The 97097-nt window shown below is 51.8% G+C and carries 81 protein-coding genes, 4 tRNA genes and 2 pseudogenes (1 of these 87 only partly in view); 51 read left to right on the top strand and 36 right to left on the bottom strand.

Features of this window, described 5'->3' with window-relative positions; genetic code table 11:
• The 3 genes and pseudogenes from NXT00_RS07760 to NXT00_RS09470 all read left to right on the top strand — a co-directional run.
• The coding region (locus tag NXT00_RS07760) for a hypothetical protein (protein WP_259158626.1) at positions 1-346 on the top strand (346 nt) is incomplete at its 5' end.
• Between the two features lie 141 nt (positions 347-487).
• Positions 488-1052 (top strand): annotated as a pseudogene (locus NXT00_RS09475) (NYN domain-containing protein); the annotation flags it as partial.
• A gap of 362 nt (positions 1053-1414) precedes the next feature.
• Positions 1415-1774: pseudogene (locus tag NXT00_RS09470) on the top strand (NYN domain-containing protein); the annotation flags it as partial.
• Between the two features lie 26 nt (positions 1775-1800).
• On the opposite strand, the gene NXT00_RS07750 reads toward NXT00_RS09470, so the two are convergent.
• Both NXT00_RS07750 and trxA (NXT00_RS07745) read right to left on the bottom strand, forming a co-directional pair.
• Positions 1801-2490, bottom strand: coding sequence for a hypothetical protein (locus tag NXT00_RS07750; RefSeq protein ID WP_259079623.1), 690 nt, complete (start codon positions 2488-2490; stop codon positions 1801-1803).
• Positions 2491-2614: 124 nt separating this feature from the next.
• Positions 2615-2983: a thioredoxin gene (trxA, locus tag NXT00_RS07745; protein ID WP_259079622.1), complete on the bottom strand. Its 369-nt coding sequence runs from the start codon at positions 2981-2983 to the stop codon at positions 2615-2617.
• Positions 2984-3140: 157 nt separating this feature from the next.
• On the opposite strand from trxA (NXT00_RS07745), the gene NXT00_RS07740 reads away from it, so the two are divergent.
• Both NXT00_RS07740 and NXT00_RS07735 read left to right on the top strand, forming a co-directional pair.
• On the top strand, positions 3141-3344 hold the full coding sequence (locus tag NXT00_RS07740) for a heavy-metal-associated domain-containing protein (RefSeq protein WP_259079616.1): 204 nt from the start codon (positions 3141-3143) through the stop codon (positions 3342-3344).
• A gap of 157 nt (positions 3345-3501) precedes the next feature.
• Complete coding sequence (locus tag NXT00_RS07735) at positions 3502-5715, top strand: cation-translocating P-type ATPase (RefSeq protein ID WP_259158641.1); 2214 nt, start codon at positions 3502-3504, stop codon at positions 5713-5715.
• Here the strand turns inward: NXT00_RS07735 and dnaB are convergent, their stop codons facing one another.
• The 8 genes from dnaB to NXT00_RS07695 form a co-directional block, all read right to left on the bottom strand.
• A complete protein-coding gene (dnaB, locus tag NXT00_RS07730; protein ID WP_259079614.1) occupies positions 5716-7179 on the bottom strand; it encodes a replicative DNA helicase in 1464 nt (487 codons plus the stop codon).
• Between the two features lie 70 nt (positions 7180-7249).
• Positions 7250-8998, bottom strand: a complete 1749-nt coding sequence (locus NXT00_RS07725; protein ID WP_259158625.1) for a glycoside hydrolase family 15 protein — start codon at positions 8996-8998, stop codon at positions 7250-7252.
• 525 nt (positions 8999-9523) lie between these two features.
• Positions 9524-9976: a 50S ribosomal protein L9 gene (rplI, locus tag NXT00_RS07720; protein ID WP_259079606.1), complete on the bottom strand. Its 453-nt coding sequence runs from the start codon at positions 9974-9976 to the stop codon at positions 9524-9526.
• Between the two features lie 107 nt (positions 9977-10083).
• The gene (locus NXT00_RS07715; protein WP_259079601.1) at positions 10084-10653 is read right to left on the bottom strand and encodes a single-stranded DNA-binding protein; all 570 of its coding nucleotides are present in this window, start codon (positions 10651-10653) and stop codon (positions 10084-10086) included.
• Positions 10654-10820: 167 nt separating this feature from the next.
• Positions 10821-11108, bottom strand: coding sequence for a 30S ribosomal protein S6 (rpsF, locus tag NXT00_RS07710; protein ID WP_259079599.1), 288 nt, complete (start codon positions 11106-11108; stop codon positions 10821-10823).
• A gap of 150 nt (positions 11109-11258) precedes the next feature.
• Entirely contained in the window at positions 11259-11438 is a 180-nt protein-coding gene (locus NXT00_RS07705) for a hypothetical protein (protein ID WP_259079668.1), read from the bottom strand.
• Between the two features lie 84 nt (positions 11439-11522).
• Entirely contained in the window at positions 11523-13670 is a 2148-nt protein-coding gene (locus tag NXT00_RS07700; RefSeq protein ID WP_396124765.1) for a transglycosylase domain-containing protein, read from the bottom strand.
• A gap of 99 nt (positions 13671-13769) precedes the next feature.
• Positions 13770-14129 (bottom strand): DUF5318 domain-containing protein, encoded by a 360-nt coding sequence (locus tag NXT00_RS07695; RefSeq protein WP_259079592.1) that lies wholly within the window; start codon positions 14127-14129, stop codon positions 13770-13772.
• A gap of 218 nt (positions 14130-14347) precedes the next feature.
• Between NXT00_RS07695 and NXT00_RS07690 the strand changes: the two genes are divergently transcribed.
• The 3 genes from NXT00_RS07690 (at position 14348) to NXT00_RS07680 (ending at position 16032) form a co-directional block, all read left to right on the top strand.
• Positions 14348-14812, top strand: coding sequence for a MarR family winged helix-turn-helix transcriptional regulator (locus NXT00_RS07690; protein WP_259158624.1), 465 nt, complete (start codon positions 14348-14350; stop codon positions 14810-14812).
• An 86-nt stretch (positions 14813-14898) separates the two neighbouring features.
• Positions 14899-15567: an SDR family oxidoreductase gene (locus tag NXT00_RS07685; protein WP_259158623.1), complete on the top strand. Its 669-nt coding sequence runs from the start codon at positions 14899-14901 to the stop codon at positions 15565-15567.
• A gap of 3 nt (positions 15568-15570) precedes the next feature.
• Positions 15571-16032: a hypothetical protein gene (locus tag NXT00_RS07680; protein ID WP_259079581.1), complete on the top strand. Its 462-nt coding sequence runs from the start codon at positions 15571-15573 to the stop codon at positions 16030-16032.
• Between the two features lie 71 nt (positions 16033-16103).
• Here NXT00_RS07680 and NXT00_RS07675 read toward each other — a convergent pair whose 3' ends face one another.
• Positions 16104-17036, bottom strand: coding sequence for a rhodanese-related sulfurtransferase (locus tag NXT00_RS07675; RefSeq protein ID WP_259158622.1), 933 nt, complete (start codon positions 17034-17036; stop codon positions 16104-16106).
• 77 nt (positions 17037-17113) lie between these two features.
• Between NXT00_RS07675 and NXT00_RS07670 the strand changes: the two genes are divergently transcribed.
• Together NXT00_RS07670 and NXT00_RS07665 are read left to right on the top strand one after the other, a co-directional pair.
• Positions 17114-18571: a bifunctional ADP-dependent NAD(P)H-hydrate dehydratase/NAD(P)H-hydrate epimerase gene (locus tag NXT00_RS07670; RefSeq protein WP_259158620.1), complete on the top strand. Its 1458-nt coding sequence runs from the start codon at positions 17114-17116 to the stop codon at positions 18569-18571.
• Positions 18568-18768, top strand: a complete 201-nt coding sequence (locus NXT00_RS07665) for a hypothetical protein (protein WP_259079576.1) — start codon at positions 18568-18570, stop codon at positions 18766-18768. Before NXT00_RS07670 ends, NXT00_RS07665 begins: the two co-directional genes overlap by 4 nt.
• Position 18769: 1 nt before the next feature.
• On the opposite strand, the gene NXT00_RS07660 is transcribed toward NXT00_RS07665, so the two are convergent.
• From NXT00_RS07660 to NXT00_RS07650, 3 genes are all read right to left on the bottom strand, one after another.
• Complete coding sequence (locus NXT00_RS07660) at positions 18770-19165, bottom strand: DUF2752 domain-containing protein (RefSeq protein WP_259158618.1); 396 nt, start codon at positions 19163-19165, stop codon at positions 18770-18772.
• A 3-nt stretch (positions 19166-19168) separates the two neighbouring features.
• Positions 19169-22021: a leucine--tRNA ligase gene (leuS, locus tag NXT00_RS07655; RefSeq protein WP_259158616.1), complete on the bottom strand. Its 2853-nt coding sequence runs from the start codon at positions 22019-22021 to the stop codon at positions 19169-19171.
• Positions 22022-22627: 606 nt separating this feature from the next.
• Complete coding sequence (locus NXT00_RS07650; RefSeq protein ID WP_259079561.1) at positions 22628-23647, bottom strand: HtaA protein; 1020 nt, start codon at positions 23645-23647, stop codon at positions 22628-22630.
• Between the two features lie 447 nt (positions 23648-24094).
• On the opposite strand from NXT00_RS07650, the gene NXT00_RS07645 reads away from it, so the two are divergent.
• From NXT00_RS07645 to trpA, 6 genes are read left to right on the top strand one after another with little or no spacing between them, the layout of a single operon-like run.
• Positions 24095-25660, top strand: a complete 1566-nt coding sequence (locus NXT00_RS07645; protein WP_259158614.1) for an anthranilate synthase component 1 — start codon at positions 24095-24097, stop codon at positions 25658-25660.
• A complete protein-coding gene (locus NXT00_RS07640; RefSeq protein WP_259158612.1) occupies positions 25657-26283 on the top strand; it encodes a glutamine amidotransferase-related protein in 627 nt (208 codons plus the stop codon). Before NXT00_RS07645 ends, NXT00_RS07640 begins: the two co-directional genes overlap by 4 nt.
• A 16-nt stretch (positions 26284-26299) precedes the next feature.
• Positions 26300-27322, top strand: a complete 1023-nt coding sequence (gene trpD, locus NXT00_RS07635) for an anthranilate phosphoribosyltransferase (protein ID WP_259158611.1) — start codon at positions 26300-26302, stop codon at positions 27320-27322.
• Positions 27312-28739 (top strand): bifunctional indole-3-glycerol-phosphate synthase TrpC/phosphoribosylanthranilate isomerase TrpF, encoded by a 1428-nt coding sequence (trpCF, locus tag NXT00_RS07630; protein WP_259158610.1) that lies wholly within the window; start codon positions 27312-27314, stop codon positions 28737-28739. The genes trpD and trpCF overlap by 11 nt, the downstream gene beginning before the upstream one ends.
• Positions 28740-28768: 29 nt before the next feature.
• The gene (gene trpB, locus NXT00_RS07625; RefSeq protein WP_259158609.1) at positions 28769-30007 is read left to right on the top strand and encodes a tryptophan synthase subunit beta; all 1239 of its coding nucleotides are present in this window, start codon (positions 28769-28771) and stop codon (positions 30005-30007) included.
• The gene (gene trpA, locus NXT00_RS07620) at positions 30004-30810 is read left to right on the top strand and encodes a tryptophan synthase subunit alpha (RefSeq protein WP_259158608.1); all 807 of its coding nucleotides are present in this window, start codon (positions 30004-30006) and stop codon (positions 30808-30810) included. Before trpB ends, trpA begins: the two co-directional genes overlap by 4 nt.
• 65 nt (positions 30811-30875) lie before the next feature.
• On the opposite strand, the gene NXT00_RS07615 is transcribed toward trpA, so the two are convergent.
• Both NXT00_RS07615 and NXT00_RS07610 read right to left on the bottom strand, forming a co-directional pair.
• A complete protein-coding gene (locus NXT00_RS07615) occupies positions 30876-32369 on the bottom strand; it encodes a DUF1846 domain-containing protein (protein WP_259079518.1) in 1494 nt (497 codons plus the stop codon).
• Positions 32370-32512: 143 nt separating this feature from the next.
• The gene (locus tag NXT00_RS07610; protein WP_259158607.1) at positions 32513-33760 is read right to left on the bottom strand and encodes a dicarboxylate/amino acid:cation symporter; all 1248 of its coding nucleotides are present in this window, start codon (positions 33758-33760) and stop codon (positions 32513-32515) included.
• Positions 33761-34044: 284 nt separating this feature from the next.
• Between NXT00_RS07610 and NXT00_RS07605 the strand changes: the two genes are divergently transcribed.
• The 4 genes from NXT00_RS07605 (at position 34045) to NXT00_RS07590 (ending at position 36467) form a co-directional block, all read left to right on the top strand.
• Positions 34045-34482: an SdpI family protein gene (locus NXT00_RS07605; protein WP_259079508.1), complete on the top strand. Its 438-nt coding sequence runs from the start codon at positions 34045-34047 to the stop codon at positions 34480-34482.
• Positions 34483-34785: 303 nt separating this feature from the next.
• Positions 34786-35130 carry a Rieske (2Fe-2S) protein gene (locus NXT00_RS07600; RefSeq protein ID WP_396124771.1) on the top strand — a complete coding sequence of 115 codons (345 nt, stop codon included), beginning with the start codon at positions 34786-34788 and terminating at the stop codon, positions 35128-35130.
• 5 nt (positions 35131-35135) lie between these two features.
• The gene (locus NXT00_RS07595) at positions 35136-36098 is read left to right on the top strand and encodes a bile acid:sodium symporter family protein (protein ID WP_259158605.1); all 963 of its coding nucleotides are present in this window, start codon (positions 35136-35138) and stop codon (positions 36096-36098) included.
• A 48-nt stretch (positions 36099-36146) separates the two neighbouring features.
• Positions 36147-36467 (top strand): hypothetical protein, encoded by a 321-nt coding sequence (locus tag NXT00_RS07590; RefSeq protein WP_259158603.1) that lies wholly within the window; start codon positions 36147-36149, stop codon positions 36465-36467.
• A 52-nt stretch (positions 36468-36519) separates the two neighbouring features.
• Here NXT00_RS07590 and NXT00_RS07585 read toward each other — a convergent pair whose 3' ends face one another.
• Positions 36520-37116, bottom strand: coding sequence for a YqgE/AlgH family protein (locus tag NXT00_RS07585; protein ID WP_259158640.1), 597 nt, complete (start codon positions 37114-37116; stop codon positions 36520-36522).
• 79 nt (positions 37117-37195) lie between these two features.
• Complete coding sequence (locus NXT00_RS07580; RefSeq protein ID WP_259079660.1) at positions 37196-38608, bottom strand: CCA tRNA nucleotidyltransferase; 1413 nt, start codon at positions 38606-38608, stop codon at positions 37196-37198.
• A 234-nt stretch (positions 38609-38842) separates the two neighbouring features.
• Between NXT00_RS07580 and NXT00_RS07575 the strand changes: the two genes are divergently transcribed.
• The 7 genes from NXT00_RS07575 to NXT00_RS07545 all read left to right on the top strand — a co-directional run bounded on the left by NXT00_RS07575 (position 38843) and on the right by NXT00_RS07545 (position 49258).
• On the top strand, positions 38843-39634 hold the full coding sequence (locus NXT00_RS07575; RefSeq protein ID WP_259079502.1) for an NUDIX hydrolase: 792 nt from the start codon (positions 38843-38845) through the stop codon (positions 39632-39634).
• Positions 39631-42117 (top strand): DUF6049 family protein, encoded by a 2487-nt coding sequence (locus NXT00_RS07570; RefSeq protein WP_259158602.1) that lies wholly within the window; start codon positions 39631-39633, stop codon positions 42115-42117. Before NXT00_RS07575 ends, NXT00_RS07570 begins: the two co-directional genes overlap by 4 nt.
• 259 nt (positions 42118-42376) lie before the next feature.
• Entirely contained in the window at positions 42377-45547 is a 3171-nt protein-coding gene (locus NXT00_RS07565; RefSeq protein ID WP_396124960.1) for a murein biosynthesis integral membrane protein MurJ, read from the top strand.
• Between the two features lie 414 nt (positions 45548-45961).
• Positions 45962-46588, top strand: a complete 627-nt coding sequence (locus tag NXT00_RS07560) for a sigma-70 family RNA polymerase sigma factor (protein WP_259158601.1) — start codon at positions 45962-45964, stop codon at positions 46586-46588.
• Between the two features lie 118 nt (positions 46589-46706).
• The gene (gene trxB, locus NXT00_RS07555) at positions 46707-47636 is read left to right on the top strand and encodes a thioredoxin-disulfide reductase (protein WP_259158600.1); all 930 of its coding nucleotides are present in this window, start codon (positions 46707-46709) and stop codon (positions 47634-47636) included.
• 36 nt (positions 47637-47672) lie between these two features.
• Entirely contained in the window at positions 47673-47996 is a 324-nt protein-coding gene (gene trxA, locus NXT00_RS07550) for a thioredoxin (RefSeq protein ID WP_259079491.1), read from the top strand.
• 80 nt (positions 47997-48076) lie between these two features.
• Positions 48077-49258: an N-acetylmuramoyl-L-alanine amidase gene (locus NXT00_RS07545; RefSeq protein ID WP_259158599.1), complete on the top strand. Its 1182-nt coding sequence runs from the start codon at positions 48077-48079 to the stop codon at positions 49256-49258.
• Here the strand turns inward: NXT00_RS07545 and NXT00_RS07540 are convergent.
• The 8 genes from NXT00_RS07540 to rpmH all read right to left on the bottom strand — a co-directional run bounded on the left by NXT00_RS07540 (position 49255) and on the right by rpmH (position 54918).
• Positions 49255-49899, bottom strand: a complete 645-nt coding sequence (locus NXT00_RS07540) for a hypothetical protein (protein WP_259079484.1) — start codon at positions 49897-49899, stop codon at positions 49255-49257. The two genes, NXT00_RS07545 and NXT00_RS07540, sit on opposite strands and share 4 nt — an antisense overlap.
• 3 nt (positions 49900-49902) lie before the next feature.
• Positions 49903-50931: a ParB/RepB/Spo0J family partition protein gene (locus tag NXT00_RS07535; RefSeq protein WP_259158598.1), complete on the bottom strand. Its 1029-nt coding sequence runs from the start codon at positions 50929-50931 to the stop codon at positions 49903-49905.
• 61 nt (positions 50932-50992) lie between these two features.
• A complete protein-coding gene (locus NXT00_RS07530; protein WP_259079475.1) occupies positions 50993-51916 on the bottom strand; it encodes a ParA family protein in 924 nt (307 codons plus the stop codon).
• Positions 51917-52037: 121 nt separating this feature from the next.
• Positions 52038-52628: a 16S rRNA (guanine(527)-N(7))-methyltransferase RsmG gene (rsmG, locus tag NXT00_RS07525; RefSeq protein ID WP_259079651.1), complete on the bottom strand. Its 591-nt coding sequence runs from the start codon at positions 52626-52628 to the stop codon at positions 52038-52040.
• A 202-nt stretch (positions 52629-52830) separates the two neighbouring features.
• The gene (gene yidC, locus NXT00_RS07520; RefSeq protein ID WP_259079473.1) at positions 52831-53790 is read right to left on the bottom strand and encodes a membrane protein insertase YidC; all 960 of its coding nucleotides are present in this window, start codon (positions 53788-53790) and stop codon (positions 52831-52833) included.
• A gap of 309 nt (positions 53791-54099) precedes the next feature.
• Positions 54100-54324 carry a membrane protein insertion efficiency factor YidD gene (gene yidD, locus NXT00_RS07515; RefSeq protein ID WP_259079462.1) on the bottom strand — a complete coding sequence of 75 codons (225 nt, stop codon included), beginning with the start codon at positions 54322-54324 and terminating at the stop codon, positions 54100-54102.
• A 5-nt stretch (positions 54325-54329) separates the two neighbouring features.
• Positions 54330-54740: a ribonuclease P protein component gene (gene rnpA / locus NXT00_RS07510; RefSeq protein WP_259158597.1), complete on the bottom strand. Its 411-nt coding sequence runs from the start codon at positions 54738-54740 to the stop codon at positions 54330-54332.
• A gap of 34 nt (positions 54741-54774) precedes the next feature.
• Positions 54775-54918 carry a 50S ribosomal protein L34 gene (gene rpmH, locus NXT00_RS07505; RefSeq protein ID WP_083987655.1) on the bottom strand — a complete coding sequence of 48 codons (144 nt, stop codon included), beginning with the start codon at positions 54916-54918 and terminating at the stop codon, positions 54775-54777.
• 1096 nt (positions 54919-56014) lie between these two features.
• On the opposite strand from rpmH, the gene dnaA reads away from it, so the two are divergent.
• The 5 genes from dnaA to gyrB all read left to right on the top strand — a co-directional run bounded on the left by dnaA (position 56015) and on the right by gyrB (position 63512).
• A complete protein-coding gene (gene dnaA / locus NXT00_RS07500; RefSeq protein ID WP_259158595.1) occupies positions 56015-57652 on the top strand; it encodes a chromosomal replication initiator protein DnaA in 1638 nt (545 codons plus the stop codon).
• Between the two features lie 688 nt (positions 57653-58340).
• A complete protein-coding gene (dnaN, locus tag NXT00_RS07495) occupies positions 58341-59528 on the top strand; it encodes a DNA polymerase III subunit beta (protein WP_259158594.1) in 1188 nt (395 codons plus the stop codon).
• A 35-nt stretch (positions 59529-59563) separates the two neighbouring features.
• Complete coding sequence (gene recF / locus NXT00_RS07490) at positions 59564-60778, top strand: DNA replication/repair protein RecF (RefSeq protein ID WP_259158593.1); 1215 nt, start codon at positions 59564-59566, stop codon at positions 60776-60778.
• On the top strand, positions 60778-61347 hold the full coding sequence (locus tag NXT00_RS07485) for a DciA family protein (RefSeq protein ID WP_259079422.1): 570 nt from the start codon (positions 60778-60780) through the stop codon (positions 61345-61347). Before recF ends, NXT00_RS07485 begins: the two co-directional genes overlap by 1 nt.
• Before the next feature lie 128 nt (positions 61348-61475).
• Positions 61476-63512, top strand: coding sequence for a DNA topoisomerase (ATP-hydrolyzing) subunit B (gyrB, locus tag NXT00_RS07480; RefSeq protein ID WP_259158592.1), 2037 nt, complete (start codon positions 61476-61478; stop codon positions 63510-63512).
• A 462-nt stretch (positions 63513-63974) separates the two neighbouring features.
• Here gyrB and NXT00_RS07475 read toward each other — a convergent pair whose 3' ends face one another.
• The 6 genes from NXT00_RS07475 to NXT00_RS07450 all read right to left on the bottom strand — a co-directional run bounded on the left by NXT00_RS07475 (position 63975) and on the right by NXT00_RS07450 (position 69701).
• Positions 63975-64991: a hypothetical protein gene (locus tag NXT00_RS07475; protein WP_259158591.1), complete on the bottom strand. Its 1017-nt coding sequence runs from the start codon at positions 64989-64991 to the stop codon at positions 63975-63977.
• A 154-nt stretch (positions 64992-65145) separates the two neighbouring features.
• Complete coding sequence (locus tag NXT00_RS07470; protein WP_259158590.1) at positions 65146-65586, bottom strand: DUF6918 family protein; 441 nt, start codon at positions 65584-65586, stop codon at positions 65146-65148.
• A 901-nt stretch (positions 65587-66487) separates the two neighbouring features.
• Positions 66488-68059, bottom strand: a complete 1572-nt coding sequence (locus tag NXT00_RS07465) for a hypothetical protein (RefSeq protein WP_259158588.1) — start codon at positions 68057-68059, stop codon at positions 66488-66490.
• 2 nt (positions 68060-68061) lie between these two features.
• Positions 68062-68916: an ABC transporter ATP-binding protein gene (locus NXT00_RS07460; RefSeq protein WP_259158586.1), complete on the bottom strand. Its 855-nt coding sequence runs from the start codon at positions 68914-68916 to the stop codon at positions 68062-68064.
• A gap of 253 nt (positions 68917-69169) precedes the next feature.
• The gene (locus NXT00_RS07455) at positions 69170-69496 is read right to left on the bottom strand and encodes a TetR family transcriptional regulator (protein WP_259158585.1); all 327 of its coding nucleotides are present in this window, start codon (positions 69494-69496) and stop codon (positions 69170-69172) included.
• Positions 69483-69701, bottom strand: coding sequence for a CopG family transcriptional regulator (locus NXT00_RS07450; protein ID WP_259079399.1), 219 nt, complete (start codon positions 69699-69701; stop codon positions 69483-69485). The genes NXT00_RS07455 and NXT00_RS07450 overlap by 14 nt, the downstream gene beginning before the upstream one ends.
• 132 nt (positions 69702-69833) lie before the next feature.
• Between NXT00_RS07450 and gyrA the strand changes: the two genes are divergently transcribed.
• The 13 genes from gyrA to NXT00_RS07385 all read left to right on the top strand — a co-directional run bounded on the left by gyrA (position 69834) and on the right by NXT00_RS07385 (position 86311).
• Positions 69834-72401: a DNA gyrase subunit A gene (gyrA, locus tag NXT00_RS07445; RefSeq protein ID WP_259079397.1), complete on the top strand. Its 2568-nt coding sequence runs from the start codon at positions 69834-69836 to the stop codon at positions 72399-72401.
• The gene (locus tag NXT00_RS07440) at positions 72401-72742 is read left to right on the top strand and encodes a DUF3566 domain-containing protein (RefSeq protein ID WP_259079390.1); all 342 of its coding nucleotides are present in this window, start codon (positions 72401-72403) and stop codon (positions 72740-72742) included. Before gyrA ends, NXT00_RS07440 begins: the two co-directional genes overlap by 1 nt.
• 217 nt (positions 72743-72959) lie before the next feature.
• Positions 72960-73036 (top strand) — tRNA-Ile (locus NXT00_RS07435).
• Between the two features lie 8 nt (positions 73037-73044).
• Positions 73045-73117 (top strand) — tRNA-Ala (locus NXT00_RS07430).
• Positions 73118-73506: 389 nt separating this feature from the next.
• A complete protein-coding gene (locus tag NXT00_RS07425) occupies positions 73507-73950 on the top strand; it encodes a hypothetical protein (RefSeq protein ID WP_259158584.1) in 444 nt (147 codons plus the stop codon).
• A 415-nt stretch (positions 73951-74365) separates the two neighbouring features.
• A complete protein-coding gene (locus NXT00_RS07420) occupies positions 74366-75910 on the top strand; it encodes a type I restriction-modification system subunit M (RefSeq protein ID WP_259158583.1) in 1545 nt (514 codons plus the stop codon).
• Complete coding sequence (locus tag NXT00_RS07415; RefSeq protein ID WP_259079379.1) at positions 75910-77070, top strand: restriction endonuclease subunit S; 1161 nt, start codon at positions 75910-75912, stop codon at positions 77068-77070. The genes NXT00_RS07420 and NXT00_RS07415 overlap by 1 nt, the downstream gene beginning before the upstream one ends.
• The gene (locus tag NXT00_RS07410) at positions 77070-80246 is read left to right on the top strand and encodes a type I restriction endonuclease subunit R (RefSeq protein WP_259158636.1); all 3177 of its coding nucleotides are present in this window, start codon (positions 77070-77072) and stop codon (positions 80244-80246) included. The genes NXT00_RS07415 and NXT00_RS07410 overlap by 1 nt, the downstream gene beginning before the upstream one ends.
• An 865-nt stretch (positions 80247-81111) precedes the next feature.
• Positions 81112-82326 carry a dicarboxylate/amino acid:cation symporter gene (locus NXT00_RS07405; RefSeq protein ID WP_259079371.1) on the top strand — a complete coding sequence of 405 codons (1215 nt, stop codon included), beginning with the start codon at positions 81112-81114 and terminating at the stop codon, positions 82324-82326.
• 383 nt (positions 82327-82709) lie between these two features.
• Positions 82710-84383 carry an ABC transporter ATP-binding protein/permease gene (locus tag NXT00_RS07400; protein WP_259158582.1) on the top strand — a complete coding sequence of 558 codons (1674 nt, stop codon included), beginning with the start codon at positions 82710-82712 and terminating at the stop codon, positions 84381-84383.
• Positions 84380-86071 carry an amino acid ABC transporter ATP-binding/permease protein gene (locus tag NXT00_RS07395; RefSeq protein WP_259158581.1) on the top strand — a complete coding sequence of 564 codons (1692 nt, stop codon included), beginning with the start codon at positions 84380-84382 and terminating at the stop codon, positions 86069-86071. Before NXT00_RS07400 ends, NXT00_RS07395 begins: the two co-directional genes overlap by 4 nt.
• Before the next feature lie 82 nt (positions 86072-86153).
• A tRNA-Ile gene (locus NXT00_RS07390) sits at positions 86154-86230 on the top strand.
• A gap of 8 nt (positions 86231-86238) precedes the next feature.
• Positions 86239-86311, top strand: a tRNA-Ala gene (locus NXT00_RS07385).
• Positions 86312-86656: 345 nt separating this feature from the next.
• Here NXT00_RS07385 and NXT00_RS07380 read toward each other — a convergent pair.
• Positions 86657-86890, bottom strand: a complete 234-nt coding sequence (locus tag NXT00_RS07380; RefSeq protein WP_259158580.1) for a hypothetical protein — start codon at positions 86888-86890, stop codon at positions 86657-86659.
• A 1472-nt stretch (positions 86891-88362) separates the two neighbouring features.
• Between NXT00_RS07380 and NXT00_RS07375 the strand changes: the two genes are divergently transcribed.
• From NXT00_RS07375 to NXT00_RS07365, 3 genes are read left to right on the top strand one after another with little or no spacing between them, the layout of a single operon-like run.
• Positions 88363-89364: a substrate-binding domain-containing protein gene (locus tag NXT00_RS07375; protein WP_259158633.1), complete on the top strand. Its 1002-nt coding sequence runs from the start codon at positions 88363-88365 to the stop codon at positions 89362-89364.
• An 11-nt stretch (positions 89365-89375) separates the two neighbouring features.
• Entirely contained in the window at positions 89376-90377 is a 1002-nt protein-coding gene (locus NXT00_RS07370) for an ABC transporter permease (RefSeq protein WP_259158579.1), read from the top strand.
• Between the two features lie 8 nt (positions 90378-90385).
• Positions 90386-91141, top strand: a complete 756-nt coding sequence (locus NXT00_RS07365) for an ATP-binding cassette domain-containing protein (protein ID WP_259158577.1) — start codon at positions 90386-90388, stop codon at positions 91139-91141.
• Between the two features lie 48 nt (positions 91142-91189).
• Here NXT00_RS07365 and NXT00_RS07360 read toward each other — a convergent pair whose 3' ends face one another.
• Entirely contained in the window at positions 91190-92392 is a 1203-nt protein-coding gene (locus NXT00_RS07360; protein ID WP_259158576.1) for a hypothetical protein, read from the bottom strand.
• Between the two features lie 79 nt (positions 92393-92471).
• On the opposite strand from NXT00_RS07360, the gene NXT00_RS07355 reads away from it, so the two are divergent.
• From NXT00_RS07355 to NXT00_RS07345, 3 genes are all read left to right on the top strand, one after another.
• Entirely contained in the window at positions 92472-92996 is a 525-nt protein-coding gene (locus NXT00_RS07355; protein ID WP_259079344.1) for a peptidylprolyl isomerase, read from the top strand.
• 61 nt (positions 92997-93057) lie between these two features.
• The gene (locus NXT00_RS07350; RefSeq protein ID WP_259158575.1) at positions 93058-93702 is read left to right on the top strand and encodes a rhomboid family intramembrane serine protease; all 645 of its coding nucleotides are present in this window, start codon (positions 93058-93060) and stop codon (positions 93700-93702) included.
• 302 nt (positions 93703-94004) lie between these two features.
• On the top strand, positions 94005-95423 hold the full coding sequence (locus NXT00_RS07345; RefSeq protein ID WP_396124959.1) for an NAD-dependent succinate-semialdehyde dehydrogenase: 1419 nt from the start codon (positions 94005-94007) through the stop codon (positions 95421-95423).
• Between the two features lie 53 nt (positions 95424-95476).
• Here NXT00_RS07345 and crgA read toward each other — a convergent pair whose 3' ends face one another.
• Positions 95477-95746 carry a cell division protein CrgA gene (crgA, locus tag NXT00_RS07340; protein WP_259158573.1) on the bottom strand — a complete coding sequence of 90 codons (270 nt, stop codon included), beginning with the start codon at positions 95744-95746 and terminating at the stop codon, positions 95477-95479.
• A 39-nt stretch (positions 95747-95785) separates the two neighbouring features.
• A protein-coding gene (gene pknB, locus NXT00_RS07335) for a Stk1 family PASTA domain-containing Ser/Thr kinase (RefSeq protein ID WP_259158572.1) crosses the window boundary here: on the bottom strand, positions 95786-97097 show its 3' portion. It continues 623 nt past the right edge of the window; the window shows 1312 of its 1935 coding nt (coding positions 624-1935); its start codon lies off the right edge, out of view — the gene reads right to left on this strand; its stop codon occupies positions 95786-95788.

Here is a 97097-nt window from a genome sequence, read left to right as displayed (position 1 = left end):
GTCAAAAACCAAGCAAGCCACACTCACCGGCCACCAAAAACACCACACCATTCACCAACACAACCCAACTGCAATCAAAAAAAACAAAAAAACAATTGGCACACTATTGAGTTCTCAAACAACACACACCACACACAAACCACATGCGCAGCAACCACAAACCATACAACCTAACACCACACAGCGTCAAATCGCACCAAGCTCATGCACCACCACGACCAACCCTGGCCGCAACGACCCACATAAAACTACACACCCCACACCAAACACACAAATCCCCAGCACACAAGCTATAAATAAGAATTTTGAACTCACTAAACGTGGGTTCAACAGAAAGCAGGGTTGAATAGGCCCGGTCCCACTGGCGTGGAGTAGGGTCGTAAAGGAGCAAATCTACGGCTCAGCTCGATACGCCTTATACTGTGAGATACGGGTCGAGTAAGGGCCTATATAAAAAGTTACTTAGAGAAAGAATATTAGAATTATCATGCTTGAACGCACTCAAATTTATGTAGATACCTCGTATCTACTAGCCAGTTTTTACAATGCTTGGGAAACGGGCGCCCGCTCACAATTAGAGATTGATCTTCCTGAGGTAGTTAGAGTCCTAAGCAGTATGGTCGAGCAAAGTTTAGGTCAACCCGTTCATCGCCAACTGTGGTACGACGGTATTCCCGATACCGGCCCTCACCGTTATCAACGATCGTTGCGGACCTGTGCAGGTGTGCAGCTACGTGCTGGATCGTTGATTGAGTGGGGTGAGCGCCGTACTCAGAAAGCAGTCGACACCCGTCTGGTTGCCGATATGGTGCTCGCCGGAGTACGTCGCGAAGTAACTGATATGGTGCTCGTCTCCGGGGATGCCGATATGATTCCAGGTGTACAGGAAGCTGTGGATAACGGCATCCGTGTACACCTTTATGGTTTCGGCTGGGAGTCGATGTCCTCTGCACTGCGCTTCTCCTGCGATACCACCACAATTTTAGATCCTCGCATGGACTTTGAGGACTGTATGCAATTGCAGGTTCTCGAGGGGCCTCTGCCTCCGCGTATCCAGCAGGAAGAATCAAAAGACAGTGCTGACCATCCTGAGTACAAAGAGAATTTCGATCCTGATGCAGCGGATAATTTCCAACAGCCTTATGAATATCAAAGCGCTGAGAACTCGGAAGAACTCCAAGAAGATCATCAGCCCGAGAAGCAGAACGAGGTTATAGTCGAGAATGAGGCGGAGATCGTCGCGCAAGTCCCCGATACCGAAGTTCCGCCGCCACATCACGTGGCTGTCGAATCGATCAAAGTAGAACGCAACTCCGTCGAGGAGATTAAAGACGGCGTACGATCGGTATCGATAGAAGAAAACGTAGAATACTCAGCTGCGGTCAATACTGGAGACTCCAGTCCTTCTCCCACCGATGCACCGGCGAAACGCCCTGTGCCGAGTCCCTCCATGATGGCTCCACGGCGCAAGCTCCGGTCGCGGTATGTGCCCCTCCCTAATGAGGTGTGGACATCAAGTGGCTCTTGTAGCCCCTTTGATGTGGGTCAACAGTACGCAATTTGGTGGTATGAGAAGGCCGCCAGCCCCGAGCAACTTGATGATGCCCATACCCTAACTGGAGGTGGGCTTCCGCCCGAGATCGATCGGCCGCTTTTGCAATTTGCCTGCGAAACCCTCCATGAGTACACTCTCACCGAGTCTCAGCGGGTCAATCTCCGCGACGGATTTCACTCTGGAATGCGCGGAATACTATTGGGTAATCGCCCCGACTAGGCTAGGCCTTTAAATAGGTCAGGCTTTCAAGGGTTGAACCGCAGCTCTTTCTCAAGCGCCGCAATACGTTGAGCCACTCGACTTTCAGGGTGCGGTTCCTCAATAGTTTTCATCCGTTGGCGCGCGTCATCGTCAAGCAAGGTATGCATAGTAAGCGCTTGATCATGGCGCGCGTGCAATGAAGCTCTGATTTCACTGAACGCGGTATCAATGGGAATAATATCTAAGTCTGAGACGTCTGGACCTGTCGATATGACCCCGTTCCCTGGTTCAGTCAGGTGTGCTAACTGATCTGATAGATCCGCGGCGACCCTTGCCAGCTGCTTAGCTGCTTGTTCTTTCTGTTGTTGCGCTTCGCTGGCGAGGGCGTCCATCTGTTCTATGGCATCGTCGAGGCCGATGAGCTGTTCAGCATAAATATAAACTTCTTGCATGGTCGCATGTGCATTTCTCGGGAGCTCATAGCGGCGGTAATGGTTTGCTAATATCAGCAATTCTCGAATTTTTGCAGCCAGTAATTCACTTCGTTGAGCGGCTCGAGCTCGACGTTCGCTCAGTTGCTTTAGCTGAGCCTCCGCAGCACTTGCTTGAGACCAAATGCGCTGATACTCATCCTCGGTGGCGGAGAATTTCTTCTTAAGGCGCTGCAGCTCTGGGTTAGAGCTCGATAAAGCAGCCCGAAGACGCTTGATACCCCTCGCCATAAAGTGAGCCATATATGCGCGCTGCCTTTCTCAATTTCCTTGTTTCAGACCATTATAAGACCGACGCGCGCCCTCTTCAGCCCAAAAGAAGAAACCCAGTATTCACGCACGCGAATACTGGGATAAATGTAGGCGCCTAAGCGTTATCTTGCTGCTCAGCTACTTGCCGACGTACCTCATCCATATCAAGCGCACGCACCTGGCTAATGAGATCATCCAAAGCTGCCGCTGGCAGGGCTCCTGCTTCACGGTAGACCATGATGCCATCCCGGAAAGCCATCAACGTAGGGATGGACATGATTTGCAAAGCAGCAGCCAATCCCTGATTTTCCTCAGTATTGAGCTTAGCGAAAGTAATATCCTCGTGCTTATCGGCAGCCTTGGTATAAACCGGCAGGAACTGTCGACACGGTCCGCACCACTCGGCCCAGCAGTCAACGAGAACAATACCGTCTGCGGTGACCGTTGATTCAAAAGTGTCTTCAGTTACATTAACGAGTGCCATTGTCTATTTATCTCCTACTATTGAGAATGATTGTTTCTTAATTGAGGGCGGGGTACTCCCACCGCCCCAGTGTATTCATGGTCAAACAATCGTGCACGAAACGCTTTCAGCAGGCGTATTCAAGAGAAGAAAATACCTAGTGAAAGGGATATTTACCGTGGTGAAAAACTACTATGTTTCCGGCATGACGTGTTCGCATTGCGTCGCCTCAGTCACCGAGGAAATCGATGAGATTCCCGGCACCGAGGGTGTCGAGGTAGATCTCGAGACCGGACGCGTCTGCGTTACTGGCCAAGGATTTAGCGACGAGGAAGTCGCCGCTGCTATTACCGAGGCTGGCTACACCCTCAAAGAGTCATAGCAACCCCATCACCTGATGGGGTGAGTTCTCATTAAACTAGGGCTCGTACCAGCATCCTACGACGGTGGTATGAGCCTTTAATATTTTCAACCCAAGGAGAAGTGTGAGTAGCGCCCCCGCTTTATCATCTAGCCATATCGAGCTCGGGATTACCGGCATGACCTGCACATCATGTTCGACTCGGGTGCAACGCAAACTAAATAAGGTCGATGGGGTTCAGGCCGCTGTTAATTACGCCACTGAAACCGCCTCTGTGGACTACGATCCCACGAGTACGAATCCAGAACATTTAGCCGAGGTTATCAGGGCTGCCGGTTACGACTCATTCATTCTCAATGATCCACCAAAGAGCCCGCAGGAACCGGGTTCAGAGGAAGAAACTGAGATCTCACCAATCGATAGAGCCCGCGACATGCATGCTCAGCAACTGCGCAACCGGTTGGCAATTTCAAGTATTTTGGCGCTACCCGTCTTTGTGCTCTCCATGTTTAGCGCCACCCAATTCGATAACTGGCAGTGGCTCTGTTTCGCTCTCACTGGTCCAGTATATTTTTATGGGGGCTGGCCTTTCCATCAGGCTACGGTTCGCAATCTTCGTCACGGTTCCTTCACTATGGACACCTTGATTTCTTTGGGCACCACCGCCGCCTTCGCGTGGAGTATCTATGCGCTCTTCCTCGGAGATGCCGGAGAGAACACAATGCGCATGGCCATGAGCTTCTCATCGCATAGTGACCACAGCGGAGATCATATTTACCTTGAATCCGTCGCGGTAGTGATCGTCTTTATTCTTCTCGGCCGATGGTTCGAAACCCGGGCAAAAGGGAGGAGTTCCCAAGCCCTGCAAGAAATTCTCAACCTCGGGGTAAAAACGGCAACCATTCTAGAAAACGGTTCGGAACATCGCCGCCGCACCGAATTAGTCGATGTGGGCTCGATCCTTGTCGTGCGGCCGGGGGAGAAGATTCCCACCGATGGGATCATCACCGCGGGGCACTCAGGGGTCGATGAATCCATGCTGACTGGCGAATCAGTACCCGTTGACAAAGCCGTGGGCGATAAGGTCTTCGGTGGAACTCTCAACACCTCCGGACGGCTTTTGGTCGAGGCCACCAAGGTAGGTAAAGATACCGCTTTAGCGCAACTTGCGGAATTGATGACCCAAGCCCAAGCAAAAAAAGCACCCGTGCAAAAGCTTGCGGACGCAATTTCCCAGGTATTCGTACCCATTGTGGTCGTCATTGCGGTTCTTACCGTCTTGGTGCACTTCTTCCTTTTGAATGCTAGCTCGTCAGACGCCTTTGCTACCGGAGTCGCCGTCCTTATCATCGCCTGTCCGTGCGCTCTCGGACTCGCTACTCCCACTGCGCTACTCGTGGGCGCGGGTCGTGGTGCACAACTCGGTCTTGTCATTAAAGGCCCAGAGATTTTGGAAAATACTCGTCGGATTACGGCGGTCGTGCTCGATAAGACAGGCACTATCACCAAGGGTGAAATGACAGTGGACACGGTATCATTGCTTCCGGAGAGCGAGCTAAACCGCGACGAAGCCCTCAGATATGCTGCTGCCGTGGAACAGGGCTCAGAGCACCCCCTTGCTCGCGCCTTGCTGCACACACAGGCTCGTCCTCTGCCAGAGATTACGGATTTTTATTCGACCCCAGGCCGCGGAGTCGCAGCAACGGTAGCAGGGAAAAAAGTCGTTGTAGAAAAGCCGCACACGTCTGTTGATGCCAAGGTGGCGTCAGACATTCGGGACCTTGAAGCCAGTGGTGCCACAGTGCTATTACTCGGCATCGATGGTGTTTATCACGCCCTCATTGCGGTGCGCGATCAACTCAAAGACGGGGCTCCTGGGGCAGTTGATGAACTACGTTCTTTAGGGCTTGTACCCTATATGCTCACCGGCGATAATCGAGGCGCTGCCCAGTTCATGGCGCGTCAAGTAGGCATTGATGATAGTCATATCTTTGCCTCCGTCATGCCGGAACAAAAGGTAGAACGCGTGCAGGAATTGCAGCGTCGTGGTGAAACGGTGGCGATGGTCGGCGATGGCATTAATGATGCAGCCGCCCTTGCTCAGGCCGATCTCGGCTTGGCAATGGGCGCGGGCACCGATATTGCAATCGAAGCAAGCGATATCACGATCATGAATAACGATCCACAACATATACCGCTAGCCATTAAGCTGTCGCGGGCAACGCTTAGAACGATCAAATTAAATCTGTTCTGGGCTTTCGCCTATAACGTCATCTTGATCCCGGTAGCAGCCGTCGGCCTGTTAAATCCCATGTTTGCGGGTGCCGCAATGGCCTTAAGTTCAGTATTTGTAGTGGGCAATTCACTGCGCTTGAAGGCTTTCGGACGCTAATTAATGCGGCATATTGGCAAAGCGAGAAAAGTGTAGCTGGTGGGCCACGCGTACCGTGTCAATAGGCCCACCGCGGTGCTTTGCCAAAATAATATCGGCCTCGCCCGCGCGGCTATCTTCTTTGTCCTGTGAATCGGGGCGGTAGAGCAACATCACCATATCGGCGTCCTGCTCCAGAGATCCAGATTCACGCAGATCAGCCAATTGCGGGCGCTTATCCGTGCGCGATTCAGGGCCACGGTTGAGCTGGGAGATGGCCACCACCGGCACTTCCAGCTCCTTTGCCAAAAGCTTTAAGGAACGGGAAAATTCGGAAACTTCCTGCTGGCGTGATTCGGTTTTCTTGCCACTGCTCATGAGCTGTAAATAGTCGACGACGATTAGTTGCAGATCGTGCTTCTGCTTTAATTTACGTGCTTTTGAGCGGATTTCCATCATAGTGAGGTTCGCGGAATCATCGATAAAGATGGGGGCATCCTTAAGCTCGTCGGTGCGGCTGACGATTACCCGCCAGTCCTGGTCCGTCATGGTACCGCTGCGCATATCGGTTAACTTGATTTCTGTTTCCGCCGAGAGCAAGCGCATGACGATCTCGGATTTGCTCATCTCGAGAGAGAAGATTGCGGCTGCTTTATTGTTTTTAATGGCACATGAGCGGACAAAGTCGAGCGCTATCGTTGACTTTCCAACGCCCGGACGCGCCGCCACAATGATCATCTGACCTGCGTGTAAACCATTGGTGAGCCGGTCAAGATCCACAAAACCAGTAGGGACCCCTTGAGCTAGGCCGCCGCCGTCGGAAATGCTATCGAGTTCAGCGAGGGTTTCTTCCAAAATATCGCCTATCACCATATAGTCCTCGGTGGCGTTAGTGCGGGTAATGGAAAAGACTTCCTGTTGAGCTCGGTCAATAACGGCATCAACCTCGGCACCCTCGGTGCCCTCGTAACCTAATTGCACTACCCGAGTTCCAGCCTCGACGAGGCGCCTCAGAAGCGCCTTCTCCGCCACGATTTCAGCGTAATACTTAGCGTTAGCGGAGGTAGGAACCGAAGAGATAAGTTGCACGAGATAGGGGGCGCCGCCGATACGCTCTAAATCATTCGAGCGATCGAGGCGTCCACCCACGATCACCGGATCGATTTCGCGCGACTCAGAGAACAGTTCGATCATCGCGTTAAAAATAAGTTGATGGGCAACGCGATAAAAATCCTCTGCTCTGAGGATATCGATCATATCGATCACGGCGGAGCCGCTCAGCAGCATCGCTCCCAACACGCCTTGCTCGGCCGCTAGGTCAAAGGGAGGTTGCCGGTAATCGTCCACCGATGGGGCGGTCTCGCGTTGCTGATAGGAGCGAAACTGTCGGGGTTCAGCTACTGGGATATCCTCTTTCGGCACTGCCTGCGAGTAAATTGGGGCCTGCGCGTCGTCATCGAAATTGGTATCTGGAAAATTTGTCATATCGAGCGCTTTTCTCCATCTAGTTATATCCAGCGGCTCTCTGCCACCGTGGTCTGTCTACCATTATCGCCTACGCCTGAGCGACGCTAAAAACGGTGCGCTTCTTAGATATCGGATCTAACAGTGCACCGGCTGCACCGATCACTCCCACATGCGAGAATCCCTGCGGGAAATTCCCCCATAGTCTGTGGTTGTGCGCATCGTATTCCTCCGCTAGCAACCCCACATCATTGGCTGCCTGAAGAAGCGATGAGAACAATTTGTGTGCTTGCGACATCTCACCGGTACGCGCATAGTATTCCACCAGCCAAAAATTACAGATGAGAAAGGGAAATTCCCCTCCCTCCACGCCGTCGATCCCGGATTCGGTAGCGTAGCGGTAGATCAAGCCAGAGGGGCTGGCTAGCGTCTCCGTGATGCGCTCAACGGTGCGCGCCAATAACGGATCGGCCCAGGAGATTAATCCCGAGTAGGGGAGTTGCAGAAGGGCTGCGTCAACATGTGGGGAATCATAGGTTTGGCAAAAATATTGACCCTCAGGCTCGATTCCGTTCTGAAAAATCTCTTGTCGAATATCCATCGCGGTGTGGTGCCAGAGTGAGCGCGTCTGGGTATCTACTTTATGGCTGTGTGCTTGGTGGAGCATCGCTCGCAGGCCTCCGTAGATCATGGCCCTCGAATGCGTGAAATGGTGAAGATCTCCGCGCATTTCCCAGATTCCGCGATCCTTGTCCGCTATCCGCTCAATCATGGCATCCGTAATGATCAGCTGTGCCTGCCATGATTCGTAAGTATCGGGGTAGCCTCGATCCCGCAATTCCTGGCAAGCGATAAGCACTTCACCGGCCACGTCGGCCTGGAATTGCTCGCTAGCACCGTTGCCGATGCGCACCGGCAGAGAGGATCGATACCCCGGTAGATGGGGCAATTCCTGTTCCAGCAGATCAGTGCTACCATCAGCGCGGTACATGATTTTATAATCGCGTACAGCTAATGCAACCCATTGTCTCCACCGATCAATATATGAGATCGGATTGGGGCTGACACCCAAACTATATGCTCGCGCTAGAGCTTGGATGCTAAAGGCGCTATCGCGCAACCAAGCATAGCGATAATCCCAGTTTCTGCTCCCGCCTGGCCTCTCAGGTAAAGAGGTTGTGGGTGCAGCAATAATGGCTCCTGATGGATGGCACAATTGTCGTAGTACTTGAGCACTGCGCGAGGCCGCTCGCAGTATTTCATTCGATTCTTCTAGCGAATGCGTTTGTAGGGCATAGGCTGGGTGGGGGAGGACGTAGGGCCACGTCAAACGCACCCGAAAGATATCACCCTGCCTAATAGTTGGTGGAATGTCCGGACTATCGATACTGAGATCAACTCCATGGCACTGGTGAGTACTGATGCTTGGAGAATTATATTCAACCGCTGAGCGTCCATATTCGACTCCGATAATTAGCTCGTGATTGATATCGGCTTGACCGCGTATCCCTCGAATTTCACGATCAAAGATAACAGTTCCGTGTTCAATATTAAGGGTATCTGTGCGGCTAAACTCCGCTACAGCGGTACTGTAGACGCTCGTGAGTTGTCTTCCGTCGTAATGATATTCGCGGTGACAGTGCCAATCCTTGGGATTGTGTGGCCCCAAAAACCACCGACCATGGCGCTCATCGCCAAGTACGGCGGCGAAAATTGATGGAGAATCAACCTGAGGTAAGCATAACCAGTCCACACTGCCATGGCGTGATATGAGAGCGAGTTGACCGTTAGCGCCGAGCAGAGCGTACTCAGAGATGGCGGGCGGGAGGTAATGAGGCATGAGACCCCTTCGGCATTCCGTGATTGTGTGATTCTGTGATTCCGTGAATCCAGGCTCGGAGGTAGTTGGTATATCCCTTAAAACAGTAGCTAAAAGGGGGTGGCAGGGAGATGGATTTAGCCAGCGAATATAGCGGACCTGCATACCGGAGATCAATAGTTATCCACAGGGGGTGTTGATAAGTTGACCGGAGTTGTGGATAGCGCCTCGAAGACGCAGGTGCGAGTGTGGATAAGCGTGTGCGGATGCCCGTTTTGCCTTCTCCATACAAGCAAAAGTCCAGTTCGGAGGCATTTTGTGGGTACCACTAGGCGCCCTACCCCTTTCAAGGGGAAGCATTTGACATCACGAACTTCTTGACAGCACCACAAGGCTTATGGGTTTGAGCTGGACGAAGTTATCCACACCTTGTACACAGGATAAAAATCATTCGAGGCATCCCCCGCTAAAGGGATGCCTCGAATGTGCTGTTGTCATTGGGAGAGCTTTTAAAAATTCAAGCCCACCGTCGCGGTTGCCTATTCTCTAGGCAGCTGCGACCTGAAAGTTCACGGTAGCTACAATCGTGGAGTGTAGCTTCACGTCTACCTGGTACGAACCAGTGGTCTTAACAAGACCTTTTGGCAGTACAATTGCACGCTTGTCCAGGTTAGGTCCGCCGGCTGCCTTCACAGCTGCGGCAATATCTTCAGCGCTAACAGAGCCGAAGATTTTACCCTTCTCAGAAGTGCGCACAGAAACGGTGACGCCTTCAAGCGCCTCCAGCTCTGCCTTCACTTCGCGAGCATGGTCGAAGTCGCGAATCTCGCGAGCTTGTTGGGCACGTTTGATGCCCTCAATCTGCTTCTCTGCGCCGCGGGTGGCAACAATGGCCAGGCCGCGGGGAAGCAGCAAATTACGTCCGTAGCCGTCTTTAACCTCGACGATGTCGCCTGCGACACCGAGGTTCTCGACAGCGGCGGTGAGGATCAGTCTCATGATCCCTGCCTTTCGTGGTTTTCATATCTTCCCAGTTGAAGGGGAAGAAAAGGGTGATATCTGTGATGTGCTTACGGGTTCTGCGTTCTCTGCTGATCCGGCTAGGATCAGAAGGGAGGCTCTTCGTCGCCACCAAATCCGCCAGCTGCGGGGGCCGAACCCCAGGGGTCATTGCTCGGGGCCTCAGAACGGCCGCCGAAACTGCCTGATCCGCTATCGCTATAGCCACCGGATCGTCCTTGCGGAGCCGATCCCGTCTGGGGGCGGGAACCGTAGTTACCGCCGCCACCATAATTGCCGCCACCTTCACGAGGGTTGCGGACAATATCGGCAGTAGCGTAGCGCAAAGATGGGCCTACTTCATCTACTTCGAGCTCCATAACGGTGCGTTTCTCACCCTCGCGGGTTTCGTAGGAACGCTGCCTGAGCCGACCGGTTACGATAACCCGCATACCCTTCTTGAGGGATTCTGCGACGTTTTCAGCGGCTTGGCGCCAGATATTGCAAGACAAAAACAGTGCCTCGCCGTCTACCCACTGGCCCGATTGGGAATCGTACCGGCGCGGGGTGGAGGCAACCCTAAAGGTTGCTACCGCTGCGCCCTGCTGGGTAAAACGGAGTTCGGGGTCGGCGACAATATTGCCGACAATCGTCATAGTGACGTCACCTTGTGCCATGATCGTGCCTCTCTTATCTGCGTAATGTAGATCGAATAGATGCTGCTAGGGATAAATGAGTAGATGGGAGCGAGAAGAATCGCTGTCCTAGTATTCCACCATTGCGGGGCGTTGAGCGCGAGGGCTCGTATAAGGATTGCCCGAATACTGTGGATTTTAGTAGGGACTTATTTATCTCCGCGCAGGACCTTGGTACGCAGAATGCTATCGCTCAGATTCAGCCTACGGTCAAGCTCTTGGACGGTAGCAGATTCGCAGTGAAGATTGACGACGGCATAAATGCCTTCCTCATTCTTCTCAATTGGGTAGGCCAAGCGGCGCTTACCCCAGATGTCAACCTTTTCCACGGTGCCGTTTTCCTTGCGGACAACCTCAAGGAATTTGTCTAGGGACGGGGCAACGGTGCGTTCATCCTGGGATGGTTCCAGAATGATCATAATTTCGTAGTGACGCACGGACCTCATCACCTCCTATGGTCTTAATAGTATTTTGAGTCGGCCGCACCCTGGGTGGGTGTGGCAGGAGGGTCTTGTTGCGTCAGCAACCTTTCTAAAATATCGCATTCCGTGCCGAAAGTCGATTCTTTTCCTAGTTGGGCCTGCCGGTTAGAGCGAGACCGCCACTCCTATGATGACAGGAATTACTGTGATAAATACCAGTGCGATGCTAAAGAGACTCCAGGTGAGCTGAGGTTTTTTGTCATAGTAGTGAGAGAGAAAAGAGCCGGTGAAAAGTGCAAAGCCCACCATCACGCTTATAATCGCCACCAAAGTATGTGCTGCCACCGCGGTCCTTTCTGTTCGTGTCCCTAATGTACCTTGCAACATAAAGAAAATCACCACCGCTCGTATAGGCGGTGGTGATGGTTGCTACTGGCCAAATAATTCGGCCGGGAGGTTGATACCCGGGAAAACCTCAACATACTCAGGTTCCGCTGGAGCAGGAGCGGGAGCAGGAGGGGCTACGGGTGGTGCTTCCTCCACAGCCTCAGGGGTTTGAGCGGCAGGCGCCTGCGGACTCTGATAGTAGAACTGTCCACTACTATTGGTCCCCATATCTCCGACAAAGTCGGTACGTCTTATTTGCCCGAGCGGCTCAGCAGCGGGGAATTCTTCAACGGCGCGCCCGGCTAGTGCACCATCAAGAACTCCCTTCCAGATAGTCGTGGGCAGGTTGGCGCCATAGATGGAGCCGCCTCCGGCATTGAGGATAGCCGAGGAATCATCCGTGCCCACCCATACGGCAGTGGCCAGCTGTGGGGTGGCACCGACCATCCACGCGTCCTTATTGAGCCCGGTATCACCGAGCTGCTGGGTGCCAGTCTTGGCAGCAGACTGGCGGCCATCGTTGAGGACATTGTAGTTCGACCAAGCTGCGATCGGGAGCATAGCATCGATGGTATTGGAGGCTACGTTGCGTGCTACTCGGCGCTCTCCTTCACCTACTTCGTGCTGGTAGAGAACTTCACCGTCGCCCGTCTCCACGCGCTCGACGAAGTACACCTCGTGCCAAATGCCCATATTGGCCAAGGTTGCTACGGCGTGCGCCATATCGAGAGGTCGGGAGCTATATTGTCCCAAAATTACGCCCTCATAGGGCTGTCCACCATTTTCAGTTAGTGTTTCCTCTGTTCCGGTAAACGATCGCGCAACTCCAAGAGCGTGCGCCATATCCGCCACATCTTGGGTGTTATTATCGAGCGATTTTTGCACCCGAAGGAAGGGAGTGTTCAAAGACTGCTTCAACGCCTCTTTCATGGTGCAGGCGCCACCACACCCTCCGCCTTGAACTTGGGCGTTATTGCCCAGGGTGAAGGGGGCGGTGGAGTAGAGGCGGTTCGGGGAGACACCCTGTTGGAGGGCCGCGGCATAGCCGAAGATCTTAAAGGTCGAGCCGGTCTGATAGCCGGCATTGGCATAGTCCCAACCATTGGGATCCTCGCCGCCATAATAGGCTCGCACTGCACCGGTAGCTGGTTCCACCGATACGGCAGCGGTTCTTAAATTCTCTGGCTGGCCCTCCAGGTTAGAGCGCACAGTGTTGACGGTAGCCTGCTGAGCCTGGGTATCAATGGTGGTGATGATGCGCAGACCTCGGGTTTCCACATCCTCCTGGCTGATACCGTGGGCAGCTAATTCTGCCATGGCCTGGTTTTTGATGTGGCCGTTCGTGCCTTCCGCCTCGGTATAGGCCTGATTGAAGGCCGGATCGATGGTCTCTGGATAGACCGCCGCTGCACGCTCATCGGGGTTGAGCCATCCCTCGTCCACCATGCCATCGAGCACATAATTCCAGCGGGTTTCCGCCTCTGCGCGGTTCTTCCATGGGTCTAATTCGGATGGGCGCTGGATAGACGCGGCAAGAACCGCGGCCTGTTCCGCACTCAGATCCCCAGCAGTGGTACCAAAATAGGCATGGGCGGCCGCTTCGATTCCATAGGCATTACGGCCGAAATAAATGGTGTTGAGATACGCTTCGAGCACTTGATTCTTGTCCCACTCATTGGCCATCTTGACCGAGTACACCAATTCCCGCGCTTTGCGCTTATAGGAGTAGTCATTGCCTACCACCATATTTTTTACATATTGCTGGGTAATGGTGGAGCCGCCGCCGGCGGAGCTGTTTCCGGTGAGCTGGCCTATAGCGGCGCGCGCAAAACCAGTAAAGGAAAAACCGTTATTTTCGTAGAAATCACGATCCTCCGCCGCCAGGACGGCATCTCGCACTTGCGGAGGAATACGATCGAGACTTATCTCCTCGCGATTTCCTTCCGCTGGAACAATGCGGGCTAGTTCCGTCTTGCTATCGGCGGCATAAATGCGAGAGACCTGTTTGGTTACTAGTTCCCCAGGTTGCGGTACCTCGATGGAGATATAGGCCACCATAAAGATTAGAAAGGGCACCGCAATAAGCGTGGTGAGCGCAACCGCGAGGCCGGAGAAGATCCACTTCGATTTCTTTCCTGCATTTTTCTTCGGTTTCGCCGCGTCAGCGCGACCTTTTTTCTTATCAACCACGTGAAAAGCTCTCTCTCAAGTTTTTCCGTCCCAGATCTTTTCTTTTATCTTGGTCTATCTTTGTCTATCTATGTCTGGGATGCCCAATCGGATGAGTTCTTAGGGCCCAATATGTGCCGCTGCGAGTAGATGATTCCACTGGCAGTTGGGACATACCTCTACTTTATGAATAGTAAACTCTCGTCCTTGCTGTGTAAATTGCTCAATCTCCGCTAACGATCTGGCACTTCCAGAGGCTCGGCCTAATTGTTCGCCGTAGACCCACAGCACTTCGCGGAGGTCATCCTCCGAACAGATTGGACACGGATAAGGAGCGGGGGTCCCGTGATAGCGGGCAGCTGCCACAAGAAGAAAATCAGCCTCACAGACCATCGCCCGACTTACCTGCCCGGCGCGCCACTTATTGAGGAGGCGGCGACGAGCCAACCGGTGCGTGACTTGTCCTACAAATTCCACCATGCTCCCAGTTTAGCTATTTATGTTCGCTCTTAGGATTTTCTTAAGACAGCGACTTCTAACGATTTACCTGCCCACAGAAAGGCTGGAACTAGACTTATTGAGTAATCCGTCTTCCAGCGCGAAAGGTCTTTTGACAGATATAAATGTGATCAATTAATCAACGTTCATGCAGCTTAAACTCGAACTCAGGATGGGAAAATAGCTACAATTAGAAGATTATGAATGCTAAAACCGCCAGAGAACTAGCAATCCGCGTGCGCCCTGCACTGACGAAACTTTATGTGCTCTATTTCCGTAAGGCGCAGTCCTCCGACCTCACTGGTCCGCAGCTGACTATCTTGGCGCGATTAGCCGAAGAAGGTGCCTGCCGTATTAGCCATATTGCGAAGGCCGAGGGTATTCGGATGCCGACCGCCTCTAATGCCCTGCACCAATTGGAGGACCGGGGAATGGTTGAGCGGCTCCGCGAGGAAGCAGACAGGCGCGGGGTCAGGGTTCAGCTCACCGATTTCGGCCGCCGTGAGCTGACGAGGGTGGGGGAGGAGCGTATCGGTCACCTCACGGATATGTTCACCTCTCTTCCGGAGGAAGATTATGACGACGCCGTGCGCCTCGCCTCTTTAATACAAGACCTCGCTGATTCCTACGGCGATATTGTAGAGAATGCCCGCGAGGTTGAGTGACCCTGTTCTGATACCCCCTATACCATCGACCACGTTGCCGGGTACGCTGGGATCTATATTCTGTCGATCTCAAGGAGCCTTGGTCTATGTCTCAGCAGTCCTTAGCAACCGCGCTTATAACGGGGGCGAGCCGCTCCGTAGGAAAGCGGCTTACTGAGCTATTGCTAGAGTCGGGCTACTATGTCTACGCCCAGCACCATCGCAGTATGATCCCCTTCGAGCATGAAAACCTCGAATGGTTCCAGTTAGATCTAGCCCACGGGGATATGGCAAAACTACCTGTCGTCGATCGACTTGACGCCCTTGTCCACTGCGCCGGCATCGCCACTCTCGGGCCCACAGCCACCCAGCCGCGCAGCGAATGGGAAGCCCATATGGACGTCAATCTTCTAGGCCCCTATGAATTAACTCAGCACTATCTACCGGCACTTGAACGCAGCAGTGGCCAGATGATCTATGTGAATTCTGGTGCGGGACTTAATACTCATGCACACTGGGGCGCTTACTCGGCTAGCAAATTCGCCGCCCGTGCATGGTGTGAGGCACTTAGACAAGAGCATAAGTCGATACGCATCAGTAGTGTTTACCCGGGCCGCATCGCCACCGATATGCAACGAGCTATCCGAGAGCAGGAGGGTGGACCGTATACTGAGAGAGAGTACTTATCGGTGGACACCGTTGCAGACACCCTGCTGAATATCCTCACCCTGCCTGCCGACGCCCACATTCCTGATCTCTCAATCCGTCCGAGGTAGGCCATGGACCATCCCGAAAATGACTTAAGTTCCGATGCCGATTACGCCAACCGCTTTAGACCCGGCGCGCACTCATTCGATGAATTAGCCGATGCCACTGATCCTTTAGCGGAAGCTCTACGTAACCGCACCTCAACCAGGCAGGCGATCTACTTTGCCCTACTCACTCCGCTTCTGACCGCACTCGTGGCTTATATTTTGGCTTGGGTTGCGCGGTGGAGGGGCGGGCCGCTCTGTGATGGCGGCGAGGTTGTATGGATTTGTTCAAGGAACGCGGAGTTATGGTGGCCTGCACTGACGAGTGTCATACCAATAGTGGCGACTTTAGGGTGCGCGGTCATAATGTATCGGAAATATTTAGGGTATACCCGATGGCGCCCCTGGATGGGCACCTTCTGGTTTTTGGTACCGTTCTCAATGATCTGGATGGTCACCGTATTCCAGATGTCCATCGTGGGCCATTAGCTCCTTGACATCCATATACAGAAATCTCAAGCCCCCGCGCAGGTGAATGCTCGGGGGCTGGAGTGGTTTTTTTAGTGGGTACTCAGACTAGCGTGCCGAGCCACTTCAGCGCATTCGGGGCGCCCGCAGTGACGGGTTTCGAGGTTCTCGTAACAGTCTGGGCACATGAGAACGAGATCTCGACAATTGTCTTCGTTGATGCAGTGCTCAAATTTATTCGTGGGTGCACCGCACTTGCAGTGGCCAAGTTGGACAAAGCCGGGGTCTTTTACTCCGGCGCCAAATTCTAGGTGCATGCGCTGGTCAAAGACATAGAGAGAGCCTTCCCACAGTCCAGAGTTGCCGAACTGCTCTCCATAGCGCACGATACCGCCGTCAATTTGATAGACCTCTTTAAATCCTCGGTTCTTCATGAGCGAGGAGAGGATTTCGCAACGGATTCCGCCAGTGCAATACGACACTACAGGTTTATCTTTCATCCAGTCGTATTTGCCAGATTCAAGCTCGCGGATGAAATCATGAGTGGTACGCACATCGGGGACAACGGCGTTTTTAAATTTGCCAATCTCGGCTTCCATGGCATTGCGGCCATCAAAGAAGACGACCTCCTCACCGCGCTCTTCCACCAGCTTATTGACATCCTCGGGTTTCAAGTGAATTCCACCGCCGACGACACCACGCTCATCGACTTTAAGTTCACCCGGTGCACCGAAGGCGACGATCTCATCGCGAACTTTAACGCTTAGCTTAGGGAAGTCATCGGCCCCTCCGTCGGACCATTTAAATTCAGTGCCCTTAAAGCCTGGGTACTCACGGAATTTTCGGACGTACCGTTTGCAAGCGGCCATATCGCCGCCGACAGTACCGTTGATGCCGTGTTCGGAGATGAGAATTCGACCTTTAAGGCCGAGCAATTCACACAGTTCACGCTGCCATAACATAACCGCCTTAGGGTCTTTAATGGGAGTGAACTTGTAGTACAGGAGAATTTTGCCAACGCTCATAATATAGTCAAGCCTAGTCGGCGATCTTGGTTCACACCTAACCCAATGAGGGTGATATATCCCGTACGCTTGAGGGTATGTTCACCGCTTATGTGGCCACAACGATTCGCGAGGCTGAGAAGCCCCTTATTCATCCCGACGATCGGCTTATGCGTACTGCCGCTCACGCTGTGGCCGATCACATTGCTGCATGTGTTCGCGCCGATGCCACTATACTGATCTTGGCTGGCATAGGAGGCAACGGTGGTGATGGTCTCTATGCAGGGGTGGATCTCATTAAGCGTGGCTATGACAGAATTTGTGCATATATGCCAGATGAGGCCTACCTTCCGGCACTCACAGCCTTCACCGAGGCTGGGGGATCTATAATCGGCGATCTTGATAAGATCACTCCTGATCTTATTGTCGATGCCCTCGTGGGCCTCGGCTGCCATAGCGGAATTGATCCAAAGATAGACAATTTTATTGCGAACAATCAAAATGCGGTCATCGTGAGTGTGGATATTCCCAGTGGAATTGATGCCGATACGGGTGTCGCCTTCAGCCCACATATACGCGCAGATTACACGATCAGTTTTGGAGCGGCTCGGGGTGCCCATCTCATCAGTCCTCATTGTGGCACTATTTCCATTGCACCCATTGGAATTGAAGATCATCTCCACACTCCCTTGGGGTACCTGAGCCATAGCATCACCGCTGATGGGAAAATCGGAGTTCGAGGGGCAGACTTCGACGCCCACCGCGTCATCCCTGGACCACTCGATCACAAATACAGTGGGGGAGTAGTGGGGATTATTGCTGGTAGCCCCACCTATCCAGGTGCAGCGGTGCTGGCGACTACCGCCGGTGTGCAAGCCACCAGCTCCATGGTGCGCTATCTCGGACCATGCGCGAACGAAGTCATTGCTCTTAATCCTGAGGTAGTATGCCAAGACGGAGCGGTCGATGCCTGGGTGATCGGTCCAGGCGGAGCAGGAGCGGCCGATATCGAGAATATTCTTGGCTCTCCTTGCCCCGTCATCCTTGACGCTGGAGCATTGACCACGCTAGCGCAATCGGAGCTTTTGCGTAGTCAGCTGATCGCGCGCACAGATCCCACTGTTCTTACGCCACACCACGGAGAATTTGAGACTCTGGCGCGAAATTTCTGCACGGAATCACTAGCCACGGGCGGCTTAGGGGCCATTCAAGAGCTTGCGGATCATATGGGCCATACTCTTGTGGTGAAGGGGAGAAAAACAGTGATATGCACAGGCAGTAGGGACGCAGTGATAGCAATAGATTCGGGTCACTCGTGGCTAGCAACCCCGGGAACCGGTGACCTCTTGGCAGGGATGATGGGAGCGTGGGTAGCCCACCACCAGGCCCGTCAGCTCAATATCAATCTCGCTATACCACTCAGTGTCCATATCTTAAATATCGCAGGGTTCCTAGCGGCACAAACGACCTATGGGGCGGCACCAACGTCAGCGAGTGCGGTAGCACGAAAAATTCCTGAGGCTACAGCCGCGATCCTCTACACTAAAAAACTATGAGATTTGGAATGCGAAAACCCTCCCTCAAGAAATCCATCAAAGCACGCACCACCGGCCGCGCTAAACGCGCTGTCAAGCGCACTCTTATCCCCGGTTATGGCCAACGCGGTATGGGCTTGGTCAAAGACCCCAAAAGGGCTGTGAAAAACGCTATCTATAAGCGCACCACATTCAGCCTCTGGGACCTTTTCCGCTGATTTATACCTGCAACTCAGGCACTACTAGGCGCAGTATAAACCACACCACAAAGCCACCGGCTAAAAGCCACCATACCCAGCGCTGTGAGGTCCATGTCGGTATTCTGAGCGCGAAGGTCTTCGCTAGCCAATAAAGCCAGGCCCACGCCGCGAGAACAAGCACCACAAGGCCATAAGCATTCATTGCTAGGGCCTTGGCGATATCGAGGTGGAGTACATAGTAGAGCATCCGGGTGCTACCGCAGATTGGACAATTAAATCCAAATAACGCCTTCGACGGGCACAGGGGGGCACGCGGTGCGGTGGGATCGATGAGTACGAGCGCGATACATCCCATCACGCCTGCCCCCAGAACGAGGAGCGGACCTAGGGGGCGCTCCTCGAGGGGTAGAGACATGAGTTATTTCACCACAAGATTGACCATGCGACCGGGCACGACGATTTCCTTGATAATGTCCTTTCCAGCTATATGCTGGGCGATCGTCTCGTGGTTACGTGCGGCTGTAATGACAGCGTCCTGATCGGCGTCAGCCGCGACCATGATGCGGGCGCGTACCTTGCCGTTAATTTGCACCGGCAGTTCCACCTCGTCATCGCTGAGCCATTTCTCGTCATAGGATGGGAATGGTTCGAAGGCGATCGTAGAGTCGTGGCCGAGTCGCTGCCACAATTCTTCAGCGATATGCGGGGCTAATGGGGCAATCATAATAATCAAGGGCTCCACGGCCTGGCGGGGCACCGCTCCCTTATAATTCTTGGTGAGGAAGTTGACGTACTCGATCGACTTCGCCACCACCGTATTCAGGTGCAGGGCCTGATAGTCCTCAGTAATACCTGCGATCGTACGATGCAGAGTTTTGGTGGCTTCATCGGAAAGCGCCTCGGCGGTCACCGCGAGCTCGCCGGTATCCTCATGAACAACCAGGCGCCACAGGCGCTGCAAGAACCGCTGCGACCCCACAACATCCTTTGTTGCCCACGGACGGGAGGTATCCAGGGGGCCCATCGCCATCTCATACACACGGAGAGTATCCGCGCCAAAATCATCGCAGATTTCATCAGGAGATACCGCATTCTTCAGCGATTTGCCCATTTTTCCGTATTCCTGATGAACCTTTTCTCCCTGGTAGAAGAATTCACCATCGCGCTCGATGACATCGGCAGCAGGCACGTAGACGCCGCGCGAATCGGTATAAGCAAATGCCTGAATATACCCTTGGTTGAAGAGACGACGATAGGGCTCAAAGGAACTGACATACCCTAAGTCAAAGAGAACTTTGTGCCAAAAGCGAGCATAAAGCAAATGGAGGACCGCGTGCTCCACGCCGCCTACATAAAGGTCAACGCCGCCACAATCGCCCTCCCACTGCGGGCCGGTCCAGTATTTCTCATTCTCAGGATCGCAGAATGCCTGATCATTCTTAGGATCGATATAGCGCAATTGGTACCACGAGGAACCTGCCCATTGCGGCATCACATTGGTATCACGGCGATAAGTTTGAAGGCCATCGCCTAGATCGAGCTCCACATTCACCCAGTCCTCTGCCTTCGCGAGCGGTGGCTGAGGGGCAGAATCGGCATCGCTCGGGTCAAAGGTCGCGGGCTTATAATCCTGAACCTCGGGCAAGACTACCGGTAGCTGGGATTCGTCTAAGCCGTGGGGGATACCGTCAGAGTCATAGACAATGGGAAAAGGCTCGCCCCAGTAGCGCTGCCTGGCAAAGAGCCAATCTCGCAGCTTATACTGCACCTTAACCTCGCCGATGCCCTCAGCCATCAACCAATCAGTGGCTTTTTTAATAGCCGCATCCTTGCCCAGGCCATTGAGATCCAAGCCGCGTTGATTAGCCGAATTGATATGTGGGGCATCGGAGGTAAAAGCCTCGGTGGAAATATCGCCGTCGAGCACAGGCACGATATCAAGACCGAAAGCGCGGGCGAATTCATAATCCCTTATATCGTGCGCAGGAACTGCCATAATCGCACCCGTACCGTAGCCGGTGAGTACATAGTCAGCGATGAAGACGGGGATATCGGCGCCGTTGACCGGGTTAGTGGCATAGACACCGAGGAAAACGCCCGTTTTCTCCTTATTTTCTTGGCGCTCTACATCCGATTTTGCGGCAATATCAGCGCGATACGCAGCGACGGCTGCAGCGGGATCATCAGTTCCATAGGTCCAGCGCTCATCAACGCCTTCATAGCTTGGGTTCCCAGTTGCGAGCAACGTGTCAACGAGCTCGTGCTCGGGAGCAAGAACCATATAGGTAGCACCAAAAAGGGTGTCGGGGCGGGTGGTGAATACGCGAATCTTATGATTATGGCTTGTAAAATCGAGCTCTGCCCCGCGAGAACGTCCGATCCAATTGCGCTGCATGCTCTTGACCTTCTCAGGCCAATCAAGCAGCTCTAAATCATCGATAAGGCGATCAGAATAGGCGGTGATACGCATCATCCACTGCACCAATTTCTTGCGGAAAACTGGGAAGTTACCGCGTTCGGATTTGCCCTCCGCGGTGACTTCCTCATTTGCCAAAACAGTGCCCAGCCCGGGGCACCAGTTGACCATCGAATGTGACTGATAAACGAGGCGGTATTCGTCGATGACGTCGGCCTGTTGGATTCGGTCGAGTGCTGTGTAATCGTGGGTGTGAAATTCCTCAGCCAAATGCGCTGGAATCTCTCGTTGGCCGGATTCTAGTAGGGGGATCAGTTCCGCTATGCGGCGAGCTTTATTTTCGTGGGGATCAAACCACGCATTGTAGATTTGGAGGAAGATCCACTGGGTCCACCGGTAGAAATCTTCATCGGTGGTGGCAATCGAGCGGCGCTTATCGTGACCTAATCCCAATCGATCAAGCTGACGTTGCATATTTGCAATCGACTCTTGGGTTTTTATTGCTGGGTGAGTTCCCGTTTGGATTGCATACTGTTCTGCCGGTAGACCGAAGGCATCATAACCGAGAGTATGGAGAACATTTTTGCCTTGCATCCGGTTAAAGCGGGCATAGACATCTGTTGCGATATATCCGAGAGGGTGGCCTACATGTAGGCCCACACCTGAAGGGAAGGGGAACATATCTTGAACGAAAAGCTTATCGGCTTTAAGTTCGCCCTCACCAGCCAAGGCACCCACGGGGTTCGCTGCGTTGAAGGTTCCATTCTCGCGCCAGTATTCTTGCCACTTCTTTTCAATGAGGCCAGCTAGTGCGGGGGAGTAGCGGTGTGCGGGAATCTCACTCGGATTAGTCATGTGTCATAGTCTAATACGGCAAGAGAATTCGGTGTTAGTACGTGTTAGTACTAATTCTCAGGCTTTTTCACCCGAATGGCAGTGGAGAAAGGCAGCGACTACTTCCCCGCATCGCGGGGATATCAGCAAATTTGGAACCTCACCGAGAGCTCACGCCTGTAGAGAGTGATAACTCCGTTTTACGGCGATCGACGCTGTGCATCTCACTCATCCACTCTGGCGGCTGAGGCCTCGACCACCTCATTTCTCCATCTCATGCCCGAAATCTATGCGCATATCATGATCAATCTGGGGCCTTTAGTTCAAGACCCCAGATTCGACCGGCAGAAGGGTGAGGTAGTCATAATATCTCTGGTACGAGTGCAATAACGCGTCCTTTGTCTACCATAAAGTTGAGATTTGAATTGAGTACAATCTAAATGGAGCTGATGCCTCAAAGCAAACCATGTTCATTTTAGCTAGATTTATCCTCACTGAATGCCACTGATATAACAGATGAGACAGCGCGAGGTCCCATATCCGCGGGCTAATGCTACCTCCTGCACTGACTCTCCACCGCACACGTGAAAAAACCGCTCAGTATCACTGTAGTAGAGCCCAAGCTCGCTAGGAAGCAAAAGTGAGGGTAGCTAAATCAATGATGCCGTGATGCAGTGTTTGCGTTCCGCTAGCTGCGTCGACATGTCCGATAACCGTCCGCTGCATGCTATCAGTGCCCAGATTGAGACCACGCGAAATCTCAGCACTCACGCTATATCCACCCTCGCGACGAGGATGTAGCCACGGATTGGCCACGGCTACTTCTAAAGTTGAGAATTTAGCCTTCAAGAGCACCACGCCCTTATAGCGAATAACCCCATCGGGCTGATCGGCCTCCTTTGTGTAGCTAACCTCATCGTCGGTGCGATCAGCGCCCTCGCGCGTACCGATTCCACCCCGAAGTGCGGAGGTGACTGCTTCCATGCCAGAGGCATCAACGAGCAAATCACGGGTCGGAATAGACGTGCGCGGCCCAGGGCTTGGATCGAATGGGATGGGGATAAAAAGTTCTTCGTCTGGATTTATACTTGCAGCAGCAGCATAGGTATAGACTCCGTACTGATCGCCGGCGGTAGTCGCTGGTGGGTCGACGACAATACGGGCAACAAAGCTGCCGTCATCGTGCATAGGCTGTGCCACTCGAGCAAGTACCCTGCGCATATCTACAGGGAAGTCCGGCACGGCCGCGAGACTAGATTCGGTGAGCATCCACGCCATACGATCATGGGGGTGCTGGCGCGCCGAACTTGGGGCTTTCTCGGACGGTTTCCAGTCGTTGGCCAATCCCGAATAAAGAACATAGACACCGTTAGGAACCCCAGGAGGAATGGGGAAAATAAAACCGCCGCGGTTGGCACCAGGGTCAAACCCGCTCCCATGAACATAAAGGATATCGCCGCGATGTACTGGCTTAGTGATGGGATTACCGTTCTCATCGGTCACTGAGATCGAAGGATGGGCCTGAATATCTGAGTGCGGAAAGACGTTGAGATCATCTGGAACCACAGGAAGAGCTGTGGCCGGTGCAGCTGTGTTGAGTGCTACCGAGAGGACACCCACGAGGGCATAAGTAATTAAACGTCGCATGAGCTCGAGGATAATCTATTGAGCTGTTAAATCCTAGAGATTTCAGTCACCGCGTGAGATGTCACTAGCTGTCACGGATCAGGCTCGTTACGTCAGTGTGACGAAAAAGGTTAAGGGTAAACTATAGGTCGTGGCATTATTCGAGTGGCTTCTCGCCAAACTTTTCAACCAATAAAACCACCCCTATTAAGGAAAAAGAATTGCCAAGAGCCCGGGGAGACATGTAGATTACGTGTTAATGAATACGATGAAGAATTTCTGGTGGCGCCCGTAGTCCGCGGGCTCTTCGTTGATTCTTTATTAAAAATATCGGCCCTCGGAACCAGCCATAGTGTTGTTGGTGGGGGTCTTTTTTGTACTCACTGCTAGCAGCATTACAGCGATTCCTATGAGTTCAAGAAAGTACCCCATGCACACTTATCTCAATCCCAAAAGCAGGTGCTCTGAATGATCAGCACCCACGTAGAGAAAGTCGAATACCGAGACGATGCCGCTGGACTCTTTCAGTTTCTGGGAGCCACCGTACGCGATGATTCCGTCCTCCTTGAAGGCGCAGATATCGCCTCGAAGAAGAAAACGACGTGTCTGGCCATCATCAGAGGAGCTGCTCGCGTCACATGTTCTGGCCCTCGGGTGAGTATCGAGGCGTTATCCGATATAGGGTGCCATATTATTGACGATCTCGCTGTGCAATTATCAGACTATCGCTGTGAGCACTCATCGGATCTGCTAGTAGTAGAATTCCCCCCAAGCAATGAGATTGATGAGCGAGCTCGTCTTCTCGCCATCAATAATACCCACGTACTCAGACTGTTGGCCCTTCACGCCTCCTACTCGGGTCAGATCCTTCCATTTTTGGCTGGGGGATTTGCCTTCGATCTTTTAGAAACTTTTGAAGAGCTGCCACCGGTTGCTATGGGTCATAATAGCTACCCCGATTATCAATTCCTCGTAGCTGAAGAGATATTACGAATTAATCATCGCGAGCGCACCGCTGATATTGAGGTCCTTGGCTTAAGTGCGGAGGCCGCCACACAGCGTGCTTTGCAGCTGAAGGAACAGATTAGCCACGCACCGCAGCATTTTCCCTCGGATGTTCCCCCCGTCGGTGAAGAAGAACCGTTGCAAGCACGAGCTGATCTTAGTGACAGTGTCTTTTGTGCTCATATCGCACGGTTAAAGGAGGCAATTTATTCTGGGGATATTTATCAGGTTGTCCCGGCCCGCACATTTACTCTCGAATGCCCGGATGCTTTTGCAGCCTATAAAGTACTGCGGGAAACGAATCCGTCACCCTATATGTTTTATGTGCGCGGAAAAGAAAGTGCCGCGGGGGAGAGCTTTGAACTCTTTGGAGCGTCACCGGAATCTAATCTCACTTTCGATCACAGGAGCCGAGAGGTTCAGCTTTATCCCATCGCGGGCACGAGACCCCGAGGTCTCAATAGCGATGGCAGCATTAACGAGGAGCTAGATATACGCCAAGAATTAGTCATGCGCACCGACGCAAAAGAAATAGCTGAGCATATAATGCTCGTGGATCTCGCCCGCAATGACCTCGCCCGTGTGTCCATCCCCGCCACCCGCAGGGTAGACGAACTCTTGCACGTCGATCGGTATTCGCGAGTAATGCATTTGGTATCGCGAGTGACTGCAACGCTTCATCCTGAGGTCGATGCTTTAGATGCCTACCGAGCATGTATGAATATGGGAACACTCACAGGAGCGCCGAAACTGCGTGCGGTGTCCCTCTTGCGCGAAGTTGAGCAGCAGCGCCGTGGCTCCTATGGAGGTGCATTAGGGTATGTGCGCGGTGACGGCAGCTTGGATAGTTGTATTATTATTCGATCGGCTTTTGTCAAAGATGGCCAGGCGGCGGTACAGGCGGGTGCTGGGGTGGTTCGAGATTCCTCGCCTCAAGCCGAGGCTGACGAGACGGTGCACAAAGCATATGCGGTGCTGGATGCTATCGCACAAGCCGCAGGACGAAAGCTAGAGGTGGAACGTTCATGACCATCCGGATTGTTCTCATCGATAATCACGATTCTTTTGTCTATAACTTGGTCGACGCTCTCAGTGATTATGAATGCATCGTCTTTCGCAATACGGTGCCGATTGAACAGGTCCTGCAAGCCCAACCCGATCTCATCTGTCTATCTCCAGGGCCTGGTTACCCAGCGCAGGCAGGCAAAATGATGGAGCTCATTGACAACTGTATCGGTCGCATTCCGATTCTTGGTATCTGCTTAGGATTCCAAGCGCTCGTGGAGCACTGTGGTGGCCGAATAGAACCCTGCGGTCCCGTCCATGGCACCACAGATCTGATGGAATTAAGCCCAACAGGTGAAAAGAGCCCCCTCTTTCACGGTCTGGGCCTCGAGAGGATACCGGGAGTTCGCGGCGACAAAGTCACGGTTCCGGTAGCGCGCTATCACTCTCTCGGAGCGGTAACCGTACCCACAGGAATGGTATCTCTTGCTACTGCACCCTCGGATATTGGCCCTGTGGTCATGGCCGCTATCACTGAGGATCAGCGAGCTATCGGGGTGCAATTCCATCCCGAATCTATTCTCACTCCGCAAGGGCCTGAGATCATTGATCGCATGATCTCGCTCTTATGCCGATCATCGTCTTAACGAAGGATCTCAACTCATGACAACTATGCACGAAAGATTTGTCGCTTTTTTAGATAACCCAACCCCCTCTGTCCAGGAAGTGGCCGAGGTATTCGCCCCGTTAACGGTCGGGGAGTACGACGATATCCATATCGCAGCACTTCTTGCTACTATTCGGACGCGGGGTGAAACCTATGCGGATATCGCTGGAGTAGCTCGGGCCTTTTTAAAGGCAGCTCGCCCGATTCCTATTTCTGGCGAGGGTGTGCTGGATACCGCTGGTACTGGAGGCGACGGTCTCCATACCATCAATATCTCAACTGGAGCCTCATTGATCGCCGCCGCGGGTGGTGCGAAAGTGATTAAATGTGGGAATCGCTCCGTCAGCTCACAATCTGGATCGGCGGATGTCCTCGAAGCATTAGGTATCCCCCTCGATCTCGATCCTGAACGGGCCATACGTCAATTCGAATCCTCGGGCTTCACCTTCCTTTTTGCTCCCGCCTATCATCCAGCGGTGGCCCACGTTGTACCTGTACGCACCTCATTAAAAATTCCCACTATTTTCAATACCATTGGTCCGATTCTTTCTCCGGTACAACCCGAGTTCCAGCTCATGGGGATCGCTAATCCGGCTCTAGGGGATATGATCGCCCGAGTATTTCGAGATCTAGGTCGCAAGAGAGCTATGGTTGTCCACGGTGGGGGAATGGACGAAATTGCCCTACACGCGCCGACTACAATATGGGAGTTACTACCCGATGGCACAATCGACCATTATGAACTCTCACCAGAAGACCTGGGATTAACTCGCCGCCCCATTTCTGCGTTACGTGGGGGCGATGCCACTGCGAATGCTGCCTTCCTGCGCCAGGTATTCGCCGGACGCGGTAGCGCAGCACACCGAGATGCCCTGTGTGCATCAGCTGGTGCCATATTCTACCTCCACGGTCAGGCCCAAACTTTTAAGGAAGGCGTTCAGCGGGCTCAGGCGCTTCTCGATGATCAGGTCGTCGATCGCTGGTTGGACCTTCACGAGAGGGCAGATTATGGACGCTAAAATGCCCACTATCCTGGAAAATATTGTGCATTCACGACGCCATCAACTCGCTGATATTGCCTCCCGCATCCCAGGGATAGAAAATTCTTCGCTGCCGCGTTCGCAGCGGAGTCTAGAGCTGAGTCTGAGCCAACCCGGCGCGCAGTTCATACTAGAGTGCAAGTCTTCTTCCCCTTCCTTGGGTCTTATTCGTTCTGAATATCGTCCGGGGGAGATCGCGCGGGTTTACTCCCGGTATGCGGCTGCGATCTCGGTCTTATGCGAGCCGAGCTTCTTTGGCGGAGATTATGATCACCTCGCAACTGTCAGCGCGAGCACCCATCTTCCGGTCCTGTGTAAAGATTTTATTATCGACGAAATCCAGATAACAGCTGCGCGTTATTTCGGTGCGGATGCCGTCCTCTTAATGCTGAGCGTTCTAAGCGATGCCGAGTATCGCTTACTTGCTCGCCGAGCCACTGAGTTAGGAATGGATATTCTCACGGAGGTCGTCAACGCCGATGAGGCTAGGCGAGCCCTTCACCTAGGGGCTCGGATCATAGGGGTGAATCACCGCAACCTCCACGATCTTAGTATCGATCTCACCCGCTCAGCCCGCCTACGTGAAATCATTGGCGATCGCGCGGTGGTGGTTGCTGAGTCCGGAATTCGCGATCATCGAACAGTCCGCTCCCTCGCCGCCCACTCCGACGCTTTTCTCGTGGGCTCTCAGCTGACCTCCCAAGAAGATATTGACCGAGCCTGCCGCTCCTTGATCTACGGCGACCATAAGGTATGCGGTCTGCGTTCACCTCAGGTAGCTGAGGTCGCCCGCGCCGCCGGGGCGAGGTACGGAGGTCTCATTGTTGCCCCCTCGAGTCCACGCAATGTTTCACGTGAAACATCGCAAAAAGTCATAACAAATGAACCTGGCCTTGACTATATCGCGGTCACGACCGATACCGAGAACTGGCCAGCCTTTGATAATGAGGGGTTTTACGCAATCCAACTTCACGCTCCCTATCAGGGTTCGCTGGAAAAAGAGGAGTCACTTGTTCAACGGGCCCGAGATCGCTATGGGGACGGGCTCTTTGTTTGGCGCGCCGTCTCTATGACCTCACCACAGGGACCACAACTAGCTCGCAATTTAGCGCCGCTCGTCGATCTTCTGGTCCTCGATGCGCATCACGGTGGCAGTGGCCTTAGCTTCGACTGGGCGCGAGTCCCCAACGATATAGCGCATCACTGTCTCCTGGCAGGCGGTATCTCTGCTGACCACCTCGATGATGCCCTCGCTGTGGGAACACGAGGTTTAGATTTCAATTCCGGACTCGAATACCCGCGCGGGAGCGCGTACCAGCACCATAAGAACGCTGCACTCATCAAGGATATCTTCACCTCTATCCGCCGCTATGCCAATCCCCTCAACCCTTTTTAAAAACCCAAAACCTACCCGAATGGACAACCATGACTATCCAAGCCTCACAGCTCCCAGCCTATTTCGGCGAATTTGGAGGACAGTTTGTCGCAGAATCCCTCATACCTGCCCTTGATCAGTTGGAGCAGGCTTTTATCCACGCCCAATCGGACCCCGATTTTCTCGCTGAATTTCAGCGCTATCTCAAAGACTATCTCGGTCGCCCCACTCCGTTGAGCGAGTGCTCGAATCTTCCATTGACGGGGAAACAGTATGTCAGGATCTTCCTCAAAAGAGAGGATCTTCTCCATGGGGGAGCTCATAAAACAAATCAGGTAATCGGCCAGGCTCTCCTCGCAAAGCGCATGGGGAAAACGAGGATTATCGCCGAGACGGGTGCTGGCCAACACGGGACCGCAACGGCGCTCGCGTGTTCTCTGCTAGGTCTGGACTGCGTGATCTATATGGGTGCCCATGATATCGCCAGACAACAACCGAATGTTTACCGAATGGAGCTGATGGGGGCTCAAGTTATTCCGGTTCATTCTGGCTCTGGCACCCTCAAGGATGCCGTCAATGAAGCACTGCGAGATTGGACCGCTCATTTTTCTACTTCTCACTATCTTCTCGGTACAGCGGCCGGTCCACATCCGTTCCCAACTATTGTCAAGGAGTTCCACCGAGTGATTTCGCGCGAGGCCAAGGCTCAGATTATCGAGCGCATAGGAACGCTGCCAGATATGGTTGTTGCCTGCGTGGGTGGGGGATCGAATGCCATAGGCATCTTTGCTGATTTTATCGATGAGCCCTCCGTGGCTCTAGTCGGCGCCGAACCAGGGGGTAAAGGAATCGAGTCGGGACTTCATGGAGCCACCATCACCCACGGCTCTGAGGGAATTTTGCATGGAACGCATAGTTATTTGATGCGCGATGCTCATGGGCAGGTTTTAGAATCGTATTCCATCTCCGCTGGGCTTGATTACCCTGGTGTCGGTCCCGAACACGCCCATCTGGCCAAAACGGGGCGGGCCCAGTATATCCCTGTCACCGATGCTGAAGCTTTAGAAGCTTTCCAGTTACTCAGTCGCTATGAGGGGATCCTCCCGGCCTTGGAATCCAGCCATGCCATGGCTTATGCCCTGAAGGCTGCCGTGGAAGCGGAGAAGGAAAGGAAGTCGCTAACGATCGTGGTATGCCTATCTGGTCGCGGCGATAAAGATATTGATCATGTGCGCCGTATCCTCTCCGAGCATCCCGAATTATCGATCACAAAGGAGAAAATCTCATGAATCGCTACGAGGCCCTCTTTGAGCGATTGGGTTCCGAAGGTGCCTTCGTCCCTTTCTTTATGCTAGGCGACCCTGACCTTGAAACCTCACTCGATATTATCCGCACCGCTATTCGCCACGGTGCCGACGCTCTCGAACTCGGGGTACCTTTCTCTGATCCTGTCGCCGATGGTCCTACCATCGCCGCCGCACATCTGAGAGGCCTGAACGCCGGCGGCACCATTGAGGTATGTCTGAGCTTAATTCGCCGTATTCGCGAGGAGTTCCCCGATATCCCTATAGGAATGCTCGTCTATAGCAATGTGGCATTTAGCCGTGGTATTGACGCGTTCTATCAAGAATTTTCAGATGCTGGCGCTGATAGTATCCTTATGCCAGACCTTCCTGTTAGAGAATCTTTGCCCTTTGTGCGCGCAGCCCACGCAGCACATATCGCCCCCATCTTCATTGCTCCCGCTCAGGCCTCAGCGGCAACCCTTGCCGAGGTCGCTCAACTATCTCAAGGCTATATCTATGCCATCTCCCGTGATGGAGTCACGGGTACAGAGCGTACCGCCCAGATGACGGGCCTGAAGGAAGTTGTGGAAAATATCGCCCGTTTCAATGGCCCACCCGTACTCCTAGGATTTGGCATTTCAAAGCCGGAGCATGTGACGAATGCTCTGGCAGCTGGAGCTAGGGGAGTGATAACTGGTTCTGCCTTAAGTTCCATTATTGCTACCTATCAGGGTGATCAATCACGTGAGGATCTCCTGGCACAGTTAGGTAGCTATATCGCGAAGATGAAAGCTGCGACGATCTGACACTAAATGTTTCACGTGAAACATTGAAAACCCCATGGCCCTTCGGTGCGGGCCATGGGGTCTCATTAACGCTTTTGATATAAACTCTTGCGTTGAAATTGCGGATCGGAGGTTACCAAGATCCCTAAATTGCGGAAGATGCTCTCGTCAACGGAACCGAGAATCGTAGTGGTATGGACATCACATCCCTCTAAATGCTTGAGTTGATCGAGAGCGGCTTTCGCTTGCGTATCACTGCCAGCAGAAACAGATAGCGCGATCAGCACCTCATCTGTATGCAATCGAGGGTTGAGCGATCCTAAATGATCCGTTTTAAGAGACTGAATAGGCTCAATGGACTGCGGCGACAAAAGGTGCACCTCATCGTCGATCCCCGCCAAATACTTCAAGGCATTGAGAAGCATGGCAGCAGAGCAGCCCAACAGGGGAGACGTGGCCCCTGTAATAATGGTGCCATCGGCTAATTCGATCGCAGAACCTGGCTGACCGGTTGCGGCTGCTTTATCGCGCGCTGGTTGAACTACACGTCGATCCTCGACGCTGATACCCGCTTTAGCCATCACCACGGCGGCACGATCCGATTGGGTAGAATCCAGACCACCTCGGGCTTCGTCGACAAGCGTTTTGAAATAACGGCGGATAATCTCCTGATGAGAAGCCTCACGACACACCTCGTCGTCGGTAATACACAGACCGGCCATATTCACACCCATATCAGTTGGCGACTGATAAGGTTCGGCTCCTGTGAGACGTTTCAGGAGGGTTTTCAGCAATGGAAAAGCCTCGACATCGCGATTATAGTTCACGGTGTATTCCCCGTGGGCGGAAAGGTGGAAGTGATCGATGACATTCGCGTCATTGAGGTCTACCGTTGCAGCTTCATAGGCAAGGTTGACGGGGTGCTCGAGAGGGAGATTCCAGATAGGGAAGGTTTCAAATTTTGCGTAGCCGGCATTAATACCCAGGCGATGCTCGTGGTAAATCTGGGACAGGCAGGTAGCGAGCTTCCCGGAACCCGGTCCTGGCGCCGTCACAACAACGAGGTTTCTTGTCGTGGCGGCATATTCATTGCGGCCGAGCCCCTTCTCGGAGACGATAAGATCCATATCGGTGGGGTAGCCTGGAATGACACGGTGCTTGGCTACCTTGAGTCCCAAGCGCTCGAGGCGCTCTAAGAAAGAATGTGCAAGACGATTATCGTCTTCGAGTTGAGTCAGCACCACGTGCTCGACGAGGAAACCTCGATCCCGAAAGACATCCACGAGGCGGAGCACGTCGTCTTCATAAGTAATGCCAAGGTCGGCGCGAATCTTATGGCGCTCTAGATCCTTGGCATTGATACAAATAAGTATTTCGACGTCATCGCGAATCTCTTCAAGCATTGCGATCTTGTTATCGGGAGTGAATCCAGGGAGGACGCGTGAGGCGTGCATATCGTCGAAGAGCTTCCCGCCCATTTCGAGATAGAGTTTTCCGCCGATTTCTTCGCGACGAGCCTGAATATGTCGCGACTGCATTTCAATATATGCGCCACGGTCAAAACCAGTGTTTTTTGCCATGGACCTTTATTTAATCAGATTTACCCCATTTCTGTAAAGCAATAGAAAAATTGTTGAGGCCGCCTAACCCCACCTGAGAGTTGATGGCCAACAAAAAACACCCCAAGAGATCAGGGTGATCTCTTGGGGTGGGATGGTATCAGCTAGGACTTTGTATGCTCTTCGCCCGAAATAGCGAGCGCAAGGCCGAGATCGTCGCCCTCATCAAGCTCGCTGCGAACGATGGTGCCCTTGGCAAATTTATCAATCACCATGGCGATGGCACCGTCGCCGGTCACATTGCAGGCCGTACCGAAGGAGTCAATGGCAATATAGGCGGCAATCATTAGCGCCACCTGCTCATCGGTGAAGCCTAAATTGGACGATAGGAGCCCCACTGCCGCCATAATAGCTCCACCAGGAACACCCGGTGCGGCTACCATGGTCACACCCAGCATGAGGATGAAACCGAGGGCGAGCGGCAAAGGCAATGCCATACCATCGAGGAACATGATAGCGAAGGCGAAGAGCGAGATCTTCATCATGGAACCAGAGAGGTGAATGGTGGCGCAGAGCGGAACTACGAAGCCCGCAACAGAGCGGGAAACACCATTTTTCAGGGCTGATTCATAGGTAACCGGGATGGTAGCGGCGGAGGAGGAGGTGCCAAGCGCGGTGAAATAAGCCGGCATCATATTCTTCAGAGCGGTCAAAGGGTTGCGGCCGGTAATCGCACCCGCAAGCAGATACTGGATTGCCAGCAGTACAAAAGAGAAAACGATGGCCAAGAGCAGCACCTTGGTAAACGCCGAGAGAATATCTATTAAGTTGCCATTCATACCGAGGGAGAGGAAGAGGCCGAAAATATAGATAGGCAGTAGCGGGATAATAAAGCTAGCGATAACCTTCATCACAACACGCCGCAGATCAGCGACGGCCCCGTAAAGAGTATCCGACTTTACAGTGGTCATAGACACGCCGAGAACGAAAGCAAGGATGAGAGCAGTCATCACAGGCATAGGGGCGGGCATTTCGATCGAGATATACGCCGTGAGAGCGCCCTCATCGATATCAGAGACGCGAACTTCATCCTGATTGGCGAGCAGCCATGGGTAGATCAGCGTTGCGATACCCCAAGACATCAGACCCGAAATGACAGCCGAACCATAGGCTATACCGGTGGTGATTCCTAACCATTTACCGGCGCCGCGTCCCAGACCTGCGATAGAAGGGGTGATAAGGGCGAAGATAAGCACGGGAACAAAGAATCCGAGGAAACTACCGAAGAGCCCGTTGAAGGTGACGAAGACACGGGCTAGAGTCTCCGGGAAGAAGAGACTACAGATAATGCCCAATATGATGGCGACAATGATCTTGAAGAGCAGCGAGGATGAAATCCTGCGTAAGTCCATTGATATATTCCTATCTTTTATATACAAATGATTGTGGTACTGGAGGAGGATGGTGTTTTTCCATCCCGGAACCTGATCTAACTCAGCTTGGTGCCCGAGCGCACAAGTCCACCCTTAGGTTTTCAATCTAGCGCTCAATAGGTATTTTTCCTAGTCACGCTGGCTGCACACGTCAGCATAGGCTCCTCGCTTGCCCTAACTACCCCCAACGTACCCCCTTAATGCCTAGGTTGTGATCCGCCCCTCGCCGATTCTCCGACAGGTCTGAGTGATATAATTCCTCTATGTTTTTTCTCGGTCTTCTTGCGAGCGCCTGTGCTCTTATCGTGATCATGAGTGGCGTTCTGGCATGGACGAAAAATCTCCCCGGTAACCGATTTATTGGAATCAAGGTGCCAGAGGTACGTGCATCCAAAGACATCTGGGATCACGCTCACTCTCTGGCAGGTCCACTGTGGGTAGCTGCAGGAGTACTTATCGCAATTGGCTCCGCGCCGATCTATGGCGGACTGAGCTGGTTGCTCACCATCACCGCAGTTAGCTTTATTGGTGCTCTATATATGATTGGTTTGGGTAATTCTCTAGCAGCTCGTGCCGCTGGGATCCTCAGAAGCAATAAGGAGTCATCGTCTGGATGTTCGGGTGATTGTTGTGGGGGAGGAGCGAGTACCGCCATCGATCTCGAGGCTGTCCGCCAGGCGGCCAAAAGGTCTGATCAGTAACTGAAAAATATGTGAACCCACCGCGGGGTGGGTCTTTTTTTCTGTTCACAATTCAGCGACCTGGGGGTAGCGCACTGTGGCCTTATTTAGTCACTGTGACTAAATATAAAGGAGTCATAACCGCTGACCTTAGACCATCTTGATAATTGTGCGTCCAGATAACTGTCGCTTGACCATAGACGCGGCAGGGAAGGGAGTGGAGTATCGTGAGGACGCCCAAAAAAGCATATAGGCGAAAAAAGTGAGATACTAGCAGTCATGACTACACCGAAATCTTCACCTGAATCAACCTGTTCGCGGCGCATCTTTCTCCTCGCCACCGCATCGACTTTTTCCGGTTTGGTCTTAACTGCCTGCGCTGGGAAGGCGCAAGAGATGGATATCAGCGACGTCCCTGTCGGCAGTGCGATCATACGAGATGGCATCATCCTCGCCCAACCTGAACCTGGGGTATACAAAGCCTATTCCGCCGACTGCCCACACCAGCACTCTCAGATCACCGAAGTAGACGGCGATCTTGTGCGGTGTCCAACTCACCATTCAGAATTCTCTATCGTCGATGGGGCAGTACTAACAGGGCCTGCTCGCGACCCATTGAAGGATTTCGAGATCAGCACTGTGGGTACCACGGCCACTATTAGCGGTTAAAAGCTATGCCCAAAATTGATCCCCTTATCGTCTTAATTCTCCTAGCGGTGCTCGGCGCAGTGGTTTTCCCCATAAGCGGTACCGCCGCCGAGTACTTTTCCGCGGCCACTGCTCTGGCCATTGCACTTCTTTTCTTCCTCTACGGAGCTAGACTGTCCACTGCTGAAGCCCTCGAGGGGCTCAAGCACTGGAGATTGCATCTGGTTATCGTTGTGTTTACCTTTGTCTTCTTTCCACTGATTGGCTTAGCTCTCAAACCCGTGGAAGCCATTATTGGAAGCCAGTTATATATCGGCCTCCTTTACCTCACGCTCGTTCCCTCCACGGTGCAGTCCTCGGTGGCATTTACCTCCATCGCGAAAGGTAATGTCGCTGGCGCCATCGTCAGCGCCTCTTTGAGCAATCTCTTGGGAGTGGTTCTAACTCCCGTCTTGGTGATGCTCACCATGACAACAACCACTACTCTGCGTATCGACGCCAGCGTTTTCTTCAATATCGCACTACAGCTACTCCTGCCCTTTATCCTAGGCCAGCTATCAAGGCCACTTGTAGCAGAGGTGGCAAAGAATAAGGCCACGAAGGTGGTTGACCGTCTTTCTATCGCGATGGTGGTTTACTCTGCCTTCTCAGCCGGCATGGTAACGGGATTGTGGGCGAGTATTAGTTATCGCGATATCATCCTTCTGATTGTCATCTCCATTGCAATAGTGAGTCTTACGCTTGCTCTCACGTACAAGGTGGGGCAAAGCTTAGGTTTTACCCTGAGTGATACCCGCGCTATCCAATTTTGCGGTTCTAAGAAATCGCTCGCTACCGGCCTACCCATGGCGGCTATCATCTTCGGCGCCGCCAATATCGGAGTGCTCATCACCCCCTTGATGATCTTCCACCAGATTCAGCTCATGATGTGCTCGTGGTTGGCAGCACGATATGGCGCGCAGCTCGAACCCGATCACAACGTAAACTAGGGGTGTAGAATTTTACCGCCATAAAGTCACAGAAGAAAAGGACCGTAGATGGATCAGCACTTGCTTTATATCCGACTGGACCTCACTATTGAGGGAGCTGGATCGGTTAGTCATATCGCCGAGTTAAAACCCTTGGACCCCACACAGTGTGAGCTGCAGCGGATCATCGAACTCGACCCCCAGGGTGTCATCCAGGGCGCTGGTTCTCCCGACTACGCTGCAGGGCTTGCTAGCACACCTAATAAACGTGTGCCTCATCCCGATACGTTTGACACATTTCCTGATATTGAGGCTTTTGACGTAACGGCCGACGAATTCTTAAGGTTATGGGAGGATGCCGTAACCAAATTCCCGGAATTAGCGAACTAACACACGTTTAAAACCGCAATGTTTCACGTGAAACATTGCGGTTTTGTCTATGTTAGTTCTCGTCTACGTCTAAACCTGGGTGCGTTGCAAGAAGGGGGAGTGGCATGGGTTGACGCCGCATAATATCACCCCACAAATCTACTGCACCTGGAGCGATGACATCGCTCGGCAGGCAGGGAGCAACATACCATTCTCCTTCAGCTATCTCAGCTTCGAGTTCACCCGGGGCGAAAAAATACGTACCTACAAAGATGCGCACCGCCTCGATATACTCAGCAATGCTTTCGGGCGCTAGGCCTAGATCCGCCAAGGCTATACGGTTAGTGATGCGCATCAGGCTAGAGATCTGAGAATTATCCACCTCGGGCTTTGTTACCGCCACTGCGATAGCCATCTCGGGATTCGTCGAACCCCCGTGGTACAGCGTCTGAGGCTTCGCTACCCACGGCTGCCAATCAGGACGCACCTCAGCAACGGCCATATCAGTGCGATGGTTCAGCAATACCCCGAGAGTCCCTTCAGTATCATGGCTAATAATTAGGATGACACCTCGATTCGCCTCATCGGAATCGGTATCGGGCGCTGCTACTAATACCTGCCCCGGATAAACCTCATTACGTTCAAGATTTGCAAAAATACGCTCTCGCATTGCTTCCGCCACAATCACACACCCTTAGTTATCAGTTGAGCCCCATATATGAGTCTCTTTTTCTTACCATTCTATGAGACTAGGAGGCAGACTGCCGTTCCTCCCACCACGCAAGCAAATACTTGCTAGCCAACTCTGGCTCCAGAGGGCCCAATTCCAACCGTAATTCCTTCAGATAGGCCCATGCTCGACCAACGTCGGGGCCCGGCTGTAAATCAAGCAAGTCCATAATGGCGTTGCCGTCAAGATCGGGGCGAACTCGTGCAAGATCTTCTTTTTCGGCAATCTCAGCGATACGCTCTTCTAGATGATCATAAATGCGTTGTAAACGCTGCGCCTTTTTCTTATTGCGCGTTGTGCAATCCGCTCGAACCAGTTTGTGCAGCCGGGGCAGGAGATCGCCAGCGTCATTGACATACCGACGCACTGCTGAATCAGTCCACTTACCTTCATTAAAGCCGTGGAAGCGCATATGCAGGAAGACCAATTGGCTGACCTGTTTGATCATCGCCTTCGAGTATTTCAGTGCCCGCATCCGGCGACGCACCAAGCGCGCACCCGCAACCTCATGTTGGTGAAAACTAACTCTCCCATTTTGGTCATAGGCCCTAGTCTCGGGTTTACCGATATCATGAACTAAAGCAGCCCAACGTAATACCAAGTCGGGGACTTCTTCTTGATCAATAGCTTGTCGTAACACCTGAAGCGAGTGCGCATAAACATCTTTATGCTGCTGGTGCTCATCTTGAGTCATGCGTAATTCTAATAACTCGGGATAGCAGTACTGGGCGAGACCAGTATCCACCATGACATCGACGCCTTCCCAAGGTATGCGACCGAGCATTAATTTATCTAGCTCCACCTGGATCCGCTCCGCGGTTATCCGCTCCAATTGGGAGGCCATCTGGGTTAAGGCATGACGCACTCGGGGAGCGAGTTCGAATTCCAACTGCGAGACAAAGCGAGCCGCACGCAACATCCGTAAGGGATCATCATGGAAGCTCTCCTCTGGGCTGGCTGGAGTATCGATCCTCCTTTGACTAAGGTCCTTAAGCCCACCCATGGGGTCATGAAAAATTAGAGAACCTTCCGCAGTAATTTCAACCGCCATCGCATTGCACCGAAAATCGCGGCGGATCAGATCCCCTTCCAGAGTCGATCCGAAGTGCACCACTGGATTTCGCGAGTGCCCATCGTAGAGATCAGCGCGAAAGGTGGTAATTTCAATTTGCTGTCCAGCCTTTTCGGCCGAGACGGTTCCGAAGTCAATACCGGTATCCCAAACCACATCAGCGTAGTCCTGTAAAATCTCAGAAACGATCTCGGGATGGGCATCAGTAGTGAAGTCCAAATCATTGCCCAACCGATTCATGAGCGCATCGCGCACCGATCCGCCCACGAGGTATAAGGTATATCCCCTTTGGTGAAATTTTTCGGCTAAGGGCACTATATCTGCAAAGAGCGGCTGCAGGGCTTTATTAAGTTGGCTAATTGCCGCCTCTGTGGTGAAGGGTAGTTCGAGGGTTTTCTGCTGATTAGGGGGGATAGTCACGCTGGGTAAGTCTACCGTGTTCGTGGTCTATGCTAAAGACAGATAAAATAATGCTCGACATTAAAAATACCAACGATGATATCTACAACCCTTGCACCGAAGGGCTGGAGGATCTGACATAAACCACATTGTCATTAATAGTGACCGCACCGTCAAGGAATGGAGTCTGAAGAGATGTCTTCTCTATCATCACCTCAGGGTTCTCCTTCACAGAGTGGACAATCCCAAATTCATGCGCGCACTGCGGATACTATCCTCCCAAGACTGAGTAGTGAAGAAATACTCACCCCCAACTCTCTAGCACACCGGGCGCGGTTGACTAAGAAGGATAAGCCCAAGGAGAAGCCAAAACCTAAGCGCACCCAAAAAGCGACAATACGGAAGCGAGGGGAGGGGCGCCGCCGCCAGGGTGGGCGCAGTACCAACCGTCGTGGGCCAAAGCGACCACCCGAAGCTCACCGGATGATGAAACGAATGGAGACCTCCGCTGGGGGGCTCGTCATCTCCGGGCTTGCAGAGGCTGTCGATCACCGTGGGCGAGTAGATCTGTCAAAGATCTATGTGGCTCTCATCGGGCGCAAGGATCGGCGCGGGCGCCTTTTATGGTCCATGCCTAAAGGCCATGTGGAAGAGCACGAAGATATCGAAGCAACAGCGGCACGGGAAGTGTGGGAAGAAACCGGCATTCTCGGCGAGGTCTTTGCCACTCTCGGACAAATTAGCTACTGGTTCGTTTCGGATAATACGCGTATTCATAAGACTGTTTACCACTACCTGCTGCGTTATCAAGATGGAGTTCTTAACGACGAAGATCCTGAGGTTACCGAGGTCGCGTGGATACCAGCCTCAGCACTCCTTGAGTATTTTGCGTATGCCGATGAGCGTAAGCTGGCCAAGATCGCGCTTCGGATGCTCCCCGATTTAGCCCGCACGGAGGCGCAGGAAGGACGGATGACGCCCCGATGAAACCATCCTCTCCTCACTCGTGTCGCCTGGCTCTCGGTATTGCGCTGACCCTTAGTATGCTCGGCCCCACAAGTGCGCTGGCCAACCCGCTGCCTCATTCTCCAAACAACCCGGCGGCACTAGGAACCTGGGTGGGCCAAAGCCCGCGGGTTGATAAGCGAGAACCAGATCTAGCAATAAGTCTCGATCGAGCACCAGCTCAGATCTCCTTTGGGCAAGTCCTCCAGGTCTCTCTATCGGTGCGCAATAATACGGATAGCGAGATGGACAATATCATTATTGTTCCAAAACGGGCAGCGGAACCCAGAAGCGTTAACCAGGCTCTTGAACTTCCAGCTCTGAGCCAAGAAGCTTATCCATTCTTTGCTAATACTATTGATATTGACGGTCCGATTGTGCCGGGAGAGACGCGCCATATCGATATTGAAATCCCCACCGCAGCGCAGGCGATTGGTGGATTCGATATTATTCGCCCAGGTATCTATCCTTTATTATTTGGAGTACAAAATACTACCTCAGGGCAACGATATTCATCCCAGCGCTTTCTCCTCAACGTCGCGGCAGATCCGAGTACTCCTCGTACTCCTCAGGATGCAAAGGAAGAGGAAACTGACAATCCCGAGCGAGCACCCGGACTTACCCTGATCTATCCCATTACTGCCGTAGTTGATATTCTCGGCGGGGAAACTGGGGAAGCTGGGAAAGAACGCGCGCCGCTTATTATGCGCAGCGAAAATCTCGCTCGTCAGCTTGCCCCCGATGGGCGGCTGAGCACAATAGTCAAAGACTTCCGCACGGTCACAGACAGAGAGCCAGCTTTGAAAGAAGCTAGTTGTATCGCCCTTGATCCACAGCTTATAGATACCGTATCGAGGATGACTCAGGGCTATCGCATTGCCACAGAACGCCCGAGTTCAGTCTCACAGAATCTACGCCTGCGCGATTCATGGTTTTTTGCCGACCAAGATATCGATTCCATCCCTGGTAGCGCCTCAGACGACGCCGCACGCTGGCTTGCAGAACTCAAAGCACTTCTAAGTACCACCTCTTGTGTGGTGGCACTACCGTGGGCTAATACCGATATCAACGGACTAGCAAAGCTAGGGGATAGCTGGCTCATGCGCGAAGCGCTGGATCAGGGTGCTCTGATCCTCAGGCGCGAACTGGGCGTAAATCCGGCACCAGATATTGTTATTCCCGCAAGCGGTTATCTTGAACCCACAACCATTAGTTCCCTCGGCTGGGCTGATTATTCCACCCCTACCAATAACAATCAGATGCCTACTGATCTCGCAACGGCGTGGAATGCACGGGAACCGAAGGATACTGATACTACTACTGCACCCCTTCCACAGCGTCCCATCACAGTACTGCTAGCCGATAACTCTTTCCCGCAAACTAGTGGACGATTTGCCCCCTTAGCACCAGGAATTCGAGCCGCCGGATTCGATAGTTTAGTAGCCTCAAGTTTTGCACATAGCGCACCAGATCCACTCACCATGAGTTATACCCCTGATTCGCACCGCTATGATTACCGCCAGGATTCACTAGTAGCTCGCAGTAATACAGCATCAAATATCCTGCGTTTAAGTATCTCCCAGCGCACAGAAGAAGATTCCCAACCATTGGTGGTGCCGTTGCCGAGCAATATAGATAGTGGACAACCGTGGTTGGATACTGCTGCTGAATTACTCAGAGATCGAGCTGCCCAACCGCGCAACTTACTGAACGTGATCACCCCGCTCCCTCAAGAGCAAGAAGCTTTGGATCAAGCGGAAGAGTTCGTAGCTGTTTCCTCTCCTTTTCCCGATCCCGCTCAAATAGCTGACACCGAGCTATTAGCGGCTAAAGGTTTAGTATCGTCTATAGATAACCTCACGCGCTTGATGATTAGCGATTCCGCTATCTCCTTGAGCCCTTATGAGTTTACTGAGCCTTTACGCCGAGATGTGATCCGCTCTTTTACTCTAGAGGGGCGCCAATCTATAGCGCGTTTCGATGAGCATAGTGAGGATATTAGGAACCTCATTGCCGCCACCCGGGAGACTCTGGCACAACTGAGGAATTCGGTGAGCCTTATTCCACCAGGAAATGTTTTCACAAGAACCTCGGATTCATCACCGCTTCTTGTTGTGGCTCAAAATGGTTTACCGCTACCTGTCGATGCCAGGCTTGCCTATAGTGGGCCCAACGAGGCGAAGATTGGAATTCCGCGGGAGATTCTTATCCCCGCAAAGGGCTCGATTACGATCTCGATGAATGCAAATCTGGAGGCTGTGGAGTCTCGACGAGCAGATCTTCGTATGTGGTTGACCACAAATACCAATGACGCCATATCTGAGTCCGTGACCATGGGTGTACAAACCCGATCGGGTTTATCTGGTACTTCAGGCTTCGCCGGTTATGTGCTACTAGCTCTCGTTATCGTTCTTATCGGGCGAATTTTCCCCAGCCTTCTGGCGGAATTTAGACGTGACAAATGATCTAGTTCAAGGTTCTTCGGATTAGCTAGTGGGGGCAACGGTTAACCCCGCTACGATTTCCATTTTTCTAGAACTACGGAGGAAGATGGTCTCTTTGAGACTTTTCCCTAGTTTCTCCACGGTGAGGGGCGACGGGATCTTTCCACCTTCTTCAGCTAAGGAGAATGGCGTGAGCAATCACCTCAATAAGCTTGATGGGCACCAGGACGATCGGCCGCTAAGAAGCTTAACTGCCGCGAACGAGCCCGGCACCCCTCTAATGCCACCACGTGGAGGTGAGGAGAAGGCTCCTCATCACACACAGGAGCCGCGCTCAACCTCACTGCTCGAGGCCGAAAGAAAAGCTGAATATAAAGCCGATGACGCCGAGGTGGTACGCTCCTCAGGGTCGATGGCTATAGCCACGCTCTTTAGCCGGATTACTGGCTTTTTGCGCAATGTGATCATCACCGCCACCTTAGGTGGGGCGATCGCTTCGGCTTTTAATACCGCCAATACATTGCCCAATTTGATCACTGAGATCGTTCTGGGCGCAGTGCTGACCTCCCTTGTGGTCCCCGTATTGGTGCGCGCCGAAAAAGAAGATCCCGATCGGGGAGAGGCTTTTATCAGGCGCCTGTTTACTCTTGCGGTAACGTTATTAGGGTCGATTACCCTGCTTGCCGTTATTGCCGCCCCCTATCTTGTGCAAATGGCATTGCGTAGCGACGGTAAGGTCAATATCGTCCAATCCACCGGCTTTGCCTACTGGCTCTTGCCACAGATTTTCTTCTACGGCATTTTTGCACTCTTAATGGCTATTCTCAATACCAAGGGGATCTTCAAGCCAGGCGCCTGGGCGCCGGTGGTGAATAATCTCATTGTGCTTGCCGTCATGGGCGCCTATTGGTTTGTTCCTGGGGAATTAACTCCCGAGCAACCAGCCGGAGCTTTTGACATACATGTGATGCTCTTGGGTATTGGCACCACAGTCGGTGTGGTTGTGCAGGCTCTCATACTATTTCCGTATATTCGCCGCACTAATATTTCCCTCAAACCGCTGTGGGGCATTGACGCTCGCTTGAAGCAATTCGGGGGCATGGCCGCGGCGATTATTTTCTATGTCGCCATCAGTCAGTTGGGCTATATCGTCACTACCCGTATCGCCTCTGTGGCGGATGCGGCGGCGCCAAATATTTACCAGCAGGCGTGGCTATTATTGCAAGTTCCCTATGGCATTATTGGTGTTACCCTGCTCACTGCCATTATGCCGCGGCTTTCGCGCAATGCTGCTGATGGAGACGATAAGGCGGTCACCCAAGATCTCATCATAGGTTCCAAGCTCACCTATATTGCGCTGATTCCGATCATTGTTTTCTTTACTATCTTTGGAACCTGGATTGCCCGTGGCCTTTTCGCCTATGGGCAATTCGCCGGCCCTGAGGCGACCATCTTGGGCTGGACTTTGAGCTTCTCGGCCTTCACTCTTTTACCCTATGCCACTGTTCTTCTGCACCTGCGGGTCTTTTATGCGCGCGAGGAAGCGTGGACCCCAACCTTTATTATCGCTGGTATAACGGGGACGAAAATTGCGCTTTCGCTGCTGGCTCCCATTGTTGCCACGTCACCGTCGCGGGTAGTGATCCTCCTCGGTGCTGCCAATGGTTTTGGCTTTGTTGCTGGCGCTGTGATTGGAGCCTTTTTACTCAGGCGGAAATTGGGCCATCTAGGCACCAGAGATATTATTCGCACCTGTGCGTGGGCGCTCGCAGCTAGTTCCTTAGGTGGGTTGATCGCTTTTGCCCTCAGCCAAGCTATCGATATGGCGGCTGGTCAGCTCTTTGACGCCTTGGGGTCGGTTGGTTATCTTGTCCAATTAACCATTGCGGGGATTGTTTTCCTCGCAATGACGGGCTTAGTTCTCTCGCGTTCCCAGTTGCCCGAAGTAAAGAAATTGGCTCAGCTACTGGCCCGAATTCCGGGAGTGAACCGAATTATCCAGCCGAGCGAGCCGGCTAAGATTTCCCATCTGAGTGCCCAGGAGTTGAAAGTGGAACAACCGAATTATATTGACGATACTTTCAACGCCACCCCTGTACCGCCGCCAATGTCTGCGGGTATCGTTCGGGGTCCGCGACTGGTTCCAGGCGCTGAAGTCAGCGATGGCAGTTTCCGGCTCCTGGTCGATCACGGATCCGCCCCGGGAGTTCGCTTCTGGCGGGCTATGGAGAAGCGGACGGGACGCGAGGTATCCCTGACCTTCGTTGATACCTCTGGGCTCACCCCAATGGCGCCGCTGAGTCCTGCAGCGGCCGCTGATGCTGCCGATCGAGTCAAAGTGAGAACCCTCGCACTTGCCGGCTTAAAGAGCGACAGTATCGCAAAAAATATTGAGGTTCGCTCTTACCGTAATGGGTGTTTGATCATCGCCGATTGGGTGCACGGAACTCCGCTCGCTAAGCTCGCTAGCGATCCCGATCAGCAGGATCCCCAGGCGGTGGTATTCGCACTGGCGCCGTTGGTGGCTGCTGCTGGCAAGAAGACCTTGGGCCTGGATAATAGGGCTCGAATTCGGGTGAATACCGATGGGGTAGCGGTGCTCGCTTTCCCAGCCGTTCTGGCCGACGCTACCCACGAGCAAGATTTGAAATCTCTGCGCACCGCCTTAGGCATCTTGATCAACGACGAGGCCCCATCAAATATTAGAGAGCTCTTAGGGGGCGACCTCGAGGAGATGCCCGGAGCCTATGAGAAGTACCTAAAGAAGCTCTCTGAGCCAACTGAGCCAGGTGATACCCAAACCCTCCAGGTGACCGCTCAAAAGGCCCCCCGAGAGATTAAGTCGCCTGTGGGTGGATTCGGCCGTAAAGGGTATGGGCGCGGTGCTACCACAGCCGTCCTTGTCGGTGCTACCTCGATGGTGGTGCTGGCCGCGATCATTACCGCGTATATTACCTCCGTACTCAATAGTGGCAACGAGCAGGCCCCCATTAAGGCTGAGGAGCTTGCACCTATAAGCTCTGAGATAGCCAAACCTTCGCTGATCTTGGCCGTGGAGTCGGCCTATCCGTGGAGAGATAGCAATGCCACTGCATCCTTTGCTGCCGATGGTAATCCAGAGACTATATGGAAGGCCCAGGCAGATGAGGCGGTTATTATTAATCTGGCAGCAGCCAGTGAGATCAACCGACTCGTGGTCAATAGCCCTACTCCGGGCTTTAGGCTGCAGGTCTTTGGGGTGCGCGACAATAATCCCATCGGGGCTCAAACTAACCTCAACGATCTCTTGGCAAGAAATATCTTAGCTGAGCTCAATGTGGATAAAACGCGGGCGAGTGTCGATATTGATTCCTCTACACACATCAAACAGCTACTCGTCCTGGTCAGCTCTATTAAAGGCGAAGCCGAGGACGTAGAGATCAAAGAGCTCCAAGTAGTGGGAATGCCCTAAAAAGAAAAATATCAAAAAGAACCTCCATATTTTCACGGAGGTTCTTTTTCATTTTTTTGACCTACCCCGCCGATATCATCGTGGAGCTCCCATCTTGTTGTACTCATTGTTCTCTTGTGATGTACTCACCAGATTCTTCGCTGTATTCCCATTTATGGAGTTTGGTTGTGAGAAAAATTAGTGCCAATCCACCTGTATCCGATCTACAGACATCAGTAAACTTCTCAGTTGTTTTTAATAAATAGCTGAATATAAAGCATATGCGTGCACTGATACCCCCGTTGCTATACCTTTCATGAAGCGCTAGCAAAAAAGTGCACTGATACTTCCCAACATATAAGAAAACGGTGATGCTTTTACCATCCTCTCTCTGGTGCCGATGAGGGATGCCCGCCGTGAACCGAAAGTCCAGCTATGGCTCGTTCCCACCAGCATGATGAGGCAACTACCCGCAATTCTGTCGAGCGTGCCAGCGCTGCCTTGGAAGCTCAAGCCGATGAAGCCTTGGTTGCCGACTATCTTGCTGGATCTGATGCTGCTTTCGCCGAGATTGTAGGCAAACATGAACGTCATTTGCGCTATGTGGCTCGCAAATACGCTCGTACGGAAGCCGATGCCGAGGATATCTTGCAAGATGCACTCTTACGGGCCGCACGGAATCTTTCGGGTTTTCGGGGGGATTCCAAGTTATCCACATGGTTGCATCGCTTAGTTGCCAATGCCAGCTATGACCACAATCGGAAGCATACTCATAGCGTTATCAGCGCCGATCGCGCGGAATTTAATGCCGAGGTGGAAGCAGCGATGAGCTTCGACCCTTTCGCCGAACTGATCGATAGGATGAATCTAAGCGAGGAAATGCAACGCGCTCTTGACCTCCTTCCCCCGGAGCACCGTGCTGCCTTAGTGCTCATAGATTTCGCGGAACATTCTGTTAGTGAGGCCGCCGAGATCCTGCAGGTGGCCCCTGGGACCATAAAATCCCGACGGGCTCGAGGTCGAAGGATGTTAAAGGAAATTCTACAATACCGGGTTCTCTAAGCTTGACAGCAGCTCACTTATGATTGGTATTGCCTATATAAAATCTTTCATCTATAGTCTGGGTTATAAACGCTAGAATAAGGTTGATTACTCACCACTTCGACGAAAGAACAGCACTATGGCAGATATCCACAACGTGATCATCATTGGCTCCGGTCCCGCAGGCTATACCGCAGCACTCTATGCAGCCCGCGCCGAACTTCATCCGCTCGTATTCGAAGGATATGAATACGGTGGTTCCCTGATGACCACAACCGAAGTCGAAAACTTCCCTGGCTTCCCCGCCGGAATCATGGGCCCAGAGCTCATGGAAAATATGCGCAGTCAAGCCGAGCGCTTCGGAGCTCAGCTCATCAGCGAAGAAGTAACCAAGGTCGAGCTCGACGATGAGATCAAAAAGGTTTGGGTCGATGACACCCTATACCAAGCCAAGAGCGTCATTCTCGCCACCGGCTCCGCCCCTCGCTATATCGGAGTGGAAGGGGAAAAAGAACTCCTAGGCCGCGGCGTCTCAGCGTGTGCTACCTGCGATGGCTTCTTCTTCCGCGACCACAATATCGCTGTGGTTGGTGGCGGTGATTCCGCAATGGAGGAGGCCCTTTTCCTCACTAAATTTGGTAAGAGTGTGACCATTATTCACCGCCGTGAAGAATTCCGCGCCTCCGCCATTATGCTCGAACGTGCCCGCAATAATGACAAGATCACCTTCTTAACCAATAAGGTTGTCAGCAAGGTCAACGGAGATCAGCAAGTCAGCAATGTGGAACTCACCGATACCATTACGGGCGAGGTATCACATCTCGATGTCACCGCCCTTTTCGTAGCCATCGGTTATGATCCCCGCTCCGCCCTCTTCAAAGATACCGTCACCTGCGACGAGTCAGGTTATGTAATCGTCGACGAGCCTTCGACCCGCACTAATATCCCTGGTGTTTTTGCGGTCGGCGATCTTGTTGATCGTCACTATCAGCAGGCCATTACTGCAGCGGGAACAGGCTGCCGCGCGGCTATTGATGCCGAACACTTCCTGGGTACACTCACCCAATAAAACCTATAAAACCTAGTTAGATAAGAAAGGTCTTTTATGTCCCAACCTATTGATGTCACCCAATCCACCTTCCGCTCCGTTGTCACCGAGTCCGACAAACTCGTCCTTGTCGACTTCTGGGCAGAATGGTGCGGCCCCTGTAAAAAGCTTAGCCCTGTGCTTAATGAGATTGCTGCCGAGATGGGTGACCACGTCACCGTAGCCAAGGTCAACGTGGATGCTGAGCGTAACTTAGGCGCAATGTTCCAGATTATGTCGATTCCTACGGTATTGATCTTCAAAAATGGCGAGAAGGTCGACGAATTCGTTGGAGGTCGCAAGAAGTCAGACATCGTGGCAATGCTTCAAAAGCATCTCTAAATGCTATCCTATGATGAGCCGTCGATACGCTAGATCTAGGGTATCGCTCACACGTAGATAGCACGATGGGAAGGATGAGAGTGTCCACAGTCATAAGGGTCGGGGATAAAAACCCGAAAGTGGCAGAGGTGCGAGCAGCACTAGCCCGACTCGGACACCTCACGTCCTTCCGTGATGATCTCAGCACTGACCATATCTTCGAAGAGTCCGATACATATTTCGATTCCGATCTCCAAGAGGCGCTGCGTGGCTTCCAGCAATCCCGTGGCTTAATCGCCTCGGGCGAAATTACCGAAACTACTCTGCGCGTGCTGCGAGAAGCCTCCTACCAGCTAGGAGTACGCGTTCTCGCGTATAAAGAGCACAATCATATGATCGGCGATGATGTCTACCAACTTCAGCAACAGCTCCAGGAACTAGGCTTCTACACCGATCGCCTCGACGGTCATTTCGGTCCGATGACCCATGATGCGCTTGCAAATTATCAACTCAACTACGGGCTCAATATCGATGGAATTTGCGGCCCAGAAACCATCGACTCTCTTGGACTTCTTGGTCGCCGGATTACTGGGGGTTCCCCGAACCAGCTGCGCGAGCGCGAGCGTGTCCGCGATGCGGGGCCCCAACTTGCAGGCAAACGCGTCGTTATTGACCCCGGCCTCGGTGGGCCTAATAAAGGTGTGACTGTACGCGGTATTTACGGTGAGATCACCGAAGAAGAGCTCATTTGGGACCTTGCCACTCGCATTGAGGGACGCATGATCGAAGCCGGAATGGACGTTATCATTTCCCGACCGCGCAATAGCGATCTCACCCATGCTGAACGCGTGGCTATAGCCAATTCCTTCCAAGCCGATCTGATGATCTGTTTACAGGCAGATCACTATCCCAATGAGCAAGCTTCCGGCTGTGCCACCTTCTATTTTGGTTCCGAATCTGGAAATTACTCCATGATTGGCGAGAAGCTCTCTGGCTATATCCAGCGTGAAATTGCAGCTAGAACCAAGCTTGTCAATTGTGGTAATCACGCGCGCACATGGGATCTTTTACGCATGACACAGATGACGTGTGTGGAAATCTTTCCAGGGTATCTCAGTAATCCTGGTGATGTGCGCATTTTAAGTAATCCTAAAAAGCGTGATGATATCGCCGAGGCTATCGTTGTTTCCGTCAAAAGGCTCTATCTCATGGATCAAGACGACCAGCCAACGGGAACCTTCAAATTCTCTGAATTGCTCAAGCAAGAACTGCTCGAAGGCTAAACCCTAACAACAAGCTGCGAGACGCCGGAGAGTTCCCATTCTCTTTGCGGGGCGGGTAGTTTAAGGCGCAAACGCGGAAATATTGGATGCGGTTGATGGATTTTAAAACCGCAGCTTTGTGCGATGTTGACCTCAACAAGCCCAAAATCTTCAATACGCGCCGTCACCTCCTTGTCTCCCCTATCTTCCTTATCCTTTGCTGCTAAGGCTCTTGGATGGTACCCATATATTTCGACCGCGGGAATCTTTTCCTGGCTAAGATAACTACACGCTGCTGCGATGAGAGTCGCTTCCAAGCCGGTATCTTTCAGCAACGGGTGTATATGAACTGAGCTAATCAGCCACGCCTCTGGGGAAACCGGAGCGGTAGGGAAAACCACCTGACCTGGAACCCGATCACCGGGAGTGAATAATAGTGTGGCCTGGGCTGAATATTCCAAGGTGTGCTCAAGCCGATAATTTAATCCGCACCGACCCAGTTGCAGAAGGGACTGCATCAGCCACGCTTCTTTTTCCAAAACTGGATCACCGCGAAATTCTCTGAGTGCATGCGGACTAAGCTCCCAGAACAAACCGGAAGCGGTGCGAGGATGGAGATGGGCAATTTCCTCCATATCAATGGCTCTGAGAATTTTAGCCATCGATCAGTGCCGCTCGTTGCCTCCGGCAATCAGGGCCATAATGCGATCAAAATCCTCGCGGCCGCCAAATTCCACCACGATCTTGCCCTTCCGCTTGCCTACCGTCACCGATACTTTGGTGTCGAGGTTATCGGCCAGGTGCTCGGCTGCTTGGTAGAAAAATTCCGGAGTCTGAGCCTTCTCTCTGGTCTTTTTCGGCTGCGGTTGTTCCCCTCGATTGAGCAAGACGACTGCTTCTTCAGTCGCTCGTACACTCATCCCTTCCGCCACAATGCGTTCAGCGAGGCGTTCTTGTTCCTGCCGCTTATCTTTTAGACCCAAAAGAGCTCGGGCATGGCCAGCAGATAAAACCCCGGCCGCAACTTTGGTTTGCACGGCGACTGGGAGCTTGAGTAGACGCAGCATATTGGTAATCATCGGGCGGGAGCGACCGAGGCGATCAGCCAGTTCATTCTGAGTCACCGAAAATTCCACCAGTAGTTGCTCATAGGCGGCTGCTTCTTCGAGAGGATTTAGCTGTACGCGGTGAATATTTTCCAAGAGCGCATCGCGGAGCATATTTTGGTCGTCGGTATCGCGAATAATCGCGGGGATTTTCTTCAACCCCGCCTTACTAGCGGCACGCCAACGCCGCTCGCCCATAATAATTTCAAAGCGTCCCTGATGAGCGCGCACAATAATAGGTTGGAGCAGACCAAATTCTTTAATGGAATGAACTAGCTCCCCAAGATCTTCTTCATCGAAAGCCTGGCGCGGGTTTTTTGCGTTAGGGATCACTAAACCAATAGGAATCTCACGGTACTGCGCGCCGAAATCTACTTCCTCCTCCGCCACGGGCGATGCATCCTGAGCGGCAGCTTCGGCCAGAATCGGGTTAACCTTCGCGCCACTGGCGTCACGCTCGGCTGGTGCGGCGGATCGACCAAGAAGAATATCGGTGGCATCTGCCCCCAATCGGGAATCTGGGGTAGATGTAATTAAAGCGGCCAAACCGCGGCCAAGTCCGCCCTTACGTGATTCTTGCTGCGCCATCTCTATCTATTCCTTTCACAAACCCTAAAACAGTCTCCGTGGGTGGGGGAAGAGTCTCCATTTAAGCGGAGGGTTTCACTCCCACAGCACCGGAATCAGCGGAGGGAAGGTAATCGCCTCGCTCAGCTAATTCTTGGGCGGCATCAAGATAGGCGAGAGCACCCCGAGAGCCTGGATCATAGTGCAATACCGTCTGCGAATAACCAGGGGCCTCCGAGACCTTCACCGAACGCGGGATTTTCGTCCGCATAACCACCTCACCGAAGTGCGAACGTACTTCCTCTGTGACCTGTTCGGCGAGCTTGGTACGAGCATCATACATAGTTAATAAGATCGCTGAAATATGCAAGCGTGGGTTGAGGTGCTGCCTAATCATGGAAATATTATTGAGCAACTGACCTACACCCTCGAGCGCGTAGTACTCACATTGAATAGGAATTAGGACTTCGTTGACCGAGGTCATGGCATTAATAGTGAGCAAACCCAAGGAGGGTGGGCAGTCGATGAAAATATAATCAAAACCGCTATCTCGAATAAAGGGGGAATTGAGGGCATCGCTCAATCGATATTCCCGCCTGACCATAGAGACTAATTCGATTTCAGCACCAGCCAGATCAATAGTAGCTGGGATACACCACAGGTTTTCACTCGCTGTGGATTGCACCATCGCTTGCTCGGCGGTGCACTCACCGATGAGAAGTTCGTAGCTGGAATTGGTGCCCGCGCGGTGTTCGACCCCCAGTGCTGTCGACGCATTTCCCTGCGGATCGAGGTCAACAACGAGGACTTTAAGGCCGTTAAGAGCTAGCCCCGCGGCGAGGTTAACTGATGAGGTGGTTTTACCCACTCCGCCTTTTTGGTTGGCCACGGTGATATAACGGGGAGAAGCCGGTTTGGGGAGGGACAGCGAATGTGGGGTCAAGACTTGCGCTGCTCGTCTAGCGGCAGCGGCGACGGGGGTATCTTCCCATTTCATTTCATCCATGGTATCCGACTTTTTCCAGACCTTTCTGCCACAATTATGCTGATCTTAACCTTAGTGTCTCTCCCTCGGCTTAGCCAGATGATTCAGATAATCATTGCCACGTCCAAGCACCGCATCGTTACTAGCGAGACCGATTTTTCCTAATAGACACCACCGTTGTTGGTTCTGGGAGTATCTCTCCTACGGTAAAAACTTTGATATCAGCGCCCCCAGCTTTGGTAATCACCCGCTTATCTCGCTCTATTTCCTCATGGACTGAGCTACCCTTAAGAGCCAACATCCGGCCGCCTTTGTCAACGAGCGGCAACGACCACCCAGCGAGCTTACCGAGAGGAGCTACCGCGCGCGACGTTACTATATCAACACCACCGACTTCTCTGCGGACCTCTTTTTCCTCTGCTCGACCGCGAAGTACCCAAATATTATTGAGATCGAGCTCCACGGCAACATATTTGAGAAATTCAGAGCGCTTAAGAAGCGGTTCTATCAGCACGATATCAAGATCGGGACGAGCTATTGCCAGAGGGATCCCTGGGAGACCGGCACCGGAACCGATATCAGCCACCCTCATATTTGGCTTAATGGCCTCTCCGATCACCGCGCAGTTAAGGATATGTCGATCCCACAGCCGAGGTAATTCACGCGGCCCCAAAAACCCGCGCTCCAATCCCATCGTGGCTAGGAGCTGGTGATAGCGCTGTGCCTTTTCCATGTGGTGGACGAAGACCTCACCGGCAATTGATGGGGGAGTGGGGTCGAAGTCTAATTGGTTATCCACGACGTAGGTCTCTCCTTGAGCTGGGGGATCGTAGCATTTTTTCACCTTACACGTTTACGAGCTAAACAATCTTCTTGCGAAAGTACAAGACCGCTGTGAACGGTATGTGTTCACAGCGGCCTCCAATGAAAAGCGATTATTTCTTGCCCTTACGCTTCTTCTGATTCGTCGGCTTCTGGCCTGGGCGAGGAGCGGTGGCGCGCTTGGCTTCTTGCTTTGCGGCAATCTCTGCATCCTCTTCGGCGTCTATCTTGGCAAAAACATAGCGCTGCTGGAAGAAGGTCCAAATATTATTCGACACCATGTAGAACAAGAGACCTATATGCCACACCACACCGGTAGCTAAGATAGTCAGGGGGAAGACCCACAACATCATGCGGTTCATCATATCCATCTGAGCTTGCATTTGGTTATTGCCTGAAGGCTTTTGCCGCCCCGAAGCAAGACGGGCTTTTTGTCGATCAATGCTCATACGCGCATTCATATGAATTGCGAAAGCAATAATCACAATCAACGGTGCCGCTACCAAAATAATATTGGTCCTGGTGAAGTCGACCGGCTGGAAGGCCTTATACATCTCCTGGGGCATGGAGATATACGCAGATAACGGAACCCCAAAAAGCCTCGCGTCGAGGAAAGACTGAACATCGCTGGCAGAGAAGATATAGTTCGGCGTTTGGCGGTTGGCCTCGAAGGACAAACCTACTTGTCCCACCCCTGAACCAGTGCGGTTAAAGGAGCGCAGGACGTGGAAGAGGCCAATAAATACCGGCATCTGTACCAAAATAGGCAAGCAACCCGCGATGGGATTAACACCCATCTCCTTCTGCATCTTGCGGGTTTCTTCCATCATTTTCTGCTGGTCGTTTTTATATTTAGTTCTAATTTCCTGCATGCGCGGTTGCATCTCTTGCATCTTGCGCATGGATCGCATTTGTTTCAGCGTCGGACGCACCAGAAGCATACGAATGGTGAAGGTGAGCAGCACGATCGCCAGCACCCACGACAGGCCGGAATCGGGGTTTAGCACAAAGCTGAGGGCCTTATGCCAAAACCAGAGGATGGCCGAAATTGGCCAATAGATGAAGTTGAGCACGGTGAGTCAAGACTCCTCAAGGTGTTGGTCATATAAGAACATGGTGAGGACCAGCCCCGCTTTAGAGAAAAAGCAGGACCTGCCCGTGGTCTCCGCGTTGCCACACGCGTGAGTTTTTTGGTTATCCCTCGGGATTCTACCGCGAAACAAGCCCAATGCCGAACGAGGAGATAAATAAATCTCTTCCCGAGCGCAGAATTAAGCAGGACATTTCCTTAAGCATTGTGCCTGCAGGGTTAGGCTTATCGTGTGGTTCTTGCAGGGTTAGGCTTATAGCGTTGGGCTGCACACTGCAATACTCCGGCCTCATTAGGGCACAGGGTCGTATCCACCAGGATGCCAGGGACCACATTTCGCTAGTCTAATCAAGCTCATCACAAGCGCCCTGGCGGGAGGGTAGTGCTGAAAACTCCCGAGCGCATAAGCGCTGCAGCTAGGCTCAAATCGGCAGCTCGATCCACCCTTCAGCGGCGAAAGATAGCGCTGGTAGAAGCGAATAGCACCAAGAGCACCGGCGCGAAGAAACGAAACCATATGCTCTAGTTTAGCTGTGCGCCAGTAGAGGGATATATCTGTCCTAATTTTGACAATGCCTTGATAATATCGCGCTCGAGGCTGTGATAATCAGCGGTCGCAGAGGCTGGGAGGGCTCGGATAACGACTGCAGATCCGCGGGGGAGCGTAGGCATGATGGGTCGGAGAATATGACGTAGTTTGCGGCTGACGGCATGTCGAGTCACTGCATTGCCCACGGCTTTAGAGACGATGAGCCCGGCAACGGGACAGGCTAAGGATAACAAAGAAGTCGCTCGGGTATCAGCGTCATCCATATCTGAAATACTGGGTTGGTGATAATACACCAAAACGGTGCGCCCACCTGCACGTTTACCTTTCCGAATAGTGTGACGAAACTGCTCAGAAGAGGTTATTTTATGCTGCTGTGGAAGCACCGTTCGAATGTTACGCTATGCGCTTATATAAAAATTAAGCGGTCAGCTTTGCGCGTCCCTTGCGACGACGTGCGGCCACAATTGCGCGGCCGGCACGAGTACGCATACGGATACGGAAGCCGTGCTTCTTAGCGCGACGACGGTTGTTCGGCTGGAACGTCCGCTTGCCCTTGGTCACGGTGATACTCCTCAATACGTTAACGCAGGAAAAACTTTTCATAAGGGGGCAGGATTTTATAAGCCTATACGGACATCGCTATGAGCCCAGACTGCAGTGACACAGCCCCTCTTTTTGAAAAGTTCATCCCAAAAAGTTGGATGATGGTTATTTAAGAAGCAGTCATTCCCCAAAGATATTCGCGGACGAATATTCGGAGAATTATGAGCATTCTGCTGACAACCAGCAGGTGTTCGCTTCTTAAGCACAAGGCCATCTAGACAAGGTTCTGGCTAGAAAGCGTTGTGTTAGACCAACTAAGGGTACGTGAATCGCGGGGATGAAACCAAATCGACACGCGGGTACCCCCTTAATACCCTCGGAATATCAAAGTTGTAATTAACCTTGGACTTTTATGCCACCAAAGGGTTTATCCACAGGTTGATTCATTATCTTCCATCCGCCATGGCGCCACGGTACCCAATAAATTAAGACGCAGCTGAGGAAATATATTGGATAGTGAAAGTACGAGTTAGACACCTCGGCTTGGAAGCGGTAACAATAGTATCCAGCGAATGCAATCCCACACCCTGTTATCCCCAGGACTGTGGATAACTTTAAACTTAAGGTTTATAGTTTCCACAAATTCCGAGGTTTATCGAGGTCACGGCGATTTCTTTCACCAAGAAAGTTATCAACACCCACGCATCTAGGTTGTGGATAACTTTTCGGGGAGATGACCCCGAGGTTTATCCACAGCTGTGGATAAACCTGTGGAAGACGTGGTCATGGGCTAGATAAATCTCAACGGTGATTGTGGATGGGGCTGTAGATGACAACCGTGTCATTGGGGAAATCTTCTCTGACGCGTCTGAAGTTTCCAGCCCTTTGTTGCAAGGGATAATTGTGACAACAACTCAATAGCCGGGTACTCGTGCCCGACTAGTGAGCAGGCGGCAACTGGTACCGGGAGAAAATCTCGTGTCCCTTTAATAGCGCCACACCCATAGCCAAGGGGGCATCACCTTTGCTTGTGCCTGACTGAAATTCGTGATTTTAGTCTTGACGTCAAGGGCGAAGAACTGCTGCCTATCGAACACTGTAAGGACCTATAACCGTGACTGCCCATGCAGCGAATACAGAGGATAATGAGGAAACTTGGCATGCCATCATTGATGAGCTCACCAGTGGTGACTCTGACAGTGCACTCCATGTGGGACGGCGCGAGCGCGCTTATCTTGAATTATCGCGCATAGTTCTCATTCATAACGGTTTTACTCTCATTGCCACCTCCTCAGAGGGTGCTAAGACCTATATTGAGAAATATCTCGTATCCCCGATTCGCGAGATTATCGAACGCCGTACCGGCTTTTTGACCACTATAGGAGTGGTCGTCGACGAGAGCACCGCAACCCCCCAGCGCATATCCGAGGCTCCCCAAGCAGTGGTTGACCAAACTTCTCCTCGAGCTCAACCTGCTTATCAGCTTAGCTCCGAAGAAAAACCAGAGCACTCAACCCCCACTGCTGTAAGCGCCGCAGTTCAAGCCCCCCGCAAAGCAGAACGCGATGCGATTATCGGGCAGCAAACCATGCTCATGGGAGGTGACAACCTCGCTCCACTCGACGCGACCTCTGCTCGCCCCCGCTCGGAATCATCAGCCACGGATCACAACGCTGGCCTGCTCAATCGAGATTCTTCCACCCCGCGTATTGATGAGGCCTCAAATCTTAATGAGCGCTATACCTTTGACAATTATGTGGTCTCCGATTCCAATAAATTGCCAACCTCTGCAGCTATCGCCGTCGCCGAGAAGCCAGCACGAGCATATAATCCACTGTTTGTGTGGGGAGATTCCGGACTCGGGAAAACCCATCTCATGCACGCTATTGGAAATTATGCCAGGCAGCTCCATCCCGCGTTGAAGGTACGCTATGTCTCTAGCGAAGAATTCACCAATGATTATATTAACTCGGTGCGTGATGATCGCCAGGAATCTTTTAAAAGACGCTACCGCAGCTACGACATCTTAATGGTCGATGATATCCAGTTTTTGCAGGGTAAAGAAGGTACCCAGGAGGAGTTCTTCCACACCTTCAATGCGCTCCAGCAAAGTGGCAAGCAAATCGTTCTGAGCTCTGACCGGCCACCGAAGCAGCTCACTACCTTGGAAGATCGCTTGCGCACCCGATTCCAGGCCGGGCTTATTGCCGATATTTATCCACCCGATCTAGAAACGCGTATTGCGATTTTAGAAAAGAAGGCACAAGCTGAGGGTGTTCAGGCAAGTCGTGACGTACTCGAGCTTATTGCTTCGCGCTTTACCTCCTCTATTCGCGAATTGGAGGGAGCCTTTATTCGTGTTGCTGCTTTTGCCTCTCTAACGAGCAGCGGCATTGATATCCATAATGCTGAGGCGGCCTTGTGCAACCTGCTACCCGACGAGCAAAACGTACAGATTACCGCGCAGCATATCCAGGCGGCGGCTGCCGAATACTTTAACTTCGAGATCAGTGAACTACTCTCGGCTAAGAAATCCCGGCCTCTCGCGCATGCGCGGCAGCTAGCGATGTATCTGTGCCGCGAATTTACTGAGCTTTCCTTGCCACAAATTGGCCAGCAGTTCGGCGGTCGCGATCACAGCACCGTGGTCTATGCGGAGAAGAAGATCCGACAGGAGATCACCCAGAAGCGCCAAACCTATGATGAGATCGAAAAATTAACAGCGCTGATTAAAAAGAAGGCGCAGGGTTAAATATTCCAGATATCAAGCCCTCCGGGTCCACAGCAACAGTGTGGACCTGGAGGGCCTTTTTATCTCCGACTAAGGATCAATGCGATTTCAGTACGTTATCCACAGAGTCCACAGAGTTATCCACACCCGTGTAATTACATTGCTGTAATTAGGTGAACCTCATCACTATTCACCAAGAAAAGCCCAGGACAACAATCTGGGGATAACTCCTGCAATTCTGTGGACTACCACGGCGTTATATGTGAGTAGATTTGTGGACAACCGTCAGGCCTAAAGTTATCAACATTGAAGGTGACTTATCAACAGGTTATTAACACCCCTGCGCACAGGGAAGAATTACTCACTGAGCTGGCTAAAGGACCCCTTATCCACAGTTTCGCCAGGACTTACTGTAGTTACCACTTTTATTACTAGTAATTTATTAAGAGAAAAAAGAGCTGGGGATAACAAGAATGTACTGAGTTCAGCGACCGCCAACCGAATAACAAAAATTCTTTGTACGAACCTCAAGGGCAGGTAGGTTTGTTAGAGTGAAACCATCAACCATCGGCGTGAGTAATCACAGTGATGTGGTTTAGGATGTGGTTTAACATTATGCTCAGCCAAGCTCGACACGTGCTGACGAGCTGCAGCAAATGACAAACGGCCGACTAAATACTTTTCCAACCAAGGGAGCATCAGGGAGCACATGGACGACAATGTAGTGTCATTCGAAGTTGAAAAAAATGACTTGTCCAGCGCGGTCTCATGGGTAGCGCGTAATCTACCTTCACGCCCCACCCAACCAGTGCTTCGAGCCATGCTAATTACTGCCGACGACGAAGGCCTTGAAGTTGCCGGTTTCGACTACGAGGTATCTACTAAAGTTCGCATTCCAGCCCAGGTTGTGGATAAGGGGCGCATTGCTGTCGCAGGAAAACTCTTAGCGGATATCATCTCCATGTTGCCCACCAAGCCGGTGAACATTTATGTTAAAGGCTCAACGGTGCAATTAGAGTGCGGTTCTTCACGCTTTGAATTACCACTTATCCCCCTCGATGATTATCCCACCTTGCCTACCCTGCCACAGGCTACGGGGGCTATTGATCCCAGATTATTTGTTGATGCCGTAACCCAAGTAGCCGTAGCTGCAGGTCGCGATGACACCCTTCCCATGCTCACTGGAGTTGATATGGAGATCAGCGGTGAAGAAGTGACGCTCACCGCAACAGACCGATTTAGACTCGCCCTGCGTCGCTTTCAGTGGGCTCCGCAAAGTCCAGAAGCAACGGCTAAATTGCTGATTCCTGCGAAAAACTTGCAAGAAAATGCTCGCACCTTGGACTCTAACTCTTCCGAGCCGGTGGAAATCGCAGTTGGTACTGGTGATGCCATTGGAGCCGAAGGTCTTTTTGGTATTCACGTCGATAACCGCCAAACCACCACACGCCTCCTCGATGCAGTTTTTCCCAATGTGGGACCACTTCTGCCTAAGGAACACCGCTCGATGGCCAGTGTGAATATCTCAGACTTACAGGATGCTATCCGCCGTGTCTCTTTGGTTGCCGAACGTAGCGCCCAGATCCGGATGCAATTTAGCCGCGGTGAACTGATTCTTTCCGCCGGTGGAACGGATTCCGGACATGCGGAAGAATCATTGCCCTGCTCCTATAGCTCGGACGAAGAGCTCATTATTGCCTTTAATCCTGCATATCTGCGCGATGGCCTCAGTGTTATCCGCTCCGCACGGGTAGTCTTTGGATTCACCGAATCTTCACGTCCGGCGATCTTGATTCCAGAGCCGGAGAATATGCCTGAGGCCAACGAAGAGGGAATGTTCCCCACCCCTGAAACTGATTTCACCTATCTCTTGATGCCCGTACGGTTACCAGGCTAGATCTGGCACAGTCTGCCTAAGAGATCGAGGTTAATGTGTATATTCGGGAACTTTCTCTGCGTGATTATCGCTCATGGCCTGAGTTGTCGATCAGTCTTCATCCTGGAATTACACTATTTACCGGCCACAATGGCTTCGGCAAAACAAATATTGTGGAAGCCATTGGATATGCAGCTAGGTTGAGTTCCCATCGTGTCCCTAAGGATGCTCCGCTGGTGCGCCACGGGGCTCACAATGCCAGGATTTCGGCTACTGCGGTCAACGATGGCCGGGAATTAACTGTGCATTTACTCATCAACTCCAGCGGCAGCAACCGAGCACATCTCAACCGAACCCAGCTCAAAGCCCCACGGGAGGTATTGGGAGTTGTTCGCACCGTCCTTTTTTGTCCAGAGGATCTCGCGCTCGTTCGGGGAGAACCCCAAGAACGCCGGAATTATTTGGACAATATACTCAAAGCGCTGCGGCCCCGGCTATACGCCGTCAAAATGGACTACGAGAAGGTACTCAAACAACGTACTACCTTATTAAAAACCGCTGGCGCTCACCTTCGTCGCGGCTACGGGCACGATCAAGGCACCCTAGATACCCTCGATATTTGGGATAACCAGTTAGCACGTTTAGGAGCTGAATTAATAGCTGCTCGCCTGGATTTAGTTTCAGAGCTCAACCCACTAGTTGAACAATCATATGCCACCATTGCCCCCCAATCTCGACCTGCGCATATTCACTATCGCTCCAGCGTGCCAGGAATAGCTGAAACTGAGACCGATCCGGAACTAATTGAAGCTGCAATGCTCGTAGAACTCGCGGCAAAGCGCCACAAAGAAATCGATCGGGGTCTTAGTCTCGTCGGACCCCACCGCGACGATTTGGACCTTCTCCTTGGTGATGCCCCTACCAAGGGTTTTGCCAGTCACGGGGAAACGTGGTCAATGGTATTGTCCCTGCGTCTGGCAGAATTCCAATTACTTCGGGCCTCTGGTACCGACCCCATTTTGATTTTGGATGATGTGTTTTCCGAATTAGATCTGGCACGCCGCACCAGGTTGGTGGCCCTGACCGAATCGGTTGAGCAAGTCTTTATTACTGCAGCAGCCTTTGAAGATCTCCCTGAGAATCTTCTTGAAGCGATCACGCAGCGCTTTGAAGTCGGAGTCAAAGACACCGAATCTGGTCGTGTCTCCCAGCTAAAATATGCAGCGGAATCTGAGGCGGATGCCCAGGTCATCTCAGCGGAGACACCGTAATGGCTGCTGAGCGCGACGACGATAAACCTACTGATGATTGTGTGCAGATGGCCTTTCTCAAAATGCGGGAAATGGCTCAGAAACGCTCAGCACACCTTCCCGATTTGCACGCCGCCCCGCAGCGTCCCCAACCTCGATCCCAGAATACTGCGGTGAATATGCGGCGCCGTGGACGCCCGACAGGTCGCGATGGGAGGGCGATCTCCTATGGCTCGTATAGCTTGGAGAGCCTCGGCACTATTCTTAACAAGGAAATTAGCAAGCGTGGCTGGCAGCCTGGTATGGCCAAGGGCTGGATTATGGGCAACTGGGATTTGCTCGTCGGCGATCAAGTGGCTCACCATACCCGGGTAGAAATGCTTAAGGACACCACATTGTTTATTAGTTGTGATTCCACAGCATGGACGACTAATTTGCGCCTGATGCAAAAAGAGATTCTGAAAGCTATCGCCCACAAAGTTGGTCCAGATATTGTGACCGAGTTGAAAATATTTGGACCTAAGACCCCTAGTTGGCGCCATGGCCCGCTGCATGTCAAAGGTCGTGGTCCTCGCGACACCTACGGATAATTTTTATGGGGCGTGAAAATCGGCTCATATAGGTGGCATAGACCTAAGCGTAGTAGTACCACGTAGGGCTCTAGGCAGTGTAGAATAAAGCAGTCTAACTGTACATAATTGAAGGAGTGCTAGTTCACGTGGCAACCGCTGAACATGGGTACGACGCCTCATCCATCACCATCCTTGAGGGTCTTGAGGCAGTGCGCAAGCGACCGGGAATGTATATCGGCTCGACCAATGAGCGCGGTCTGCATCACTTGGTATGGGAAGTCGTTGATAACTCAGTCGATGAGGCAATGGCTGGCTATGCCGACAAGGTCGATGTGACAATTCTTGCCGACGGTGGAATCGAGGTCGTTGATAACGGTCGCGGTATCCCCGTGGAGATGCACCCCTCTGGAGCCCCCACCGTCCAGGTGGTCATGACCCAGCTGCACGCTGGCGGCAAATTCGATTCGGAATCCTACGCGGTCTCCGGTGGCCTCCATGGTGTGGGTATCTCCGTGGTCAATGCCCTCTCGACTCGCGTTGAAGCCGATATTAAGCGCGATGGGAAGCATTGGTATCAGAACTTCAACCAGGCTATTCCAGAAGATCTCATCGAGGGCACTAATGCTCGTGGGACGGGGACGAAAGTTCGCTTTTGGCCAGATCCTGAGATATTTGAAACAACGCAGTTCGACTTTGAGGTCATTTCTCGTCGGTTGCAGGAGATGGCTTTCCTCAATAAAGGCCTGACCATCACACTTACCGATAAGCGGGCGAGTGTTGAGGAGATCGAGCTCGACGAAATTGCCGAGGCAGAAGGCAATCTCTCCCTTGATGAGATCGATCAGGCAGCGGATGAAACCACCCCTGATACCACTGCTGTGAAGAAAAAGGAAAAGCGAAAGGTCTTTCACTATCCGAATGGTTTGGAAGACTACGTGGCCCACCTTAATCGGTCGAAAACAGCTGTGCATCCATCCATTGTGGGCTTCGAAGCCAAGGGCGATGATCATGAGATTGAAATAGCCATGCAGTGGAACTCGGGCTATTCCCAATCGGTGCACACTTTTGCCAATACCATTAACACCATCGAAGGCGGCACCCACGAGGAAGGCTTCCGTGCGGCGCTCACATCTTTGATGAATAAATACGCCCGCGAACATAAGCTCCTAAAAGAAAAGGAAGCTAATCTTACCGGCGATGATTGCCGCGAAGGCTTAGCAGCAGTGATCTCCGTTCGGGTAGGCGACCCCCAGTTTGAGGGTCAGACAAAGACCAAATTGGGCAACTCCGAGGTACGCTCATTTGTCCAGAAGGCAGTATACGAGCATGTATCCGACTGGCTAGATGCTAATCCGGCAGAAGCCAAGGTTATCATCAACAAGGCTGTCTCCTCGGCTCATGCTCGACTTGCTGCCCGTAAAGCACGTGAAATGGTGCGCCGGAAGTCTGCCACTGATCTAGGCGGCTTGCCCGGTAAGCTCGCCGATTGCCGCTCCAAAGACCCGAGTAAGACCGAGCTCTATATTGTCGAGGGCGACTCTGCTGGTGGTTCCACTAAGGGCGGACGTGACTCGATGTATCAGGCGATCTTGCCGCTGCGTGGCAAGATCCTCAATGTGGAAAAAGCACGCTTAGATAAGGTGCTCAAAAACAACGAGGTGCAGGCTATTATTACTGCACTTGGGACTGGTATCCACGACGAATTCGATATCTCGAAATTGCGTTATCACAAGATCGTGCTCATGGCGGATGCTGATGTGGACGGTCAGCATATTGCGACCTTGCTGCTAACCTTGCTCTTCCGCTTTATGCCGCAGTTGATTTCCGAGGGACACGTCTACTTGGCTCAGCCACCTTTGTATAAGTTGAAGTGGGGCAAGGGCGAACCTGGATTTGCGTATTCGGATGCCGAGCGCGATAAATTGCTCGCTGAAGGTCTAGCTGCTGGGCGCAAGATTAATAAGGATGACGGCATCCAGCGCTATAAGGGTCTTGGTGAGATGAACCCGAGCGAGTTGTGGGAGACGACCCTTGACCCTTCGGTGCGCATTCTGCGCCGCGTGGATATGGAAGATGCACAGCGCGCAGATGAGCTCTTCTCCATTTTGATGGGTGATGATGTTGCGGCGCGCCGTTCCTTTATTACAAGAAATGCTAAGGACGTTCGCTTCCTCGACGTCTAATCTAAATCCCCGTTGCCACGGTTATAGCTGGGACAACGGGGATTTTTATTGGCTATGATGGGCACGCATTCTCTAAAGTATAAAAAGAGAAGAGCAAGACGTCTGAGGCTGACACATTGTGGGCTTGAGGTTTATTTAAGGAGACTGATTAAGAAGATCGGGCCACCACAGCGTCGGTTGTAACAGCCAGAAAAATATCGCGCTCTCGAAGGTGCAGGGTGTTTTGTTGCTTCGAACAGAAATAAACAGATCGTAGCCGTAGAGCCCATGATCCCAGCATGATTGTATGCTTATTGGTTGCTTGAGTAGCGAATATTTTGCACTTAGTAGTCCCTAAGAATTTATACCTTAAAAAGATAAAAGGAGCGGTGCAGTCACAACGTCACTGCACCGCTCCTTTAATGCCGGAATAGCTCTTGGTGAGGATTCCAGTCGGCGCTACTTGCTCCGATGAGGGAGTGGTTATAGGCGGAAGTCCATGGCAAATTTCGCCAGGGCACCGATCAAACCAATGACGGCTACGATGACGCCAACAATGATTCCAACAGTATTATTCTCGCCGCCAAAATCAGCCGCGCTTCCAGAATTCGGATCATTATCTGGTTTTTTATCTGGTTGGGTATTGTTATTTCCTGGAACTTCAGGTTTCTTGCTTGGCCGAGGAGGATTCTGTGGCTTCGGTGCTGGGGTTTCCTTTGGCGTAGACCCACCTATAATACCGGTGGCTGATTCTCCCTTTTCTTTGGTGCGATAGATCCATTCGGTGCGTTCACCAGCGGGAATACGATCGGGCTTGGTTGCGGGAGAGCTGGAGATCGCTGCATAGCTAGGAGAAATCTTATTCTTAAGTCCGTGTACATGGACGCGGGCGAAACCGTAGGTAGAGTGCTCGGGGTTGAGCATATGCATGAGATGCCCGCTGTCTCCGGAAAATGTGCCACCTGTTTTCTTGAGTGCATCGAGCTCTTTCTCGCCCCATGCTTTCAGAATGGTTTCACGCAGGGTTGGTTGACCCAGAGCCAAACTCTCAAGTTGAGGCTTATGACCGTCTCGGGTGGCGGTTCGGTATGAGGAGCCGTCGATACGTGTGTGAGCAAATTTGTATCCAGCTTCTCCAGCTCGTTGAACAGCTATCCAGGTGAGATTTTCATCTGATTTTACATTGGTGTACTGCGCCTTGGAGGTGATTCCATAATGACGAGCAACATCCTGGAGGCGAGTCCCCTCCGGGAATTTGTCGAGGTAGTAGTGGCGGTAGATGGGGTTGAGATCCCACATCTTACTGCGCAGTTCTTTCAGAGCAGCAATGCCTTCGGTACGCCCAAGCGAGGGGTCAAAGGTGGCCGACATAGCAACGAATTCGCTGGTTTCGGCATTCATCTCCACATTAGTTGTGGGAGCAACTGCGGCCTGTGCGATGTGAGCTGGGAGTAGCATGCTCGCACTTAGAGTGAGCGCGATAAGGGTTTTATTTTTCACAGAGAAGGCTCCTAAAAAATCCAAGAATAAGAAGATGCTTAATCAAGCAAGTATGAATATCTTAACGGATTTAATTAATGACAGAACCTTGTTGAGAAAAACTAAAAAGGATGCCAGCTGATTTACTGCAATAAGCAGGTTGTTTCTTAGAAAATCATGGTCGCATATACTTCTCTATGATATCCCCCAGAAGAGGGAGACGGGGGCTAATCATATGTGCCAGATGCGATCGATAGTGACGGTAATATCTGTTTAATGGTGATTTTCCGAACCGCTGTACCCATGTGTCAGTAGTGCTGAGAATATCGCTAATAACATTCTCAGCTTCAGCATTGAGGTACGTTCCGAAATCGGCCGTCGTAGATTTTTGGTAGAGATCCCAATATGGCTGCAAAGCAGAGAGAATAAAGGGAGCTAATAAATTCACAGTGCGTGACACGATAGACTCGTTGACCTTTTTTCCCGCTTTAACAGCAGCTTTGAGAGCTAGTGAACTCAGTCCGGAACTCTGTTGAATGGAATCCTCGATCAGAGTGCTGAGATCTGCTACGAAAGATTCGCGGTGAGTTTTCAGCATGTTTTTTAGGGTGCTCATAATGTGAATCAGCCTTTCCCGAGCGGGTGTAGAGAAGAACTTTATACCAATAGGCGATAAAAAAGCGTTCGCAATGTGTGATATGACCAGCTTCAGGGATATACCAACTATTGCGAACGCTTATAAACCACAGTTGTAATTCTTCCGCCACAGACTCTACGTGGGTGTCTGCCTTTTATTCCACATCCCGATAAAAGATATAGAAGATCCAGCAATAAGGAGCGATCAGGACACCTCAGTAGTTAACTGCAATCACAACAGTCACAATTATTACAGATTTGTGGGTACTCCCGCAAAGAAAATACCTAAAAAATCTCGCACGGGCACGAATTCCCCTCCCAAGTCTCAATCTCGTTGCCGAGCTGGCCATCACGAAAACAAAAAGCACCGTCAACACACCGCATAGGAACCTGCGCAGCGTATGAGGAAACTTTCGACGGTTTATTTAAGATGCACGATGCGAAAAAACTCTTTTCCGAGGTCGGGGAGTTTTCTTGAAGATCGCTGTTTGCATCTATACCCCGGAGTTGAGCCTAGATAGAAGCCGCATCGGTACGGAGTCTTTGGGAAAAACAGTGTATTTGCCCTGGTATTGAAAAAAATATCGGCAAAAAGTAGCAGTGGCTCGGTACTATGCTGATAACGGATCTAACCCTGTTCGGGGGGAGAGGTAGTCTGAGGTCACACCTGATCTTTGGACGCGCACCCTCCGGTGCATGGGTTCAGATGATGTACGGAGTAAGGATGGACTCCTAGTTATTCCCGCAAACTCGAGGGTGTCGCGTGCTTCCCTAAGGCATAAGTGGTGCCATAGATAGCCGATTCTCTAGATATCCCTATATGTTCTCTCAAGGCGCTCTCATAGAGGGGGAGAGGCTATTTTTATTTAGACAAGTTTCATTTAGGCAAGAAGATCTCTCCGGATATAGCACCTGATCCCAATGATTGAGCAGACAAGCCCACCAAGAATGAGGACACCTACCCCCAGAGCGTGATCAACCATATGTGGTGCCCAGGAGTAGAGAGAGAATTTAATGATCGTCTTAGAGTGGGGAAAAAACTCTGCAAAGAAGCTGAGAAGCGCAGATAAAGCAACGGGGAGATAGGCCAGACCAACAAATCGGGGCGCTAGGCCCATGAGCAGAAAAGAAAACCCGAAAGCGAAAAATGTAGCGGGATAGAGATCAATTACTTTAAAGAAGAGAGGATAAAACTGATCAGCCTGTACCTCTGGACTCATAATCGCAGCTAAAGCAGCGAGGAGACCACTGATCATCGCGATACCCGCGGTCATAAGAGCAACGAGGAGCCAAGTTCTTAGAAGAATCTCCCATCTTGTTCGTCCGGTACTAAGAAGGAGGCTTAAAGTTCCTGATATCTCGGCCCTGTACAGGCTCTGGCTTAGCACAATAGCCATAATGGAGAGCACGACGGCATGAAGTAGGGCCAATGACTGGGCAGCGCCTGCGATGACGGAGCTACCAAACCCCAATTGTTCAAAGATCGTCGCCGCTTCTGGGGTAGTTGTGAAAATCTTGGACATCTCTCCCACAAGGGCAAAGAACGCGATGCTGAATATAATGATTCCACCGCTGAAGAAGGAAAGAGCGACGCGGTTATGAGAAATCCACAATCTACTAAGCCCATATCCAGAGCGGCTCTTACGTGCATGTGAAATTACACGAACCTGGGAGCCAAGATCGCGTTTGATGAAGAAAGTGGCACCTATCACGGTTAAGCAGCTCAGAGCCATATATAAGGCAGGGAAAAATTCTTCACCGTCGAAAGGCTTAAGTAAATCCCGCCAACCCAAAGGACTTAGCGCTCGAAGCCAGTTGATAGTGTAAAGATCAGCGAATACCCGCACCATGAAGCTAAATCCTATAAGGGTGAGGGACAGAGCCTTCGTCAGCCTTTCAGATCCAGTGACCTGCCCGATAAGAATGGCCATAAGGCCAAAAATAGAGGTGCAAAAAAAGAGCGCCAGCCCATAAGATAGGGAACCTATTAGTGAAGCCCCTGTGGGTACAAGGCTCAGGCCTGAACCGAAAGCGAAGATTCCAGTGATAATAACGAGACTAAGAATCGAAGAGCCAAGAAGGGTACCTCTTGTCATTCCTTGGCTCAGTAGAATTTCGGCCCGGCCATTCTCTTCGTGACCAATGGAAGTATAGGTAGCTAAAAGAACGGCCATAATGGCGCCTAAGACCATAACAGTCATTCCGGTTTTCCATGCGGTGAGGGAATAGATATCGAGAATAGTGGGCAGGGGGCCATAAAAGGCAATTACTCCAGCTGAGGAAGCTGAGGCAGCACCGATAGAAGCCAGATCATCAGGATTAGGGATGGAATTCTCGGTGGCTATGGGTGAGATATATGTCAGGAGAATAAGGGGAATGAGCCATGAGGCAAGAAAGATCTTCTTGGAGCGCAGATCCTGTCCTACCAGGTGAATAAGAGAACTCAACATCATGATCACCGCTCGTAAAATTTCAAGAAGAGATCTTCTAAGTGGGCTGGTTCGCACCGTATAGAGTGTGCTCCTTGGTTAATGAGCCGAGTAAGAGTGGTGTTAACCAACTTTGGTGCGACAAATTCTTCGATGTGTTGCCCGCGGGAATCAACTGCTCGTATATGCATGCCACCAAGGTGGGTAAGGGTGTCCTTGGGGCCTGATTCCACAATATATCCTTGGCGGATAATGCTAATCTCATCGGCTAATTCTTGGATTTCACTAAAGATATGGCTAGACATAAGAATGGCGGCACCTTCATTGCGGCGTTTTATGAGCCAAGCTTTAAAGACGTGTTGGATGAGAGGATCCAGCCCACTGGTGGGTTCGTCCAGAATAATGGCAGCAGTGGGAGCAGCTAGTGCCGAGATGAGGAGCATTTTTTGTTTATTGCCACGAGAATAGGTGCGCATCTTTTTACTGGGATCTACATCGAAATCATCAATGAGTTCGCTGATGCGCGCTCTTTCAGCTTGAAGTGGCTTGCTATTATGGCCGTGACGGATGCGAGCGAGGGTATCGATAATCTGCCCTCCCGTTAGCTGTGGCCAGAGGTGACTATCGCTAGGCACAAAGCTGGTGTTTTTCCGCGCTAACGAGAGGTTGATGGTGGGATCGTGACCGCTGAGGCTTATAGTGCCGGAATCGGGGCGAATAAATCCTAAAAGGCAGCGGATTGTGGTTGATTTTCCGGCACCATTGGGTCCGAGGAAGCCGTGGATGCTGCCGGGCGGGATCATAAGAGAGATATCTTTGAGAACCTGGGTGGTGCGGAAGCTCTTGACGAGGTTATTGATAGAAATAATAGGCTTGTTCATACTCTGTAGTGTCCCAGAGATCTTTTGCTTTTGCTAGGAAAAGTACAGAGGAATGCTGCAGAAATATCGCCAATGGCTAAAAAATAGCAAAGACTTTAAATACCCGCGACAGATAGCACGATCGCGAGGGCCTATACCGTGTCGACGCTGCCATGCTCAGTCGTGGTATCTCTAGTCTCAGCCTTGTGAGATGGTGGCATCACGCTGGCAGTAGAGCGGTTAAAGCTCTAGCTATTCACCTCTTAAACCACCATTACGGGGTGGAGATATGCTCGGCAAAGGATAGATAGACGGTGGCCGCGAATCGGGCAAAGCTCTCATTGTGTGCGCTCAGTGGATGAGTGAGGTTAATTATTCGGGCGAGGGAGCGGGCACTTTCTTGAACGTCTCGATCGACCCTAACCCCATCGAACCGGGCGTTAGTACTGGTGGCGCAAGCATAGAGTGCAGCATAATCGGTGATGCAAGTGGCATAGGTGGCGCTGAAAATATCGGCGATGATGAGAAGCTGTTCGGGGCTGAGATTAACCCACGGTCTCGGGGAGGTAGGCGTGCGGGGCGAGGAATTAGTGGTGCTCACGCCGCGCTCGATTCAGTCGATCCTCCATGTAGTGGTTCTCGATGAGATCGGTGGCGAGGGATTCAATAAGAGAATCATTCACGCTGCGCCGGGCTTGGGCCATAATGGCGCGCAAAACGGCTTCGTGTTTACTCACCCCCTGAGCCTGTGCGAGGAGTTCAACAGCGCGGTTATATTCGGGTGTTAATCGAAGCGTCATTGCCATATTTCAATCCTACGCCACAAAGTGGTATCACTGTGGTATCACTTAAGGGAGGATCAGGCGCTGAGATGCGCTCAAAAGGCCGTTAAGGGGCTAGACTAGAAGAGATTTATTCTCATACTGAAAGGTCCCTATATGAGTGACGATCTCTTCTCGGGAGAAACATACGATCGCATTTTCCCGATCGACCTCAATGAGGAAATGCAGTCGTCGTATATCGACTACGCCATGTCGGTTATTGTCGGCCGCGCACTCCCAGAAGTTCGCGATGGCTTAAAGCCCGTGCACCGCCGTATTCTCTACGCCATGTTCGATTCCGGGTACCGCCCAGATCGCAGCTATGTAAAATCAGCACGCCCGGTCTCTGACACGATGGGACAATTCCACCCACACGGTGACTCAGCCATTTATGACACCCTCGTGCGTCTAGCGCAGAGCTGGAATATGCGCTACCCGCTCGTCGACGGCCAAGGAAACTTTGGTTCCCGCGGCAATGATGGCCCAGCCGCCATGCGTTATACCGAGTGCCGCCTCACCCCGCTAGCCATGGAGATGGTGCGCGATATCCGAGAAAATACCGTCAATTTCTCCCCGAACTACGATGGTAAAACTCAAGAGCCCGATATTCTGCCATCTAGGGTCCCCAACCTTTTAATGAACGGCTCCAACGGCATCGCCGTGGGTATGGCTACCAATATTCCACCCCATAACCTGCGCGAATTGGCCGACGCCATCTACTGGTTATTAGAGAATCCCGAGGCTGATGAAACCTCGACGCTCGATGCCTGCATGAGCTTTGTCAAGGGTCCCGATTTCCCCACGGCGGGCCTAATCGTTGGAACCCAAGGTATTAGGGATGCTTATACCACTGGCCGCGGCTCCATTCGGATGCGGGGTGTGACCTCCATTGAAGAAGAGGGTAGCCGCCAGACCATTGTGATCACGGAGCTTCCGTACCAGGTCAACCCCGATAATTTGATTTCAAATATCGCAGAACAGGTACGAGACGGCAAGCTGGCTGGAATCTCTAAGATCGAAGATGAATCCTCCGATCGTGTGGGTATGCGCATCGTGGTTACCCTAAAGCGAGATGCGGTACCGCGCGTCGTGCTCAATAACCTCTATAAGCACTCGCAGTTGCAGACGAACTTCGGCGCCAATATGCTCTCGATCGTTGACGGGGTGCCGCGTACCTTACGTCTCGATCAGATGCTGCGCAATTATGTCGCTCACCAGATCGAAGTGATCGTGCGCCGCACCCAGTACCGTCTCGATGAAGCGGAAAAACGTGCGCATATCTTGCGCGGTTTGGTCAAAGCCCTCGATATGTTAGATGAGGTCATTGCCCTCATCCGTCAGTCGGCCACGGTGGATGTAGCCCGCTCTGGACTGATGGATCTTCTTGAGATCGACGAGATTCAGGCCGACGCTATCCTGGCTATGCAATTGCGTCGCCTCGCTGCCCTGGAACGCCAGAAAATTATCGACGAATTGGCAACCATCGAAGCCGAAATCGCCGATTTGATGGATATCCTCTCCTCCCCAGAACGTCAGCGCTCCATTGTGCGCGCTGAGCTCAAAGAGATCGTCGATAAGCACGGCGATGATCGTCGTTCGCAGATTATCGCCGCTACGGGCGATGTTACCGAAGAGGATCTCATTGCCCGCGAGAATGTCGTGGTCACCATCACCTCAACGGGGTACGCAAAACGCACCAAGGTCGATGCCTATAAGTCGCAGCGCCGTGGTGGCAAGGGAGTTCGCGGGGCCGAACTCAAACAAGAAGATGTGGTCCGCCACTTCTTCGTATGTTCCACCCACGACTGGATTCTGTTCTTTACCAATTTCGGTCGCGTCTATCGCCTCAAGGCCTATGAGCTGCCGGAAACATCCCGCACCGCTCGTGGGCAACACGTAGCCAATCTGCTGGAATTCCAGCCAGAAGAGCGCATCACCCAGGTGATCCAGATCCAAAGCTACGAAGACGCACCGTATCTCGTTCTCGCCACCGCGCAAGGTCGAGTAAAGAAGTCACGCTTGAGCGATTATGAATCAAACCGTTCAGGAGGGCTCATCGCTATCAACCTCAATGAGGGCGACAAACTCATTGGAGCAGCCCTATGCTCTGGCGACGATGACTTGCTGCTGGTGTCCGAAGAAGGCCAGGCCATCCGCTTCCACGCCGATGATGAGCAATTACGACCCATGGGTCGATCCACCGCAGGTGTGAAGGGCATGCGCTTTAGAGGCGAGGATCAACTCCTGGCCATGACCGTAGTCCGCGAGGGCTCCTCCCTCTTGGTGGCCACCTCAGGGGGCTATGGCAAGCGAACCATCATGGAAGAATATGCCACCCGTGGCCGCGGTGGCATTGGTGTGATGACCTTTAAGTACAGCCCGAAGCGCGGCAAACTCATCGGTGCGATTGTAGTAGATGAAGACGATGAGATCTTCGCTATCACCTCAGCCGGTGGCGTGATTCGCACCGAGGTTAACCAGATCCGACCAAGCTCTCGTGCCACCATGGGCGTTCGCCTGGTGAACCTCCAAGACGGTGTTGACCTTCTAGCCATTGACCGAAATGTTGAAGGCGAAGGCGAAGAAGAAGCCGAAAAGGTAGCAACAGGGGAGAAGGAATTGCCGCACGGGCACCAAACTCCGCTCAGCGTGAGCCCCAATGACGCGGAACAAGGGGATAAATAATGGCTACTCGTATTAGCGCCATTACCCATATCGCGCCGCTCTCGGTCTTTCGGGTTACCTTCATTCTCTCCACGGTGCTCGCAGCGGCCGGACTTTTAAGTGTCACCCTGCTGTACTTTGGCATGGATGCCATGGGAGTGTGGGATCAGGTGAACCAGATTATTGGTGGTGTGGGTGGAACCCAGCTCATCACCTTTCCACTGGTGATGATGTTAGCCGGGCTGCTGGCTATCATCTTTGTGATCCTCACCAGTGTGCTGCTGCCGCTGATCGCGGTGTGCTACAACGCCACCACTGATTTCACCTCGGGGCTACGCATTCAAATTACCCACGATTTCTAAGCCCTAGCAACAGATCCCACCTCCCTCACCCGCGCAAGCGGCATAGAAGGGGAGGTGGAATTTGTTTTTCCTTTATACCCAGCCCTAAAATGAAAGGCGCAGCGTTGTAGTGATAACTACTGAGCACAAGGTTATCGTGTGACCATAAACATCATGGTCACGAGTCGATTTGTGAAATATTAACTTCTTAGATAACATTTCGACTGTTCCTTCTTAAGGGCCTATAGCTCAGTCGGTTAGAGCGCATCGCTGATAACGATGAGGTCGCAAGTTCGATTCTTGCTAGGCCCACCAAGGAATTTGGGGCATTAGCTCAATTGGTAGAGCATCTGCTTTGCAAGCAGAAGGTCAGGAGTTCGATTCTCCTATGCTCCACAACTAGTAAAGAACCGGTACCTACCTAAAAGGTGCCGGTTCTTTTTGTCTCCTCGCAGCAAGTCGCTGAGGTACTTTGATATCTCCCCAGCTTGGGTGGGAGGTAACGAGCATATTTTGGCGCAGCTCAACGGAGGTTTCAGCAAAACTGGATACGATCAGCGGATGGACTATTTCTTAAACTTTGCGAGCTGGTGGACAACTGAGCGAACCAGCACGTTGATTAATGCGTTCATCGCTCTTATTTCTCTCTTGGTTGCGTGTCGTTCCCTTCGCTTGAATAGGCAGATAAATATCAATGCCAATCGACCGATGATGATGGCTCACGTGCTAATGCCCGATTACCCCGAGAGCCTCTACGTTTTATTATCTCTAACAAAGGTAAATCAGTGGCAAAGAATGTGATGGTGAACTTCGAGCCGGAACTGCCCGACTCAGCAATACAGGCCGCGACCCCAAATAGAAAGACCGGTTACTCGCTTGTAGAAGGTGTCAAACTGATCTTTGATCGCAAAACTTTCTCGACATGGGTTCCAGGTTTTCAAATAGATGTCGCCTACTGGATGCAACCTAAAGGTAAGTACGTTGATGGCGAAGCAATTTCCGCTTCCAGAGAGGGCGTACCTGCGCTTCAATTTGTTCTCTTGGAATATGATGATGAGCTCGGCAATCACTACTCAGAGAGATTCGAACTTAATGTTCGCAGCGTTCTAGGTACACATTTTCACGCCAATAGTAATACAACGAATGGTCGACTTAATTTGGAAAAACAGATATCGAAAGATGTACAAGATCTTAACCGAGTACTTGGGAGGATCTCGCGACAACTATAAAAGAATTAACGTCTCTTATTTGGTGGGGCTTCTTAGCCCACCTTGGTCAAAAGTTTGGAAGATAAAGCTGAACACGTTTTATATAACGAGGTATATGGCGGAGATCGAATTTGTCACTACTTACTTCACTCAATCTGCTAGGAATGATGGGCGCGGGGAGTAGGGCATAGTTACGGTTGGCCGGATCTTCGCGTGAGCAATATTCGGCCGAATCTGAGGATCCTATGAGTCCTTTTAGCCTGGATAGGAGAACTTCTTTCGAACAAGCGTTCTCTGATTAGCGCGCTTTGTCTATTCCTAGTCTTATAGTCGTGGCGTTGGCACTTTTAACAAGATTATTCTTGCTAGAGTCCTACGTAGATTTATTCCCAACAGCCCTTGTTTTGAGGGCGGTGAAAGACCATAAGGATTACCGATGACTAAAGAGTCTCAGCGTGCTGAATTACACAAAACCATCTGGAAAATAGCCAACGAGCTACGTGGCAGCGTAGACGGCTGGGACTTCAAAAGCTACGTCCTCGGTATGCTGTTCTATCGCTTCATTTCCGAAAACATCACCAACCACCTCAAAAGCAACGAGGATGATGACTTTAACTACGCGGATCTCACCGATACCGAAGCCGAAATAGTCAGGGAAGAAACAGTTAAAGAAAAAGGCTATTTCATTCTCCCCTCACATCTATTTTCTAACGTACGTACGCGCGCGAAAAATGATGAGAACCTCAATGAGACTTTAGATCATATCTTCCGCAGCATCGAAGGCTCAGCAGTCGGTACTGCGAGTGAAGACGATATCAAAGGTCTCTTCGACGATCTCAACGTTAACTCACCTAAGCTTGGTAATACCGTTCAAGAACGCAATGAGAAACTCGTTAAACTTCTCAATGCTATTGGGGACCTACCCCTCGGAAACTTTGATGACAACACTATTGATGTCTTCGGTGATGCTTATGAGTATCTCATGACGATGTATGCCTCCTCGGCTGGGAAATCAGGTGGGGAATTCTTCACCCCACAGGAAGTATCAGAACTACTCGCACGTATCTCTATCGGGGATAAAACGCACCTGAGCCGGGTATATGATCCCGCCGTGGGTTCGGGCTCTTTGCTGTTGAAATTCGAGAAAATCCTAGGAAAAGGTAAAGTCGGGGGTTTCTATGGTCAAGAAATAAACCTCACTACCTATAACCTCGCGCGGATTAATATGTTCCTCCACGGAATCAACTACGAGCGCTTCAACTTAAGTCTTGGTGATACGTTGATTAATCCGCAGCACTGGGATGATCAACCTTTCGAAGCAATCGTCTCCAACCCGCCCTACTCAATTAAGTGGGACGGCAAAGACAACCCATTGTTGATCAACGATGAGCGTTTTTCCCCGGCAGGTGTCCTGCCGCCGAACTCAAAAGCTGATTTAGCGTTCACAATGCATATCTTGAGCTGGTTGGCGGAAAATGGCACTGCGGCCATCGTGTCATTCCCCGGGGTGCTCTACCGCGGCGGAGCGGAGCAAAAAATCCGCAAATATCTTCTTGACAATAACTATGTCGAGGCCATCATTCAGTTGCCTGCCAATCTCTTTTTCACGACAACCATTGCAACATGCATTATGGTGCTGAAGAAGTCCAAGAAAGACACCGATGTGTTGTTTATTGATGCCTCTAAGGAGTTTAAGAAGGTAGGAAAGAAGAATAAGCTCCTGGATGAGAATATCGCCCATATCCTCGAGTTATTTAACGATCGTAAGGACGTGGAGTATCTTGCGAAGCTGGCCTCGCACGAGGAGATTGCGGGTAATGACTATAACCTTGCGGTGTCGAGTTATGTTGAGCCAGAGGATACCAGGGAGGTTGTTGATATTGCTGAGCTTAACCAGCGTATAGCTGGGATTGTTGAGCGCCAGCAGGTTCTGCGCACCAAGATTGATGCGATTGTTGCGGATCTCGAGGGTGGTAAATAATGAATAGGATTGAGCGACTGATCCAGCAGCACTGCCCTAATGGGGTGCCTGTAGTTCCTATTAACCAAGTTGTGAAATATGAGCAGCCAACTCGGTATCTAGTGAACTCCAAAGAGTATCGCGATTTTTACGAAACTCCGGTTTTGACAGCTGGAAAAGCTTTCATTCTGGGTAAGACCAATGAGAAACACGGTATTAAAATGTCAAGCCCAGAAGATCCGGTGATCATATTTGATGACTTCACTACTAGCTCTAAGTGGGTAGATTTTCCCTTTAAGGTTAAATCATCTGCCTTGAAGATTCTTTCAGTTGACTCGGAAATCTTGGACATTCGATATTTGTTCCATACTATGCAGACTATTGGTTATCCTGTCACAGATCACTCGCGCCAGTGGATTTCCAAGTACTCTCAGTTGAACATTCCTATCCCTCCTTTGGAGATTCAGCGTGAGATTGTTGATATTTTGGACTCCTTCACCGAGCTGGAGGCTGAGCTGGAGGCTGAGCTGGAAGCTCGAACGATTCAGTTTCAATATGTTCTAAACTCAGTATTTAATTTTGATGAGAATGTTGAAGTCTATCGTCTAGGGGATGTGTGTACAAAAGTTAGTTCAGGGGGAACCCCGAGGACGACTAGAGCCGAATACTACGATGGCGATATTCCCTGGATCAGGACTCAAGACATCGACTTCAACTACATCCACGAAACCTCTAGAACTATTACCGATCTTGGACTGGACAATAGCTCGGCTCATTGGGTTCCCCCCAAGACCATTGTTGTTGCTATGTACGGAGCGACTGCAGCCAAAGTGGCCATCACAAGCATTGCTGCTACCACCAATCAGGCTTGTTGCAATCTTGAGATAAACCCCCATAAAGCCGAATACAAATATGTCTTCTACTATCTCCTTTGCCGTTATGAAAAACTAAAATCTCTCGGAGTCGGATCTCAATCGAATTTGAATGCCAGCAAGGTAAAAAATTTCCCTCTACCTCTACCCTCGTTGGAGGAGCAAAAAGAGATTATCAAGACCTTGGAAGCATTGAACTCATACACCAACGATTTGAAGAGTGGAATTCCTGCAGAGCTTAGCGCTCGTCGCCAACAGTACGAGTACTACCGGGACCAATTACTGACCTTCAAAGAACTAAAGGTGTGATGGGTGTGGGTGCTGTGAAGGCATTTGAACCTCTGGTGGTATCAGCTGATTCGACCGTTGTCGCGGAATATGAGGCCCCAGAATCTTCGGTGGTGGAGTATCAGTCCGAAGCGCAGTTGGAAAACGAGTTCATTCGGATTCTACAGTCACAAGCCTATGAGTATTTCCAGCCACGGTCCGAGGAAGAACTGGTAGCTAATCTGCGCAGGCAGCTGGAAAAGCTCAACAAGACTGAATTTAGTGATTCTGAGTGGAAACGCTTCTTCGATGGAGTCATCGCTAGTAAAAACGACGGCATTAAGGAAAAGACCAAGCGTATCCAGCAAGATAACGTGCAATTAATGGAATTAGACGATGGGCGAGTGAAGAATATTCGCCTGATCGATAAAGCTAATATCCACAACAATAGCCTTCAGGTGATCAACCAGTATGAAACCGTGGGGAGCTCTCGTAGTAACCAGGGGGAGCCTTTAGGGGAGAAGCGCCTGAATCGATATGATGTCACGGTCTTAGTCAATGGTTTTCCGATGGTGCATATAGAGCTTAAGCGTCGAGGGGTTGATATTCGGGAGGCGTTCAACCAGATTCAGCGTTATCAGCGAGAAAGCTTTTGGTCGGGATCTGGGCTTTTTGAGTATGTGCAGCTTTTTGTTATTTCCAACGGAACGTTAACAAAATACTATTCAAATACCACTCGTGTGCACCATATTGAGACTACCGCTAAAAAGTCGTCGAGGAAGACGTCCAACAGCTATGAATTCACCTCGTGGTGGGCTGATGGAAATAACAAGCCTATCCAAGAGTTAACAGATTTTGCCCGAACATTTTTTGCCAAGCACACTCTGCTCAATATTCTTACGCGCTATTGCGTGCTTACCGTTGATGATCTTTTGCTGGTTATGCGCCCGTACCAGATTGTGGCTACGGAACGGATCCTGAGCAAGATCCAGATCTCTACTAACTACAAAACTCTGGGGACTCTTGATGCTGGTGGATATATATGGCACACCACGGGATCAGGGAAGACCTTGACCTCATTCAAGGCGTCTATCCTAGCCTCGCAAATGGAGAGCGTGGATAAGGTTCTTTTCGTGGTTGATCGCAAAGATCTGGATTACCAGACTATGCGGGAATATGAGCGCTTCCAAAAAGGGGCGGCTGATTCTAATACGTCTACTGCGGTGTTAAAGCGCCAGCTCGAAGACAGTGATTCGCGGATTATCATTACCACGATCCAAAAACTGTCTACGTTTGTTAAAGCCAATAAGAAGCATCCGGTTTTTGCTAAGCATGTGGTGATGATTTTCGACGAGTGTCACCGTTCCCAATTCGGTGAGATGCATACCGAAATCACGAAATCCTTTAAGAAGTACAATCTTTTTGGGTTCACCGGCACCCCTATCTTTGCGGTGAATTCCTCTTCAGGTAGTAATCCGCATCTCAAGACTACGCAGCAGGCTTTTGGCGATAAACTGCATACCTACACCATCGTTGACGCAATCACGGATAGGAATGTTCTCCCCTTCCGCATTGACTATATCGACACTATCAAGGTGGGCGACGTTCGCGATAAGGACGTCAGCGCTGTAGATACGGAACGAGCACTCTTGGCCCCCCAGCGAATTTCTGAAATTGTTGCTTATACCTTGGAGCACTTTCCGCAAAAAACTAAGCGGTGGCAAAGCTATGAGCACACCGTGGTATCAAATGTGGTGGAGTCAACCCGCACCAGGCGGGCGCATATTGCCAAGAACGATAGACGGCATGTGAGAGGCTTCAATGCGCTCTTTGCTACCGCCTCTATCGATGCGGCTAAGCGCTATTACAATGAATTCCAGGCCCAACAGGACGGCCTTACACCCGATGAGCGGCTAAAAATCGGAATGATCTTTAGCTATGGTGCCAATGAGGCCACCGCCGATGGGATTATTGAAGATGAGTCCTTTGAGCCAGAAAACCTGGACAACTCTTCGCGGGATTTCCTTGAGGATGTGATCAATGACTATAACGATATGTTTAATACGTCCTATGACACCTCGGCGGATAAATTCCAGAACTACTACAAGGATCTATCCCAACGGTTAAAAAACCGGGAACTAGATCTAGTCATTGTGGTCAATATGTTCCTCACCGGTTTTGATGCCACCACCCTCAACACCTTATTTGTGGATAAGAACCTCAAGGCACACGGCCTGATCCAGGCCTATTCTCGGACCAATCGGATTCTTAACTCGGTAAAAACCTACGGCAATATTGTGTGCTTCCGCGATTTGGAGGAAGAGACCAATAAGGCACTGGAGCTATTTGGTAACAAAGACGCCCACGGAGTAGTGATCTTGAAGCCTTTTAGGGATTACTACGCTGAGTACGCCAATAAAACTTCAGAACTCCTACAGGCCTTTCCTGAGGGTGAGCGAATAATCGGGGAATCTCGGCAAAAGGAATTTATTGCCTTATTTGGGGCCATTTTGAGGTTGCAGAATATTCTCTCCTCTTTTGATGAGTTCACTGGTCAAGAGATTCTCACGCCGCGCCAAGAGCAAAATTATCGCAGTATTTACCTGGATATCTACGCTCATGTTCGTGGGGAGCAGGACGCAGACAAGGAAGTGATCAATGATGACCTCGTCTTCGAAATTGAATTGATCAAGCAGGTAGAAATTAATGTTGACTATATCTTGCTGCTGGTAGAGAAATACCGCGAGCAGCACGGTGATGGCCAAGATAAGGATATTCGAGCTGAAATTTCCCGCTCCCTGAGCGCCAGCCCAACGCTGCGAAGCAAGCGTGACCTCATCGAAGCTTTCGTTGATTCGATTTCTCCTAACTCAGACGTGGAAGAGGAGTGGGTTGAGTTTATCCGTTACCACCGGGGAGCGGAATTACAAGGCATCGTGGAAGAAGAGAAACTGCAGCCTATATCCACGAGAGAATTCATTATCAGATGCTTTGCCGATGGTTCATTTAAAGACACGGGAACGGATATTGCTGAGTTATTACCGAGGGTATCGAGGTTCAAACCCGACCCTGAGGGGCTTACATATGCCGAGCGGAAGAGGAGAGTTACAGAAAAGCTATCCGAGTATTACGATCGCTTCGAGGGTTTAGGGTACGAGGCAGACGCTGTCCTCAATGGTGCGGAATCCATCAGTGTGGGTGATATTCGTGATATTTAAAATCGTGGTGCTTGGTCAACACCCCAGACTCCAACAGGCTCCAGGGGTGCAGCCTTGGACCTTGAGAATACGGGATGGGATATCTCATGACACCAACCCGGCATAGATCCGTTGCTGAATCAGGGACGTGTGGGATATAAGCAGCAAGAATAATCTGTGGACCCTGGAATTACGCACTCACCATCACTACACCTGAGGTCAGCAGTGCTGTGCGTAGTACACGGTCGCTTTCGGTGGACGTTGCTTCGGCTTTATTGAAGGTATACATGAAGGAGCCCCGAGTGCTCCGTGCCTGTAAGCGATAGGCAGTGGTAAAAACACCCAGACACCAAAACCACAGGGTGGTGCTATTCCACAGTGAGATGCTCGTTGCTTTAGCAACATCGAGCGCTGCAATATGGGCTCTCGCGCCATAATTTCTTTAGAAGGCATTAGGGCCCTGCATCCTAATGGGCGAATCCGTCCTCAAAGGACTATCTACATTCCGGTGAAAGCCACCCCAACACACGGATCTGCGAGGTCTGAGGGCGCGGTTTTAAAGGAGTGAAGAATTACTGAACGAAATCATGAGCTCGTGCCCCCTCGGGGGTAAAAATAGCGGCGACGCGGCAAGTTATATTCAACTCCCAGGATGAAAAAACCCCATAAGCAGCACTTTCTCATTAGGATCCTTTAAACCGAAAGAGGTTGCGGTGTAGTGCGCGGAATTTCATGCGGGGGAGAAAATCAAATATAAAAATCGATTGTGTCATCTCTCGAAGTTCACTCACTAAAAGAAAATGCTTATAGGTGGCAAGAAAAGACTGTGGTAGCTTATGAGGCGCCATGAATGATGGCACAGAAGCCATAGGCACAGAATAAAAAATTGAAGAAAGCTGAAAATATGACCATTATGCGCAGTTTCCCTATGAAACTTTTGATCGGTTTAATTCTCGGCCTGATTGTGGGTTCGCTAGCTAATGAGCCAGTCATAGCTGTCATAGACGCCCTGCGATCAGTTCTTGGAGATCTGATCCTTTATGCGGTTCCCTTTATTATCTTAGGATTTATTACACCAGCAATTATCCGCCTTAAAGCACATGCGGGCAAGATCCTCGGGATTACACTGACAATCTGCTACCTCTCCTCGGTAGGTGCGTCGATGTTCTCCATTGCGGCCGGGCATGTACTCATCCCTTATCTCGATATTGGCAGCAAAGCGCCGGAATCCACCGCCTTACCAGAGAAGCTGTTTGCACTCAGCATCGCACCCGTCATGCCAGTGATGACAGCGCTGGTGACCGCCGTTTTGATGGGCTTGGCCATCTTGTGGACCCAATCGAAGCGTTTTGGTGAGCTTTTTGAGGAGTTCAATAAAATTGTATTGGCCATTGTGAACCAAGTGGTCATTCGCTTCTTGCCTTTCTATATCGGTGCCACCTTTGCCACCTTGGCCTACGAAGGGGCGATTATCCACGAACTTCCGGTATTCATTAAGGTGCTCGCTATCGTTATTGTTGGCCACTATCTCTGGTTGGCTCTGCTTTATGCTTTGGGCGGATTATTCTCCGGCACCAACCCATGGGAAGTGTTGCGTCATTATGGTCCGGCGTATATGACGGCCGTGGGCACAATGAGTTCAGCAGCAACGCTCTCTGTGGCCCTGAAATCGGCCTCTAAGTCTAAGACTCTTGACCCAGAGGTACGGAATTTCTGCATCCCGCTGTGCGCTAATACCCATTTGTGCGGTTCGGTGCTCACTGAGACCTTCTTTGTGATGGTGGTATCGCAGATTCTCTACGGATCCCTTCCCTCAGTATCTAACCTCGTCCTCTTCGGTTTCCTCCTGGGCATCTTCGCTATCGCCGCCCCAGGTGTGCCAGGCGGAACCGTGGTGGCTTCCATCGGTTTGATTACTGCGATCCTTGGTTTCGATGAGACCGGTGTGGCACTTATGTTGTCTATCTTCGCTTTGCAGGATTCCTTCGGTACCGCCTGCAACGTCACCGGTGATGGGGCAATCAGTCTCATGGTTACAGGTATTAAGAAGAGGCTGGGACTAAAGGAGCCACAGAAGGTTATGGCTGAGACGACTGCTTAAGACAGTTCATTTCTCACCTTATCTTTAGAAGCGGGGTATATCACGGGCCCATGGCGCCGTGATATACCCCGTTTTTGTATTCACAGTGCACCAGTCGATCGCAATTGTTAAAAAGCTTAGTCAAAGAATCGGACGCCGAAGGTTCGCCCTCAACAGCTGATGGTTGAGGTTGAATTAGGGGTTAAGGGGCGACCTAAGATGTGGCGTCGATAAGCGGGAGATTGCTCACACTAGCGTGTGCTTGTTACCCCTATGACCGATACGGCAGGGGCGCATTTCCAGGGTGAAATGGGATAAGAGTGATATTCGTCGGGGTTAATCTAAGGATGAATATCACGGCTGAGAGTTGGGCGGACAATCTCACTCTTCGCTACCATGAGCCTATGAAGCTAAGGCAAAGCAAAGCTAAGAAACCGCCAGCCCCGTATAAGCTTAGCCCTCAGGCGAAGACCTCCATTGGCCTCGGCGTGATCAGCTACTGGATCGCGGTCATCGGCATGTGCCTGACAATAGTGGGTGCCGGCGCTCTTATCGACGGCTATCCGCCCTCACCCACGCTCTTCCTCGGCCCAGCTATCGTGGTGCTGAGCCTCTGGCTCCGCGGTCTACTTATCGCGCGCGGTCAGATCCACGAAGAGGCCCTCATTCGCCACCGCCTCCTCGATGCCGTTTTTGATGCCGGCCCAGCTCGCTCGGCATCAACCAGTACGGGTGCAGTTGTATCCTTGGCCACCGAGTCGAGCGAGAAAATGATGGCCTTCCGTATCGGCTTTATTTCCCAAATTATTGCATCCCTCACCGCACCCGTGATCGTCATAGCCACCATAGGGGTGTCTGTATCGCTGAAAGCAGCGATGATCTTAGTGCTGATGTTGCCGATGGTGCCACTACTTTTAGGGGCTTTCCGCAAGATAGTGTCACGAGTATCCTCCGGCACCCAAGATTCCCGGAAACAATTAGCCGCGGCCTATATGGAATCCCTGCAATCCTTAAGTACCCTACAATTACTCGGTGCAGCTCAACGCAAGGCTGATGAACTCGATGCAGCAGGGGAGAAGAATCGCCGTGCAGTCATGCGCCTGCTTAAGAGTAATCAGCTCATCCTCTTTGCCATGGACGCCTCCTTTAGCCTGCTGTTGGTGGCGACAGCCGCGTGGTTTGCTCTCCACGGCACCCTCACAGGTCAGCTCAGCGCTGGTCAGGGCATCACATTATTGGCGCTGAGCATGCTCCTACTAGAGCCCATGGATCAAGTTGGCGCCTTCTTCTATATCGGTATGAGTGGCCTTGGCAGCCAACGCGGCATCTTCGGTTTCCTGCGTGCCCGCCCCGCACAACCCTCACGGCCTGCAGGAGCCCAGCCGAATAATACTCCCACCGCCGCTGCCTCCGTTTCGGCCGCTACCGCTGCGGTATGTGTGCGCGATCTGCACTTCCACTTCGATCAACCACTATTTGAAGGTATCAATCTTGAAATCGCGCCTGGTGAACGTGTAGCTATTATGGGCCGATCAGGCGAAGGAAAATCAACTCTGCTCTCCCTCCTCAAAGGTGATCTCATCCCAGATTCTGGGGATATCACCATTAACGGGCTCAGCGGGGATACACTTCGCGATGCCTCCGCGAGCGTCAATCAAACCACGTGGCTCTTTAGCGGCACCATTGCTGATAACCTCCGTTTCGCACGCCCCGATGCCACTGATGAGCAATTATGGGCCGCTCTTCAAAGCGCACATATTGATACCGAGATCAAGGCCATGCCTCACGGTATCGATACCGAACTCGGCGAGCAGGGACTCGGACTCTCCGGCGGCCAGGCCCAGCGCATCGCCCTAGCGAGGGCTATTATTTCCGGGCGTAGCGTCATGCTTTTCGACGAACCGACCTCCCATGTGGATCTGCGCTCCGAACGCGAGATCCTCGAGGCCATTAATGAACTAGGACCAGATATCACCCTCATTATGGTCACGCACCGCCTAAGCTCCCTGGAACATATGGATCGAATTATTCATATCGATAACGGCCAACTCCACGAAGACGTGAAGGAACAAGCATGAACGAGCCCACCTATAAACAACTAGTATCGTGGCTAATTTCCATCACTCGGCCAGTCCTGGCCCCACTGGGGTGGTCAACCATCTGCCGCATACTCAATCAGATCCTCGGGATCGTCATCTTTGTAGTCCCGGCCTATGCGATCGTAGGCGGCACGATGACAATCAAAACTGTCATGAGCATCCTGATCATAAGTGCTCTAGCCAAAGCCTTCTTACGGTACCTCGAGCACTACTTTGGTCACCTTGTGGCCTTTAAGGCCCTCGAGCTCATTCGCATCCGGGTATTCCGTGATATCTATCCTCAAGCCCCCGCTATTACCGCGCGTACGGGCAAGGAAGCAGTAGGGACCGGGGATATGCTCAACCGGTTGACGAGGGATATCGGCCAAATTGAAGTCTTTTTCGCCCACACCACAGCTCCAATTATTTCCGCTCTCACTGTGCCTACTGTGGTGCTGATTGCCATCACCTACATATCCCCGTGGCATGGACTAGCCACCGCCGCAATTTTCCTTTGTGTGGGGCTGATCGCCGCTGATACTCGAGCCTATCGTCATGCGGTGAAGGTAACCGCGGAGCGTGGAATCATCGCTCAGCATATAGCCGATTCTGTAGGCGGTGTCGCCGAAGTAATAGGCTACGGTGCGAGGAAGCGTCGCCATGAAAGTCTTACTGAGTTGGAGAAACCCCTTGCGGAAAAGATCGATCGGCGCGGCGCCGTCGTGGGTGCTCATGCAGGGCTTGTAGCTGCTGCGCGTATGGTCGTTTTTCTTCTGCTACTGATCCCAACCGATAATATGGCGCTGAGCGTGGCCATAGTTTTTGCGGTTCTGCGCTGTTGGGATATGGTCAACGAGGTTTCTGATTTGGGTAATTACCTCTCGCAATCACTCGCGGCGGCGCGCCGGGTCTATAGCCTCTCCCACGCCGGATTAGCCCACGACAACGGCCCACGCCACCTTGCTGCCAAGGGCCCAGGGATCGGCGTGGAATGGCGCGATATATCCTTTAGCTATGCTGGCAGCAGAGTAGGTGCCGTGCGGTCAATTAACCTTGCCATCGCACCGGGGAGCTGGTCGATGGTGGTCGGAAGCACCGGGTCGGGGAAATCTACCATCGCAAAACTTCTGCTGCGCTACTGGGACCCGTCCCACGGTACGGTTTTGGTAGATGGCCACGATCTGCGCGACTATCACGTCGATGACATTCGGGCTGCTATTAACTTTGTCACCCAAGACATCAAAGTACTGTCTGGAACAGTTGCCGATAATTTACGGCTTGCCCACCCGCAGGCTTTAGATACGGAGCTTAAGGAAGTAATGTCTATCGCCTGCTTGAGTGGGGAGATTTCCCTCGACCAAGAGGTTGGCCAAGGTGGGCTCGCGCTCTCAGGTGGCCAAAGGCAGCGCCTTTCTCTAGCTCAAGCATTGCTGCGGGGCGGTCGGGTGCTGGTTCTCGATGAATTCACCGCGCACCTTAATCCCGGTTTAGTGCAGCAAGTACGCGAAAATTTACGGCGGTATCGTCCCGATGCAACCATCATTGAGATCGCTCATGATCTTGATTCCGTTGATTCGGTAGACCTCGTTGCTGTGATGGACCAGGGGGAAATTATCGAACAAGGCGATCCACAGTCTCTGCAGGTGGCCGGTGGTGCTCTGAGCCACCTGATGAGCCGTAATGCTTAAGAGCGCTTAAGATACCTATAATGAGCACTGGTTTTGCCCGTTAATAGAATCTGCTGTAAAGTTGGGTTTCGTTCCTTTTTAAGGGCCTATAGCTCAGTCGGTTAGAGCGCATCGCTGATAACGATGAGGTCGCAAGTTCGATTCTTGCTAGGCCCACCAAGGAATTTGGGGCATTAGCTCAATTGGTAGAGCATCTGCTTTGCAAGCAGAAGGTCAGGAGTTCGATTCTCCTATGCTCCACAAACTGGATGCTGGTTTGGATTTAATCCAAGCCAGCATCTTTTTTCATTCCTAGGGGAGCGTTTTCCTTTGTGTCTATAGGCTTTCGCTGTTTGCTCGCTCTGTGAAATGGAGGAGGAGACTGGTTTCGTGCCCACTATCTCGGTTTAAAGCGGCGGCGCTTGCGATTTCTTAATACTTTGGACAGGTCAGCGTACTAGGTTAGCCTTTGCGGGAAACGGCGAATCACGCACGGCAAGTTATTCGCTTGCTTGATTCGCCGCTTTTTCCCATGCTGTCGGTGTCAGCTTCGATCTTGGCAACCAATTCTAGGTGCTTAATATCCTTTCGGTGGGCAATAATCCGCTACTTCTCCTGATTGCGACGGCCTCTATAGACAGCGGCTGCGAGGCTGCCGAGAAGCACCAAAAGTCCGAAAACATAAGACACGACAAATTCCTTCGAACCTGCTTGACTTCCGCTGCTCATCCACTCGAAGCCACCCAGATACAGTGCGAAAGGTAACGGTATAGCGAGAATGACCAAAATCGTAAAAACGAGAGCAAGCGGTTTAGGCAATACCATATTTTTCTTAGTCATCTATATTCACTAACTTTTCTTTAAATCCTATTCCTCGACCTGCCATGAAACTGGACCGCGCAATCCTTTTTAAAAGATCTCAGCAGTGATTAGCGAATGTGTTGCTGACTCCATCGTCGTCATATCATTTCCTTTCAACCGTTGTTACGGTCTTTTATTTCACCCCTAATTTCACCTAAGTTCCTCGTTCAAGAGTCGGAAGATGTGGGCAGTCAACGGTGTTAGCTTCCTTATCATCACTGGGTAAGTGAGGCACCATGACAACAAATGGTATCGGCCGAGCCGGACGCCGAGTTTAGGCTGGAGCGAAACTCGATCCGGTGATAGAACAATAGACGCAAGGATCGCCGAGATTTATCAGTCCGATACTCATTACTCCTCTCGCTCCAGGCTGAGCAACAAGGCGTGAATCCTTATGATCCGATCGCAACCCAACTCCCCATTCCCGTCATGGCTGAAGTACTGGCACTATAGGTGGGCTCCTAGTGCTCTCGGTTTGTACTCTCGGGTGCTCTCGGTTCGAGGCGCCTGAATGACAGCACAGTCGGGTTTACACACAGAGCTGGTATAGAAACCGACTCGCACCATCAACAATCTGCTTTCCAAGGAGACACCAGCACTTTTGCGTGGAAAAATATGACCGTTCATACGAAGGGATAGCAAGTTTCCCACCAGATCATGAAGAAGAAGCTAGGGACGCCACAGTTAAAATTGAGGATGTCTAGGAGTGTATTGCCCAATCCCTGGGAGGTGGAGAACCAAGCAACATGGTGTGTCAGGGGTTTACTCGATGATGCCTGAGTGATTGTGGTCGAGTACATCATTTTTAACAATGCTGGAACCGTTCTGATCACTCATCGAGGATGAGTGATTGGTTTAGTGAATGTCTGACTACAGAGACTGTTCAGGTGAGCTGGTGAAGACAGAACCTCTTTTGGGTGGCACCTTTAGAGAAGATTATTGTGCTGATGCTTAAGTGATTATTAATTCAGCCTCGTTAAGATGTGCCAGAGAGTCTGCTCGGGCTAAGCTGTGCCAGATCCATGCGTCACAACAGGCCCAATCCTTCAAGCGTGAGCTGTGCGAGCATCGCCGCGCGAATATGAAGGTTGCTTAAGACGAGGTCCGACTCGTCTTCTTTTAACGTCATAGATTTATTAGCTATCACCGCGAGGTGCTTTTCTATTGCTTTGATCGTTGTGCCAGCAAAGATCACAGAGTGAGCACTGCGAGATTCTATAGAGCAGCGCCCCACACGCTAGTTGGCAGAACCATGAGCATCTTCGTGCGTATCACTAAAATACTGGAATTTGTAGGCCGATCTATTCAAAGAAATGACACAAGATCCTATAGCTTGGTTGAATCTCGCCGACCTCGTAAGAGATCTTTCTTTCTTAACACCCAGCTTAACACTACTTAATCGGTAAAGTTGCAGGTCAGCCTAATTGACCGCACTCACATCTTCAGGCACCATGGCAGAGGTGTACTTAACAAGGAAAATAAGCCTCGTTGCTAGTTTCGTGGCAGCGATCACCCTCATAACCGGGTGCTCAGCCACGGGAGGCTTGCAAGAAAAGCAACGCCTAGACGCAGCGAACGGTCACGCTGATACCCCTCGCCTTGTGGTAGCGATGGTGACCCACGGCGCCCCCGGAGATACCTTCTGGGACCTCGTGCGCAAGGGGGCTGAAGATGCAGCTCGCAAGGGCAATATCGAGCTCCGTTATTCCAGCGATCCCCAAGCTCCAAACCAAGCCAATCTGATTCAGGCAGCCATCGATTCTGACGTCGACGGACTCGCTCTCACCATGCCCAATGCCGATGCACTTGGCCCGGTAGCAGCTCGTGCAAGCGCCGCGGGAATTCCCACAGTTGCTCTCAATGCCGGGATGAATCGCTATCAAGAATTCAATATCAGTAGCTTTTTCGGCCAAGAGGAAAAACTTGCCGGACTCAAGGCCGGTGAGCGCCTTGCTGCCACGGGTGCCGAGCATGTTCTCTGCATTATTCACGAACAAGGTAATTCCTCCCAGGAATCTCGCTGTCAGGGTGTGGCAGAAGGGTTGGGTAAGGAGGTGGACTTGCTTTACGTTAATGGCCAAGACCTCACGAATGTGCAGGCGACCTTGGGAACGAAGCTAGCTCAGGATAAGAATATCGAGTGGATTATGAGCCTGCAGGCGCCCGTGGCTCTGCGCGCCGTGGAGGCGGTGAAGGAAACCCAATCCGCGGCCAAAATCGCTACCTTCGATACCAATGCCCAGCTGATGACGGCGATCAACAATGATCAGATCGCCTTCGCAGTCGATCAACAACCCTATCTCCAGGGCTATCTCGCTATCGATTCCCTATGGCTTGCCCACCGTAACGGGTCCGTTATGGGTGGCGAGCGCCCAGTATTAACAGGGCCCAGCTTTATCACACCTGACAATATTGACCAGATCTCCGATGCCGCCTCAGGTGGCTTTAGATAATAGTGAACCTCGTGAATAAGATCCCTTTACTGTCCTCTTTAAGCCGCCGACCCGAAGTGGCAAGCCTCATTGGTGTGGCCCTGGTGGCCATCCTCTTTCTCATTCTCGCCCCACCTTTCCGTAGCTTCGATGCGCTGGCCACGGTACTCTATGCCAGTTCCACCCTGGGTATTGTGGCCCTAGCCGTCGGTTTGCTCATGATCGGGGATGAATTTGATCTCTCCTCTGGCGTTGCCGTTACCACAGCGGCCTTGGCTGCAGCGATGCTCAGTTATAATCTCAATCTCAATGTGTGGGTAGGAGCCGGCCTATCTCTAGTGATTGCGCTAGCCATCGGTGCACTCAATGGATATTTGGTGACCCGCACTGGTATCGCAAGTTTCTTGATTACTTTGGCTGCTTTTTTGATCTTGCAGGGATTGAACCTAGCGCTGACTAAACTCATCACCGGTCAGGTAGCCACTCCATCTATTGCAGATATGGAAGGTTTTCCCCTCGCCCACGCGGTATTCGCAGGCAGCATCGATCTCTTCGGGATCAGCTTTAAGGTCACTATATTCTGGTGGTTATTCTTCGTCGCTATTGCCAGCTTCGTTCTCTTTCGAACAACCTTTGGTAACTGGATTTTTGCGGTGGGCGGTAATCAGAATGCTGCGCGCGCCGTTGGAGTTCCAGTACGCCGCGTGAAAATTCTACTCTTTATGATGGTGGCCTTTGCCGCGTGGTTTGTGGGTATGCACACTCTATTTGCCTTCGATTCCATCCAAGCAGGACAAGGCATCGGCAATGAGTTTCTTTATATCATTGCAGCTGTCATTGGAGGCTGTGCGCTTACAGGCGGCCGCGGTACCGCGATCGGTACAGCTTTCGGAGCCCTGATCTTTGGCATGACTAATCAAGGCATTGTTTATGCTGGCTGGAACCCAGATTGGTTCAAATTCTTCCTCGGTGCCACCCTCCTTTTTGCAGTGATGGCCAATAGTTCTTTCGCTACCATGCAAGAAAGACGATAGGTGCGCACGTGATTGAACTGAATGCTATTTCAAAAAACTACGGCTCTTTTGCAGCCCTCGATAATATCTCTTTCACCATTAAGGAGGGTGAGGTCACCTGCGTCCTTGGGGATAATGGGGCGGGAAAATCAACCCTCATCAAGATTCTCGCGGGGATACACCAGCCAGATACCGGCACCATGGTGGTCGATGGCGTCGAGACCACCTTCACCAATCCGCGCGCTGCCTTGGATCATGGCATTGCAACGGTGTACCAAGATTTGGCGGTCGTCGGACAGATGAGTGTTTGGCGCAATTTCTTCCTTGGCCAAGAACTGAGCAATCGCTGGGGAATTCTCAAACGCGCCGAGATGGCACATATTGCACACCAACAATTAAATGAGATGGGCGTCGATTTGCCCTCTGTGGACACGCCCATTAGTTCCCTGTCTGGCGGGCAGCGCCAAGTGGTCGCCATCGCGCGCGCCATTTATTTCGGTGCTCGCGTCCTTATTCTCGACGAACCCACTGCTGCGCTGGGAGTTAAGCAATCTGGAATGGTACTGAAGTTCATTGCCGCTGCCCGCTCCCGTGGAATCGGGGTGGTCTTTGTTACCCATAATCCGCACCACGCGTATTTAGTGGGGGATCATTTCACCATTTTAAATCTGGGCCGGCAGATCTTAGATTCAGCTCGATCTGATACCAGCGTCGCGGAATTAACACGGTATATGTCAGGTGGTAGTGAACTCGAAGCACTCAGCCACGAATTAGAAGGCAGATAAAAAACTGGCCAGAGGATATTCTCTGGCCAGTTCTTATTTACTTAAAAGTTATTTCTTCTTGCCGCGCTTGCGTACCTGAGTTTCAGCGACATCGGGATCTTGAGGCATTGAGTTGAGTTGATCCTCAAGCGCCTCGAGTACGGCCTCGTCTGTTACATCGGTAGTCTTCTCAGCTTTATCCTCAACGTCTTTTTTGACGTCTTCGGCTTTATCTTGCGCTTCATCCTTAAGGTCTTCGGCATCGTCCTTGGCTTCTTCGACCTTATCTTCGGCTTCGTCTTTGAGATCTTCAGCCTTGTCCTTAGCCTCGTCAACCTTGCTCTCGGCCTCATCTTTGACGTCTTCAGCCTTATCCTTCGCTTCGTCCTTGAGGGCTTCAGCGTCGTCTTTGGCTTCCCCAGCCTCGTCCTTAGCCTCATCCTTGAGGTCCTCAGCTTTGTCCTCGGCTTCGCCCACAACGGTCTTGGCCTTATCAACTACTTCTTCGGCCTTGTCTTTGACCAAATCAGCTACCTCTTGGGCCTTCTCGCGAGCCTCATCGGCCTTGGAGCTAAGATCGGATGTGAGATCGTCGAAACGCTCAGCAGCGGTTTCCTTTGCGAGTTCAGCTTCGAATTCAACCTTCTCGCGAGCCTCAGCAACGATTTCGGAAGCTTTAGCGAATTGCTCCTTGCTCGTCTCTACGGCACCATCTGCACGGGAGGAGAGATCCCCGATAAGAGCTTTGCCCTTTTCCAAGGCTGTCTCCGCGAGGTTCTGTGCTTTGCGCGTATAAGCCTGCGTGGTGGTTTCACCCTCATAGTCATCGGTGCGAGGCGGGCGCTTAGAAGTATCTTCCTTCAGGAAGTAATAATAAGCAGCGACGAGTGCGCCAGTGATAATGGTGAACCAAGAGAAAGCGCGGAATTTCTTGCACTTCTTCTTCGGTTGTTTTTCCACACCTTTGATCTCTCCGGCCTTGGCACGTGCGTGGCGCTTGGCCTGCTCTGCACGCTTGTGGGCGGCGCGCTTGAACTCGTCGCCATCGTATTCGTCGCGCAGTTCCTCAAAACGACTGCGAGCCTTTTCGCTCAACGTGGAAAAACGCTGCTCAGCTTGGTCTTTTTTGGCTTCTACATCGTGTTTGACGTTATTGGCCACATCGACAAGATTGTCGTATGCATCCTCGGCCTTCTTTTCCGCGTAATTCGAATAAGCCTTATACGCACGTTTTAACACCGTATAGCCACCTTTCAGTGCCATGAGATTCATGTTCGCTCCTAGAGAACTGGTAGTACTATTACCTTTCAAGCCTAGCGATAAGTATCGTTTCGTGCTTAATATAGGCTGTATGAGTTTAAAGACTGCAACGGCAATTCTGCATACCAACCGTGGTGATATCGAGGTAGAACTCTTCGGTAACCACGCACCTAAGACCGTCGAGAATTTCACCACCCTCGCTAACGGTACCGCCGCCTATACCACGAATAATGCTGCTGGTACTGCTGAGGGCCCATTTTATGACGGCTCGGTATTCCACCGCGTCATCGATGGATTCATGATCCAAGGTGGTGACCCTACCGGCACCGGACGAGGTGGCCCAGGCTATACCTTTGCTGATGAATTCCACCCAGAACTCCGTTTCGATCGCCCATTCCTCTTGGCTATGGCCAATGCAGGCCCCGGCACCAATGGTTCGCAGTTCTTCATTACGGTCGCTCCGACCCCGCATTTGAATAACCACCACACCATCTTTGGTGAGGTTACCGACCCAGCTTCCCAAGAAGTGGTCAAGGCAATTGCCACCACCCCAACCGATCGTTCTGATCGCCCAACCGACGCCGTGGTTATCGAGTCTGTGGAAATCAAGGCTTAACTAAGAAGGGCTTGAATATTTCTGGCAGGGGCACTATCGCCCCTGCCTTTTTCTTATGAATATGGTGAATATAGTAAAAAATTATTACCGTCAGGCGCCCGTGAGCGCTGCTCTGGTGGCTCTGATGATTGTGTTGTGGGTTCTCACGGCCGTAGAGTCACTGTCCATTACCAATAATCTAAAATTTTCATCCCTCGCAGATCACCTCGTTTTCTACGGGCCGAAACCTAATCCTTTCAGTGGGATTACTGCCTCGCTGATGCATACCAGCATCTCGCACTTAGCCCTCAATCTGGTGCTAGTGGTTCTGATGGGCCGCGAAATTGAGCGCGCTGTGGGACCGAGGAAATACCTAGGCGTCTTTATCGCGGCGGCGTTGAGCTCCGCAGCGTGCGTGGCCCTCTTCGACCCTTACTCGGCCGTGGCGGGGGCTTCCGGTTTCGTTTATGCGCTGATGGTACTCCTCGTAGGCCTGAACGCTTCCCGACGCCTTGATTTACGTGCCCCTTTGACGTTATTACTGGTCAATTTTGGTTTCAGCTTCCTCATTCCTGGCATCAGCCTGATGGGGCATATGGGCGGGGCACTAGCCGGCGTGGCCCTTCTGCCCTTAGTGCTCAAGCCAAAGAGGACGACTGACTGGATTGTTATTGGGGCAACGGGTCTGATTGCTGGCGCGGTTATTATCTACGCCTCGGGTATCTAGAAAAAGTTGTCCACATCTTATGCACCATGTGAGTTATCCACAGAAGTTATCAACACTGTTGATAATCACATGAATGTGATTATCTGGCCCAGAAGCTAATTATTGATCGAAAATACCAGCTAGAGGATGCTGCATTCGAAACTATGTGCCTGTTTGGGAAAGTGCAGAAAGTTATCAACAGCCTGTGAATAACAACCCGGCTGTGGTTGTACACACCTTTATCCACAGCCTGTGGATAACTATGTGGGCAATCTCTGTGGAAAACCCTAGACTGGGCACTACCCACCTATGCGAAAGGATTTATTACTGTGTCTCAGAATATTTTCATCGGCCACACTCAGCATGATTCCACTGATACGTTCACTGTTATCAACCCGGCAACCGAAGAACCCATAGCCGAGGTTGCCAACGCCACCTCCAAGCACTGGATGATGGCCTTAGATAAGGCCACCGAGATAGCACACAGCTGGGGCAGCAGTGCCCCGCGGGACCGTAGTGAGATCCTGGAAAAAATTCATCAGGCAGTAAGCGATCAAGCCGAGGAGCTCGCTCAGCTCATCACAATGGAGATGGGCAAAACCCTCACAGAGGCCAAGGCTGAAATCGCCTACGGACTCGACTATTTTCGGTGGTTTCACGCGGCTGCGGAGCGCATGAGTGGCTATACCCTCCAAGCCCCGCGGGGCAACGGCGATATTCTCGTGACTAAGGAGCCTGTGGGCCCCGTGCTGGCGATCACGCCGTGGAATTTCCCCTTCGCGATGGCCGCTCGTAAGCTTGCCCCCGCACTCGCCGCAGGGTGTCCTGTGATCTTAAAACCTGCTGATCTCACACCCCTTACGATGCTCAAGCTCGCTGAGATTATCAGTCCTATCCTCCCCGATGGAGTCCTCTCCGTCATCCCGACCACCAGGGCCAAGGAACTATCCCTCGAATTGATGGCCGATCCCCGGCTGAAGAAATTGAGTTTTACCGGTTCCACCGCTGTAGGAACCCTCCTCGCGAAGCAGGCGGCACCGCAGCTCATCCGGCTCTCCCTGGAATTAGGAGGCAATGCGCCGTTTATCGTCGCAGCAGATGCAGATATGGATAAAGCTATAGATGGCGCCATTGCAGCGAAAATGCGCAATGGTGGCCAAGCGTGTATCTGTGCCAACAGGTTCTTTATCCACAGCTCACGAATCGAAGAATTTACCACCCGCCTCACCGAGCGAATGAACGCCTACCATATGGGTCCAGGGACAGATCCCCAGACCACCTTAGGGCCTATGGTGTCTGCCCCACAGCGCGATCGGATCCACGCACTCGTGCAGGACGCCTTAGAATGCGGGGCTGAGATTATTAGCGGTGGTTATATCCCCGATAGCCCGGGTTATTTCTACCCACCCACGGTTATCAGCGGGGTGGATAACGATATGAAGATTGCGCGCGAGGAAATCTTTGGACCAGTGGCCGGCATTCAATCCTTCGACACCAACGAGGAGGTCGTGGTAGCTGCCAATAACACCCATTACGGTCTAGCTGCCTATGCCTATACTGAGTCGCTAGAGGGTGCCCGATATTTTTCCACGCACCTCAACACGGGGATGGTGGGAATCAATCGCGGTGCTATTTCTGATGTAGCAGCGCCCTTTGGAGGAGTGAAACTCTCTGGCCTAGGGCGTGAAGGCGGACTCGATGGTATCGAGGAATTCCTCAACACCAAATATATTGCGCTGTAGAAACGCTGAAGAAAAAAGCTCCCCTTTGTTAACAAAGGGGAGCTTTTTCTGTTCTATCGCCAGCCCATGGTGAGCAGCAGGCCCACGATGAAGAAGCCGAAGCCGATGCCGTAATTCCACGGCCCTAATTGAACCATGAGATCAATATGGGTGCCGGCGAGATAATTAACAATCAACCATGCGAGCCCAATGAGCATGCAGCCAAACATAATGACCTTGTACCACATGGGCGTACCGGAGGAATTAATCTTCACAGGGGTGCGGTTAGCGCCCGCACCGGAGGATAGCGGAATGCTACTGTGGGAAATCTTTGCCTTAGGCATAAGTCAAACCTCTGTTCTTATCAAGTAATGGTCACTATGTTATGGGGCGATAGCGGCGATGTCGAACTCCCACAGGGCAAGCGTAATAACGGAATCCTTGCGGATCTTAGTTCCCGCAGCTTGCTGCTGGTTTGCCACGCGTCCGCCGTCGATAAGCGATGTCGTCTTGACGGGGGGAGCGATCACGAGCTGGTCATCACCACCGCGCCATCCTGCGGCCTCCAAGGCGCGTTTCGCACTAGCAACCGATCCACCAGTCACATCGGGCATGGTAAATAGTTGCCCATTGGAAATCCGAATTTCGATACGCGAATTTGAATCCACCTTGGATCCTTCACCAGCCACAAAGACCACGGTTCCATCAGGTTCCACGCCATCAACAACTTGTACTATCGGTTCAAAGCCCAAAGAGGTGAGGTTGCCTTCAGCCTGCTCCCACTTCATGCCCGTAACCACGGGGACACGTTGTTGCTCAATACCCGTAGAAATTGTGATAGTAACCTTCGACCCCTTAGAAACTCGTGATCCAGCGGAAGGTGATTGTTCAATGATCTCGCCTTCGGGCACGGTCTCGGAGGTATCTTCACGCACCACGGAATCGAGCTCTAAGCCCGCCTTTTGCAAGATCCGATTTGCCTCAGCGGTCTTCTTGTTCTTGAGATCAGGAACCTCAGTGACTTCCTTACCAGAGGAGACGATCAAGGTCACTGTCGTGCCTTTTTGAATAGCAGAACCGGCAGCGGGATTGCTACGAATGACGAGGCCCTGTTTTACCGTGGGGCTGGCTTCTTCAGAAAGGGTGACCTCAAAGCCTTGGGCGATCAAGCTTTCCATAGCTTGGTCGCTAGGGACCAGGGCATAATCTTGGAGTTCGCTTAAACTGCTGCGCCCCCCAATGGGGCTCGTAGACCCACTGAGATAGGTATAAGTAAATGTTCCAACAATTCCCAGCGAAAGGATCAGCAGCAGACCAATGAGGATTTTCCACACGAGGTTACCGCCACGTTGAGGGGGTGTAGCCGCGATGACCTCACTGGGGTGACGGTGCTTACCTACCGATGCAACTGGCTGTACCGTGGTGTGCTCAGCGGACGCTGGTTCCACATAATTACGCGCCGCCATGGTCACCGCATTGCTTTCGAGGCGCTTGAGATCAGCAGCCATTTCCGCAGCAGTTTGATACCGATCCCCAGGGTGTTTCGCCATCGCGGTGAGAACCACCGCATTCACATTCAGAGCCTCCGTGGGGGTGAGATCCGGAATGAAATCGCTAGGCGGTTGCGGTTCGTCTTGGACGTGTTGGACGGCCACCTCAAGCGCATTCTCGCCAGCAAAGGGCGGACGATCAGTG

It is taken from the genome of Corynebacterium sp. ES2715-CONJ3 (assembly GCF_024814365.1).
Taxonomy (GTDB): Bacteria; Actinomycetota; Actinomycetes; order Mycobacteriales; family Mycobacteriaceae; genus Corynebacterium.
Note: the sequence above shows the minus strand (reverse complement) of the source record. Positions and strands in the feature narration are given on the sequence as shown.

Excerpts from the sequence above, each read along its gene's own strand:
- NXT00_RS07410 (WP_259158636.1), top strand. The coding sequence starts at position 77,070 with ATGGGTGTGGGTGCTGTGAAGGCATTTGAACCTCTGGTGGTATCAGCT.
- NXT00_RS07590 (WP_259158603.1), top strand. The coding sequence starts at position 36,147 with ATGGATCAGCACTTGCTTTATATCCGACTGGACCTCACTATTGAGGGA.
- NXT00_RS07750 (WP_259079623.1), bottom strand. The coding sequence starts at position 2,490 with ATGGCTCACTTTATGGCGAGGGGTATCAAGCGTCTTCGGGCTGCTTTA.
- NXT00_RS07395 (WP_259158581.1), top strand. The coding sequence starts at position 84,380 with ATGAACGAGCCCACCTATAAACAACTAGTATCGTGGCTAATTTCCATC.
- NXT00_RS07605 (WP_259079508.1), top strand. The coding sequence starts at position 34,045 with ATGTTTTTTCTCGGTCTTCTTGCGAGCGCCTGTGCTCTTATCGTGATC.
- trpD (WP_259158611.1), top strand. The coding sequence starts at position 26,300 with ATGACAACTATGCACGAAAGATTTGTCGCTTTTTTAGATAACCCAACC.
- NXT00_RS07440 (WP_259079390.1), top strand. The coding sequence starts at position 72,401 with ATGGCTACTCGTATTAGCGCCATTACCCATATCGCGCCGCTCTCGGTC.
- NXT00_RS07470 (WP_259158590.1), bottom strand. The coding sequence starts at position 65,586 with ATGAGCACCCTAAAAAACATGCTGAAAACTCACCGCGAATCTTTCGTA.
- NXT00_RS07570 (WP_259158602.1), top strand. The coding sequence starts at position 39,631 with ATGAAACCATCCTCTCCTCACTCGTGTCGCCTGGCTCTCGGTATTGCG.
- NXT00_RS07355 (WP_259079344.1), top strand. The coding sequence starts at position 92,472 with ATGAGTTTAAAGACTGCAACGGCAATTCTGCATACCAACCGTGGTGAT.
- NXT00_RS07530 (WP_259079475.1), bottom strand. The coding sequence starts at position 51,916 with ATGGATGAAATGAAATGGGAAGATACCCCCGTCGCCGCTGCCGCTAGA.
- NXT00_RS07460 (WP_259158586.1), bottom strand. The coding sequence starts at position 68,916 with ATGAACAAGCCTATTATTTCTATCAATAACCTCGTCAAGAGCTTCCGC.
- NXT00_RS07360 (WP_259158576.1), bottom strand. The coding sequence starts at position 92,392 with ATGAATCTCATGGCACTGAAAGGTGGCTATACGGTGTTAAAACGTGCG.
- NXT00_RS07610 (WP_259158607.1), bottom strand. The coding sequence starts at position 33,760 with ATGGACTTACGCAGGATTTCATCCTCGCTGCTCTTCAAGATCATTGTC.
- NXT00_RS07575 (WP_259079502.1), top strand. The coding sequence starts at position 38,843 with ATGTCTTCTCTATCATCACCTCAGGGTTCTCCTTCACAGAGTGGACAA.
- dnaN (WP_259158594.1), top strand. The coding sequence starts at position 58,341 with ATGGACGACAATGTAGTGTCATTCGAAGTTGAAAAAAATGACTTGTCC.
- NXT00_RS07685 (WP_259158623.1), top strand. The coding sequence starts at position 14,899 with ATGTCTCAGCAGTCCTTAGCAACCGCGCTTATAACGGGGGCGAGCCGC.
- NXT00_RS07675 (WP_259158622.1), bottom strand. The coding sequence starts at position 17,036 with ATGAGCGTTGGCAAAATTCTCCTGTACTACAAGTTCACTCCCATTAAA.
- trxA (WP_259079622.1), bottom strand. The coding sequence starts at position 2,983 with ATGGCACTCGTTAATGTAACTGAAGACACTTTTGAATCAACGGTCACC.
- NXT00_RS07420 (WP_259158583.1), top strand. The coding sequence starts at position 74,366 with ATGACTAAAGAGTCTCAGCGTGCTGAATTACACAAAACCATCTGGAAA.
- NXT00_RS07615 (WP_259079518.1), bottom strand. The coding sequence starts at position 32,369 with ATGGCAAAAAACACTGGTTTTGACCGTGGCGCATATATTGAAATGCAG.
- trxB (WP_259158600.1), top strand. The coding sequence starts at position 46,707 with ATGGCAGATATCCACAACGTGATCATCATTGGCTCCGGTCCCGCAGGC.
- NXT00_RS07415 (WP_259079379.1), top strand. The coding sequence starts at position 75,910 with ATGAATAGGATTGAGCGACTGATCCAGCAGCACTGCCCTAATGGGGTG.
- leuS (WP_259158616.1), bottom strand. The coding sequence starts at position 22,021 with ATGACTAATCCGAGTGAGATTCCCGCACACCGCTACTCCCCCGCACTA.
- NXT00_RS07640 (WP_259158612.1), top strand. The coding sequence starts at position 25,657 with ATGACCATCCGGATTGTTCTCATCGATAATCACGATTCTTTTGTCTAT.
- NXT00_RS07400 (WP_259158582.1), top strand. The coding sequence starts at position 82,710 with ATGAAGCTAAGGCAAAGCAAAGCTAAGAAACCGCCAGCCCCGTATAAG.
- NXT00_RS07645 (WP_259158614.1), top strand. The coding sequence starts at position 24,095 with ATGATCAGCACCCACGTAGAGAAAGTCGAATACCGAGACGATGCCGCT.
- rplI (WP_259079606.1), bottom strand. The coding sequence starts at position 9,976 with ATGAGACTGATCCTCACCGCCGCTGTCGAGAACCTCGGTGTCGCAGGC.
- NXT00_RS07450 (WP_259079399.1), bottom strand. The coding sequence starts at position 69,701 with ATGGCAATGACGCTTCGATTAACACCCGAATATAACCGCGCTGTTGAA.
- trxA (WP_259079491.1), top strand. The coding sequence starts at position 47,673 with ATGTCCCAACCTATTGATGTCACCCAATCCACCTTCCGCTCCGTTGTC.
- NXT00_RS07380 (WP_259158580.1), bottom strand. The coding sequence starts at position 86,890 with ATGACTAAGAAAAATATGGTATTGCCTAAACCGCTTGCTCTCGTTTTT.
- yidD (WP_259079462.1), bottom strand. The coding sequence starts at position 54,324 with ATGGTTTCGTTTCTTCGCGCCGGTGCTCTTGGTGCTATTCGCTTCTAC.
- NXT00_RS07585 (WP_259158640.1), bottom strand. The coding sequence starts at position 37,116 with ATGCGAGAGCGTATTTTTGCAAATCTTGAACGTAATGAGGTTTATCCG.
- NXT00_RS07535 (WP_259158598.1), bottom strand. The coding sequence starts at position 50,931 with ATGGCGCAGCAAGAATCACGTAAGGGCGGACTTGGCCGCGGTTTGGCC.
- NXT00_RS07715 (WP_259079601.1), bottom strand. The coding sequence starts at position 10,653 with ATGGCACAAGGTGACGTCACTATGACGATTGTCGGCAATATTGTCGCC.
- rsmG (WP_259079651.1), bottom strand. The coding sequence starts at position 52,628 with ATGGAAAAGGCACAGCGCTATCACCAGCTCCTAGCCACGATGGGATTG.
- dnaB (WP_259079614.1), bottom strand. The coding sequence starts at position 7,179 with ATGACAAATTTTCCAGATACCAATTTCGATGACGACGCGCAGGCCCCA.
- trpA (WP_259158608.1), top strand. The coding sequence starts at position 30,004 with ATGAATCGCTACGAGGCCCTCTTTGAGCGATTGGGTTCCGAAGGTGCC.
- NXT00_RS07375 (WP_259158633.1), top strand. The coding sequence starts at position 88,363 with ATGGCAGAGGTGTACTTAACAAGGAAAATAAGCCTCGTTGCTAGTTTC.
- NXT00_RS07735 (WP_259158641.1), top strand. The coding sequence starts at position 3,502 with ATGACCTGCACATCATGTTCGACTCGGGTGCAACGCAAACTAAATAAG.
- NXT00_RS07725 (WP_259158625.1), bottom strand. The coding sequence starts at position 8,998 with ATGCCTCATTACCTCCCGCCCGCCATCTCTGAGTACGCTCTGCTCGGC.
- gyrA (WP_259079397.1), top strand. The coding sequence starts at position 69,834 with ATGAGTGACGATCTCTTCTCGGGAGAAACATACGATCGCATTTTCCCG.
- NXT00_RS07665 (WP_259079576.1), top strand. The coding sequence starts at position 18,568 with ATGAGATTTGGAATGCGAAAACCCTCCCTCAAGAAATCCATCAAAGCA.
- NXT00_RS07660 (WP_259158618.1), bottom strand. The coding sequence starts at position 19,165 with ATGTCTCTACCCCTCGAGGAGCGCCCCCTAGGTCCGCTCCTCGTTCTG.
- NXT00_RS07560 (WP_259158601.1), top strand. The coding sequence starts at position 45,962 with ATGGCTCGTTCCCACCAGCATGATGAGGCAACTACCCGCAATTCTGTC.
- NXT00_RS07650 (WP_259079561.1), bottom strand. The coding sequence starts at position 23,647 with ATGCGACGTTTAATTACTTATGCCCTCGTGGGTGTCCTCTCGGTAGCA.
- NXT00_RS07485 (WP_259079422.1), top strand. The coding sequence starts at position 60,778 with ATGGCTGCTGAGCGCGACGACGATAAACCTACTGATGATTGTGTGCAG.
- trpCF (WP_259158610.1), top strand. The coding sequence starts at position 27,312 with ATGGACGCTAAAATGCCCACTATCCTGGAAAATATTGTGCATTCACGA.
- NXT00_RS07565 (WP_396124960.1), top strand. The coding sequence starts at position 42,377 with ATGCCACCACGTGGAGGTGAGGAGAAGGCTCCTCATCACACACAGGAG.
- NXT00_RS07670 (WP_259158620.1), top strand. The coding sequence starts at position 17,114 with ATGTTCACCGCTTATGTGGCCACAACGATTCGCGAGGCTGAGAAGCCC.
- trpB (WP_259158609.1), top strand. The coding sequence starts at position 28,769 with ATGACTATCCAAGCCTCACAGCTCCCAGCCTATTTCGGCGAATTTGGA.
- NXT00_RS07350 (WP_259158575.1), top strand. The coding sequence starts at position 93,058 with ATGGTGAATATAGTAAAAAATTATTACCGTCAGGCGCCCGTGAGCGCT.
- NXT00_RS07690 (WP_259158624.1), top strand. The coding sequence starts at position 14,348 with ATGAATGCTAAAACCGCCAGAGAACTAGCAATCCGCGTGCGCCCTGCA.
- crgA (WP_259158573.1), bottom strand. The coding sequence starts at position 95,746 with ATGCCTAAGGCAAAGATTTCCCACAGTAGCATTCCGCTATCCTCCGGT.
- NXT00_RS07540 (WP_259079484.1), bottom strand. The coding sequence starts at position 49,899 with ATGGCTAAAATTCTCAGAGCCATTGATATGGAGGAAATTGCCCATCTC.
- NXT00_RS07680 (WP_259079581.1), top strand. The coding sequence starts at position 15,571 with ATGGACCATCCCGAAAATGACTTAAGTTCCGATGCCGATTACGCCAAC.
- NXT00_RS07465 (WP_259158588.1), bottom strand. The coding sequence starts at position 68,059 with ATGATGTTGAGTTCTCTTATTCACCTGGTAGGACAGGATCTGCGCTCC.
- NXT00_RS07695 (WP_259079592.1), bottom strand. The coding sequence starts at position 14,129 with ATGGTGGAATTTGTAGGACAAGTCACGCACCGGTTGGCTCGTCGCCGC.
- NXT00_RS07595 (WP_259158605.1), top strand. The coding sequence starts at position 35,136 with ATGCCCAAAATTGATCCCCTTATCGTCTTAATTCTCCTAGCGGTGCTC.